At 60.5% G+C, this 115,343-nt stretch carries 87 protein-coding genes and 36 pseudogenes (1 of these 123 cut by a window edge); 78 read left to right on the top strand and 45 right to left on the bottom strand.

Annotated features, from left to right (window positions below; all coding sequences use genetic code 11):
• Positions 1-5 precede the first annotated feature (5 nt).
• From XH89_RS40330 to XH89_RS40225, 22 genes are all read left to right on the top strand, one after another.
• A complete protein-coding gene (locus XH89_RS40330; protein ID WP_128929806.1) occupies positions 6-278 on the top strand; it encodes a DUF2285 domain-containing protein in 273 nt (90 codons plus the stop codon).
• A 165-nt stretch (positions 279-443) separates the two neighbouring features.
• Positions 444-638, top strand: a complete 195-nt coding sequence (locus tag XH89_RS40325) for a transcriptional regulator domain-containing protein (protein ID WP_128929807.1) — start codon at positions 444-446, stop codon at positions 636-638.
• A gap of 139 nt (positions 639-777) precedes the next feature.
• Positions 778-1,218 (top strand): DUF2285 domain-containing protein, encoded by a 441-nt coding sequence (locus XH89_RS40320; RefSeq protein WP_188637459.1) that lies wholly within the window; start codon positions 778-780, stop codon positions 1,216-1,218.
• A gap of 131 nt (positions 1,219-1,349) precedes the next feature.
• Positions 1,350-1,631, top strand: coding sequence for an AlpA family transcriptional regulator (locus tag XH89_RS40315; RefSeq protein ID WP_128929809.1), 282 nt, complete (start codon positions 1,350-1,352; stop codon positions 1,629-1,631).
• A gap of 23 nt (positions 1,632-1,654) precedes the next feature.
• Positions 1,655-2,536 (top strand): replication initiator protein A, encoded by an 882-nt coding sequence (locus XH89_RS40310; protein WP_128930181.1) that lies wholly within the window; start codon positions 1,655-1,657, stop codon positions 2,534-2,536.
• Positions 2,537-2,822: 286 nt separating this feature from the next.
• Complete coding sequence (locus XH89_RS40305) at positions 2,823-3,287, top strand: DUF2840 domain-containing protein (protein WP_128929810.1); 465 nt, start codon at positions 2,823-2,825, stop codon at positions 3,285-3,287.
• Positions 3,284-3,796: a S26 family signal peptidase gene (locus XH89_RS40300; protein WP_128929811.1), complete on the top strand. Its 513-nt coding sequence runs from the start codon at positions 3,284-3,286 to the stop codon at positions 3,794-3,796. The genes XH89_RS40305 and XH89_RS40300 overlap by 4 nt, the downstream gene beginning before the upstream one ends.
• Positions 3,796-4,695, top strand: coding sequence for a lytic transglycosylase domain-containing protein (locus XH89_RS40295; RefSeq protein WP_232995621.1), 900 nt, complete (start codon positions 3,796-3,798; stop codon positions 4,693-4,695). The genes XH89_RS40300 and XH89_RS40295 overlap by 1 nt, the downstream gene beginning before the upstream one ends.
• A 624-nt stretch (positions 4,696-5,319) precedes the next feature.
• Positions 5,320-7,077 (top strand): DUF3363 domain-containing protein, encoded by a 1,758-nt coding sequence (locus XH89_RS40290; protein ID WP_128929812.1) that lies wholly within the window; start codon positions 5,320-5,322, stop codon positions 7,075-7,077.
• Between the two features lie 43 nt (positions 7,078-7,120).
• Positions 7,121-9,103 (top strand): conjugal transfer protein TraG, encoded by a 1,983-nt coding sequence (locus XH89_RS40285; protein WP_128955108.1) that lies wholly within the window; start codon positions 7,121-7,123, stop codon positions 9,101-9,103.
• Positions 9,104-9,110: 7 nt separating this feature from the next.
• Positions 9,111-9,539 (top strand): CopG family transcriptional regulator, encoded by a 429-nt coding sequence (locus XH89_RS40280; RefSeq protein WP_128929814.1) that lies wholly within the window; start codon positions 9,111-9,113, stop codon positions 9,537-9,539.
• Positions 9,540-9,740: 201 nt separating this feature from the next.
• Positions 9,741-10,661 carry a P-type conjugative transfer ATPase TrbB gene (gene trbB / locus XH89_RS40275; protein ID WP_128930183.1) on the top strand — a complete coding sequence of 307 codons (921 nt, stop codon included), beginning with the start codon at positions 9,741-9,743 and terminating at the stop codon, positions 10,659-10,661.
• A 47-nt stretch (positions 10,662-10,708) separates the two neighbouring features.
• The gene (locus XH89_RS40270) at positions 10,709-10,978 is read left to right on the top strand and encodes a TrbC/VirB2 family protein (RefSeq protein ID WP_232995658.1); all 270 of its coding nucleotides are present in this window, start codon (positions 10,709-10,711) and stop codon (positions 10,976-10,978) included.
• Positions 10,978-11,241: a VirB3 family type IV secretion system protein gene (locus tag XH89_RS40265; protein WP_128929816.1), complete on the top strand. Its 264-nt coding sequence runs from the start codon at positions 10,978-10,980 to the stop codon at positions 11,239-11,241. Before XH89_RS40270 ends, XH89_RS40265 begins: the two co-directional genes overlap by 1 nt.
• An 11-nt stretch (positions 11,242-11,252) precedes the next feature.
• Positions 11,253-13,694 carry a conjugal transfer protein TrbE gene (trbE, locus tag XH89_RS40260; protein WP_128929817.1) on the top strand — a complete coding sequence of 814 codons (2,442 nt, stop codon included), beginning with the start codon at positions 11,253-11,255 and terminating at the stop codon, positions 13,692-13,694.
• The gene (gene trbJ / locus XH89_RS40255; RefSeq protein WP_128929818.1) at positions 13,691-14,422 is read left to right on the top strand and encodes a P-type conjugative transfer protein TrbJ; all 732 of its coding nucleotides are present in this window, start codon (positions 13,691-13,693) and stop codon (positions 14,420-14,422) included. Before trbE ends, trbJ begins: the two co-directional genes overlap by 4 nt.
• Positions 14,422-14,796: a putative entry exclusion protein TrbK-alt gene (trbK-alt, locus tag XH89_RS40250; protein WP_128955109.1), complete on the top strand. Its 375-nt coding sequence runs from the start codon at positions 14,422-14,424 to the stop codon at positions 14,794-14,796. Before trbJ ends, trbK-alt begins: the two co-directional genes overlap by 1 nt.
• Positions 14,793-16,022: a P-type conjugative transfer protein TrbL gene (gene trbL / locus XH89_RS40245; RefSeq protein ID WP_128929820.1), complete on the top strand. Its 1,230-nt coding sequence runs from the start codon at positions 14,793-14,795 to the stop codon at positions 16,020-16,022. Before trbK-alt ends, trbL begins: the two co-directional genes overlap by 4 nt.
• A 458-nt stretch (positions 16,023-16,480) precedes the next feature.
• Positions 16,481-17,164 carry a conjugal transfer protein TrbF gene (gene trbF, locus XH89_RS40240; protein WP_128929821.1) on the top strand — a complete coding sequence of 228 codons (684 nt, stop codon included), beginning with the start codon at positions 16,481-16,483 and terminating at the stop codon, positions 17,162-17,164.
• 32 nt (positions 17,165-17,196) lie between these two features.
• Complete coding sequence (gene trbG, locus XH89_RS40235) at positions 17,197-18,144, top strand: P-type conjugative transfer protein TrbG (RefSeq protein WP_128929822.1); 948 nt, start codon at positions 17,197-17,199, stop codon at positions 18,142-18,144.
• Positions 18,141-19,349, top strand: coding sequence for a TrbI/VirB10 family protein (locus XH89_RS40230; protein ID WP_128929823.1), 1,209 nt, complete (start codon positions 18,141-18,143; stop codon positions 19,347-19,349). The genes trbG and XH89_RS40230 overlap by 4 nt, the downstream gene beginning before the upstream one ends.
• A 4-nt stretch (positions 19,350-19,353) precedes the next feature.
• A complete protein-coding gene (locus XH89_RS40225; protein WP_128929824.1) occupies positions 19,354-19,590 on the top strand; it encodes a DUF2274 domain-containing protein in 237 nt (78 codons plus the stop codon).
• On the opposite strand, the gene XH89_RS40220 is transcribed toward XH89_RS40225, so the two are convergent.
• From XH89_RS40220 to XH89_RS40210, 4 genes and pseudogenes are all read right to left on the bottom strand, one after another.
• The gene (locus XH89_RS40220) at positions 19,560-20,309 is read right to left on the bottom strand and encodes a LysR family substrate-binding domain-containing protein (protein ID WP_232995622.1); all 750 of its coding nucleotides are present in this window, start codon (positions 20,307-20,309) and stop codon (positions 19,560-19,562) included. The two genes, XH89_RS40225 and XH89_RS40220, sit on opposite strands and share 31 nt — an antisense overlap.
• 39 nt (positions 20,310-20,348) lie before the next feature.
• Positions 20,349-20,525: pseudogene (locus XH89_RS42315) on the bottom strand (LysR family transcriptional regulator); the annotation flags it as partial.
• Between the two features lie 59 nt (positions 20,526-20,584).
• Positions 20,585-21,217: an acyl-homoserine-lactone synthase gene (locus XH89_RS40215; protein ID WP_128929826.1), complete on the bottom strand. Its 633-nt coding sequence runs from the start codon at positions 21,215-21,217 to the stop codon at positions 20,585-20,587.
• An 81-nt stretch (positions 21,218-21,298) separates the two neighbouring features.
• On the bottom strand, positions 21,299-22,030 hold the full coding sequence (locus tag XH89_RS40210; RefSeq protein ID WP_128929827.1) for a LuxR family transcriptional regulator: 732 nt from the start codon (positions 22,028-22,030) through the stop codon (positions 21,299-21,301).
• Between the two features lie 576 nt (positions 22,031-22,606).
• Here XH89_RS40210 and XH89_RS40205 point away from each other — a divergent pair.
• The 7 genes and pseudogenes from XH89_RS40205 to XH89_RS40175 all read left to right on the top strand — a co-directional run.
• Entirely contained in the window at positions 22,607-24,022 is a 1,416-nt protein-coding gene (locus XH89_RS40205) for an amidase (RefSeq protein WP_128955110.1), read from the top strand.
• The gene (locus XH89_RS40200; protein ID WP_128929829.1) at positions 24,019-24,927 is read left to right on the top strand and encodes a 3-hydroxyacyl-CoA dehydrogenase NAD-binding domain-containing protein; all 909 of its coding nucleotides are present in this window, start codon (positions 24,019-24,021) and stop codon (positions 24,925-24,927) included. Before XH89_RS40205 ends, XH89_RS40200 begins: the two co-directional genes overlap by 4 nt.
• A 257-nt stretch (positions 24,928-25,184) precedes the next feature.
• A pseudogene (locus XH89_RS40195) lies at positions 25,185-25,319 on the top strand (transposase); the annotation flags it as partial.
• 159 nt (positions 25,320-25,478) lie between these two features.
• Positions 25,479-26,940 (top strand): annotated as a pseudogene (gene istA, locus XH89_RS40190) (IS21 family transposase).
• Between the two features lie 11 nt (positions 26,941-26,951).
• Positions 26,952-27,480 (top strand): annotated as a pseudogene (locus XH89_RS40185) (ATP-binding protein); the annotation flags it as partial.
• 55 nt (positions 27,481-27,535) lie between these two features.
• A pseudogene (locus tag XH89_RS40180) lies at positions 27,536-28,559 on the top strand (IS110 family transposase).
• 265 nt (positions 28,560-28,824) lie between these two features.
• Positions 28,825-28,965: pseudogene (locus tag XH89_RS40175) on the top strand (ATP-binding protein); the annotation flags it as partial.
• 6 nt (positions 28,966-28,971) lie between these two features.
• Here XH89_RS40175 and XH89_RS40170 read toward each other — a convergent pair.
• Both XH89_RS40170 and XH89_RS40165 read right to left on the bottom strand, forming a co-directional pair.
• Positions 28,972-29,331: a hypothetical protein gene (locus XH89_RS40170; protein ID WP_128929830.1), complete on the bottom strand. Its 360-nt coding sequence runs from the start codon at positions 29,329-29,331 to the stop codon at positions 28,972-28,974.
• A 49-nt stretch (positions 29,332-29,380) separates the two neighbouring features.
• A complete protein-coding gene (locus tag XH89_RS40165) occupies positions 29,381-29,767 on the bottom strand; it encodes a recombinase family protein (RefSeq protein ID WP_128929831.1) in 387 nt (128 codons plus the stop codon).
• Positions 29,768-30,277: 510 nt separating this feature from the next.
• Here XH89_RS40165 and XH89_RS40160 point away from each other — a divergent pair.
• Positions 30,278-30,397: pseudogene (locus tag XH89_RS40160) on the top strand (ATP-binding protein); the annotation flags it as partial.
• Between the two features lie 328 nt (positions 30,398-30,725).
• On the opposite strand, the gene XH89_RS40155 reads toward XH89_RS40160, so the two are convergent.
• The 3 genes from XH89_RS40155 to XH89_RS40145 are packed head-to-tail and all read right to left on the bottom strand — an operon-like array spanning position 30,726 to position 33,025.
• Positions 30,726-30,965, bottom strand: coding sequence for a hypothetical protein (locus tag XH89_RS40155; protein WP_128929832.1), 240 nt, complete (start codon positions 30,963-30,965; stop codon positions 30,726-30,728).
• Positions 30,962-32,155: an IS91 family transposase gene (locus XH89_RS40150; RefSeq protein ID WP_128929833.1), complete on the bottom strand. Its 1,194-nt coding sequence runs from the start codon at positions 32,153-32,155 to the stop codon at positions 30,962-30,964. The genes XH89_RS40155 and XH89_RS40150 overlap by 4 nt, the downstream gene beginning before the upstream one ends.
• A 9-nt stretch (positions 32,156-32,164) precedes the next feature.
• Positions 32,165-33,025, bottom strand: coding sequence for a site-specific integrase (locus XH89_RS40145; RefSeq protein ID WP_164935788.1), 861 nt, complete (start codon positions 33,023-33,025; stop codon positions 32,165-32,167).
• A 517-nt stretch (positions 33,026-33,542) separates the two neighbouring features.
• Here XH89_RS40145 and XH89_RS40140 point away from each other — a divergent pair.
• Together XH89_RS40140 and XH89_RS40135 are read left to right on the top strand one after the other, a co-directional pair.
• Positions 33,543-34,909 (top strand): annotated as a pseudogene (locus XH89_RS40140) (IS110 family transposase).
• Positions 34,910-35,536: pseudogene (locus tag XH89_RS40135) on the top strand (IS3 family transposase); the annotation flags it as partial.
• A gap of 40 nt (positions 35,537-35,576) precedes the next feature.
• Here XH89_RS40135 and XH89_RS40130 read toward each other — a convergent pair.
• Positions 35,577-36,936: pseudogene (locus tag XH89_RS40130) on the bottom strand (IS30 family transposase).
• 42 nt (positions 36,937-36,978) lie between these two features.
• On the opposite strand from XH89_RS40130, the pseudogene XH89_RS40125 reads away from it, so the two are divergent.
• Positions 36,979-37,263: pseudogene (locus tag XH89_RS40125) on the top strand (IS3 family transposase); the annotation flags it as partial.
• 302 nt (positions 37,264-37,565) lie between these two features.
• On the opposite strand, the pseudogene XH89_RS40120 reads toward XH89_RS40125, so the two are convergent.
• Positions 37,566-38,665, bottom strand: a pseudogene (locus tag XH89_RS40120) (ISNCY family transposase); the annotation flags it as partial.
• Between the two features lie 75 nt (positions 38,666-38,740).
• Here XH89_RS40120 and istA (XH89_RS40115) point away from each other — a divergent pair.
• Positions 38,741-40,039, top strand: a complete 1,299-nt coding sequence (gene istA / locus XH89_RS40115; RefSeq protein WP_164934316.1) for an IS21 family transposase — start codon at positions 38,741-38,743, stop codon at positions 40,037-40,039.
• Positions 40,039-40,836, top strand: coding sequence for an IS21-like element helper ATPase IstB (istB, locus tag XH89_RS40110; RefSeq protein WP_128929835.1), 798 nt, complete (start codon positions 40,039-40,041; stop codon positions 40,834-40,836). Before istA (XH89_RS40115) ends, istB (XH89_RS40110) begins: the two co-directional genes overlap by 1 nt.
• A 129-nt stretch (positions 40,837-40,965) precedes the next feature.
• On the opposite strand, the pseudogene XH89_RS40105 reads toward istB (XH89_RS40110), so the two are convergent.
• A pseudogene (locus XH89_RS40105) lies at positions 40,966-41,391 on the bottom strand (ISNCY family transposase); the annotation flags it as partial.
• A gap of 184 nt (positions 41,392-41,575) precedes the next feature.
• A complete protein-coding gene (locus tag XH89_RS40100; RefSeq protein WP_128929836.1) occupies positions 41,576-42,397 on the bottom strand; it encodes an enoyl-CoA hydratase/isomerase family protein in 822 nt (273 codons plus the stop codon).
• A gap of 200 nt (positions 42,398-42,597) precedes the next feature.
• Here XH89_RS40100 and XH89_RS40095 point away from each other — a divergent pair, with 200 nt between their 5' ends.
• The 5 genes from XH89_RS40095 (at position 42,598) to XH89_RS40075 (ending at position 49,610) form a co-directional block, all read left to right on the top strand.
• On the top strand, positions 42,598-44,136 hold the full coding sequence (locus XH89_RS40095; RefSeq protein ID WP_128955112.1) for an AMP-binding protein: 1,539 nt from the start codon (positions 42,598-42,600) through the stop codon (positions 44,134-44,136).
• A gap of 33 nt (positions 44,137-44,169) precedes the next feature.
• Positions 44,170-45,558, top strand: coding sequence for an amidase (locus tag XH89_RS40090; RefSeq protein WP_128955113.1), 1,389 nt, complete (start codon positions 44,170-44,172; stop codon positions 45,556-45,558).
• 299 nt (positions 45,559-45,857) lie between these two features.
• Positions 45,858-46,532 (top strand): GntR family transcriptional regulator, encoded by a 675-nt coding sequence (locus XH89_RS40085; RefSeq protein ID WP_128929839.1) that lies wholly within the window; start codon positions 45,858-45,860, stop codon positions 46,530-46,532.
• Between the two features lie 877 nt (positions 46,533-47,409).
• Entirely contained in the window at positions 47,410-48,027 is a 618-nt protein-coding gene (locus XH89_RS40080) for an isochorismatase family cysteine hydrolase (RefSeq protein ID WP_128929840.1), read from the top strand.
• Between the two features lie 269 nt (positions 48,028-48,296).
• On the top strand, positions 48,297-49,610 hold the full coding sequence (locus tag XH89_RS40075; RefSeq protein ID WP_164934300.1) for a CapA family protein: 1,314 nt from the start codon (positions 48,297-48,299) through the stop codon (positions 49,608-49,610).
• A 172-nt stretch (positions 49,611-49,782) separates the two neighbouring features.
• On the opposite strand, the gene XH89_RS40070 is transcribed toward XH89_RS40075, so the two are convergent.
• The 5 genes and pseudogenes from XH89_RS40070 to XH89_RS41950 form a co-directional block, all read right to left on the bottom strand.
• Positions 49,783-50,885, bottom strand: a protein-coding gene (locus tag XH89_RS40070; RefSeq protein WP_128929842.1) for an IS3 family transposase whose coding sequence is annotated in 2 segments (ribosomal slippage) — positions 49,783-50,624 and positions 50,624-50,885 — 1,104 coding nt in all. Because the reading frame shifts where the segments join, the coding sequence is not laid out codon by codon here.
• A 246-nt stretch (positions 50,886-51,131) separates the two neighbouring features.
• Positions 51,132-51,323, bottom strand: a pseudogene (locus XH89_RS40065) (transposase domain-containing protein); the annotation flags it as partial.
• Positions 51,324-51,365: 42 nt separating this feature from the next.
• On the bottom strand, positions 51,366-51,923 hold the full coding sequence (locus XH89_RS40060; RefSeq protein ID WP_246767935.1) for a UPF0149 family protein: 558 nt from the start codon (positions 51,921-51,923) through the stop codon (positions 51,366-51,368).
• Positions 51,924-52,012: 89 nt separating this feature from the next.
• The gene (locus XH89_RS41955; RefSeq protein WP_128955114.1) at positions 52,013-52,558 is read right to left on the bottom strand and encodes a transposase; all 546 of its coding nucleotides are present in this window, start codon (positions 52,556-52,558) and stop codon (positions 52,013-52,015) included.
• A 2-nt stretch (positions 52,559-52,560) separates the two neighbouring features.
• Entirely contained in the window at positions 52,561-53,061 is a 501-nt protein-coding gene (locus XH89_RS41950; RefSeq protein ID WP_128955115.1) for a transposase, read from the bottom strand.
• A gap of 633 nt (positions 53,062-53,694) precedes the next feature.
• Between XH89_RS41950 and XH89_RS40045 the strand changes: the two genes are divergently transcribed.
• From XH89_RS40045 to XH89_RS40030, 4 genes are read left to right on the top strand one after another with little or no spacing between them, the layout of a single operon-like run.
• Positions 53,695-55,311 carry an ABC transporter substrate-binding protein gene (locus tag XH89_RS40045; RefSeq protein WP_164934301.1) on the top strand — a complete coding sequence of 539 codons (1,617 nt, stop codon included), beginning with the start codon at positions 53,695-53,697 and terminating at the stop codon, positions 55,309-55,311.
• Positions 55,308-56,285, top strand: a complete 978-nt coding sequence (locus XH89_RS40040) for an ABC transporter permease (protein WP_128955116.1) — start codon at positions 55,308-55,310, stop codon at positions 56,283-56,285. Before XH89_RS40045 ends, XH89_RS40040 begins: the two co-directional genes overlap by 4 nt.
• A complete protein-coding gene (locus XH89_RS40035; RefSeq protein WP_128929847.1) occupies positions 56,282-57,202 on the top strand; it encodes an ABC transporter permease in 921 nt (306 codons plus the stop codon). Before XH89_RS40040 ends, XH89_RS40035 begins: the two co-directional genes overlap by 4 nt.
• Positions 57,202-58,944, top strand: coding sequence for an ABC transporter ATP-binding protein (locus XH89_RS40030; RefSeq protein WP_128929848.1), 1,743 nt, complete (start codon positions 57,202-57,204; stop codon positions 58,942-58,944). Before XH89_RS40035 ends, XH89_RS40030 begins: the two co-directional genes overlap by 1 nt.
• Before the next feature lie 10 nt (positions 58,945-58,954).
• Here XH89_RS40030 and XH89_RS40025 read toward each other — a convergent pair.
• The 7 genes and pseudogenes from XH89_RS40025 to XH89_RS39995 form a co-directional block, all read right to left on the bottom strand.
• Positions 58,955-59,083 (bottom strand): annotated as a pseudogene (locus XH89_RS40025) (IS3 family transposase); the annotation flags it as partial.
• A gap of 159 nt (positions 59,084-59,242) precedes the next feature.
• A pseudogene (locus XH89_RS40020) lies at positions 59,243-59,494 on the bottom strand (transposase); the annotation flags it as partial.
• A gap of 112 nt (positions 59,495-59,606) precedes the next feature.
• Positions 59,607-60,290: pseudogene (locus XH89_RS40015) on the bottom strand (transposase); the annotation flags it as partial.
• 222 nt (positions 60,291-60,512) lie between these two features.
• Complete coding sequence (gene istB, locus XH89_RS40010; protein ID WP_128929849.1) at positions 60,513-61,325, bottom strand: IS21-like element helper ATPase IstB; 813 nt, start codon at positions 61,323-61,325, stop codon at positions 60,513-60,515.
• Positions 61,322-62,791 (bottom strand): IS21 family transposase, encoded by a 1,470-nt coding sequence (istA, locus tag XH89_RS40005; protein ID WP_128929850.1) that lies wholly within the window; start codon positions 62,789-62,791, stop codon positions 61,322-61,324. The genes istB (XH89_RS40010) and istA (XH89_RS40005) overlap by 4 nt, the downstream gene beginning before the upstream one ends.
• A 281-nt stretch (positions 62,792-63,072) precedes the next feature.
• A complete protein-coding gene (locus XH89_RS40000) occupies positions 63,073-64,098 on the bottom strand; it encodes an IS110 family transposase (RefSeq protein WP_164934317.1) in 1,026 nt (341 codons plus the stop codon).
• A 481-nt stretch (positions 64,099-64,579) separates the two neighbouring features.
• Positions 64,580-66,037: an ISNCY family transposase gene (locus tag XH89_RS39995; RefSeq protein ID WP_371746383.1), complete on the bottom strand. Its 1,458-nt coding sequence runs from the start codon at positions 66,035-66,037 to the stop codon at positions 64,580-64,582.
• On the opposite strand from XH89_RS39995, the pseudogene XH89_RS39990 reads away from it, so the two are divergent.
• From XH89_RS39990 to ald, 7 genes and pseudogenes are all read left to right on the top strand, one after another.
• Positions 65,998-66,174, top strand: a pseudogene (locus XH89_RS39990) (ISNCY family transposase); the annotation flags it as partial. The gene XH89_RS39995 and the pseudogene XH89_RS39990 sit on opposite strands and share 40 nt — an antisense overlap.
• Positions 66,098-66,598, top strand: a complete 501-nt coding sequence (locus XH89_RS42310) for a transposase (RefSeq protein ID WP_128929851.1) — start codon at positions 66,098-66,100, stop codon at positions 66,596-66,598. The pseudogene XH89_RS39990 and the gene XH89_RS42310, both read left to right, overlap by 77 nt.
• A gap of 254 nt (positions 66,599-66,852) precedes the next feature.
• Positions 66,853-67,154, top strand: a pseudogene (locus tag XH89_RS39980) (transposase); the annotation flags it as partial.
• Between the two features lie 71 nt (positions 67,155-67,225).
• Positions 67,226-67,954, top strand: a pseudogene (locus tag XH89_RS41655) (IS21 family transposase); the annotation flags it as partial.
• An 831-nt stretch (positions 67,955-68,785) separates the two neighbouring features.
• A complete protein-coding gene (locus tag XH89_RS39970; RefSeq protein WP_128929852.1) occupies positions 68,786-69,988 on the top strand; it encodes a M20 family metallopeptidase in 1,203 nt (400 codons plus the stop codon).
• A gap of 322 nt (positions 69,989-70,310) precedes the next feature.
• The gene (locus tag XH89_RS39965; RefSeq protein ID WP_232995624.1) at positions 70,311-71,078 is read left to right on the top strand and encodes a M24 family metallopeptidase; all 768 of its coding nucleotides are present in this window, start codon (positions 70,311-70,313) and stop codon (positions 71,076-71,078) included.
• A gap of 869 nt (positions 71,079-71,947) precedes the next feature.
• Positions 71,948-73,060: an alanine dehydrogenase gene (gene ald, locus XH89_RS39960; protein ID WP_128929853.1), complete on the top strand. Its 1,113-nt coding sequence runs from the start codon at positions 71,948-71,950 to the stop codon at positions 73,058-73,060.
• A 254-nt stretch (positions 73,061-73,314) separates the two neighbouring features.
• Here ald and XH89_RS39955 read toward each other — a convergent pair whose 3' ends face one another.
• On the bottom strand, positions 73,315-73,791 hold the full coding sequence (locus XH89_RS39955; RefSeq protein ID WP_128929854.1) for an Lrp/AsnC family transcriptional regulator: 477 nt from the start codon (positions 73,789-73,791) through the stop codon (positions 73,315-73,317).
• 158 nt (positions 73,792-73,949) lie between these two features.
• Here XH89_RS39955 and XH89_RS39950 point away from each other — a divergent pair, with 158 nt between their 5' ends.
• The 3 genes and pseudogenes from XH89_RS39950 to XH89_RS39940 all read left to right on the top strand — a co-directional run.
• Positions 73,950-75,464 (top strand): NAD-dependent succinate-semialdehyde dehydrogenase, encoded by a 1,515-nt coding sequence (locus XH89_RS39950; protein WP_128929855.1) that lies wholly within the window; start codon positions 73,950-73,952, stop codon positions 75,462-75,464.
• 9 nt (positions 75,465-75,473) lie between these two features.
• The gene (locus XH89_RS39945; protein WP_128929856.1) at positions 75,474-76,874 is read left to right on the top strand and encodes an aminotransferase; all 1,401 of its coding nucleotides are present in this window, start codon (positions 75,474-75,476) and stop codon (positions 76,872-76,874) included.
• 495 nt (positions 76,875-77,369) lie between these two features.
• A pseudogene (locus tag XH89_RS39940) lies at positions 77,370-77,556 on the top strand (IS66 family transposase zinc-finger binding domain-containing protein); the annotation flags it as partial.
• A gap of 288 nt (positions 77,557-77,844) precedes the next feature.
• Here XH89_RS39940 and XH89_RS41650 read toward each other — a convergent pair.
• Positions 77,845-78,309 carry a group II intron maturase-specific domain-containing protein gene (locus tag XH89_RS41650; RefSeq protein WP_232995625.1) on the bottom strand — a complete coding sequence of 155 codons (465 nt, stop codon included), beginning with the start codon at positions 78,307-78,309 and terminating at the stop codon, positions 77,845-77,847.
• A gap of 623 nt (positions 78,310-78,932) precedes the next feature.
• On the opposite strand from XH89_RS41650, the gene XH89_RS39930 reads away from it, so the two are divergent.
• Both XH89_RS39930 and XH89_RS39925 read left to right on the top strand, forming a co-directional pair.
• Complete coding sequence (locus XH89_RS39930; protein WP_128955117.1) at positions 78,933-80,447, top strand: ISNCY family transposase; 1,515 nt, start codon at positions 78,933-78,935, stop codon at positions 80,445-80,447.
• Between the two features lie 849 nt (positions 80,448-81,296).
• Positions 81,297-82,196 (top strand): annotated as a pseudogene (locus XH89_RS39925) (transposase); the annotation flags it as partial.
• 34 nt (positions 82,197-82,230) lie between these two features.
• Here the strand turns inward: XH89_RS39925 and XH89_RS39920 are convergent.
• The 4 genes and pseudogenes from XH89_RS39920 to XH89_RS42305 form a co-directional block, all read right to left on the bottom strand.
• A complete protein-coding gene (locus tag XH89_RS39920) occupies positions 82,231-82,821 on the bottom strand; it encodes a UPF0149 family protein (protein ID WP_128955118.1) in 591 nt (196 codons plus the stop codon).
• Positions 82,822-82,850: 29 nt separating this feature from the next.
• A pseudogene (locus XH89_RS39915) lies at positions 82,851-84,408 on the bottom strand (IS66 family transposase).
• Between the two features lie 50 nt (positions 84,409-84,458).
• Positions 84,459-84,812: an IS66 family insertion sequence element accessory protein TnpB gene (gene tnpB, locus XH89_RS39910; protein WP_128955119.1), complete on the bottom strand. Its 354-nt coding sequence runs from the start codon at positions 84,810-84,812 to the stop codon at positions 84,459-84,461.
• Complete coding sequence (locus XH89_RS42305; RefSeq protein WP_128955120.1) at positions 84,809-85,240, bottom strand: transposase; 432 nt, start codon at positions 85,238-85,240, stop codon at positions 84,809-84,811. Before XH89_RS42305 ends, tnpB (XH89_RS39910) begins: the two co-directional genes overlap by 4 nt.
• Before the next feature lie 504 nt (positions 85,241-85,744).
• On the opposite strand from XH89_RS42305, the gene XH89_RS39900 reads away from it, so the two are divergent.
• The 3 genes and pseudogenes from XH89_RS39900 to XH89_RS41640 all read left to right on the top strand — a co-directional run bounded on the left by XH89_RS39900 (position 85,745) and on the right by XH89_RS41640 (position 88,330).
• The gene (locus XH89_RS39900) at positions 85,745-85,915 is read left to right on the top strand and encodes a hypothetical protein (RefSeq protein WP_206733234.1); all 171 of its coding nucleotides are present in this window, start codon (positions 85,745-85,747) and stop codon (positions 85,913-85,915) included.
• Positions 85,905-88,139: pseudogene (locus XH89_RS42300) on the top strand (recombinase family protein). Before XH89_RS39900 ends, XH89_RS42300 begins: the two are co-directional and overlap by 11 nt.
• Positions 88,094-88,330, top strand: a complete 237-nt coding sequence (locus XH89_RS41640) for a helix-turn-helix domain-containing protein (protein WP_232995628.1) — start codon at positions 88,094-88,096, stop codon at positions 88,328-88,330. The pseudogene XH89_RS42300 and the gene XH89_RS41640 overlap by 46 nt, the downstream one beginning before the upstream one ends.
• A 34-nt stretch (positions 88,331-88,364) precedes the next feature.
• Here the strand turns inward: XH89_RS41640 and XH89_RS39885 are convergent.
• Together XH89_RS39885 and XH89_RS39880 are read right to left on the bottom strand one after the other, a co-directional pair.
• Positions 88,365-88,709: pseudogene (locus XH89_RS39885) on the bottom strand (ATP-binding protein); the annotation flags it as partial.
• Positions 88,706-89,697, bottom strand: a pseudogene (locus tag XH89_RS39880) (IS21 family transposase); the annotation flags it as partial. The pseudogenes XH89_RS39885 and XH89_RS39880, both read right to left, overlap by 4 nt.
• Here XH89_RS39880 and XH89_RS41635 point away from each other — a divergent pair.
• Positions 89,698-90,255, top strand: a pseudogene (locus XH89_RS41635) (IS110 family transposase); the annotation flags it as partial. It lies immediately after the preceding pseudogene.
• A 331-nt stretch (positions 90,256-90,586) separates the two neighbouring features.
• Here XH89_RS41635 and XH89_RS39870 read toward each other — a convergent pair.
• A pseudogene (locus XH89_RS39870) lies at positions 90,587-90,946 on the bottom strand (transposase); the annotation flags it as partial.
• A gap of 66 nt (positions 90,947-91,012) precedes the next feature.
• Here XH89_RS39870 and XH89_RS39865 point away from each other — a divergent pair.
• The 3 genes and pseudogenes from XH89_RS39865 to tnpB (XH89_RS39855) form a co-directional block, all read left to right on the top strand.
• Positions 91,013-91,936, top strand: a pseudogene (locus XH89_RS39865) (IS3 family transposase); the annotation flags it as partial.
• Positions 91,937-91,963: 27 nt separating this feature from the next.
• Positions 91,964-92,065, top strand: a pseudogene (locus XH89_RS42295) (hypothetical protein); the annotation flags it as partial.
• 496 nt (positions 92,066-92,561) lie between these two features.
• Positions 92,562-92,843 carry an IS66 family insertion sequence element accessory protein TnpB gene (gene tnpB, locus XH89_RS39855; RefSeq protein ID WP_245470929.1) on the top strand — a complete coding sequence of 94 codons (282 nt, stop codon included), beginning with the start codon at positions 92,562-92,564 and terminating at the stop codon, positions 92,841-92,843.
• Between the two features lie 535 nt (positions 92,844-93,378).
• On the opposite strand, the pseudogene XH89_RS39850 reads toward tnpB (XH89_RS39855), so the two are convergent.
• From XH89_RS39850 to XH89_RS39825, 6 genes and pseudogenes are all read right to left on the bottom strand, one after another.
• Positions 93,379-94,604 (bottom strand): annotated as a pseudogene (locus XH89_RS39850) (IS256 family transposase).
• A 129-nt stretch (positions 94,605-94,733) separates the two neighbouring features.
• Positions 94,734-95,633: an IS21 family transposase gene (gene istA, locus XH89_RS39845; protein ID WP_164934314.1), complete on the bottom strand. Its 900-nt coding sequence runs from the start codon at positions 95,631-95,633 to the stop codon at positions 94,734-94,736.
• Positions 95,634-95,924: 291 nt separating this feature from the next.
• The gene (locus XH89_RS39840) at positions 95,925-96,164 is read right to left on the bottom strand and encodes a hypothetical protein (RefSeq protein WP_128929832.1); all 240 of its coding nucleotides are present in this window, start codon (positions 96,162-96,164) and stop codon (positions 95,925-95,927) included.
• Positions 96,161-97,354: an IS91 family transposase gene (locus tag XH89_RS39835; RefSeq protein WP_128929833.1), complete on the bottom strand. Its 1,194-nt coding sequence runs from the start codon at positions 97,352-97,354 to the stop codon at positions 96,161-96,163. The genes XH89_RS39840 and XH89_RS39835 overlap by 4 nt, the downstream gene beginning before the upstream one ends.
• A 9-nt stretch (positions 97,355-97,363) precedes the next feature.
• On the bottom strand, positions 97,364-98,224 hold the full coding sequence (locus XH89_RS39830) for a site-specific integrase (RefSeq protein ID WP_164935788.1): 861 nt from the start codon (positions 98,222-98,224) through the stop codon (positions 97,364-97,366).
• Between the two features lie 130 nt (positions 98,225-98,354).
• The gene (locus XH89_RS39825; RefSeq protein WP_371746382.1) at positions 98,355-98,486 is read right to left on the bottom strand and encodes a transposase; all 132 of its coding nucleotides are present in this window, start codon (positions 98,484-98,486) and stop codon (positions 98,355-98,357) included.
• 166 nt (positions 98,487-98,652) lie between these two features.
• Between XH89_RS39825 and XH89_RS39820 the strand changes: the two genes are divergently transcribed.
• The 5 genes and pseudogenes from XH89_RS39820 to XH89_RS39800 all read left to right on the top strand — a co-directional run.
• Positions 98,653-98,964: a transposase gene (locus XH89_RS39820; protein ID WP_128929863.1), complete on the top strand. Its 312-nt coding sequence runs from the start codon at positions 98,653-98,655 to the stop codon at positions 98,962-98,964.
• Positions 98,965-99,244: 280 nt separating this feature from the next.
• A complete protein-coding gene (locus XH89_RS39815; protein WP_371746375.1) occupies positions 99,245-100,531 on the top strand; it encodes an IS110 family transposase in 1,287 nt (428 codons plus the stop codon).
• Between the two features lie 33 nt (positions 100,532-100,564).
• Complete coding sequence (locus tag XH89_RS39810) at positions 100,565-101,221, top strand: IS3 family transposase (protein ID WP_128929865.1); 657 nt, start codon at positions 100,565-100,567, stop codon at positions 101,219-101,221.
• Between the two features lie 82 nt (positions 101,222-101,303).
• Complete coding sequence (locus XH89_RS39805; RefSeq protein ID WP_164934318.1) at positions 101,304-101,468, top strand: hypothetical protein; 165 nt, start codon at positions 101,304-101,306, stop codon at positions 101,466-101,468.
• Between the two features lie 79 nt (positions 101,469-101,547).
• Positions 101,548-102,405, top strand: a pseudogene (locus XH89_RS39800) (IS66 family transposase); the annotation flags it as partial.
• 136 nt (positions 102,406-102,541) lie between these two features.
• Here XH89_RS39800 and XH89_RS39795 read toward each other — a convergent pair.
• The 3 genes and pseudogenes from XH89_RS39795 to XH89_RS39785 form a co-directional block, all read right to left on the bottom strand.
• Positions 102,542-103,110 (bottom strand): annotated as a pseudogene (locus XH89_RS39795) (IS5 family transposase); the annotation flags it as partial.
• 65 nt (positions 103,111-103,175) lie between these two features.
• Positions 103,176-104,270 carry a C45 family peptidase gene (locus tag XH89_RS39790; RefSeq protein WP_164934298.1) on the bottom strand — a complete coding sequence of 365 codons (1,095 nt, stop codon included), beginning with the start codon at positions 104,268-104,270 and terminating at the stop codon, positions 103,176-103,178.
• 275 nt (positions 104,271-104,545) lie between these two features.
• Positions 104,546-105,226 (bottom strand): hypothetical protein, encoded by a 681-nt coding sequence (locus XH89_RS39785; protein WP_128929867.1) that lies wholly within the window; start codon positions 105,224-105,226, stop codon positions 104,546-104,548.
• Between the two features lie 216 nt (positions 105,227-105,442).
• Here XH89_RS39785 and XH89_RS39780 point away from each other — a divergent pair, with 216 nt between their 5' ends.
• The 10 genes and pseudogenes from XH89_RS39780 (at position 105,443) to XH89_RS39740 (ending at position 113,244) form a co-directional block, all read left to right on the top strand.
• Positions 105,443-106,117, top strand: a complete 675-nt coding sequence (locus tag XH89_RS39780; protein ID WP_164939080.1) for a transposase — start codon at positions 105,443-105,445, stop codon at positions 106,115-106,117.
• Positions 106,118-106,131: 14 nt separating this feature from the next.
• On the top strand, positions 106,132-106,893 hold the full coding sequence (istB, locus tag XH89_RS39775) for an IS21-like element helper ATPase IstB (RefSeq protein ID WP_128929869.1): 762 nt from the start codon (positions 106,132-106,134) through the stop codon (positions 106,891-106,893).
• 375 nt (positions 106,894-107,268) lie between these two features.
• On the top strand, positions 107,269-107,622 hold the full coding sequence (gene tnpB / locus XH89_RS39770) for an IS66 family insertion sequence element accessory protein TnpB (protein ID WP_128929870.1): 354 nt from the start codon (positions 107,269-107,271) through the stop codon (positions 107,620-107,622).
• 51 nt (positions 107,623-107,673) lie between these two features.
• On the top strand, positions 107,674-107,949 hold the full coding sequence (locus tag XH89_RS41630) for a transposase (RefSeq protein ID WP_232995629.1): 276 nt from the start codon (positions 107,674-107,676) through the stop codon (positions 107,947-107,949).
• 36 nt (positions 107,950-107,985) lie between these two features.
• Positions 107,986-109,180, top strand: a pseudogene (locus XH89_RS41620) (IS66 family transposase).
• Positions 109,181-109,221: 41 nt separating this feature from the next.
• A complete protein-coding gene (locus tag XH89_RS39760) occupies positions 109,222-110,460 on the top strand; it encodes a tyrosine-type recombinase/integrase (protein ID WP_128929871.1) in 1,239 nt (412 codons plus the stop codon).
• Positions 110,457-111,382: pseudogene (locus XH89_RS39755) on the top strand (tyrosine-type recombinase/integrase). The gene XH89_RS39760 and the pseudogene XH89_RS39755 overlap by 4 nt, the downstream one beginning before the upstream one ends.
• Positions 111,379-112,380, top strand: coding sequence for a tyrosine-type recombinase/integrase (locus XH89_RS39750; RefSeq protein ID WP_128929872.1), 1,002 nt, complete (start codon positions 111,379-111,381; stop codon positions 112,378-112,380). The pseudogene XH89_RS39755 and the gene XH89_RS39750 overlap by 4 nt, the downstream one beginning before the upstream one ends.
• A gap of 113 nt (positions 112,381-112,493) precedes the next feature.
• A pseudogene (locus XH89_RS42290) lies at positions 112,494-112,646 on the top strand (transposase domain-containing protein); the annotation flags it as partial.
• A gap of 58 nt (positions 112,647-112,704) precedes the next feature.
• Positions 112,705-113,244, top strand: coding sequence for a plasmid pRiA4b ORF-3 family protein (locus XH89_RS39740; protein WP_246767934.1), 540 nt, complete (start codon positions 112,705-112,707; stop codon positions 113,242-113,244).
• Positions 113,245-113,285: 41 nt separating this feature from the next.
• Here the strand turns inward: XH89_RS39740 and ccrA are convergent, their stop codons facing one another.
• Positions 113,286-114,563, bottom strand: coding sequence for a crotonyl-CoA carboxylase/reductase (gene ccrA / locus XH89_RS39735; RefSeq protein ID WP_232995631.1), 1,278 nt, complete (start codon positions 114,561-114,563; stop codon positions 113,286-113,288).
• A gap of 517 nt (positions 114,564-115,080) precedes the next feature.
• Positions 115,081-115,343: the final stretch of an acyl-CoA synthetase gene (locus tag XH89_RS39730; protein ID WP_128929873.1), read on the bottom strand. Its footprint extends 1,279 nt past the window's final position; the window shows 263 of its 1,542 coding nt (coding positions 1,280-1,542); its start codon lies off the right edge, out of view — the gene reads right to left on this strand; its stop codon occupies positions 115,081-115,083.

Genomic DNA, 115,343 nt, shown 5'->3' with positions numbered 1-115,343 from the left:
AGCCCATGACCAAGTTCAACTTAAATCCCGAAGTGGCCGATGCCCCTCCCGCTGGGGACGCCATGACCTCCTACGACGAACAGCATGTCGTAACCTACATGCGCCTTCTGCAGGCGGAGAGCGAGGGGGCCGATTGGTCCGAGGTCGCTCGGATCGTGTTGCACATCGACTCCGATCGCGAGCCGGAGCGTGCGCGTACTGCATACCAGACACATGTTCAGCGCGCGAAGTGGTTGACCGAACAGGGACGTCTGTTGCGCGGACCTAGATCAACCTAGAATAGTTTTCTAGACGGCTTTGGTTCTGACGACACCTTTTTCTCGGCACTCGGGCGTGGTGACTCACGTGCACCACGTGGTGACAAGCTGGCATCTTTTCCCAAAGGCCTGTTCGCAGCTATTGCGCCGTCATCGTTGTTAGCTCTTTGCAATGAGGCGGATGTTATGGCCCAAGTCGATTGGCGCTCCCCGGACTCCTACGACTACCTGAATAATGCTGACCCCACTGATATCGCTTGGGAGTTCGTGCGTCGCAATCCTGAATACCAACGTGACTACCAGGCTGTGATCGCCAAGAGCCCGACGGGTGAAGTCACCGAGGAATTCAGGAGGAAGTGGGGCATCTGCTTTCGCCCATGACCCGCAGCGGTCCTTTGATCAACAGACAATCTTTTGGGCGCCCGAGGCGCTGCCGGATGTCGTCCCGGTTGCGGTAACGACGTCAGGCGCTGACCCGAGTGCGCCAGATCTACCTCTATTCAACGTCTCGACGGCCGAAATGCGTCGCGCCGCTGATGGGTGGCACGCCGTGCTGCGCATCGGGACCGTGAACCACCGTGTCTGGTTGAAGGATGAACCTTCCATTGGTCATCGCTATGCCGCCAAACTTCCCTTCGATGAGAACTTGCCGCCGCGAGCGCATGCAGCTCGCAGATTGTGGCGCGCGCTCAACGGACGCGCGGCAGGCCCCGCTTTCCACGAACTTTCCAAACAGCGCCGGGATCGCCTAAGGCAAGTCGCGCGTGCGCTCGACGCACGTCATGCCGGTAGCAGCTATCGTGTGATCGCGTTGGCACTGCTTGGAAAGAAAAGCGTCCCAAAGCAAGCCTGGAAGACCCACGATTCCCGTAGCCTCATCATCCGTCTGGTACACGACGGCTTCTCCTTGATGCGGGGCGGCTATTGCAGGCTTCTGCGCTCCGGGCGCAGGAACAAATAGCCTCATCGCGGGGGTGTCGAAACATGCACCCCCGATCTTCGGCATCCCCCTCCGAAGCCCTGCTTCTCCAAGATGACCACACCCACGCCGGCGCCCTCATGGGTGGTGCGCCGCCATCTTGGAGCTCTCAAATGCCCGATCCGACCGCCGGACTTCCTCCGCGTTTCCTGCGCACTCCCGAGGCTGCACGCTACCTCGGCCTGTCTGGCCGCACGCTGGAAAAACATCGCACTTACGGTACCGGGCCGACCTACCGGAAGATCGGCGGCCGCGTCGTCTACGCCTTGGACGACCTGAAAGCGTGGGCCGATCTCGGCGCCAAAACGTCCACTTCTGACCCTGGCAAAGACACGGTGCTGCCGGCCAAAAAGCATTCGCAACTACGTCGTTATGCCGGCCAGGAACACCGCTGATGGTCGCTCTGAAGGCAATCATCATGCGACGCATTCAGCAAGCCGACCGCCATCAGCTTGAGCTTTTCCGCGCCCTGCCGGGAGATCTTGCTCCACGCGATGCGCAGGATCTGATGGCTTATCCATTCTTTTCGCTGGCTAAGACCAAAAGGATCGTGCCCATCGATTTCTGCGCCGGAACAACCTCAATCCGCGTCGAAGCTGTCCCGGAGCACGGCATGGCAACGATCTGGGACGCCGACGTCCTGATTTGGGCTGCCTCCCAGATCGTCGAAGCTCGCGATGCCGGTCTGAAAACATCACGCCTGATAGCCGCAACGCCATATGAGATTCTGACGTTCGTCGGCCGCGGCACCAGCGCACGCGACTACGACCGGCTGAAGGCAGGTCTTGACAGACTTCAGTCAACGACCGTGCTGACCTCGATCCGTCAACCCGCAGAACGGCGGCGGCACCGCTTCTCCTGGATTAACGAGTGGAAGGAAGCCGCTGATGCATATGGCAGACCATTTGGGATCGAACTGATCCTGCCAGATTGGTTCTATGCCGGCGTGATCGATGACGCTCTCGTTCTGACGATCGACCGCGCCTATTTCGACCTGACAGGTGGCCTTGAGCGCTGGCTTTACCGGCTGGTGCGCAAGCACGGCGGCCGGCAGCGCGGCGGCTGGAGCTTCGACCTTGCCCATCTTCATGCCAAGTCCGGCAGCCTCTCGCCGCTCAAGCATTTTGCCTACGACGTTCGACAGATTGTCCAGCGGCAGACATTGCCGGGCTATCGGCTCGTCCTCACGCGCGATCCAAACGGCCGCGAGCGGCTGAACTTCGCCTCGATCCCAAACCTTCCCGTTACGGCGCGCCTGTCGGCGCGTCGTTCGGGACCAATTTCAGGGGACAACCTGTGAATCAGCTCGTGCTATCGGGGACCGCAACCCTCGTGCCATCAGGGACCAGATCATCGTGCTATCGGGGACCGAAAGCGAACCTAAAGGCTTGTGAACGCGCGCTTTCCTGGCCCCCTAACTTTACTAACCAGAAATCCTTCGGATTTCTTCTAACGGAACTCGCTGTTGCCCACATTGTGGAAGAGCGGCAGTGGCACGGACGGTCGAGCTGCCTTCAGGTTCAAATCCCGCAATCGTCCGTCCTCATCACTAGCCGTTGGCTTTTCGAGCTTCCGGGAGAGACAGCATGAGCGATCTCACCGAGGTGGAAGTGCTGTGGCTGGAGAAGCGGATCGAGAACCGGGTTCGATTTGGCCGCAATGTCGAGGAACGGAAGCTCGATCGCCATCGTCGCGTCCTGGCATTTGCTCCAGGCAGCATCTTTGCGTTCGTTCGTTGGACGTCGAATGATTTCGGGACGGTGATTTCGCGCATTGATATCCTGCGTGCCGTCGCCGCGGGTCAGCGCTGCTCGACCGTGCCCTATGTGAAGCCAGGAGGCGACATTCTGCTTCGCCTTTCTGGCTGGCCGAAGGTCGAGCGCGTGCTGCAGATGATCGATGCCGTCGAGGCACTTGGTATCGATCCGGCTGATGTCGCCCCAGATCATTGGCAGCATGTCCACAACCGTCTTTCCGTCAATGAAAGCCCACGTCCCTACACGAAAGCTCGCCATCAGGCCTGGCTTCGCCGGCGGAGGATCATCCGATGAGAGGGCGGATGATGACGCTGCTTGCGATGTGCGGGGCTGCCGCAGCGATCGCCGTAACCATCGTGGAAGGGCGAACGCCGGCCTTCATCTGGAATGCATCGCCGAGCGTGCCCATCGGCCTTTACCGCCTGCGTTCCGCAGAGACTTTGTATGTCACGGAGCTGGTTGCGGTTCAGCCGCCTGAACCGCTGGCGAGCTTCCTCGACCTGAAGGGCTATTTGCCGCTCGGCCTTCCTATGCTCAAACGTATCCTCGCGCTCCCCGGGCAGACGGTTTGCAGAACAGGCCTCGCCATCTCGGTGGACAACATTGCTATGGGTGAGGCGCGTGAGCGTGACGGCCGCGGCCGTCCGCTGCCAGACTGGCAGGGCTGCCGCGTCGTCGGGCCGGCCGAGCTCTTTCTCATGAACTGGCAATCGGATGAGTCCTTCGACGGCCGGTATTTTGGCTTTCTTCCAGCCGCAGCCGTGATCGGCCGTGCGGACCCGGTGTGGACCTCGGAGGAGTGATGAGGTGTGTTCGTCATATTCATTTCACCATGCGCTTGTTCGATGGACCGCAAGGCCCTTTCTCCATTCCGGCTCCTCCATGCAAAGGCGATGTTAGGGAGGAACACCTCCCGCTGCTGAATGGCGCGCACAAAGGCTTTCTCCATCGGGAAGAGGCGCGCAGGAGGACGTACCTGGCACAGTTTGGCGCGCGCCTGTTCGCTGCACCCTTCCTGTTGCTCGTGCTCGCGCTTTGCAGTGCTTCGGTCGCCGAGGAGACAGCAACAGGGGCGGAGCACGAAGGGGCCCAGCCATTCGAAACCTTCATCATCGAAGCTTCACAGCGTTTTTCCATTCCAGTCTCCTGGATTGTCGAGGTGATGGCTGTCGAAAGCACTGGAGACGTTCGTGCCAGATCGCCCAAAGGCGCCATGGGGCTGATGCAGCTCATGCCCGACACCTGGGCCGAATTGCGCCGCCGGCACGCCCTCGGCAGCGATCCGTTCGACCCCCGTGACAACATCCTGGCAGGAACGGCGTATCTGCGTGAAATGCTCGACCGCTTCGGACCGAACGGCGTATTTGCTGCCTATCACGCAGGACCGCTGCGCTATCAGGAGCATCTTGCCGGGCGTCCATTGCCTGTCGAAACCCAAGCCTATGTGAAGAGGCTTGGGTCCGTGCTGGACGTCGATCAGCAACCGACCTGGAAGGCTGGCGTCACGTCATCAGCATCGTCGCTGCTCATTCCGCAGTCAACTCATAAGCCAACTGACATGCCGAGAACGGACGACCGGTCGATAAGGATTGTGCCTTCGGCAGACATCATGAACGCTATCTCCTCGCGAGATATTCTGCGGATCGTTCCAAGCTCGACTGGTCTATTCGTGGCGCGGACCGATTCTCGCACCATGCAATGATCAGAAGCGCGGTTGCGGAGCGGAACACATGTCAGCGAGCGATCGGCGAGAAGTGAGAGGGGCGGAGGTGAACGACCGTAAGCGTCCGGCATCTGCATACGGCATATGGGCGATGCCTTCGGCCCGCGCTCTACTCGTCGCTTCGCTCCTCACCGAGCCACCCTATGGGTGTCTCGGCCCTTCGGGTAACGATCGCTATCGCAAGCGCTCGCAAACAGTGTGCGCTTCGCAAACTAACTGCCACGTCGCGGCTGTTTTTTTCCCAATGAATCGGCCACCAGCCGACGTGTTTCTGCAGGCGCTGTTGGAGGATCCACCACAATGAATCCCAACTGCTCTTTGCCGTAAATCTCCCTCCTTTGCAGGCGAAAAGGCAGGAGATTTGTCTGCTGATCCGTGGACCAGCAGACGAAATGTTCGTCAACTAGAGGAAGGAAGAGCGAGTAACAAAGAACGACGGGCTAGGGCAAGATAAAAGCGGCTCGCCCGTCGAACGCCAAGCCATTGCCATGGCTTGGGTTCTGGCGTGCCGATCGGTCGTGGCGCGTGCCGCGCTTTGAACATTCACAAGCAAATTCAATGCATCTTTCGGTACTGACTAAGATTTACGAGGAAAGAACGACCGTGAATACCAAGGACAGCGAACTTCACATCCGGCCCGGCCGCATCCGCAGCACGCGCGCGCCCAAGGCCAAGAGCTTCTTCAATCAGGTACTGCAAGCGGCGCAGAAGGCGGGCCACACCTCCGCCTCCTCGATGAGCCGCGGAGGACGCGTCGGGCGCTCGACGTTCGGCCGCGGCCGGCTCCAGTTTGCCCGCAACCGTCTGTTTAGCGCTGCGCGCCGCGTGACCGTGAAGGCGCGGGTCGCGCGGCATAAGGGATTGGCATTCGGCTCGGCATCACTCGCGGCGCATATCTCGTACCTCCGGCGCGATGGCGTGACCCGCAGCGGCGAGAGAGCCTCGCTGTTTGACGCCGAACGCGAAGAGGTTGATGGCAGCGCCTTCGCCGAGCGTTGCAAGGGCGATCGGCATCATTTTCGATTCATCATCGCACCCGAGGACGGGGGCGAGATGAGCGATCTGAAAGCGTTCACGCGCGATCTCGCCAGGCAGATGAAGGCGGACCTCGGCACACGGCTCGACTGGGTCGCCGTCGATCACTGGAACACGGACAATCCACACATTCACCTGCTTGTTCGCGGGGTCAGCGACAACGTTGAGGACCTCGTGATCTCCCGCGACTATATCAGCCAGGGACTACGCTCTCGCGCGGAAGAGCTGGCATCCATCGAGCTCGGGCCCAAAGCCGAGCACGAGATCCGCAGGGCTCTCGAACGCGAAGTCTTCGCCGAAAGATGGACACGGCTCGACCGCGAGATCCGTCTGGCTGCCGACGAGACCGGCTATCTCGACCTGCGGCCCGATCGGGAAGGGATATCTGACCCCGAAATCCGCCGCCTTATGATCGGGCGCCTTCAGCATCTGCAAAAGATGGGCCTTGCCTCATCGGCGGTACCCGGTGAGTGGATGGTGGGTTTGGACGCAGAACCCCATCTCAGAGACCTTGCAATTCGGGGCGATATCATCAAGACCATGCATCAAGCGATGACAGAGCGGGGACAGGAACGAAGTCTCTCGGAATTCGCCGTTACGGGGGAAAGAACGACCGCACCGATTATCGGGCGATTATTGGCAACCGGGCTACACGACGAGCTCACCGGCGAAGCCTATGCGCTCATTGATGCGACCGACGGACGGCTCCATCACGTCCGCTTTCGTGGTCTTGAGGCATTCGAACAGGCGCCCCCCATTGGCGGCATTGTCGAAGTCAGGCAGTTCGGTGGGATGGACGAGCAGCGGCCGACGCGCGTGCTCGCCAATCGCTCGGATTTCGATCTTCCCGCGCAAATAGGTGCGCCGGGAGCAACCTGGCTCGACCACCGACTGGTCGAGCGCGATTCGATGCCGCTCGCCTTGGGCGGCTTCGGGCGGGAGGCTCGGCAAGCGATGCAGGCGCGAGCCGAACATCTTGCAGAAGCAGGGCTCGCACACCGAGCGGGAGGGCGCATCATCCTGCAACGCGATCTCCTCAATACGCTGCGGCGCCGGGAGCTAGAGGCGGCCGGTGCCGAAATCGCGGCCGAGACCGGCTTGCCTCACGCGCAAGCCGCAGTCGGTGAGCAGGTCGCAGGAACATACCGAAAGAGCCTGTCCCTCACGTCGGGCCGCTTTGCATTGATCGACAATGGGCTTGGCTTTCAACTCGTCCCCTGGACGCGCGAACTGGAAAAACGCCTCGGCCAGCATGTGACGGGAAGCGTTAGGGATGGCGGTGGGATCGAGTGGAGTTTCGGCCGCAAGCGCGACCTCGGTCTTTGATTTCCTTGGCCAGAGCGTCATTCAGCGAAGGAGAGCCTTGTCGATGTCCGGAACCAAGATCTTGTGGGGGCAGCTCGTGGCTGTCGGCGCGATCGTCCTGCTCACGATCTGGAGCGCGACGGAGTGGACGGCCTGGCGCTTGGCCTTCCAACCCGAGCTCGGTCTGCCCTGGTTCAAGATGTATGGATTTGCGGTCTATTACCCGCCCGAGTTCTTCTGGTGGTGGTTCGTGTTCGACGCCTATGCACCTGACGTATTCACCGAGGGCGCCTACATCGCCGCCTCTGGAAGCTTTCTCTCCATCGCCGTGGCCATCGCCATGTCTGTCTGGCGCGCCCGGGAGGCCAAGGACGTTGCCACCTATGGCTCGGCCCGATGGGCCAAGCTTGAGGAGGTGAGGGCGGGAGGTTTGCTGAGCGCGGACGGGGTTGTGCTTGGCCGACTGGAGAAGAACGACCTGCGTCACGATGGGCCCGAGCACGTCCTCTGCTTTGCTCCAACGAGGTCCGGCAAGGGCGTCGGGCTCGTCGTCCCCTCGCTGCTGACATGGCCGCACTCGGCCATCGTGCACGACATCAAGGGTGAGAACTGGCAGCTCACAGCCGGGTTTCGGTCGAAGCACGGCCGTGTGCTGCTGTTCGATCCGACCAATGCCAGATCATCAGCCTATAATCCGCTTCTGGAGGTCCGGCGCGGGGAGTGGGAGGTCAGGGACGTCCAGAACGTCGCAGATGTGCTCGTAGACCCCGAGGGCTCGCTCGACAAGCGGAACCATTGGGAGAAAACCAGTCATTCCCTGCTCGTCGGGGCAATCCTTCACGTCCTCTATGCCGAGCCCAATAAGACGCTCGCCGGCGTCGCCGCTTTTCTATCGGATCCCAAGCGGCCGATCGAAACGACGCTGAACGCGATGATGACGACAGCACACCTCAAGGACCAGGGGCCGCATCCGGTCGTCGCCTCTACGGCAAGAGAGCTGCTGAACAAATCCGAGAATGAACGCTCGGGTGTGCTTTCGACAGCGATGTCCTTCCTCGGACTTTATCGGGATCCCGTCGTCGCCGAAGTGACAAGCCGCTGCGATTGGCGGATCGCCGACCTTATCGCAGACAACTGCCCCACCACGCTCTACCTGGTCGTGCCGCCCTCGGATATTTCGCGAACCAAGCCACTAGTCCGCTTGATCCTCAACCAAATCGGGCGGCGGATCACCGAGGACCTTCAGGATAAGGATCGCCGTCACCGCGTGTTGCTGATGCTGGATGAATTTCCAGCTTTGGGACGACTTGATTTTTTCGAGTCGGCACTGGCTTTCATGGCCGGCTACGGCATCAAGGCGTTCCTCATTGCCCAGTCGCTCAACCAGATCGAGAAGGCCTACGGCCCGAATAACGCGATCCTAGACAACTGTCATGTCCGGGTAAGCTTTGCGACCAATGATGAGCGCACCGCAAGGCGCGTCTCCGATGCGCTAGGCACGGCAACCGAAATACGCTCCATGAAGAACTACGCCGGCCATCGGCTCAACCCATGGCTCGGCCATCTCATGGTCTCTCGCCAAGATACCGCGCGGCCGCTTCTGACCCCGGGAGAGGTCATGCAGCTGCCGCCGTCAGAGGAGATCGTGATGGTGGCAGGCACTCCTCCAATCCGTGCGAGAAAAGTGCGCTACTACGAGGATGAGCGATTTGCCGAGCGCGTACTTCCCCCGCCAGATCCCGTCAAGATCCGAAGGTCTTCTCGCGCCGACAGCTGGTCAGGGCTGAAGGCCGCTATTCCCGATAAGACGCCCGCGGACATTGGCGGTGGCGACGCTGACACGGCCAATGGCGGACTGCGGCGAGAGCCCGAGCTTCCGGATCACCTCGCCATCGTTAAGGAAACGACGGAGGTCGCGCCGGCCGAGGAATTCGCCGTGCTGGAAGACGACGAAGATGCCGCGCGCCAGTCGCGCCTGCTGCGGCAGAAGATGCGCGGCGTTGCGCGGCAAGCCGCACTCGACCCGAATGATGGCATTGAATTGTGAGAAGATCATGCGCAACCGCATGAACGTCTACTTCCCTCCAGAGCTGTTGGCACAGATCACGGAACTTGCCGATCGAAAAAACATCTCACGCTCTGCAATCGTCGAGGCGGCAGTCAGCTCGTTCCTGTCCCCAGATGGCTCGGACCGGCGGGAAGCCGCCTTTTCGCGTCGTCTCGACAGGATATCGCGCCAAATGCAACGCCTCGAACGCGACCTCGGACTTACCGCTGAAACTCTGGCTCTGTTCGTGCGGTTCTGGTTGACAGTCACGCCCCCGCTTCCCTCCGACGCCCAGGCTGCCGCCCAAGCCAAGGGGCGTGAGCGCTTCGAGGGTTTTGTCGAGACGCTCGGCCGTCGCCTGCAAAAGGGGCAGAGTTTTCTGCGCGAGATTCCCGAAGATATCGTTCGGCAGCCGGCGGACGGAGACAGCAACTGACATCGGTTGTTGAGGCTTTGCGCCAATGTTTCTCTTTCTACGCTAGCCTACGATCCGACGAGCCACGTTGTTGCGTCATCTTCCATCGTGGTTTTTCTAATCGTCCCCATCTGAGGCGCTCGTGGGGGGCGCTCTCAAGCGAATGGGGCTCTCGTGATAATCCAGTCGGCTCAAGCGGAGGCGATCTCGCGCGGCGCGCGCATGCTGCGCAGCGCGCTCGGGCCTGCGGTCGCGCGCTATCTCGAAGACGATGCCGTCATCGAAGTGATGCTCAATCCCGATGGGCGGCTCTGGATCGACCGCCTGTCCGGCGGTTTGGAGGATACCGGCCAGCAGCTGTCACCTGCGGACGGGGAGCGCATCATTCGGCTGGTCGCGCATCATGTCGGTGCAGAGGTCCATGGAGCTGCTCCCCGGATCTCGGCCGAGCTGCCGGAAACCGGAGAGCGGTTCGAGGGATTGTTGCCGCCGGTCGTGGCTCGGCCGACCTTTGCGATCCGAAAGCCAGCGGTCGCTGTCTTTACGCTCGACGATTACGTCGCCGCCGGGATCATGCGCGCCGGTCAAGCCGCGATGCTGCGGGACGCCGTTGCCGGGCGACAGAACATCCTCGTCGCGGGCGGCACGTCGACAGGCAAGACCACGCTGACCAATGCGCTGCTGGTGGAGGTTGCCAAGACCTCCGACCGGGTCGTTCTGATCGAAGATACCAGGGAGCTGCAATGCCTGGCAGCAAACCTCGTGTCTCTGCGAACCAAGGACGGCGTGGTCTCGCTGTCTGACCTCGTGCGCTCTTCACTTCGGCTGCGGCCGGATCGAATTCCAATCGGTGAGGTCCGAGGCGCGGAGGCGCTCGATCTCCTCAAGGCCTGGGGCACGGGGCATCCCGGCGGCATCGGCACGATCCACGCAGGTTCTGCGCTCGGGGCGCTACGTCGCCTGGAGCAGCTCATCCAGGAGGCGGTCGTCACCGTCCCGCGCGCGCTCATTGCCGAGACCATCAATGTCATCGCCGTCCTTTCGGGGCGCGGCGCCGATCGCCGCCTTGCCGAGCTCGCCCGCGTCGAGGGCATCAGTGCGGGCGGCGACTACAGTCTTTCACCAGCAGGAGATCTCAAGTGAACCATCGCCTCCAGACTTCGCAAGCTTTCACCCTGGCCTTGATTGCCATGACCACGACCGCTACCCCCGTCATGGCCGCCGGCTCCAACATGCCCTGGGAGCAGCCGCTCAACCAGATTCTGCAATCGGTCGAGGGGCCTGTCGCCAAGATCATCGCGGTCATCATCATCGTGGTCACAGGCTTGACGCTGGCCTTCGGCGATTCGTCCGGCGGCTTTCGCCGGCTGATCCAGATCGTCTTCGGCCTGTCGATTGCCTTTGCGGCTTCGAGTTTCTTCCTGTCGTTCTTCTCGTTTGGCGGCGGCGTGGTGATCTGATGCAGGAGGGCGTCGCAGGCTTCCTCGTGCCGGTGCATCGCGCATTGACCGAACCGATCCTGATGGGCGGAGCGCCGAGAGCTGTTGCGATCGTCAATGGCACGCTCGCAGCGGCACTTGGATTGGGATTGCGCCTGTGGATCGCGGGCCTGCTGCTCTGGGCGCTCGGCCACGCCGCAGCTGTATGGGCCGCAAAGCGCGATCCCGCTTTCGTCGAGGTCGTACACCGCCACCTGCGAATTCCCGCTCATTTCGATCTTTAGGAACCTTTCCCATGTTGAATCTTGCCGAATATCGCAAGTCGAACACCCGCCTTGCGGACTTCCTTCCCTGGGCCGCGTTGGTCGATGAGGGCATTGTCCTGAACAAGGATGGCTCGTTCCAACGCACGGCCAAATTTCGCGGGCCCGATCTCGACAGCGCGGTACCGGCGGAGCTCGTCGCAGTCGCCGGCCGGCTCAACAATGCGCTGCGCCGCCTTGGCTCGGGCTGGGCGGTCTTCGTCGAAGCCCAGCGTCACTCCGCGGGAGCATACCCGCCGAGCATGTTCCCGGACGTCGCCTCCGCGCTCGTTGACGCCGAGCGCAAGGCCCAGTTCGAGGAGGAGGGCGTCCACTACGAGTCGAGCTACTATCTTACGCTCCTTTATCTTCCGCCGCCGGAAGATGCCGCAAGGGCCGAGCGGCTTCTCTATGAGGGCTGCGCTCGCAACGAAGATGCCGATGCGCGGCAGGTGCTGGCTGGCTTCGTTGATCGGACGGCGCGCCTCCTGCAGTTGATCGAAGGCTTCATGCCCGAATGCCGCTGGCTCGATGACAGCGAAACACTGACCTATCTTCACGCGACGATCTCGACAAAGCGCCATCGTGTCCGCGTCCCGGAGATCCCGATGTACCTGGACGCTCTGCTGGCGGATCAGCCGCTCTCGGGAGGGCTGGAGCCGATGCTGGGAGCGGCGCATTTGCGGGTGCTCACGATCGTCGGCTTCCCGACCGCCACGACCCCTGGGATTCTTGATGACCTCAATCGGCTTGCCTTCTCCTATCGCTGGTCGAGCCGAGCCATCATGCTCGACAAGCTAGAAGCCACAAGGCTGCTAACCCGAATTCGCCGGCAGTGGTTCGCCAAGCGGAAGTCTATTGCCGCGATCCTGAAGGAGGTGATGACGAACGAAGCATCCTCGCTGCTGGATACCGATGCGCACAACAAGGCGATGGACGCGGACGCCGCGCTCCAGGAACTTGGATCCGACGAGATCGGAGAGGCCTTTGTCACCGCCACTGTCATCGTTTGGGATCTGAATGCAAGGGCGGCCGACGAAAAGCTACGCCAAGTGGAAAAGGTCATTCAGGGTCGCGATTTCACCTGCATGGTCGAGACGGTCAATGCCGTCGAGGCGTGGCTCGGCAGCCTCCCCGGCCATGTCTACGCCAATGTTCGGCAGCCTCCGATCTCCACCTTGAATCTCGCGCACATGATTCCTCTCTCTGCCGTCTGGGCAGGCGAGGCGAGGGACCAGCACTTCAACGCGCCGCCGCTGCTCTTTGGCAAGACGGAAGGCTCGACGCCATTCCGCTTCTCCCTTCACGTTGGCGACGTCGGGCATACTCTTGTTGTGGGACCGACCGGCGCCGGCAAATCGGTTCTGCTCGCGTTGATGGCCCTTCAGTTCCGCCGCTATCCCGGCTCGCAGGTGTTCGCGTTCGATTTTGGCGGCTCGATCCGGGCGGCCGCGATCGCCATGGGCGGCGATTGGCACGACCTTGGTGGCGCGTTGTCGGCCGATGATGGCGCACCGATCGCATTGCAGCCGCTGGCCTGGATCGACAATCCCGCCGAACGGGCCTGGGCGACTGACTGGGTGGCCGCTCTTCTTACACGAGAGAAGGTCGATCTTTCTCCAGAAGGCAAGGACCATCTGTGGTCGGCCCTGACCTCGCTTGCCTCGGCACCGGTACCCGAGCGGACGCTAACCGGGCTTTCTGTCCTTCTGCAGTCGAACGTCCTCAAGCGCGCTCTCCAGCCCTATTGTCTGGGTGGGCCCTATGGGCGGCTGCTGGATGCAGAATTCGAGCGGCTTGGGGAAGCCTCAGTCCAGGCATTTGAGACCGAAGGACTGATCGGAACGGGGGCTGCGCCGGCCGTACTCGCTTATCTTTTTCACCGGATCGGTGACCGGCTCGACGGCAGGCCTACATTGATCATCGTCGACGAGGGGTGGCTAGCGCTCGATGATGCCGATTTCGCAGGACAGTTGCGGGAGTGGCTGAAGACGCTCCGAAAAAAGAACGCCTCGGTGGTGTTTGCCACCCAGTCCCTTTCCGACATCGACGGCTCGGCAATCGCCCCCGCAATCATCGAGAGCTGCCCGACGCGGCTGCTCTTGCCAAACGAGCGCGCGATCGAGCCGCAGATCACAGCCATCTATCGCCGGTTCGGGCTCAATGATCGCCAAATCGAACTCCTGAGCAGGGCAACGCCGAAGCGCGACTATTATTGCCAGTCTCGCCGAGGCAACCGCATGTTCGAGCTTGGCCTCGGCGAGGTCGCACTCGCCTTTACAGCCGCATCAGCCAAGTCCGATCAACTCGCAATCGAGCACCTGGTCGCCGAGCACGGCGCCGAGGGGTTTCTAGCGGTCTGGCTTGAGCACCGCGGAGCAAGCTGGGCTATCGACCTCATCCCGAATCTGAAAAATCTGGAGTCATCACGATGAGCCTTCGACGCTTGCGTTTCGCCATCACGATCCTTGTTGCATCGGCTTTTTCTAGCGGCACAGCGCGTGCCCAGTGGATTGTGTTCGATCCCAACAATTACGTTCAGAACGTGTTGACCGCCGCTCGCGAGCTGCAGCAGATCAGCAACCAGATCACCTCGCTGCAAAACGAAGCGCAGATGCTGATCAACCAGGCAAAAAACCTGGCGAGCCTGCCCTATTCTTCGCTTCTGCAGCTTCAGACCTCCATCCAGCGCACCCAGCAGCTCCTTGGTCAGGCGCAGCACATCGCCTACGACGTCCAACAGATCGACCACGCCTTTGCCACAAGCTATGCGCCGGCAACAAGCAGCCAGTCCGATGCCGCGCTGTTTGCGGGAGCGCAGGCGCGCTGGCAGAACTCCGTCGGAGCGCTTCAGGACGCTCTTCGCCTCCAAGCCGGCGTTGTGGGCAACCTCGACACCAATCGCATTCAGCTGTCCGCCCTGGTGAGCTCGAGCCAGAGCGCCAGCGGCGCGCTCCAGGCAACCCAGGCCGGTAATCAGCTCCTCGCTCTTCAGGCCCAACAGCTCGCCGATCTCACCGCGACCGTCGCGGCCCACGGCCGGGCACAGGCTCTCGAAGCAGCCCAACGCGCAGCGGCCCAAGACCAGGGCCGCGAACAGCTGCAGCGCTTTCTGACTCCTGGGCCCGGCTATCAATCCTCCAACGTACAGATGTTTCACTGATGAGGGATCCGAAAACTATCAAGGCGGTGTCGATCGCAATCACCGTCTTTGGCGGCATAGTGGCGATCATCGCATGCACGCTCACGCTGCAGAATCATGCGGGTGAGCTCGAACACCAGCCGATGACCGCCCAAATACCGAGTGTGCACGAGGCTGACCTGATCCGTTGCCGTGCCGTGACATCCACGCAAACTGATGCCTATGAGACTTGCCGGAAGGTCTGGGCAGAAAGCCGCCGGAGCTTCCTTGGGCAGAAGACGGACTCGAAGGGTTCGTCAGTTGGCTCTTCGGCGGAAGAGGCTTTGGAAGCAAAGGATCAGAGCCGATTGCCTCAAGGCTATCTAGCCCGTCCTGCGGTAGGGGGCGACCAATGACCGGCACGGGCATCATCGACCAATTCCTGGAGACTTTTACACGCTACATCGACAGCGGCTTTGGTCTCGTGGGCGGGGAGGTCGGTTACCTCGCAACGACCCTCGCTGCGATCGACATCACGCTTGCAGCGTTGTTCTGGAGCTGGGGCGCGGACGACGACATCATCGCGCGGCTGGTCAAGAAGACGCTCTTCGTCGGGGTTTTTGCTTACCTGATCGGAAATTGGAACAGTCTCGCCCGTATCGTCTTCGAGAGCTTTGCGGGCCTTGGGCTGAAGGCCTCCGGCACCAGCTTGTCGGCCGGCGATTTCGTGCGGCCGGGCAAGATCGCGCAGGTGGGCCTCGATGCAGGCCGTCCGCTCCTGGACTCGATCTCCAGCCTGATTGGCTACATCAGCTTTTTCGAGAACTTCGTCCAGATCGTGGTTCTGTTGTTTGCCTGGGCAATCGTGCTTCTTGCCTTCTTCATTCTGGCCGTTCAGCTTTTCGTGACACTGATCGAGTTCAAACTCACTACATTGGCCGGATTTGTGCTGATTCCCTTCGGCCTGTTCGGCAAGACCGCCTTTGCGGCAGAGCGCGTCCTCGGCAACGTGGTCTCATCAGGCATCAAGGTGCTGGTGCTGGCTGTGATTGTCGGCATCGGCTCAACACTGTTTTCGCAATTTACGTCGGGCTTCAACGGCGCCCAACCGACCATCGAAGATGCCATGACATTGGTTCTTGCGGCGCTCTCGCTGTTGGCGTTGGGGATCTTCGGACCGAGCATCGCAAGCGGGCTGGTCTCCGGTGGGCCGCAACTCGGCGCAGGATCTGCGGTCGGTACAGCACTTGCCGCAGGCGGCGCCGCGGTGGCGACAGCCGGGCTTGCTGCAGGTGCGGCAGGTCTCGCCGGCGGAGCGCTCGTGGGCGCCGGCAGGATGGGCGCAAGCGCTGTCACGGGCACCGCAGCGGCATATCGCAGTGGCGGCCTCACGGGCGTCGCAAATGCGGCCGCCTCTGCAGCAGCAAGTCCACTTCGCAGGATGGCCTCGACGGTTGGCGGAGGCGGTCAATCGACGAGCACTTCAGCTCAGACCGCGAGCGGTAGCCCCACTTGGGCTCAGCGCATCAAGCAAGGTCAGGGCCTTGATCGGGGGGTATCGGCGGCAGTTCATGCAGTCAAATCCGGCGATCCCGGTGGCAGCGGCAGCTCGGTCGATCTCTCCCAGGAAGAGCGCCGATGAGAGGGATTTCCGAGAACGGCGCATGGCCGTCGAACTCCGCTCGGCCTGTTCCGATGATCAGCTGTTCTCGTGGGTCCTCTGCAGTGCGTCGGCTGGGTCGTCAATGCGTCATTCAAGCCTCTCGCATTCTGTCCTTGACGCTGACGCCAGCTCTGATCTGGCAAGCGATCCATGGCCAGATCCCGTCCGACACGTCGCTGCGCCAACGGCCCCTTCTTCTCGGTGTCGCGGGTGCGAAGGCAGGATTGGGCTCGGTTCTTTTGCCGCGCAATCCGGCGCAGCTCCCGGAAGTAAGGGGACTCAGTCGCAGCATTCGCCGCCGGCGGTGCAGAAGCTGCCACATCGTACGGTGCTTGTGCGTGTTCGCGCGCGTGATCCGCATCGAGCAGCCGACATGAGCAAAACGCCGTCTGCTGCCGGCTCGCTACGATGGATCAGGGATACTCAGGGGAAGTTCAATGTTTAAGAGATCAGCAACGCATTATGGCCGCGCGCCGGCGGCACTCACCCCTTATCAGAAGGCAGGTCAAGTCTGGGACGAGCGCATCGGCTCGGCCCGCCTGCAGGCGAAGAACTGGCGCTTGATGGCGTTCGGCTGCCTTGCTCTGTCTTGCAGCCTTGCCGGCGGGCTGATCTGGCAATCGACACAAGGAACGATAACGCCGTGGATCGTCGAGGTCGACCGGCTCGGTCAAGCTCAGCGGGTCTCGCCTGCAAGTTCCGACTACGACCCGACGGATCCACAAATTGCCTGGCACCTGGCGCGGTTCATCGAAGATGTGCGCGCCCTGCCATCCGATGCCATCGTGCTGCGGCAGAATTGGCTCCGGGCCTACGACTTCACGACCGATCGCGGGGCCGTCGCACTCAATGAATATGCCAGGGCAAACGACCCATTCGCCGGGCTCGGCAAGGCGCAGATCTCGGTGGAAGTCTCCAGCGTCATACGGGCCTCGCCCGACAGCTTTCGTGTCGCATGGATTCAGCGCGCTTACGAGAACGGCTCGCTCGCCTCGACCGAGCGATGGACAGCCATCCTGAGCATCGTCATCCGAACGCCGCGTGATGCCGATCGGCTGCGCAAAAATCCTCTCGGAATCTATGTGAATTCGATCAATTGGTCCAAGGAGTTGGGGCAGTGAAAGTATATCCTTGCGAGTTCAGGACAGCGCCAATGAAGAGGGGCATCACTTCCGCAGCCGTCATGCTTGGCTGCATGCTCAGCGGCTGCTCGACCTTCATTCCACCCGAAATCAGCTATGACACAGATGTGCCGCCGCTGCCTGTGGCGGCAGCGCCGGCGGATGATCGTCCGCGTCCCCTGCATGTGCCTCCATCCTGGAAGCCGTCGCTTGGCGGCAAGCCGGGCACCAAGGAGGATGTCGAGCCGGTCAACCGGATCGAAATCGCCAACAGTGCGGCGCGCGTCGAGCCGAGGCGGAGAGGCTATTTCAACGCCGCACAGATCTACAGCTATAGCCCGGGCGCGCTCTATCAGGTCTATGCCGCGCCGGGACAGATCACCGACATTGCTCTTGAGGAGGGGGAGCAGTTGACCGGCTCCGGCCCGCTCGCAGCCGGCGACACCGTGCGATGGGTCATCGGCGACACCGAAAGCGGCAGCGGCGAGGAGCGCAGGGTGCACGTGCTGGTCAAGCCGACGCGCGCCTCCATCGAAACCAACCTCGTGATCAATACTGATCGGCGCACCTATCTCCTCGAGCTCCGCTCGCGCGAGAAGCCCTACATGCCATCGGTCGCGTGGTACTATCCGCAAGATCGGATCAAGCGGCAGCAATTGACTCCTGTTCCGCTGCTCCCAGAGCTTGCACAACGGCGCTTTCGGTATGCGATCGAGGGGGACAATCCGCCGTGGCGCCCCCTTGCAGCCTACGACGACGGCCGAAAAGTCTACATCGAGTTCTCGCAAGGTATCGTCCAAGGCGAAATGCCGCCGCTGTTTGTGCTCGGGCCTGACGGTAAGAGCGAAATCGTCAATTATCGCACCTTTGGCAGCGTCCTGATCGTCGACCGCCTGTTTGCGGCTGCCGAACTGCGGCTTGGTGGAGAACATCAACAAAAGGTTAGGATCGTCCGCACCGACGGGAGGTTTTCGTCATGACGGAAGAACACCGCGAAGATGAGACCTCCCCGGACGGCGAACAGGAGACAGGTGAGCTCGAGGATGGGTTTCGGCTCCGGCCCGAATACCCGAGCGTCACCCGCTTGTCTCGCAAGGTGCTGCTGACCGGATCCGCGCTCTGCCTGGCGCTGGTCGCCGCGGCGGCGACGTGGGCGCTCCAGAAACAACGGCCGCGTGAGGCCGCTTCCGAGGAGCTCTATCTGGCTGAGCGTCACAATGTTGCTGAGAGCGTCACAGCGTTGCCGCCGGACTACTCGAAGGTCACCCCTCCTGTCCCCCAGCTTGGTCCACCTCTTCCCGGCGATCTCGGCAGACCAATCCTGGCCGCCAAAGGCCAGATCGCCGCGCCAGGCGCTGCGGCCGACCAGGAACAGCAACGCCGTGACCAGGAACAAGAGGCGGCTCGTGTAAGCCGACTGTTCGCCTCTACCAATGTGAGGGACACGGCAGCGTCGAGCGGAGCCCAAGCAGGTGGCGCCAATGCTCCCTCCCTGATCCCCAGCAGCGAGGATGGGTCACTGCAAAACGCTCAGGACCGGAAGCTCGCCTTCGTAAATGCGGCCACCGATCGACGAACGACCAGTCCAGACCGCCTCGTGAAGGCGCCATCACCTTACGTGGTGCAGGCCGGATCGGTTATCGCCGGGGCCCTGATCACCGGCATTCGCTCCGATCTGCCTGGAATGATCACAGCTCAGGTAAGCGAGAATGTTTATGATACGCCCACCGGGCGCTTTCTCCTCATCCCCCAGGGCGCCAGACTGACTGGCATCTATGACAGTCAGGTGAGCTTCGGCCAGAGCCGCGTGCTGCTCGTTTGGACCCGGTTGATCATGCCGAACGGCCGCTCGGTCGTCTTGGAGCGCCAACCGGGGACAGACACGCAAGGCTATGCCGGCCTTGAAGATCAGGTTGACAACCATTGGGGTGAGCTGTTCAAGGCGGCGGCGCTGTCGACCTTCCTGGCTGTTGGCTCGGAAGCGGGTGCAGGTTCCGATGCGAGCAATAGCAACAGCGCAATCATTGGTGCCCTCAGGCGCGGTGCATCAGATTCGCTGAACCAGGCCGGCCAACAAGTGGTCCGCCGTAGCCTCAATATCCAGCCGACCTTGACGATACGCCCGGGTTACCCGGTCCGCGTCCTGGTCAACCGTGATCTCATTCTTGAACCTTATAGAGGCTAGCCGCATGCCTAAATTGAAGATTGCAGCGCTTGTGGACGATCGGCCTGTCAAAATGACGGTCGAACTCGCGGCCCATGTTCACCGGGATTTGCACGTCTATGCCGATGTGCTGGCGAAGCAAACCGGACAGGCCGTCGAACCTGCCAAGCTCATTGGCCCGATGTTGGCGCGCTTCATGGCGACAGACCGGGCTTTTGCGAAATCAAAACGTCAAGCCCGCTCTTCCCCTCCTGAAGAATAACATTCTCTCAGAAGGGCTAGGAAGTGGGCGACAACAGATCTTTCATCGCCGGTTCTGACATGAGCTGACATTGTGATCCGACTGGGTCCCCTTGCGTCGTGCAGTTCGCGATACACCACCCCTGGGAATCCGGCGTGAGCTTCGGATGCCAATAACGGCGTGACGCCGCGGCCAATGCTGACGAGACTGGTCAGCTTGCTGCGGCTCACGTCGCAGGCTTCGATTAAGGCCCCGTTTCCATGAGCCGCCAGTTTGCAGACCAGAAGGTCTTCGACTTCTCTTGCGGGATCATCGCGGCTGACGAGAACGGTTCGACTGTGCAGATCGGCGCAGGAGACCGACTCGTTCTGAGCTAACTCATCATTCTTGGCGAGTGCGATGAGAATACCTTCACGCCATAGGGGAAAGGCCGCCGTGAGCAGCATGGAAGATAGACCGTCTGGCGCGATGGCGATATCGAGCGAGCCCGTCTGAAGCGCGATCAGGAGTTCCGGCATGACGCGTTCAAGGACGGCGACCTTGATTTCCGGATAACGGCTTTGAAACTCGGCGATCGCAGGTGTTATTCGTCCTGCGGAGACGAATGGGCAGAAGCCGATAGCCAGGTGATCCGCCCGCTTGGACAGGGTCAAGACTGTCGCCTTCGATAATGAATCGACCTGCTCGATGATAAGCTTTGCCGTCCTCAGGAATGTCGTACCAGAGGCTGTTGGATTCATCCCGTATCTCGATCGCTCGAACAAGCGGGTACCAACCAGGCATTCCAATCGTCCGATCGCCCGACTGATGGCCGAGTGTTCGACACCCAGCACCCTGGCTGCGCTCCGAATGCTGCCCGCTTCATTGACTGTCACAGCAACGCGCAGATGTTGTAAACTTATTGGATTGGATATTGGTCGCTGTGTCTGACAGGCAAGGTGGTCGATTGGAGGCATTTACAAATCAAGGTGCGGCGATTTAAGTCGGATGAGTTCTGCGGGCAGCGAGCCGGCAGTCAGGCGGCGTGCGACAGGACTGGAGTCCAGAGAACTGGGCCGGCGAGTCCACCGGCCGCACGTATCCTGTCCAAAGCATTGAGCGTGATTTCCAGGTGGCCGGCGACAGCAAGCGTGTTTCCAATTTCACAAGGCGATGCAATCCGGCGAAGCGGCCATCCTGCGCGCCTCAGAATTCGCTCCATCCGGACGTCGGTGACTGTGACGATGCTCGTGAGCTGTCGAGACAGACCAAACTCAATCATGCCCGCGAAGAGTTCGTAAGTTGCCCTCGCAAGCCCGTGTGCCGCCTTCGGAGCATCTGAAGGAAGATCAACTGCAAAGCGGCTGCTCTCCCACACATGAGGATCCGATGGGGCAGGGCACTTTCCCAGGAGCACAGAAAAGGTGTCGCGGATCATCGTCGGGCCGGTTGTCGGCAAAAGGCGAACCGACCCCTGCACCAGTCCCTCGACCGACGTTTGGACGAGATATACCGGACCTAGCGCGTCAAACTCGTCGGTCTCCATCTCGCCGGAACTGTGAACGCTCCAATCTAATCTTTGCTTGAAGACGCGATGCCGCAGCCTGTGCATGGCCGCTAGCGTTTGGGAGAACGCGCCGTGAAATGGTTCGGCAATCAGTTGAATCATGACCCCTCCTGTCCGGATTTCGACTATATGGGAGAGCCGGGTGCAAATGGCACCACGTACAACTAGAGGGGCGGCGCGGCCCTAATCTTGCCTAACTGCCTTAGCAGCGCCAAGTCGTGAAGTCGCTTCGGCCAATGTCCTCACGCCCAGCTTGTTCTTTGCATTATTCAAATAGGACTTCACGGTATTTGGCGATATCTGCAGGATCTGCCCAATCTCCCATGTGGTCTTGCCCTTTGCGACCCAGTCGAGGCACTCCATTTCGCGACGTGAGAGTTCAACGTTAGCGATCATCAGTTCATGAGAAAGCTTTTGCCGCACGCGCCGGTCGAAAGAAATGGCCATGAACTGGAGGACCTCCGAGCGGCGCTCTATGCTCAATTGAAATGCTCGGTCATTCTGGTCGGTGGCAAACGTCAAGGCGGCCATGGAGGCGCCGTTGTGGATTGGAACGGTGAATCCCAATCGGATCCCACACTGAGCAGCTTCGTCGAGCAAGCTTCGCTGCGCCCGAGAAATCAATCTATGAGGTTCCCTGTGGTCCCAGCTAAAGGGCTCCGTGGTCTCCAGCGCACGCTCGATAATGGGGTCGAGGCGCTCATAGTGACTGCGCACATAATGCGCAACCCAATTGGCGGGATACGTGGAAATCACGAGGGCGTTCTCACCCCGTCTCTTCGGCCAGGCCAGATAAGCCAAACATGGCAGCTCAAGTGCGCGTCCGGTGACCGCCAAGGCGTCGCTAAAGCCATCAGCGTGGTTCGCGTTGATCAGCAGATTGAGAAAATTTTGGAAGATACGGTGCGTGCTCATTCGCATACGATTCGGTAGAGAAGATGAGCGACGTTACGAGTCCCTTTGCTGCGTAAAGGCAAGTTGTTCGAAAGTCTCGCGACGTCACACTGTTAACCGACCAGCGATCGAGCTGCACCTATTCAGCTCACGTCCACTTTCGACACGGCGCAACCGACATCACTGTTCTGGGCGGTTCTGTAGGCGAGAACCGCCAAAGAGCGCAAGGACGACAAGCCCTGATAGTTTGGCGGTCATCTTCCACACACGCAACTACACTTAGAGGCCGCAGTCCTGCGCTCATCGCAGAATTTGGCAGGATAAATGCGCGTACGCCGGGATTCTTCGCGGATTTACTCCCAAAGTGGTCCTACGTTCTCTACGGCAGGCGAGGCGGGGCTGAGGAAAAGCTAAGAGATAATTTTTCGTAGGCAGACGGGGCCGTGCGCGTCAAGCGCCGCCCAGCGTTCTGCTCGCCGTCCAGTTGGAGACTTTTCTATGCGTCGTCGAAGCGGCCTTTCGAAAATGCCTACACTTTTGCGATCATTGCTCTCGATCGCCAACTAAGGGGACGACGGCAAGAGACGGGGTTCTGAAGTGCATGAATTGATCAGGCAGACCGCCTGCAGTGTTGTCGAAAAATTGCGGAATGGCGAAGTAAGCCCCCTGGAGCTGCTGGACGCGCTGGAGCAGCGGATCGGGCAAGTCGACGGCAAGCTTAACGCGCTGCCCATCCTTTGTTTTGATCGCGCGCGCACACATGCTCGTACGCTGATGGAGCGACCTACCGGCGCACGTGGGCTGCTGGCCGGTCTTCCCGTTCCCATCAAAGATCTGATTGACGTTGCCGGCACTCGCAACACACAGGGCTCCCCGATCTTCAGGAACAAAATAGCTGAGACGTCGGACATCTTGGTCGAGCGCATCGAGCAGAATGGTGGTGTTGTTTATGCAAGATCGAACACCCCCGAGTTCGGAGCGGGGGCCAACACGGTCAATGAACTCTTCGGAGCAACGCTCAATCCGTGGAATCCAGCTCGCTCTGCTGCTGGCTCGTCCGGAGGTGCCGCGGTTGCGATCGCCGCCGGCATGGCTTGGGTTGCGCATGGCTCTGACATGGGGGGCTCACTCCGAAATCCGGCGAGCTTTTGCGGTGTAGTGGGTCTTCGGCCGAGCTTGGGCCGAGTGGCCCGAACTCCCAAATCTAAAATCGACCGCAACCTCGGCATACACGGACCAATGGCGCGCAATGTCGAGGACGTTGCGCTCCTGTTGGACGCAATGAGTGGTGAGCATCCTGCCGATCCACTGTCCTTGCCGGCACCCGCAGAATCGTTCCTGACGACCACGCGCACGGCAAAGAGACCAAGACGGGTTGCCTATTCGGCCGATCTGGGCATTACACCCGTGGATCCTCAAATTGTGGAAATTACCCGCGGCGCTGCAGCGCGCTTCGTCGAACTTGGTGTAATCGTCGAAGAAGCTCACCCCGATCTTCGAGAAGCTCAAGAGTGCTTCCACGTTCTCCGCGCATTCGATTTCGCTATTAGCAAAGCTGCTCTACTTCGAAGCCATCGCGATCTGCTCAAGCCGGACGTCGTTTGGAACATCGAAGAAGGGCTGAAGCTTTCTATCGAGCAACTCGAACGCGCCGAGGAGCAGCGAGTTGCCATGGTGGTGCGCGTACTTAAGTTTTTCGAGAAGTACGATCTTCTCTTGACGCCGGCAACAATCGTAGAGCCTTTCCCCGTGGCCAACAGCCACGTCATGGAGTGCGACGGCAGACAATTTGAGAATTACGTGGATTGGGTTGCCATCGCTTTTGCAATCACCCTCGTCTGTTGCCCCGCGATGTCTCTGCCCTGCGGTTTCACGAGTTCCGGCCTTCCGGTAGGCTTGCAAATGGTCGCTCCCCCTCGAGCCGACGGGCAGTTATTGGCCGGTGCTAAACTGCTTGAAGATAGTTTGGGGCTACTCGGCAGTACGCCGATCGATCTGGGGCTCGCAACATGAATGGCACAATCGCGGTTCTCGGCTGCGGGCTTATAGGCCAAAGCTGGTCGGCGCTATTCACTGCCTATGGTTATGACGTCGTCGGCTGGGATCCAGCGCCAAAATCGCAGTCCCTGTTGCAAGAAGCGATTTCTCGATGTCAGAAGCAGGTTTTTCGTCCCTCGGAACTTGAATCAGGCCTTGGTTCCTTTCGCCTTGTCGAGACACCGGAACAGGCGGTTTCCGACGCCTTTTGGGTTCAGGAAAACGCACCCGAAGTGCTCGAGTTAAAAGGAGAGCTCTACGGCCGCGTTGAGGCGGCAGCCCATCCCGATACGGTACTCGCAAGCAGTACATCCTCTCTAACTTGGTCACAGCTTGCCACCAGCCTAAAACGAACCTCGCGATTCATTACTGCTCATCCCTTCAATCCTCCACACATCATGCCGCTAGTGGAGATTTATGGGGCCGATGCTGATCTTCGGACGACGGCTGTGTCGTTCTTTCGCGGGCTCGGCCGCGAGCCAGTTCTTTTAGCCCGCGACGTAGTAGGGCACATCGCCAACCGGCTTGCTTCAGCACTCTGGCGTGAAGCGGTCAACTTAGTCGCCGAGAATATTGCTGATGTCGCCGCTGTCGACGCGGCGCTCGTGCATGGACCTGGGCTGCGCTGGTCAGTGGTCGGTGCACATATGGCCTACCACCTTGGTGGGGGTCCTGGGGGAATTGAGCATTACCTGCGACATCTCGGGCCTAGCCAGGAACGCCGATGGGCCACGCTAGGTCAGCCACAGCTTACTCCCGATGTCTGTACCCGTCTGGTCGCTGGCGTCCATGCAGAGGCGGATGGCAGATCGATTTCCGAATTAGAAGGTGAACGTGATCGCGCACTCTTGAGACTCCTTGCCGCGCGGAGTTCAATTTAAGCATATGGACAAGCTCAGCGTGGGTTGACTTCAGCGACAATTGGAAGACAACCTGTACATCCGAGCCGGCGCTCGCAGGACTGACGCGCCGTTGACATTGGCCAAAGCTGTTGCCTGACGGCGCTATCAAGCGTGAATTGCACCAAACAATCATCATTGCCAAGCCGCCGACGGCGCGTGGCACGCTCCCTCAGTCTGAGCTGCTGCCGGTTTGATGGACACCGAGATTAGGTGTTTCATGAAGCCGGAGGTGGGCGATGAAGAGACGGAAGTTTAGTCGCAAGTTCAAGATCTAGGCGGTCAAGCTGGTCCGGAAACGCGGGGTGTCGGTGGCACAAGCCGGCCGCGACCTGGACGTTCATGAGAACGTTCTGCGCAAATGGGTCAAGGAGTTCGGCTGCTGATTCCGCTTGATGTCGCCCACCATTCCGGGATGATGTCGCCCGGGGTATCGCAAGAGCGAACCCGGGGTGACGAGGCCTCTTCTGGCTCCGATACGGTCCCGCCTTTCGTTGCGAAGGGGGACCTGGATGCCGACGGAGAGGCTTGCGATGCGCCATGTGCGCGATGTGATCAGATTGAAGTCGGCTGGGATGCCGACCCGCGAGATTGCGCGGCGGTTGGGGACGGTGCCTTCGACGGTGCGGTTGACGATCCGCCGGTTTGAAGCGGCGGGGCTGACCTGGCCATTGCCCGACGGCATCACCGACGCTGTGCTGGAAGCCCGGTTGTTCGCCAGCGCGGGAGCCGGTCTCGGCACCCGGCGTGGCCATCGCCGGCAGGCGGAGCCGGACTGGGCGGCGGTGCACCGCGAGCTCCGGCGCACGCACGTGACGCTGTCGATCCTGTGGGAGGAGTACATCGCGGGCGAACCCGGCGGGTATCGCTATTCGCGGTTCTGCGAGCTCTACCGGGCCTGGGAAGGCCGGCTGTCGGCGACGATGCGCCAGTCGCATGCAGCCGGCGACAAGCTGTTCGTCGATTATGCGGGCGACGGCGTGCCGGTGGTGATCGACCGGTTTACCGGCGAGCGGCGCACCGCGCAGATCTTCGTCGCGGTGCTCGGCGCATCGAGCTTCACCTGCGCGCAGGCGACCTGGACGCAGGGGCTCGCCGACTGGATCGATGGCCACGTCGGCGCCTTCGAGGCGATCGGCGGCGTGCCGGCACTGCTGGTGCCGGACAACACCAAGGTCGCCGTGATCAAGGCCTGCCTGTACGATCCGCAGATCAACCGCAGCTACGCCGACATGGCGGCGCAATACGGCACCGCCATTCTGCCGGCCAGGCCCACGGCGGCCACGGGACAAGGCCAAGGTCGAGCAGGCGGTCCTCATGGTCGAGCGCTGGCTGCTCGGACGGCTGCGCCATCGGACCTTCCACAGCCTCGCCGAGGTCAACGCGGCGATCGCCGAGTTAATGACCCGGCTCAACGAGGAGCGACCGATCCGGCGGCTCGGCGTGACCCGCCGCAAGCTGCTGGAGGAGATCGACCGGCCGGCACTCAGGGTCTTGCCGGAGAGCCCTTACGTGTTCGCCGAGTGGCGGATCTGCCGGGCCAGCATCGACTACCACGTCGAGGTCGAGGCGCATTACTACAGCGTCCCGCATCGCTTCGTCCGCGCCGAGGTCGAGGTGCGCTTCACCGCCCGCACCGTGGAGATATTCCACAAGGGCGAGCGGATCGCCGCGCATCAGCGCATGAGCGGCAACCACAAGCACACCACCGTGCCGGAACACATGGCGTCCAGTCATCGGCGCTACGCCGGCTGGACCATCGAGCGCATCCGCAAGGAGGCCGCCGCGATCGGGCCGGCCACCGCCGCGCTGTGCGACCTGATCCTCGATGAACGCACGCACCCCGAGCAGGGCTTTCGCACATCGGCGCGCACCTACGGCTCAGTCAAATCGATCCTCGCCAACAATCTCGATCGGCGGCCTTCACCCAAGCGGCCCGCGGACGACGCGCCGATCCTCCATCCCAACAACCGCGGGCCGCGCTACTACAACTAGGAGATCACGCCTTGCTCACGCATCCGCCCCTCGATCAACTCTACACGCTCGGCCTGCATGGCATGGCGAAGGCGCCTTCGCCGACATCGAAGCCGGCGGCGAGGCCGCAAGCCTCGGCCACGCCGAATGGCTCGCGCTCCTGCTCGAACGCGAAGCGTCGCTGCGACGCGACAAGCGGCTGTCGAAGCGGCTGCAATACGCCAAGCTGCGCCAGGAGGCCTGCGTCGAGGACATCGACTATCGCACCCCGCGCGGCCTCGACCGCAGCCTGCTGACGATGCTGGTCGAAGGGCAATGGATCGACGACCACGCCACCTTTTGATCTGCGGGCCCTCCGGCGTCGGTAAGAGCTGGCTCGCCTCAGCGCTCGGCAACAAGGCCTGCCGCGACAATCGCTCCGTGCTTTATCAGCGCGTCCCACGGCTGTTTAGCGATCTCGCTTTGGCGCGCGGCGACGGCCGCCACTCCCGCCTGCTGCGCGCGCTTGGCCGCGTCGATCTCCTCATCTTTGATGGTGTGGACGGCCTCACCTCAACGGCATCATAGTGCCAAGGCGTGGTCGCCAGAGCGCCACAAAGAAGGGGGACCGTCCGAGATGAAGTTTATTAGAATAGGCGTTGATCTCGCCAAGAACTATTTTCAGATTAATGCGCTGTCTAGTGAGGATGCACCAGCCGTAAAGCGCAAGCTGACGCGCCGGACGATGCGCGAGTTCTTCTCGAGGATCGAGCCGTGCCGCGTTGGCATGGAGGCTTGCGGCTCAGCCCACTATAGGGCGCGCGAACTGAAGGCCATGGGACACGATGTGTCTCTGATGCCGCCGGCCTACACAAAACCCTATGTCAAGCGAGGTAAGAACGATGCCGTCGATGCGGAAGCCATCTGTGAAGCGGTCTCGCGCCCTGCCATGCGTTTTGTGCCGATCAAGAGCGCTGATCAGCAAGCGACCCTGATGTGGCACAAGACGCGCGAGCTGCTGGTCAAACAGCGAACGATGAGCGTGAACGCTCTACGCGGCCATTTGGCCGAATTCGGTCTTGTCGTCGCCAAGGGCACCGGCCGCGTCGACGAGCCTTTAGGCCTCGCAGAAGGCGATGCGACTCTTCCCGACGCCGCTGTCCTGGCCGCGAGGGTTCTCGGTCAGCAAATTGATGCGCTCGGAGGCGCACTCGATGATTTGGAGAGGGAGATCGCCAAGGCTCACGCGCTCAGCGAGACGAGCCGTTCGCTCGGAGAAATTTCCGGCGTTGGCAAGCTTGTTGCCTCGGTAATTACAGCCAGTGTACCAGACCCAAGCGTATTCAATTCGGGACGGGATTTTGCTGCCTGGCTGGGTCTGACGCCCAGGCAAATTTCAAGCGGGGGTAAACCAACTCTCGGAACCATCACCAAGGCGGGTAATCGATATATAAGGAAGTTACTCGTTCTCGGAGCAACATCGCTTCTAAACGTTGTGGAAAAACGCCGCGGCGGCTTGCGCGACTGGATTGTCGGGCTTTTGGCTAAAAAAGCCGGCGCGGCTTGTGACCGTCGCCCTCGCCAACAAGCTTGCTCGGATCATCTGGGCAATGATGAAAACCGGAGAATGCTTCCGCACCGAGATGTTCGCCAAACTTTGAGTGTCGGACAGCCGCATCGAAGAGTTATAAGCTTGGTAAGTGCAAGAAAGGCATGATGAAAGACAACGGTCGCCACCGAAAACCAGGAAAACCCGACCAGTCGTGTGAGCCTCAAAGCTCGCATCCTTGATGTGACCCCTTGGTTGTCGGACTTCATCAGGGCCAGCGGAGATATGATCCGCGCTAAACGCCGGACATACGATCGCAGCCGTCCAAGTCGTTCGAAGTGCCAAATTGTGCTTGCCATCAGAGGCCGTCCACATACGACGACTGGGGCCTCGAGCCGCTTGACGCCGCGGCCCGCCACGACCTCCTGGAGATCCTCGAGGACCGCTACGGCCGCGGCTCCACCATCGTCACCAGCCAGCTCCCGATCGATCAATGGCACGCGCTGATCGGCGAGCCGATGACTTCATGATGCCTCCTCCTTCGAACGCTTGGTGTGTTGTACTCGATTGCGAAGCTGACTGATTTGTTCGTCTGAGAGCTCGATCTGCCATGGCTGGCCTTTGGTTAACTGACGACCTGCCAGCATTCCGCGCGCGAGATAGTCGAATACCGTCTGCGGGGTTACTCCAAGCTCAGCCGCTGCGCCCTGAATCGAGAAGCTGCCGTCGGGCCAGCGCATCGGATTCTTGTCTACGCCGTTGATTTTGACCGTGGGAATGCCCCAGCGGGTGCGCAACAGCCGGACGTTCTCGCCTTTGAAAGCGCAGCCTCGGGCCGCGACAAAGCCTTCCTGATTGAGGATTGCCGCGATCTCGGCATCCATTTTATGTTCAGCATTCAACTCGACGATCCGTCGCCGCAACCGATCAATGTCAATGTAGTTGCGGTAGGTATGAACGCGCCGTTGTACGTGATGCTCGCTGGTTGTGGCGGTCTGCCAGACGACGGGCCAAGCGAGAAGCGTCGAGGCTCACCACAAGGCCGGCGTTGCCAAGGCCGATCTCGGCAATGAGCTTCTGGAAACCATGACGATCCACAGCGCCAGCTCCGGACTTGCCCAGATCCTCGTCAATGACCTGGACGCGCTCCGGCGGCCAGCCCAGACCGATGGCCCGATCGACGAGGCGGTACTGCAGCTCGGTGCTCTCCTGGTGCTGGCGCACCTGGTTCACGGATGACTGCCGCACGTAGACGTAGGCCAACTTGGCTCGGTGTGCGGTCGTGAGCCGCTCGTCAGCGACGGTCGAGCTGATCAGCACGACCCAGTCTCCTTCCGGCCGTGCCGGGAACCGCTTGCATTCGCCGCAGCAGCGTGGCGAGGATTTGAGCGATCTGGGTTTGCGTCGCGGTCGACAGATTCGGCCACAGGCGCGGAATGTCGGCCGTCGGACGGCGGGGTGGATTTGCCAATATCGGCAGGGGTCGATACGCAACGCGACCTGGAAGCGGTCGGTGGGTCATCGCGAATCACCTTCTCGTCGAGAAGGCTCAGACTCGCGCTCAAATGTTGCATCAATGGGATCAGCGTACGGGCACTGATGCGCGGCAGATCGGCGGCGTTCGGGCGAGGCGTGATCGGCGTCTCGACAAGATCCGTCGACGCGATCCGAACTGCCCGCGGCCGGCCGTCCGGCAGCGCGACAACGACGTAGGCGGGACCGCCCCCGACCGCTCCTTCAGCACCTCAAGCCGGTGCCCAAAAAGAAAATGATGCGGGTCAGTGATCGTGACGTGAGACACGACCCGTTCCAAAATAGGGGCACTCTGTTGTGTTTGGTGATCCCACCTACGCCGACGCCGTCCTCGACCGCCTGGTCCATAACGCCCACCGGATCGATCTGAACGGCGAAAGCATGCGGCGAACCCGCAAACCTGACCGAAAGGCCTGAGCCTGTGGCGCTGTGGACATGCCGCTACGCTTGGACAACGCAAGAGCGTTGCCCACATGCCCACAGCAGGAACAACAGAAAAACCCGCCCGTCGAGCCGCGATTCAAGATTGACCACGCGGCTTCGCCGATGCCAGAAACCAGACAGCCAGAACGCCTCGCGCCCCGGGCGACATCAAATCGGAATGGTGGGCGAGATCATCTCGGAATACTGGAGGGTTCAAATAGGTCCCGCGTCGCAGATCTCGCCGCAAGTCCAGCGCGGGACCTATTTGAAGCTGGATTGAACGAAGCCGCGTCTTGTGAGCGAGGACCTATGGGGGCTCGATCTAGGCGCCGGTAGGCGCGATTGACCCGATGTCGGGCCCGCGAGCGAGTGTGGCCGCAGATTGCCGTTGATATTGGCAGCAGAGGATGCCGGCGTCGATAGCGTCGAACGGCGCGTCAAGCCCAAGCGGCTGACTATCGCCCGTTCGCCGCGCGTTGTGAGCGTGCTTGATCGTTCCGACGGAGAACGTCGGCATGGCGATGCCTGCAGTGGGAGCGAACAAGTCGAGGTAGTCGGTCATGATGTATCGCAGCGAGGTGCTGCGCGTCGCGGCGTTTGCGCACGCGGCACAGGCCCAATCTCGACCATGCGGCCTCCGCAGATGGGGCACAAGTCGAGGCGGTGACCAATGAGGATGGCGCAGCGCTCACGATAGTCGACAGCTTCGGCAGGCGGAGGCGGCTCTGGCGCCTTTAGCGCCGCTCGGATGCGCGCGAGTTTGGCGACGCGGCAGGCGTTCGCCAGGAAGCCAAAATGACGGATGCGGCGAAACCCCTTCGGCAATACGTGGAGCAGAAAGCGACGAAGGAACTCCTCAGTGTCGAGCGTCATCACTTTGGATCTGTTGCCAGCGCGATAATCCTTCCACCGGAAGCGGACGTGGCCCTGGTCACAGGTAAGGAGCCGGCCGTTGGCGATTGCAACGCGATGGGTGTAGCGCCCGAGATAGGCCAGAACCTGTTCTGGTCCGCCGAAGGGACGCTTGGCGTAGACGACCCACTCGACCTTGCGGAGGGCGGTTAGATGGCGGGCGAATGCCGCTGGCTCGACGAGGTGCGCGAGATGGCCGAAGAACTGGAGCTTGGTGCCATTGAACGCCGCCTGCAGGCGCTCCAGGAACAGCCGACGATACAATCGTGACAGGACGCGAACGGGAAGGAAGAAGCCGGGGCGACAATGAACCCAGCTTCCATCAGGGGCGATCCCGCCGCCTGGCACGAGGCAATGGGCATGCGGATGATGCGTCAGGGTCTGGCCCCAGGTATGGAGAATGGCGATCATCCCGGTCTCGGCACCGAGATGCTTCGGGTCGGCGCTGATGAGACGGATCGTCTCGGCTGCTGCCTTGAGCAGGATGTCGTAGACCGCCGTCTTGTTCTGCAGCGCGATGGCGGCCACCGGCGCCGGCACGGTGAAGACGACATGGAAATAGGGGACCGGCAGCAGGTCGGCCTGGCGCTCGGCGAGCCATTGGGCGCGCGCGAGCGCTTGGCACTTTGGACAGTGCCGATCGCGACAGCTGTTATAGGCGACGCGGACCAGGCCGCAGTCGTCGCACCGCTCGACGTGGCCGCCGAGCGTCGCTGTGCGACACGCCTCGATGGCCGCCATCACACGGCGCTGATCGGAGGACAGCCGAGGACCCTGCGCGGCACGGAAGGCGCCGCCGTGGCGGCGGAGGATGTCCGCCACCTCGAGCACGGGGCGCATATGCGCAGCTCAGTCGGGTGGGATCACCCTGACGGAGAGTCCATCGAATGGGCTGGTCGTGCGGGCGAGCAGGTTGGTCGCAACCTGAGCGTAGCGCGCGGTCGATCCCAGGTCGGCATGTCCGAGCAGAACTTGAATGATGCGAATGTCGATCCCGCTTTCCAGGAGATGGGTCGCAAACGAGTGCCGGAGCGTATGGACAGTAATCGGCTTGGCAAGCCGAGCGCGGCGGCGGGCGGCGCGGCAGGCCGCCTGGACGCAGCGGACGCTGACATGTTCACTTGGGTCTTGGCCTGGAAATAGCCACAGCCCCGGTCGGGCTCGCATCCAGTACGTACGCAGAATCTCCAGCAGTCGCGGAGAAAGCATCGCGTAACGATCCCTGCCGCCCTTACCGTTCTCGATGTGGATCAACATTCGCTTGCTGTCGATCGAGCTCACCTTCAGGCGGACGACTTCACTAACCCGTAAGCCAGCCGCATAAGCCGTCGCCAGCACGACGCGATTGCGCACCCCTGTAACCGCGTCCAGGAAGCGCTCGATCTCTTCGGCACTAAGCACGAGCGGGAGCTTGTCGGGCTTCTGGCCACCAATGATCCGCTCGAATGCCTCCGTCTGCCCGAGTGTGACGCCGTAGAAGAACCGCAGCGCGCAGGCCACCTGATTGATGTGGGACCACGAGCGCTTTTGGCCGATGAGATGTAGTTGGTAGGCGCGGACCTGCTCGAAACTCAACCGGTCCGGGGCATAGCCGAAATGGCGGCTAAACTTTGCGATCGCATAGATATAGGATTGTTGAGTCGACGGCGACAGATTGCGGACCGTCATGTCCTCGATCATGCGCTGCCGAAGAGGGCTCATCGTAGCCATCTGGGTCTCCTGTCTTGAGAGGGGTGGTGCGAAGACCAACATCCTCTCAGACAGGACACCTCAGTTCAGCAGGTTTGCCCCCTACTGCCGCGTAGCGGGTTCGTTCAATCCTGGGCGAGATCAAATCGGTACACCCCGGCGAGATCATTGGAATCAGCAAGTTCGGCTCCGACCCGGTGCAGGCCTTTCCCGGTCACGGGCAGATGAAGCCGGAGCAGCAGGAGATCGAGCGGCTGCGCCGTGAGGTCGCCAAGCTGAAGGCCGAGCGGGATATCCTAAATAACTGTCCAGCGTCGTGGCGCGCCTGCGCGGGATAGAAACAGCCTTGTGCTATCCTTTAGCTCGGAGGGTAGCGGCCGTCAGCTTATTGGAGGCACTGTCCCCGTTAAAAAACGTGGTCCATGGGCGCATGCGGACTTGAGAGTGGTGACGCCGTTTCGACGGCGATCCCGATTAGGAAGATGACAAATTGGCATAGCCCTGACCCTCCAGCCCATCATCGGACGGAGGAGTTGCGATGCCTAACAGGACAACCGACCGCGGCCCGGACCTAAAGCTGGTCAACCTCAGCCCGGCCGCTATCGATATCGGATCAAAGATGCACATGGCCGCGGTAAACCCGGCCTGCACCGACAAGCCAGTGCGTGCATTCGGCACATTCACGCAAGACCTGCATGAACTGGCGGACTGGTTCAAGATGTGCGGCGTGACCAGTGTCGCGATGGAATCCACTGGGGTCTATTGGATCCCAGTCTACGAGATCCTAGAACAGCGCGGGTTTGAGGTCATTCTGGTCAACGCGCGGTACGCCAAGAATGTACCTGGCCGTAAAACCGATCTCAGCGATGCCGCTTGGTTACGCCAGCTCCACTCCTATGGCCTGTTACGGGGCAGCTTCCGACCGATGCCGAGATCGCAACGTTGCGAGCCTATCTACGCCAGCGCGAGCGGCTCGTGGAATATGCTGCCGCCCATATCCAACATATGCAAAAGGCTCTGATGGAGATGAACCTGCAGCTCCATCATGTTGTGTCGGATATCACCGGCGCGACCGGCATGCGGATTATCCGAGCCATTGTTGCAGGCGAACGCAATCCCGACGTCCCGGCAACCTATCGGGACGTGCGCTGCCACTCATCGATCGAGACGATCCGCGCAGCGCTCGTAGGCAATGACCGCCACGAACATGTTTTCGCGTTAGCTCAATCACTGGAGCTCTACGACGTTTATCAGGCAAAGATGCTCGACTGTGATCGCAAGCTCGAAGTCCTGATCAGTGCATTGAACACCAAAGGAGCAAGACCGGTCGGAAACCTAGCCAAGCCGCGCGTAAAGACCAAGCAGGTCAACACCCCCACCTTCGATGTCAGGACCGCACTGTACAGAGTGCGGGGCGTCGATTTGACTGAGATCCACGGGTTGGGTCCGTCGCTCGCATTGAAGCTCATTGGCGAGTGCGGTATCGATCTAACGGCATGGCCGAGCGCCAAACACTTCACTTCCTGGCTCTGCCTCGCACCCGGCAACAAGATCTCCGGCGGCAAGGTGCTGTCTTCGCGCACACGGAGATCTTCAAGTCGCGCAGCTGCGTTGTTGCGTTTGGCAGCCACAACCGTGGGGCGGAGCGAGACAGCGCTGGGAGCATTCTATCGCCGGTTGTCAGCACGTGCGGGTAAATCGAAGGCGGTGACGGCGACGGCTCGCAAGATTGCGGTTTTATTCTACAACACACTCCGGCACGGCATGAGCTACAAGGATCCTGGCGCCGACCAATATGAGCAGCAATATCGTAGCCGCGTCCTCGCCAACCTACAGCGCCGGGCGAAATCGCTAGGCTTCGTGTTGCAGGCCATCCCGGGCGACGCCAATCCGGCTGTTTCTTAGGAAGGCCGCAGCCTACTTCGCGAAGGAAGCGACATGAAGTTCCCCTTCGTTGCGAAGCACCGGACGATCTGGCCGGTGGCATGGCTATGCGATGCGCTGGGGGTGTCGCGGTCGGGCTTCCATGCTTGGCTGAATCGTTCGCCCAGCGCCAGATCCCGCAGCGACGAGGAGCTCGGCGGCAAGGTCAAGGCCAGCTTCGCCGCCAGCGACCGCACCTATGGCGCACGCCGAGTGTGGCGCGACCTGCTCGCCGAAGGGGCGGATTGTGGCCTGCACCGGATTGAGCGGCTGATGCGGCTGCAAGGCTTGCGGGCGCGGCCGCGACGTCGGCGCTTGCCGAAGGACAGCGGCGATCGACAGCTCGAGACCGTACCGGCGAACCTCCTTGACCGGCAGTTCGCCGCCGAGCGTCCCAACCAGAAATGGATCGCCGACTTCATCTATCTCTGGACGGCCGAAGGCTGGCTCTATGTCGCAGCGGTGATCGACCTGTTCTCGCGCCGCGTGGTGGGCTGGTCGATGAGTGCCGCCATGACCGCACAGCTCGTGACGGACGCATTGTTGATGGTCGTCTGGCGACGCGGCAAGCCGGATGCGCTGTTGCATCACTCCGACCGGGGCAGCCAAGGCGGATTCAAGCGGTCGTCGCAATACCAATTGTGTTCACTCACGATAGCAACTCGTCAAGGGCCTCTGCCGGCGTTTTCCAACCCAGGGTTTTTCTCGGTCGAGCATTGAGGGCCGCGGCCACAGCGGCGATCTCGTCGGCGCCGTGGACGATAAGGTCGGTGCCTTTCGGGAAGTACTGACGCAGCAGCCCATTTGTGTTCTCGTTGGTGCCACGCTGCCATGGGCTGTGCGGATCGCAGAAGTAGATTTGGACACCCGCGTCGATCTTAAGACGATCGTGCTGAGCCATTTCAGCTCCCTGATCCCAGGTCAGCGAACGACGCAGCTCTTCGGGCAAGCTGATGATGGTGCGCGTAATCGCGTCGCGCACCGCTTCAGCTCCGTGCCCTGCGAGAGTAGGCCCATTCTTCATGCGCGGAGCTTCGCCATGCCCCGCAAGCCGGGGAAGATGCAGCAACATCGTGAAGCGCGTCGTACGCTCAACCAGCGTGCCGATCGCCGAGCTGCCAAGACCAAGGATGAGGTCTCCCTCCCAGTGACCCGGCACCGCGCGATCGGCCGCTTCGGCGGGGCGTTGACTGATCATGATCTCCGGCGAGACAGAGCTCCTGTCTCGCCTGCGTACGCGCGCCCTGGGTACCCGCAACACGCGCCCCGTTCGCAAGCAGGCCGACAGTTCGCGGCGTAGCGCTCCCCGCCCCTGAACGAAGAGGGCTTGATAGATGGCTTCGTGGCTGATGCGCATCGTCTTGTCGTCCGGGAAGTCGATCGGCAAGCGTCGGGCAATCTGCTCTGGGCTCCAAGCCCTGGCCCATCGCCGATCCTTGCGCGGGCGGGCGGCCCTTCCACGGAACGGCGGGACCAGGAACGGCAGCGCCACTCAGGGTCGTGACGACGCCAGCCAGCGCTGCTCCCCATAAGTGCGCAAGGTTGTGTTGAGCGCAAGCTTGCTCGGTTTGGGTCGACGGGCCGATCGCTCGGCGTGCCATTGGGCTGTCGACGCACGATACTCCAGGCCGCCGCTGCTCGTCGCGGCATTGCGTCGTAGCTCACGGGAGATAGTCGAGACGGATCGGCTAAGTCGGCGCCCGATCTCGCGGCTCGAAAGGCCCTGAACGCGAAGAAGTGCAATCTCCTCACGTTCCGCAAACGAGAGGTACCGCCCGGACGGCGGCTTGGTCGAAGTACTGAACATCGCTGGTGCCATGCCGCCCGCGTCGGAACAATCTGGTTCCGACAGGCTGCGACATACCAGCCGCCAATGCAGCATCCTCGCTGGTCATCCCCTGCGCGATCCCCAACCAAAATCGCTGGAGTGCAGATCGCCCCGCTACCGGCGGTCGTCCCCGTGACGGCAACGGCGCCCGTCCAGAACGGTGTGATCGTCGCTTTCGAATCCCATCGCAACCTCCTTCGTTCAGGTGTTGCGACGACCGCTTGAATCCGCCCAGTACACAAGCGAGCAGTTCCAGCGCCTGATGGCCGACAACGGCATCGTTTGCAGCATGAGCCGCTCCGGCAACGTCTGGGACAACGCGGCGATGGAAAGCTTCTTCTCCTCGCGCAAGACCGAGCGTACGGCCAACAAGATTTATCGAACCAGAGACGAGGCACGCGCCGATGTGTTCGACTACATCGAACGATTTTACAACACGACGCGCAGGCACTCGACCATCGGCTATCTCAGCCCGGTTGAGTTCGGGCGTAAGGTGGGATTAGCTTGACCGGGTGTCCATCAAACCGGCAGCAGCTCAGTCACGTGTTTCTGTTTAGAATGCACGAGCCGCTCAACAGACACGCCAGATTGTTCATCCATGCGACGCCTTCGGAGCCACTTGATCTAGGACTGACAAAGCCTATAGCGCGCCAATCAGGATGAGAGCGCGTATTGCCTCATGTACTGATGCTCCCGGGTGCGATCGGTTGCCTCATTTATTTTGCTCCTGGCTTGAGTTGAGGAGGAGACCGGGTGCGGAGATGGCCGGGGTTTCGGAGCGCCCGGCCTCCTCCGCTGGTACCTCGCACGTCATTGGAGTGTTGTGACCTCGTACCCTGGCGGCATTTTCTCGCTAGGAGCGAACAGCAGCGCGTTCGCTTGCTCGCTGCGCCAGGATTTCAGCCGACGTTGAAGCGTTCGAAGAAGCTTGTTCGGATAGGCTCCAGGATATTCCTCCTGCAAGCGCGAGAGCAGTTCGCTGCCAGTCCGCCAAGGCTCGGTTTCAAACCATTTTCGCAACTCTGGCGTTGCTCGGATGTGCGGGTCGGGACGACGTCGGCCTCTCTCCGCCTTCACGAGTGGCCGATCCGTCGGTCGCATAGCTCCGTCCTTCCAGGCCGTGCGCAGGCTTGCCAGGAAGCGATCGATCGATTGCGATGCCGCAGCAGGATGGCCGATTGGTTGGGTGTCCCCGAGGACCGCGAGGCGCTCCTGCACGTCGCGGATGTCGCGCAACAACGCGACTGGATCGAGGGCGGCATAGATTTCTTGGAGATGATGGCGGACAGCGTCAGGCGTGCGGGCGTCCGCTGCCAGGCGCTGGTGTGGTGTAGCCGGCGCGCTGTATGTCTTGCGTACACGGGCACCGTCGCGCTGCTTGGCTATCAATTTGAACGAGGGTTGGAAGAAGTTCACGAACAGCCGCGCCGATCGATAGAGTTCAGCCAGCAGCTTGGCCGCTTCCAGGCGCCCTCGAACCGACGATAGCCGACTATCCTGCGCACGACGGCGCCGTTCTTCTGCTCGACGAACGCCTGGTCATTTTTTCGGTAGGGCCGGCAACGCGTGAAGACGATGTTGGCCGCCTCGCAGTAGGCTTTCAGCGTCTCGTTCATGAACACGGTATCATTGTCAGTATCGAAGCCGAGCAGCGCAAAAGGCAATTGTTTGCGCAATTCCGTCAGCACCGTGCTCAACAGCGTTTGTTCGCGCACGATCAGAGGAGCGCACTCCGTCCAGCCGGTAGCAATGCCGGTGAGCACGAGGGTCTGGATGAAGCTGCCGCGCGCAGATGGACCGCTATGCGCGACAAGGTCGGCCTCGACGAATCCGGGCGCCGGATCATTCCAATCTGCCGACGTCCTTATTGGAGCCCTGCGACGCAGGGAATGCGTCGCGTGCCGCTGTCGGGCGACATGGAAAATTGACCCCCTGACGACACGAGGAATTGCCCCCCTCGCGACACGGTCAGAACGGGGGTTTTTATGCAGCGACTCAGTTCAGGTCCTCTGCGGTTCAAAGATCCGCGGAGGGAGGCCATGCTGGAGCCGGACGAGGTTTCGGCGATACTCCGGCTCAACGAGCTGGGGTGGGGTAGCAAACGGATTGCCCGGGAGCTCGGGATTAGTCGCAACACGGTGAAGGACTACGTGGCGGCCGGCGGCTGGACACCCTATCGGCAGCCGCAGCGCAAAAAGGCGCTCGATGGCCAGGAGACCTGGCTCAAGGAGCGCCTGCGGCAGCACCACGGCAATGCCGATGTGATTCGCCAGGAGCTGGCAGCCGAGAAAGGCATCATCGTCAGCCTGCGCACGGTCGAGCGGGCGGTACAGCGCTATCGCCAGGAGCTTGCGGCCGAGGCGCGCGCGACGGTGCGGTTCGAGACACCGCCCGGCAAACAGCTGCAGATCGATTTTGGCGAGCGGCTGGTCGAGATCGGTGGCAGCAAGGTTCGCGCCTACCTGTTCGTCGCCACGTTGGGCTACTCGCGCCGGCACCATGTCAGAGCATTCCGCAACGAACGGCAAGAGAGCTGGTTCGATGGCCTGGAAAGCTCCTTCGTGAAGTTCGGTGGCGTGCCCGAGGAGGTACTGTTCGATAATGCGCGTGCGTTGGTCGTGGAGCACGATGCCGCGATGCGCACCGTCGTGTTCAATGACAAGCTGACCGCGTTTGCCAAGCACTGGGGGTTCCGGCCACGGGCCTGCGCGCCATATCGAGCCCGCACCAAGGGTAAGACCGAGAATGGCGTCGGCTACGTCAAACGGAACGCGGTCGCCGGCCGCACCTTCCCGAGCTGGGAAGCCTTTGAGGCGCATCTTGAAGCTTGGACGCGGGAGATCGCCGACCTACGCCAGCATGGCACGACTGGCGAAGCACCAATTGAGCGCTTCAGGCGCGCTGAGGCGCACGCGCTGAAGCCCATCGCTGGGAGGCCGCCCTTCCAGGCCGCACGTGAACTGATCCGGCGCGTGCAGGCCGACTGCGCGGTCGAGATCGATGGCAACGCCTACTCTGTGCCATGGCGGCTGATCGGCGAGACGGTGAGAGCGACGATCGCCGATGGCGTGGTGCGCATCCACCACGGGATCCATGAGGTGGCCGCTCATCCGATCTGTGTCGGTCGGCGCCGTCGCGTCGTTGACCCTAAACACTTTGAGGGCCTGACTGGCTTTAAACCGAGCCGTGCTGGCGAGCTCGCGTTATCGCCTGTCGCGCCGCCGTCGCCGACGCTGCTGCGGCCACTCGGCGAGTACGAAGCGATTGTGGGAGGGGGCTTCTGATGCGAGCCATTGTCCCCGACCGCCTGAGCGATATGCTGACGCGCCTGAAGCTGACGGCTGTCCGCGACCAACTGGATGGGTTGTTGGATGAGGCCGGTCGACAAGAGCTGAGCCTACGCGAGACTCTGGTGCTGCTGTGCGAGCGCGAGATCGCCCGCAAGGATGAGCGGCGCATCGAGATGACGCTCAAACTTGCTCGCTTCCCGTTCGTTCGCGATCTGTCGGGCTTCGACTTCTCGGCCCAGCCCTCGCTGGATCCGAAGCAGATACGCGAGCTTGCGAGCGCCCGCTGGATCGCCAATGGCGAGAACGTGCTGCTCCTTGGGCCACCTGGCGTTGGCAAGACGCACCTTGCGGTCGCGCTTGGGCGCGAAGCGATCCTGGCTGGGCATTCCGTTCAGTTCGTCGCAGCCACGACTGTCGTTGCGCAGCTTGCCAAAGGTCACAGCGAAGGCCGGCTCGAGGAGCGACTCGCGCAATTTGCCAAGCCAAAGCTCCTGATCATCGACGAGCTCGGGTATCTGCCCTTTGAACCCGATGCCGCGCATCTGTTCTTCCAGCTCGTTAGCCGTCGTTACGAGAGAGGCGCGATCCTGCTGACCAGCAACCGCAGCGTCGGCGAGTGGGGCTCGGTCTTCAGCGACCCCGTGGTCGCCACCGCGATCCTTGATCGTCTGCTGCACCACAGTCACGTAATCACGATCCGCGGCGACAGCTATCGCTTGAAGGAGAAGCGCCGCAGCGGACTTCTGCAGAAGCCCGCTGTACCAGAAGCCAAATCGGAGAAGAAGTCGTGACGCAAGCCGCTCGCTCGCTACAGCGCTATGAAGGGCGCGCTTCGCGAGCGGCTTGCTTCAGTCCTGCAAACAACAAGGGGGTCGCTTCCTCATGTCGTTGCGGGGTCAAATCCGGACGTCGCTTGACAGCCGCCGACGCTTGCGACCTAATCCTTCTCGGACCCCCACCAATGCGCGGTCGATCGTCGCAGCGCTCATTGCCAAAAGTTTGTCGCGGATCTCGGGGGTAAGGTCGAGGTGGCCATGCCGTTCCATCGCCTCAATCAACGCAGGCATTAACGCCTTCAGCCGCTTCCCGCAGATCCGGTCTGACGCCTCCCAAAGGAGCACGAGCGCGTTGTGTTCTACCTCATTATACATTCGACGTCGCGCCCTTCGGCTTGGGCGCGCGTCTTCCTCACCTCGAAGTAGTCGCATCGCCTGCTTGCGATGGAATCCGGTGATGTCGACGAACTCGTCCAATATCCGCGTCTTCTTCGCGCGATCCGAACGCCGATAGCGCGCGCCTGCTGCCGCCGTCAGTTCCTTCCGCGTTGCCATGCTTAGCCACCCCATCTTCGCCCCCGCTCGCTCCCGATCCAAGGGAGCAATTTACGTGAGGCAACGGCTCAGCATTTGGTAACAATTAGGGCGAGACAATGCGGAGTCTCACCCTGATCGCCGCCGCGCAAAAGCCAACCGATCGGAGGACGAGGCAAGGCTTAGGCAGTTTATTTTTGCTGTGCGAAGAGCCTTGGCCTCACACGTCTGCAAATGAAGGAGGCCGGCGCTCACACCACGCTTTTAGGCCCTCTCGGGCATCAGGTGATGTTAGGCTTTCGAAAAACTTCGCATTGATCTCGACCGGGTCAGCAGTGCCTCGACGAATTGAATTGAGCGACGTCTTCAGGCCCCGGAGAGAAGCCGGCGAACGCTGGGCGAGCATCCCGGCAAAATGCTCTAATCGCGCTTCAAGCGCATCCGAAGTACACACCTCGGTAAGATAACCCATCTGTAACAACGTGATGCTGTCAACTTGCTCGCCTGTTAGAAAAAGGCGTTTCGTTTGCGACAGGCCAAGCCGCTCCACGTAACGTCGTAAACCAGAATAGTAGTACTGAATACCGAGGCGAGAAGGAGACATTTGCAAGAGACATCCCCGCGTTCCGATACGAAAATCACATGCAAGCGCGAGGTCAGTAGCGCCTCCGTAAATGTTTCCATTCAGGCCGCATATAGTAGGAAAGGGGCATTCTTCGACAAGATCGCACATCGCGGCGAACAGGGCTGTACATGCCGCCGCACGATCACTCGACAATGTATCCAGGTCAAATCCTGAACTAAAACTTGGACCTTGAGCCGTTATCATTAGTACTCGCACGCTCGACTGCCGAGCCAAAGTCGCGACGATTTCAGAGAAAGTCTCGATGTCTGTTGGCTCGAACCGATTGTGCTGCCGAGACCGGTTCAATTGAATTCTCGCGATCCCTTTTGACACATGCAAGGTCGGCAAGTTCCCGAGCTCAGATGCTTCTTCATTCCTTTGTTTCCCTGCTGCGACCTCACTTCCAAATTTATTCATTCGATTCCCTCGACTGGCGAAACCTGCGCTGCAGGGACGGGTAGGTGAGGCGCGGTTGTCAACGATGAAGCACAGAAGCTTCGGCCCTATGCCCTCAGCCCCTCCGTATTCTTTTTACGTTGACAGATATTTTTTTTACATTCAATAGAATATCTCGGAAACTGGCCCTGCCGGCAGCGCGGCGAGGAGAGGCGTAAGTCATGTCCAACCGCAATTTCTATGTCCTGGTTGAGGGGAGGGCCGAGGCAAACCCGACAGACGTGCTCCTAGAGCTTGAGAGCGGCGAAACGCTATCCGCTCAGTGGCTGCACAAGCTCTGTGGTAGCTATGCCAGCGTCTTCCGGCGGCTCGGATGTGCGGTCGGTGATCGCGTGGCCGTCCAGGTCGAGAAGTCCGCACATGCTTTCGCGCTCTATCTTGCCTGCCTCCGTGCTGGGCTCTGCTATTTGCCCATCAACACAGCTTATCGCTCAGCTGAGTTGGCCTACCTTCTAAAGGACGCGCAGCCTTCCTTCCTTCTCAGAGGACCAAATACGGAAGCTCTTCCCGACATGACGGTGCCTCGGTCAACCAAGGTCTTAACGTTTGGCATCCGGGGTGAAGGAACATTCGCATCACTTGTCAAAGCAGGAGAGACCTCGTTTAGCACCGTCGAACTCAATGGTGCGGCTCCCGCAGCTCTCCTCTACACCTCAGGCACAACCGGCCGGCCCAAGGGTGCTCTGATCAGCCATGCTGCGCTCTCGTACACCGCTCAAACGCTGAGTCGATTGTGGGGCTTCTCGTCTTCGGATGTTCTGCTACATGCGCTGCCGATCTTCCACAGCCATGGTCTATTCATCTCATTCAACGTCGCGCTGGCAGGCGGAGCGCGAATTCTCCTGCAAAATAAATTCGATGTAAGTCCAGTGCTCGACGCAATTCCTCGCTCAACCGTTTTTATGGGAGTGCCAACTTACTATCATCGTCTATTGACCTGCCCTTCGCTGGCCAGCTCTCTTTGCCGAAACATGCGACTGTTCATATCCGGTTCGGCACCACTATCGGCTCCGATGCATCGCGATTTTGAAACTCGGACAGGGCACCGTATCCTGGAGCGTTATGGTTTGACCGAGGCAATGATTCTCTGCTCGAACCCCCTGGAAGGTGATCGTCGACCAGGTTCGGTAGGGCTACCGATTCCCGGTGTTGATTTGCGTATTGCAGGCGAGCGAGATGAAGCTCTGCCTGTCGGACAAGTAGGTATCATTCAAGCGCGAGGACCGGGGCTTTTCTCCGGTTACTGGAACAATGCTGAGCAAACCAAAGCCGAGCTCACAGCAGACGGGTTCTTCCGTACCGGCGACATGGGTCTCGTCGACGAGAAGGGATACGTCTCGATTACAGGCCGCGCCAAGGATCTCATCATCAGCGGCGGATACAACGTCTATCCCGCAGAAGTTGAGGCTGTAATCGATGAACTGACTTCCGTTAAGGAGTCAGCCGTTGTCGGAGCAACTCACGCGGATTTCGGAGAGTGCGTCGTTGCCTTCGTAATTGCTAGCGATAAGAGCGACCCACCGAGCGAAAGCGAGGTGATTCAGCAGGTCAAGCGAAACATGGCAAGTTACAAAACCCCCAAGAAGGTCATCGTAGTCGATGATTTTCCACGGAATGCTATGGGAAAAGTCTTGAAGAAGGAGCTCCGGACGACACTAGCGGACTTTCCCACGCTTGGCTCGGATAACGCCAATAGATAATCGGCCTCCCTAGGCTAACTGGAGATTGCACACTTGTGCGCATACCATCCCGCTGAATTTCAAGCGCTGACATTTCATGATGCGGTACCCGCCTTCAGAGAAGGACGAGATAGCCCGCGCAAATACCTTGAGCGCTGTCTCGAAACGATCGACGCTCGCGAGCCCACCGTGCGAGCTTGGGTCGAAATGAACGTGCGAGAGGCGAGGTCCGTGGCTGATCGATCCACAGCGCGTTACCTCGCGGGACGAGAGCTTTCGACCATCGATGGCATGCCGGTCGGGATCAAAGACCTCTTTATGACAAAGGATATGCCCACGCGTATGGGATCTCCCTTGTTCAGAGACAATCACACTCATCAAGATACGGCTTGCGTCCAGGCATTGAGAGCCGCGGGCGCCATCGTGCTCGGTAAGACAGTGACGACGGAACTCGGCATGTCCTACCCTGGACCGACTACCAACCCGTTCAGCCATCGCCATACCCCCGGCGGATCGTCGAGCGGATCGGCAGCGGCCGTCGGCGCGCGGATGATACCTGCGGCAATCGGAACGCAAGTGGCTGGCTCGGTGATTCGACCAGCGAGCTTTTGCGCGAACTATGCGATCAAGCCGACAATGGGCGCCATCCATCGTGGGGAGCGTCTGGCACTTAGCCAAAGCCACGTGGGGATCCATGCTGGCGACCTTCGTGACATGTGGCATGTGTCGATTGAAGTCGCAAAGAGATCAGGCGGCGATCCCGGCTATCCCGGCCTTTACGGTGAGACAACTCTTCATCCGGCAACCCGGCCACTACGAGTGATTGTGATGGAGGCCCAAGGTGCGGCAGAATTGGACGACGATTCCAGAGACGCATTTGAACGGTTCCTCACTCAGCTTCGCCACGCCGGCGTCCACACCATCGACAGAACCAACCACTCGCTGGTCGACTCGTTCGAACGTGCCATCGACGAAAGTCTTGAAATTACTCGTGACGTTTGTGCCTACGAGATGCGCTGGTCACTGGAGAACCTTGTAGAAAGGTTTGGCGGAGGGCTGAGTGACAGCTTGACCTCTCGTCTGGAACTCGCGAGAAAGATGAGCATAGATGACTATCGTCAACTACTCGCCCAGCGCGATAAGGCAAGAGCAGCCCACGCCGCAATTGCTCATATCGCCGACGCTATCGTTGCTCCGTCCTCCGTTGGACCAGCTCCAAAATTAGACAATCAAGGACTTGACTCGGGCATCTCACATACAACAGGCCTGCCGAGTTACAATGCTGTTACCTCCGTCTTAGGGGCGCCAACTATCACGCTTCCGCTTCTTGCGGTGAGGGGAATGCCTCTCGGAATTCAGGTTATTGGCCAGCAGCATACCGATCAGCACCTTGTAGGTTTAGGGCGTTGGATCAGCGAGACTATTCCGGCGCGATCGGTCTAATCTCTGCTGGCTCATTCTGAGTTCGACCGGCATGGGCCCTTGGCGAGGTAAATTCGGCAGCATCTGATCTCGGGCCCGTATGTTCGTCGATCGTCTCACCATAGGTAGGGGAAGTAGCGCCTAGGTTGAGCGCCGGGCCGGCAAATCGCGTGCTCCTTCGAGTATTGTTGGGCTAAAGGTTCGAGCCTTTGAGCTACCGGTTGACGAACCGGTCCGCCTCTCGTCGCGATACAATTGCGAAACTTTTCGCTATCTACTCGCGGATCGTGGTATGAACTCCCATACCCGCGGGCAGGACCGTGCTCAAATTCAACCGAACTAGCGAAATCGCCAACTGGATCAAGACCGAAATTGATTCCGGTGCTTTGCAGCCAGGATCCAAGCTTGATGAAAAGCAACTCTCCGACAGGTTTAACGTTTCGAAGACCCCTGTCCGGGAAGCCCTGATACAGCTGGCATCGCGTGGCTTGGTAGATCTGAAGCAGCGGAGGGGTGCGACCGTCTCGGTTCTGAGTGCGGAGCAAATTGTCGCTATGTTCGAAGTTATGACGGAGCTTGAGGGAATGTCTGCAAGGCTGGCCGCGGCGCGAATGCCGACGGACCTACAGGCGCGCCTCCGCGACATACACTCTCGCAGCGAAAGCGCGCTTCACAATGCGCAGCTGTACGATGCAATTAATAAAGAGCTCCATGAAACTATCTACGAGGGTGCGCAAAACTCATATTTGGAACAGTCGATAAAAGAGACCCGCGCTCGCCTGCGTCTCTATCGTCGGTACCCATTCCAAAAACCAGGTCGCATTCAACAGTCCTATCAAGATCATTGCTCAATTGTGGCAGCGATCACCCGAGGAGATGCCATGGCGGCTGCTCAGGCTATGCACGATCATCTCACGACTGGCGGACGCGTTTTCGCAGATCTCGTGGCGGAAGCCGCTCGTTTTGCGAATACACCTGATAAGGCGGCGGGATAACCCCGCCCAATTGCCTCCACCTACTCGGCAACTCTTCTCGTCTTCTAACCCGCGTGGCGCGATATGGCGCGAGCAGCAATGTGGAGCACGAACTATCACCGGTCACATAAAACCTACTGATCAACTCAACCGACGAATTGATGATTTTCTCGCTTGCCGATGACACATCGATCGGATCGTATTACATCATCTGCTTCACCTTCCAGGCGCCATCCCTCGCAAATCCCACAAGGGCTGCAGGAATTCTTCAAGTCGGCAAGAAAATGCGACGCAAATCTCTGTACGATACTAGTATCCTAAGCGCATGGAATATATCGGAGACGACCTCGCGGGGACCGACAAATGACGCTCCAATCGAACAGTCACAACAGCCCGCAAGCGATTGGCGCTACTCCAGTACACGAGCATCTCTACCATTTCCATCGCCGCGATTTTCGTGCCGGGCGGCTCTTCTTGTTGGCCCGTAGGAAGCGGGCACGCACAGAGACGGGCCAACCGCCGATGTTGCTCGCCGTAGCGCCGGCGACACAAAGGCGGCAATCACCGCGGCTGAGCGCTCATTTCCGGTCCGCCGAATTCTTGCCTGCAAAAGCGCAGCAATTCTGAGGTCGTGGGCCGGACTAATGCGGAAGAGCTGGCGCTTCTGGTCGCGAGCGAACAGGGCCAGTTATGGATGAACCCGCGATAAGAAAACACTCTTGTGAACGAGCAACAGGCAGCCCGCTCTTGATCAAGGCTTTCCAACGAAACTTGGCTCATAGGCCGACCGAAGGTCGGTCTCAAGAAGCGCGAGTCGCCGTCACATGATAGGCCCAGGCCCGATGGAACGATCCTTGCTAGATTGATCGGAAGGGTAGATCAAACCCAGGAGCGATACATGAAGAATTATGACGGCCCCATTGACCCTCAAAAAACAGCATTGCTAGTTGTCGACCTGCAGAACCACGAGATTTCTGAGGAAGAACAGCGCAAATATCCGGAGTACGTGGACCGCGTGAAACATCAGATCGTGCCGAACGTCCAGCGGCTACTGCAAGCCGCGAGGTCGTGCGGCGTGGAAGTGATGTACACGGTAATCGAAAGCCTCACCAAGGATGGGCGCGATCGTTCGCTTTGCCACCGTAAGCTAGTCATCCCAAAGGGGTCATGGGGAGCTCAGGTAATTCCCGAGATAGCGCCTGGCGAAGACGACATCGTCTTACCAAAGACAGCTTCTGGGGTATTCAGTTCGACCATCCTGGAGCGGGTTCTTCGTAACATGGGCATTGAGGAGGTAATTGTTGTTGGCGTTTTAACGGATCAATGCATCGATATGGCGCTGCGCGACGGTGTAGATCGCAGCTTCCATATGATTTGCGTCACCGACTGCTGCGCCGCCTATACTGAAGAGAGACACAATTACTCTCTTCGTATGCAATATGGCGCTGTCCGGAAAGTGACGACGGAGGAGATTGTATCGGAACTCTCAGGCAAGTTATTCGCCCGAAACAGCTGAGATTTCCCTTCTTGAGATTCCCTCAGTAAGCCGAGCGGTTTGTTTTCTGTCTCTTTTCCGCTGAGCAAGAGATGCAAAACGAGATCCTAACGTCTTACCCCTGAGAGGGAATCTCGAAGAGCTGCGTTGAAGCGTATGACACGCGCGTCAACGTTAACACCTGTGGCGCTTGTGCATTGCGGAGACTTCGGATGCGAAAGAGCCTGGTTTGCGTGCTGCGCAGACTATAAACCGTAGATCAAAAGCCATGCGACGAGGAGATGCAAGCCGTGCCGCGTAAACTTCCCAACACGCCTGTTGATGTCTGGCGCACAACTCCGGAAACGTTGGACCTGGCGGAAAACGCCAAGCGATTTGGCTGGTGGGATTTTCCGCTCGAAAGCGCTGCAACAGATTCGGCAGAAATGGATGGAATTGACCGCGCGTACTGGTTCTATAAAAGCGCGCGCCCAATTACGAGAACATCACGGGATGTTTCTGATGCGTTGTTCTTGAACGACAAGTCTATTGTGGAATTACCGACTGCATTTCGAAAGCAGCAGACTGCGACTCTGAGTGCACTGGGGGATCTGATCCAGGCGCGCGGGCTAGAACACTCTAAGGATCTTTTGTTCGAGAGCATCGAAGCCGCTGTCTTCAATGCCGATATCTCTTTCGCGAATTATGAATCTGTGGTGGCAGACGATCATGTCGTGAGCGAGGCTATAGGCGACGGCCGCTCTTCGATGATGTGTTGCTCATCGGCCCAATATTCCGCATTAACAGAACACCAGGGTAGACGTTTCACGATTCTTAACCTCGCGAACAATCACTCATTGGACTTGGGCGTTCAGGGTCTTCGAACCACTCAAGAGCTCTGCAGAGCGAATGGGATCATTGAAATCGGCGCCCCTCGATGCGCCGAGGAGTACGGCCGGGGCACGGTTTTCACGAAGAGGGGCATCAGGTTCGGGTTCGTGTCGGTCACATTCGGTCTCAATGGGCGACCCCTACCCGACGGTGAACATTATTGTGTGCACGCGTCACCGCTCATGTCCAAACGTGTCGTGGCCGATCTTGAGCTACTCAAATCGCAAATAAGGAGCTGTAAACATCAGAATGCCGATGTCATCATCGCCTCAATCCATTGGGGCTTCGAATTCGAGTTTTTTCCAAGACGAAAGCAAATTGAGCTCGCTCATGCGCTTGTGGAGGAAGGCGCCGACATAATTTTGGGCCATCATCCTCACGTAGTTCAGCCGATCGAGTACTACCGCACTACACGTGATCCCAACCGAGTTGCGGTCATCGCTTACTCCTTGGGTAGCCTAACTTGGGACTGGTATACGGCTCCACATTTAATTTTGAGCTTGATGCTGAACTTTCAGTTCGCAAAAGGTGATACAAGTGCAGGAAGCCGTACTTACATCGAAAGTGTCACCGCTACTCCTTTGTTTAGAAATATCTTCTACAGGGGCGATAACAAAGTGATGCGCATTGAACAACTTAGAGACCACCTGGATGCGAAAAATGCCGACTTCGGTCACTTAGAACAAATGCAACAATACGTAGACTTGATTTCGGGCCGCGGAGCCCCGGTTTGACGAGCTCGCGACAGCCTCTCATCCAAATGCTCTCCGCCATCAGGTGCGACCGTGAATGTGTAAGCGGAGTGACCTGCCACTGAATGTTCATCCAGCGGCAGTTAGAGTCTCGGAGTTTTGTGCAGCGAGACCGAACTTTGGACCACCCGGAACTAGAGTTTTGCGCCTCTGATCACGTTGGCGGGCTGGTGTCGCCGACGTGATTTTGCAGCAAAATCGGCGGCCGATTGCCGATCGCCCCGTGGGGCCGTTCTTCGTTATAGTATCTTCGCCAAGTCTCCACCTTTTGCCGGGCATCCGCAAGGGACAGGAACCAATGGGTGTTGAGGCATTCGGCCCGGAAGCGGCCGTTGAAGGCTTCGATGAAGGCGTTGTCGGTCGGCTTGCCGGGTCGTGAGAAGTCCAGCGTGACGCCGCGCTGGTAGGCCCAGAGGTCAAGATCGCGCGACACGAACTCGCTGCCTTGATCGACCCGGATCGTCGCCGGGAGTCCCACTTCATTGCAAACCCTTTCCAGTACCTCCACGACATCGGTGCCGCGGAAGGTGAGCCGCGGCTCCAGTGCGGGCGAGAAGCGGGAGAAGATATCGACGATCGTGAGCACCCGGAGATTGCCGCCGGTGGCCAGCTGGTCATGAACGAAGTCCATCGCCCAGATCTCGTTGACCCGCGTCGCGGGCCGTCGGTCGTCGCGCAACTTGGCCTTGACCCGGCGCTTGGGCGATTTGTTGCGCAATTGCAGGCCCAATTCGCGATAGATGCGACGGGTCTTGTTCTGGCCGTGACGCCATCCCTCGCGGCGCAACAGCACATGGACGCGGCGATAGCCGTAGCGGATGCGAACATGGCAGATCTCCTTGATCCGAGCTTCGAGGGCCGCCTGGCCGGAGCGACGAGATTTGTAGTGATAGGTCGATCGATCGAACTCGAGGGCCTTACAAGCCTTGCGGATCGAGACCTGCCACTCCCCGCAAACCTCATCGACGAGCTTGCGCTTCCGACCAGGCTTCACAGCTTTCGGCGGATCACGTCCTGCAGCATCTCCTTGTCGAGCGATAGGTCCGCCACCAGCTTCTTCAGCTTGGCGTTCTCGTCCTCGAGCTGCTTCAACCGGCGCATCTCGGTCGGCAGCAGTCCGTCGTACTTTTTCTTCCAGTTGAAATAGGTCGCCTGGCTGATCCCGGATTTGCGGCAGATCTCCGCAACCGGGACCCCGTCGTTGCCCTGCTTCAGGATAAACGCCTTCTGGGCGTCCGAAAACTTCGAGGCCTTCATCGTCGTCCGCTCCTCCCAGCCGAGGGGATTCGGCAGCGCAAGACTCTAGCCAAAATTGGTCCAGTTTGCCGGCCTCAGGTCAGCGGTAGCTGAAGCGCCGCCGCTCGTTGGCGAAATCGCGCAATCGGCCACGCAGAATTGCGTCCGGCGGGCGGCTGGAGCGATAGCGGATCATCTGTAAGCGCGATTTTCTCCGCACGCCGGCGGTTTTGATGGACTGCCTTGAATCGGGCGATGCGGGGCCGTTCAGGCGGTGGCGGCTTTGTGGAAGTTGAAGGGCAGCAGGTCTGCAATATCGGCGTCGCCGGCGCGCTGAGGCGATTCGGTGAGGACGTGGCGCAACCACGCTAACGGCACGACACGTGAGGCGCGGCAGGTCAGCATCAGGCTATAGACGACGGCGCTGGCCTCGGCTCCGTCCACGGTATCACTGAACAACCGTAAGCGGTACGAGCAGACCACGGACCTGGCGTGGACGGCCTACGCGCGCCGCTGGAAGCGCATAGGCATCCAGAACTGCCGCAGGGCCTCAACGGCTATTGGAATGTCGCGCCAGGCGTTTTGAGCGACGGGCAGCGTTGCCAGCGTATGGCGGGCCGGGGGTAGCAAGGGTCGACCGGCGTCATCGATGCAATGGACCAGGATCGGCCGCAGCATAAGGTGTTCGGTTCCGTTCGGGGAGAGAAGCCGCGACCAGACGAGAAGCCGAAGCTTCATGACGGCGTGGAAGCCCATGCACCAGGGCTGCGGGTCGACGTCGCCGTCCGGCGATCGCAGGAACAGCGGCTCGAAGCTCTCCGGTCTCGTCGACAGCGTCTCGCTGATCGCGTTGTGGCGCATCAGCGTGGCAGCGATCGCCGAGAACTCCTCGGTGTCGTGATTGAAGGCGTCGGGATCTACGCCAAGGAGCGGGCACACCCATTCCTCGGAGGCCATCGAGACCGGCCCGGCGACGACAGCGGCCACTGCGCCGTCGAGCATGGAGAGCGACGTCGCCCGCGGATGCCGAAGCGTCGGCGACCTGGCGCGCTCGCTCATCCATTGCCCGAGCCGCTCGAATGACATGGCATAGTTCGCCATCGTCGTCTTGCGTGCTTTTCGCGTTCCCCGCCGTTGCTTCGGCTTCGTCATGCCACGGCTCGCTTTTCGGCTTCGCGTGCGGCCTTCCAGTTCCAGGCCAGAAGTTCGTGCAGCTGGTTGGCCTTCGCGGCGCCGCTCACCATGCGCTCGAGAACGTCGACGAGATAGGCCTCGGGGTCGAGGCCATTCAATTTGGCCGTGTTAAGAAGCGAAGAAAGTATCGACCAAGTCTCGCCTCCGCCTTCGTCACCACTGAACAACGAGTTCTTTTTTCCGATCGCAATCGGCCTGATTGATCGTTCGACCGTGTTGGTGTCCGCCTCGAGCCGCCCGTCGTCCAGGAATGCCGTCAGGCCCTGCCAGCGTTCGAGCATATAATCGATCGCCTTGATGAGCGTCGAGCGGCGGGAGATCCCGTCCTTCACCGCGATCAGTCGAGCCTTCAACGCCTCCATGAGCGGCTTCGTCTCGGCCTGTCGCGCCGCGCGGCGTTCCCCGGCGCCGAGACCGCGGATCCTCTCCTCGATCGCGTAGACGGCTGCGATGCGCTCGATGACCTCCGCGGCGAAGGGTGAGTTCGTCGTCTTGTGCACCCTCACGAAGTTGCGGCGCGCGTGAACGAGACAATACGCCAGCTGGATCTGCCCGGCACCTTCGCATCGCCCACCAGCGAGGCGTAGGCGGCATAGCCGTCGACTTGCAGCACGCCTTCGAAGCCGGCCAACTGCGCCACGATCTCCTTCTTGCCGCGACCGTCTGCGAACACGTAGGCGACCGCCGGCGGCGCCGGACCCTTCCACGCCCGATCGTCCGTCGCATGCGCCCAGAACTGGCAGATCCTCGTGCGGCCGCGTACCGGGTCGAGCACCGGCATCGGCGTCTCATCGCAGAACAACCGCTCAAAGCCGTGCATGGTCTTCAGTTGCAGGTCGTAGAGGCCCCTGACCAGCCACGCCGCGCTGCCCATCCAGCGCGCCAGCGTCTGACGATCGACGACAACACCTTGGCCCGCCAGGATCTGCGTCTGGCGGTAGAGCGTCGATTGCCAGGCATATTTGGCCGCGGCGATATGCGCGATCAGCGCCGTCGTCGCCATGCCGCCCTCGACGAGCCGCGCTGGTGCCGAGGCCTGGACGATCGGGCCCTCACAGGCGCGGCAGGCATATTTGGGAGGGATCGTGCGGAGTACACGCAACCACCCGGGAAACCGAACCGCAGAGTCGGAGATCGCCCCTTCATCCGGTAGGTGGCCGCTGAACAGCGCCTACGATTCACGTGACTAGTGCGCCAAACAGCTTGCTAAGACGTTCCCGTTCAGAAGCGGAAGCCGGCCGCGGACGGTATCCCCAAAGGGCCGGCCATCAGACACTCGCTTGCTCAAAGCTCGATCCCAAACCGGAAACTCACGCCAGACGTAAACCGGCTGTCGGCACATGATGAGATAATGTGATAAAAGGCCCGCAGTTCAGTGGGATCGGACGTTCCTAACCCAACGGTCACAGGACCTATAACGAGACCTAGACCAGGAGCAGGGAATATTCAGCCGACTGTCGCAATCCTGCGCAATCGCTGGGAATACGCGTAATTGCTGCAGAGGACGCCCTGAATTCGCAGCCCACGGCAGCCCTCGGCCGGCAAACTGCAGCAAAAAACGGCCGAAGCCTGTCCGATGTGATAGCCCACATCTAGCGGCGCAGTTTACCCTGCGATCAAGAGAGGAATGTCCCAAATGCCGAAATCCACTGCGCGCTGTTTCATTCACAGACCAGCCCGTCTCAAGCGGCGTTTTGCCGCCATAGCAAGCGTGGCGGCACTACTAATGACCGTCTCACCCGGGGGCGCGGAAACGCTGAAATGGGCTCGGAGCTTGGACGTTCAGACTCTAGACCCTCACGCCTATAATGAGAACGTGACCTTTGCGTTCAATCGGCAGATGTACGAAGGCCTTGTGGAGCGCTCCGACGACGGAAAGCTCATTGGAGTACTAGCGACCGAATGGCGGATGTTGCCTGATCACCCCGACGTTTGGGAGTTCAAGCTTCGCCGGAACGTTACGTTCCACGACGGCGCACCATTTAAGGCCGACGACGCCGCATTTTCAATCCAGCGAGCTATGGCACCAACCTCGAATGTGCGGACCTATCTGGCTGCCGCCGCGGTTGAGGAAGCCATCGCGAAGGACGACTACACCGTGCAGGTCAAGACAAAGGGACCCAGCCCTCTTCTGCCCGAAAACTTGGCAAGCATCTTCATAATGAATAGAGCATGGGCCGAGAAGAACGACTCCGTTGTTCCGCAGGATTTTAAAGGCGGGAAAGAAAACTATGCTGCTCGCCATGAGAACGGCACTGGCGCCTATCGCCTTGTAAGCCGAGAATCGGATCGCCGTTCGGAGTTGGAAGCTTACGATAAATACTGGGGTATCGGCCAGTTCCCAATCGATATCGATCGGATCATCTATACCCCTATCCAGTCGGCCGCGACGCGTGTATCCGCATTGATCAGCGGAGAAGTTAATTTTCTCCAAGACGTCCCCCCCCAAGACATTTCACGGTTGGAGCAGAATGAAAGCCTTCGGGTGGTTCGCGGCCCAGAGATTCGCACGGTTTTTTTAGGCGTCAATACAAGCGCGAACACACTTGCCAGCGGGGAAGCAAAGGGAAATCCTTTCGCCGACAAGCGGGTGCGCCACGCAATGAACATGTCCATTGATCGTCTAGCGATCAAGTCGGCAATCATGCGAGGGGAGTCGGTTCCGCTCGGTACAATCATTTCGCCGATCGCCGACGGCTATACGGAAGAATTGGGTAAGTTCCCAAAGCTCAATATTGACCAAGCCAAGCAGCTTATGGCCGAGGCAGGTTACCCCAACGGATTTTCGGTCACTCTAAACTGTCCAAATGACGGCATGGTGAACGACGAGCGCATCTGTCAGGCCGTGGTGGCAATGCTCGCCAAGATCGGTGTCACCGTGCATCTCGATGTCCAACCCAGCGCAGTCGTCTGGCCTCTAGTTCTCAATAGGAAGACCGACTTTTACCTGATGACGTGGGGCTCATACGATTCTCAATTAATCTTCGATAATCTCGTCCACTCTCGGGGCGCCTGGGCTGCAGCGAATTACAAAAACCCGGAGATTGATGCCAAAATTGAATTACTCCGGTCGGAAGCCGATCCTCAAAGACGTAAAACCATAATCGCCGAAATTTGGAAGACCGTTCAGGACGAGTGTTTCTATCTACCGATTCACGCGCAGGTGTTGGCGCGTGCAACGCAGAAGAAGATTCACGTTACGCCAAACGTTGGTAATCAGATCTCCGTGAAAACCATCAAGGTGGACAAGTGACAGGTTTCTTTCTGCGCAGATTGCTGTCCGTGTTGCCGGTGATGCTGATGACGGCGTTTCTGTCGTTCGCCGCCTTTCATTTTATCGGCGATCCGCTCCAGAATATGGTCGGACCGGAGGCGACCGCGCAGGACCGCGCGCGGCTAGCGGCGGAACTCGGGTTCGACCGCCCCTTTTACATCCAGTTCTTTCGTTTTATCAGTTCGGCACTCCATGGGGACTTCGGCATTTCCACTCGCGTTGGAAGGCCGGTGTTGGATTTGATCCTGGAGCGGCTGCCTGCGACTCTGGAACTAGCTATATTATCGTTTATATTTGCAATGATAGCGGGAGTCGCCCTTGGCGTCGTGACAGCATTGCGGCCGCGCTCCATATTATCGGGCTTCAGCTTGACGGTCTCGCTGATCGCAGTATCCCTGCCTAACTTCTTAATCGGCATCGGCCTCATCTACGTGTTCGCGGTCAAACTTGGCTGGTTGCCGTCCTTCGGACGGGGCGACACGGTGAAGATCGGCTGGTGGACCACCGGGTTACTGACTAAGACCGGCTGGCAGGCTATCATCCTTCCCGCGATTTCACTGGCCACCTATCAACTCACGCTGATCTTGCGTTTAGTCCGCACTGAAATGCTTGAGGTCATGCATTCCGATCATATCCGGTTCGCACGCGCGCGAGGGCTGCCAGACCGGCTCATCTATTTTTCTTACGCTTTGAAGAACACGATGATTCCGGTCGTCACGGTTGCAGGTTTGCAGTTGGGATCCATCATCGCATTCGCCGTCGTTACTGAGACAGTATTCCAATGGCCAGGCGTTGGGCTGCTCTTTATTAATTCCATTAGATTTTCCGACGTCCCAATCATGGCCGCATACCTTCTCATCGTGTCGATCATTTTCGTTACCATCAACATGGTCGTGGATTGCGTCTACTACCTTCTAGATCCTCGCCTGCGGACGGGAGGAGTAGTCAGATGACCATTCACAAGCTTTCCGCATTGTTTAACTCTGATATCGGGCACTCTTACATCCGTTCCCCCAGAGCAGTTCTGTCTACGCTCGCACTGCTAACTCTCATTGTCGCGGCCCTGGGAGCTCCTTTATGGGCACCACAGAACACTCTCGACGCCAGCACGTTCGATCTGCTTTCGTCAAATACACCGGCCTGGAGCATCAATGAGTTCACGAACCGCTTCTACGCTTTCGGCACAGACGATCAGGGACGTGACGTGCTTTCAGCGACCCTTTATGGAACACGGGTTTCACTCCTAGTGGGCCTTGCCTCTGTTTTGGTTTCAATGTCGATCGGCGTCAGCTTAGGCCTGATATCCGGTTATTTCGGGGGACACATTGACGCAGCGATCATGCGTATCGCAGACATCCAGTTGTCCATCCCCGCCATTTTTATTGCGCTCCTTATTTCCGGCTTAACGCGGTCGCTACTGCCACCGAGCGCGCGCGAAGCCCTTGCTGTCTACATGGTAATATTGGCGATTGGAATTTCCGGATGGGTCACATATGCCCGCACGGTGCGCGGCGCCGTGATGGGGGAGAAACAGCGAGAGTATGTGCAGGCAGCCCTAATGATAGGCCTTCCGACGGGCACAGTGCTGGTACGGCACATATTGCCAAACGTGCGTCGACCGATCCTCGTGATCGCGACAATCTCACTTGCGCTTTCAATTATTACCGAAGCCACGCTGTCCTACTTGGGCGCAGGTCTGCCCCCCACCCAACCATCTCTTGGAACATTGATCCGCAGTGGGCAAGACTTTCTTTTTGCTGGGCAGTGGTGGATCCTGCTGTTTCCTGCCGCCACCCTTCTTACACTCGCGCTGGCCATTAACGTCTTGGGCGACTGGTTCCGGGATGTAATCAACCCAAGGGGCATCTGATGACAACAACTGCCCAGCCTTGCGTTCTTTCCATTCGGGGACTTAGCGTCGACTTTCCTAGCCGGCATGGCGCCTTGCAAGCCGTATGCAACGTCAGCCTAGACATCGCGCCAGGCGAAATACTCGGCATCGTCGGCGAATCGGGCGCGGGCAAATCGACCGTTGGAGCTGCCATCACGGGCTTACTACAGGCTCCCGGCCATATTAGTGCGGGCGAAGTTCGGCTTTCCGGAGATATCATCGATGCGCGCGACGTTAAGGCGATGCGGGCGTTACGCGGCAAACGCGTCTCGACTATTTTCCAAGATCCACTGACCAGCTTAAATCCACTTTTCACAATTGAGAGACAACTGGTCGACACGATCCGAACTCATCTCGCCTTATCACGCAGCGACGCAAGGATCGAGGCGGTGCGTCAGTTGGAGGCGGTAGGGATTCCAGAGCCAGCCCGGCGCGTGAAGAACTGGCCACATGAATTCTCGGGTGGCATGCGACAGCGCGCAGTTATCGCGCTTGCTCTCTGCTCACAACCCGAACTCATTGTCGCGGACGAACCAACAACTGCGCTCGACGTGACCGTTCAGGCACAGATCTTGAAGCTAATCAAGAACTTGGCTCGTGAACGTCAAGTGGGTGTGATGCTCATCACCCACAACATGGGCGTGATTTCCCAGGTCACTGATCGCGTCGCGGTGATGAGGGCAGGCGAAATCGTCGAACTAAACGACACTGCGGCTGTTCTTGGAAATCCATGCCACGAGTACAGCCAAGCATTGATTTCGGTTGTGCCGCGCGGCGACATTAAGCTGCATCGCTTTCCCGTGTCTGGCGCCGCTCGAAATATCGATGCGGCCATGCAGTGGCTGCTGGAAAGAGACATGCCGCAAAGTTCAAGCCAGCCGGAGGCACTTGTAGAACTCCGGGGTGTGGAGCGCGTATATGGGGCGACAGGCATGTTCGGTGGTTCCGCTCGGCGAGCCTTTAAGGCCCTGCACGATGTGAACCTGAGTATCCGCCCCGGAGAAGTCATGGGCCTTGTTGGCGAATCCGGCTCTGGAAAAAGCACGATCGCAAGAGTCGTTGCTGGGCTTGCCCGCCCGAGCAGCGGCCAACTGATTTATGGCGGAAAAGATGTTTATGCAGCCAGCCTTGAAGATCGTCAAGATATTCGGCGTCAAACTCAAATGGTGTTTCAAGACCCGTACTCGTCTCTGAATCCACAGATGCGCGTGGGCGAGATTATCATGGAGCCAATGATTCACTTTGGACTAGTAAAGGATAAGCGAGAGGCCGAACCGATAATGTTAGAGCTGCTGAAGGCCGTTGGTCTGGAGCCCACCGTCGCCCGCCGTTATCCGCACGCCTTCTCAGGCGGTCAGCGACAACGTATTTCAATCGCACGAACCTTGGCAAGTCGCCCGCGGTTCCTCATCTGCGATGAACCTACCTCGGCACTCGATGTCTCGATCCAGGCGCAGATCCTAAATCTTCTGAAAGACCTTCAAGAGAATCTATCGCTGACGATGTTATTTATCAGTCACGATCTCCCTGTCGTGCGTCAGATTTGCGACAGAGTTACAGTACTACAGAATGGGCAAATTTGCGAAAGCAGCGAGACGGAACAGTTGTTCAAAGCGCCGAAGCACTCTTACACAGCATCGCTCTTGTCCATGATACCGAAGATGCAGACCCCAGAGTGGATCGTCAAGCCGTCTGAGATCCCATCACAGTCCATCTGCTAGCCCCGGACGCGTCCGCCCGGGTTGTCAGATATCTGATGGTCATGCGGCAGCAGCCGATGGCTTTATACGCCCGCCGTACGCTCATCCCGTGGGCAACCATGAGATACGCGACAGCTTTCCGCTTGCCCGCGGGCAAAAAGCGGGCTTCGTGCCCGAACCATTTATCGCGAACGGCGTGCGCGGATCTCGTCATGGCCTGGCTGCAACAGCAGTCCACTCGCGAGAGGCCGGATACATTTATGCAATTGGAAGCGTCATTTTTGCTGTTACGAACCCTTGCACGGACCGGGGCGGACCATACATTCTTTCCCACGAGATCCTTGGGCGCCGCATTGTCCAGCACGGCATCAGCCACCAACCGCTTCAGCCGTGTGTTCTCGTCCTCCAGCGTCTTCAGCCGCTTGGCCTCCGACACTCCAGTGGCCTTCCATTTGTAGATGCTGGGGTCGCTGACGCCGCGCTTGCGGCACAGATCGGCAACCGAAACCCCGGCCTCATGCTCCTTCAAAATCCCGATGATCTGCTCTGCCGAAAAGCGGCTACGCTTCATGCTCTGGTCCTTGTTTGGGCCAGCGCGAACTTCAATCTGGATTAAGCCTGTGGGGCAAGGTCATTCACGTCCTTGAGGGTTATCCTGATCCGGACGGCGGTCGTGTTCAGGCTCATGCTGCCAGCCTCGGATCGTGCGCATGCATCCTGTAGGTCGATGCCCAGGGAGGCAGTTTGTCCAGTCGCGCCGCAGGCCAGCCATTGATGAGTTTTGCGAGCACGCCGGAGAGCCAGGGCTAGGCGCTGACGACATTGAGCCTACACGTTTCAATGAGCGAGGCCAGCAATGCCCAATTATCGGCACCCTCGTCGCACCCAGCGAACAGGGCATTCTTGGCATCGAGTTTGATTGGCCGCATCGCACGCTCGACCGCATTCGTGTCCATCTCGATGCGCCCGTCATCAAGGTAGAGCGTCAGGCCGTCCCAATGGCGCAGCGAATAGCGCAGAGCCTTCGCCGTGTCGCTCTTCCCCGCAAGATGATCAAGAGTTGCCTCAAACCACTGCTTCAAGGCTGCTGCCAGAGGTCTGGCATGAGCTTGTCGACCCGCGCAGCGCTCGGCAGCAGAGTGGCCCCGAAGTGCCTTCTCGACCGCGTTGAGCTGGGCGATGCGCTTAAGGGCCTCGCGGCAAACTGGAGCTGGCGCCGGAGCAGCCTCACGCGCGATCTTCACAAACTAGCGCCGTAGATGCGATCAGCAGAAGGCGAGCGGCCCAGACAGGGCGCCCGCACGCGTCTCCCGGGTCATGGTCTTGTAGGCCTGATAGCCTTCGCAATAGATGATACCGCGATAGCCCCAATCAGCGATGGCTTTGGGTGTCGCGTGCGAGGTCGGCCGTCCCGGACCGCGTTTTCCGTCGAGCGCGGTGCGCCTGCGATAGCTCTCGACTGTAGCGCGGCGATCTGGGAGAGAGGTGCGCGACAATCTGGATGAGAATCTGGTGTCGCGGCGGATGTGATGATCCGCGGGTTTGATTGACGCGCGCAAGTGCTTTGTCAGGTTGATTGTCGCGGCGCGTCAATCAGGGGCGATATTGGCGGGTGTGGCGTATGACGCTGGGCGTCCAGGTCCCTTTTTGCGCTCAGCGGCCTCGCGGCGTCGGTAGCTTTCGACATTCATCTCGAAGATGGTGGCGTGATGAACGAGCCGGTCGACCGCGGCGAGCGTCATAGCGGGGTCCGGGAAGATCTTCCCCCACTCGCCAAAGGGTTGGTTGGCTGTGATCAGCATGGAGCGCCGTTCGTAACGGGCGCTGATCAGCTCGAAGAGCACACTGGTCTCGGCCTGGTCCTTGGTGACGTATGCGAGATCATCGAGGATGAGCAGGTCGAACTTGTCGAGCTTGGCCAGCACGCTCTCGAGGACGAGGTCGCGGCGGGCCTGCTGCAGCTTCTGGACGAGATCTGTGGTGCGGGTGAACAGCACCCTGTAGCCGTTCTCGATGAGGGCGAGACCGATCGCCGAGGCGAGATGGCTCTTGCCGGTGCCGGGCGGGCCGAACAGGAGCAGGTTTGCGCCTTTCTCCAACCAGGTGTCGCCGGCGACGATGGCCATGACCTGAGCTTTGGAGACCATCGGCACGGCGTCGAACTCGAAGCTCTCGAGGGTCTTTCCGGGCAGAAGGCGGCCCTCTGTGAGGTGCCGCTCGATGCGGCGGCGATCGCGCTCGGCCAGTTCGTGCTCGGCGAGCACAGTGAGGAAGCGCGCGGCGGGCCAGCCCTCCTTGTCGGCCTGCTCGGCGAACTGTGGCCAGATCACCTTGCTGGCGGGCAGTCGCAGCTCGTTAAGGAGCAGGCTGAGCTTGGCGGGGTCAATCGAGGCGCTCTTCATGCTGCGTCTCCCAGGCTGGCGCCGATGAGCGCTTCGTAGGCCTGAAGCGGCGCCAGGCGGACGACTACGTTGGGTAGGCGCGCGGGATCGGGCGCGAAGCGGGCACGCAGCGCGGCCATGTCGGGGAGCCGGTGATTGTCGAGGCAGATGGACAGCTCCTCGGCCAGTTCGCTCTCGCAGCCGCGCTCGTGGGCGAGGCCAAGAAGCTCGACCATGATGCGGCAGGCCTGGCGCTCGGGCAGACGCTCGACGAGGAGATCGAAAGTCCGCCGGTAGGCCTCGCGCGGGAAGAGCCGATCGCGATAGACCAGATTGAGCAATGCCATCGGCTTCCTTCTGAGCGAATGGATGACGTGCCGGTAGTTGACGACCTGGTCATGCTTGCCGGACGGGGAAGCACGCCCGCGCGGCAGCGTCATGAGATGCGTGCCGCCGATGAAGACATCGAGCCGATCGTCGTAGAGGCGCACGCGCAAGCGATGGCCGATCAGGCGCGAGGGCACCGTATAGAAGACCTTGCGCAGCGTGAAGCCGCCTGAGGAAGTGACGCGCACGCTGAGTTCCTCATAGTCGGTGGTGCGCCGCTCAGGTAGCTCCCGAAGCTGGGCGCGCTCGGCATCGATGCGCTTGGCGTTGCGGGCATTGCGGCGGCCGACGATCTCGTCGACGAAGCGGCGATAGGAGGCGAGATCATCGAAGTCGACGGTGCCACGCAGCAACAGTGCATCCTCGATCGCCCGCTTGAGATGGCCGTGCGGCCCCTCGATCGAGCCGTTCTCGTGGGCGATGCCGGCATTGTTGCGTGACGGTGTCATGCCGTAATGGCTGCACAGCTCGTTATAGCGGCGGGTCAGGTCCTCGCGCGCGTCCTTGTCCAGGTTGCGGAAGGCGGCGGACAGGCTGTCCGAGCGGTGCTCGCGCGGCACCCCACCGAGGGACCAGAGTGCGTTCTGTAGGCCTTCCGCCAGCGCCACGAAGCTCTCGCCGCCGAGCACGACATGGGCGTGCTCGAAGCCGGAATAGGCGAGCCGGAAATGATAGAGTCGGTGGTCGAGCGGCTGACCGGCGATGGTGATGCCGAACGAGGCCACCTCGGTGAAGTCCGACAGACCGAGCCTGCCGGGTTCGTGCGCCTGGCGGAAGATGACCTCCTGCTCCTCACCGTGGATGGCACGCCAGCCTCGGATGCGCCGCTCCAGCGTCCGGCGCACGCCCTCGCCCAACTCGGAATGGCGCAGCATCATCTCCTCGAAAATGGCCACGGGCCGGATGCCGGGCGCTGCCCGCAGCAGCGGCACGACTTCAGAGTCGAAAATGTCGGCGATTGGATCGGGACGCCGTCGTGCGCGCGGCTCCTTCTTCTGCGAAGGTAGTACTGGATCCTTCTCGATGCGGTAGGCCGTTGCCACGCTGATCGACGCCTTCGCCGCGGCGACAGGCGTCGGATGGGTCTTCCTGAGCTTCATGTAGAGCCTTCTGTGGTTGCCGCCCGCAATGCAAGAAGTTTCTGACCCTTTGGCGTGTGATCGAGTGCGGTCTTCTGTCAGGCCTTCCTTTACGGCATTTTCAGAAGCCGCTGGCCGGTATGGTGATCCGCGGACCAGGTCCAATTCTCATCTCCGAGCACGTCGGCTCTTTGGCTCTAGCTGGTTTCCTGATCCAGATCTGTTCGATCGTTGCGCCCATTCGGGTCGTCGCCTTCTCACACCCCCTTCGCCAACGTCAGGCTATTTCGTGCTGCATGCAGTCATGCCGTCACTGCCTGCGCTGGGTTCCGATAATCCTCCTTCCGGGTGAGCATGGCCCAAATCGTCCGAGCCATCTTGTTCGCCAAGGCGATCGCCACAAGCATGCGCGGCTTCCTCGCCAGCATCTGCGCCAGCCAGGATCCGCTAGGGATCGACTTGCGCCCGAGCCAGTTCAGCCGCGACATCGCCCCAACGATGAGCAACTGGCGAATGTCCGCCTGTCCTTCCTTCGAAACGCGTCCGAGCCTTTCCTTTCCCCCTGAGGAATGTTGCCGTGGGACCAAGCCGAGCCAAGCCGCGAAGTCTCGGCCACGTCGAAAGGCCGCCATGTCGGGCGCGAAAGCCTCGATCGCGAGTGCGGTCAGCGGGCCGACCCCCGGCATTGTCTGCAGCCGCTGCGCCGTGACCGTCCGCGTCGCCAACTTCTTGAGCTGCTCTGCCTTGGCATCGATCCGCTCCGTCTTGTAGGCGATCTGATCAATGAGACTCCGACATTCCTCGCGGACCAGTTCTGGTAGATCGCTGTTCGGATCTTCGAGGATTGCGTCAATGCGTTTAAGTTGTTCGATTCCTTGCGGGATGATATGGCCGAATTCGTAGAGAACAGAACGCAGCGCATTCACCAGATCGGTGCGCTGATGAACAAGGCGCTTCCGAGCCCGAAAGAGCACTGCCCTGGCCTGCTGTTCTTCCGATTTCGGCTCGACGAAGCGCATCTCGGGGCGCTGTGCCGCGATCACGATTGCTTCGGCATCAGCCGCGTCGTTCTTTTGGCGTTTCACAAAAGGCTTCACATATTGCGGAGCGATCAGTTTCACTTCATGGCCGAGCTTGACCATCTCCCGTGCCCAATAGTGGGCGCTGCCACAGGCTTCCATCACCACCACTGCCGATGGGTGGCCCGCCATGAACTTCCGAAACTGAAGCCGCGACAGTTTCTTTCGAAATTTCAAGTGTCCCGCCATTGACGCCCCGTGGAGCTGAAACACATTCTTGGCTAGATCCACTCCGATCACCGTATCCATCAATTTGCCGTCCTCTTCGCTTCGGGGTTCAAACACTGCGTTCTTGGCACATTACGATGCCGTCTGGGGAGGGCGGCAACCATCCCATCTCAATTGATGGACGGTTATGTGGCGGCCGGGCACAAAAGTGATTCCTCCGAATCGGAAAAACCACCGGCATACCGGCCGACCGCGACCACCTGAGGCCTCGAAAAGGCCGCCGCCGCTGGACGGAAACTCCGGTCGGGCTACGCCCTCCCGACGTTCCCGTCCAGTGGCGGCATTCTCATCTGGATTGACGCTGCACTCTCACTTTGATCGCCGCGCCGCACTTATAGCGCGACAATCAGGATGAGAGCGCGTATTGCCTCATGTATTGATGCTCCCGGGTGCGATCGGTTGCCTCATTTATTTTGCTCCCGGCTTGGGTTGAGGAGGAGGCCGGGTGCGGAGATGGCCGGGGTTTCGGAGCGCCCGGCCTCCTCCGCTGGCGTCTGCCACATCATTGGGTTGTTGTGACCTCATGCCCCAGCAGCGTTTCCTCCGTAGGAACGAACAACAACGCGTTCGCTTGCTCGCTGCGCCAGGATTTAAGCCTACGCTGAAGCGTTCGAAGAAGCTTGTTCGGATAGGCTCCAGGATATTCCGCCTGCAACCGGGAGAGCAGTTCGCTACCAGTCCGCCAAGGCTCGGCTTCAAACCATTTTCGCAAATCTAGCGTTGCCCGGATGAGCGGGTCGGGACGCCGCCGGCCTCTTTTCGCTTTCACGATTGGCCGATCCGTCGGTCGCATAGCTCCGTCTTTCCAGGCGGTTCGTAGGCTTGCCAGGAAGAGATCGATCGGTTGCGATGCCGCAGCAGGATGGGCGATTGGCTGCGTATCAGCGAGCGCCGCGAGGCGTTCCTGCGCGCCGCGGATGTCGCGCAACAACGCGACCGGGTCGAGAGCGGCATAGATTTCTTGGAGATGGTGACGAATCGCATCGGGCGTGCGGGCGTCGGCGGCCAAGCGCTGGTGTGGCGTTGCCGGTGCGCTGTATGTCTTACGCACACGAGCACCGTCGCGCTGCTTGGCCATCAGTTTGAATGAGGGTTGGAAGAAGTTCACGAACAGCCGCGCCGATCGATAGAGTTCAGCCAGCAGCTTGGCCGCTTCCAGGCCCTCGAGCCGACGATAGCCGACCATCCTGCGCACGACGGCACCGTTCTTCTGCTCGACGAACGCCTGGTCGTTCTTCCGGTAGGGCCGGCAACGCGTGAAGACGATGTTGGCCGCATCGCAGTAGGCTTTCAGCGTCTCATTCATGAACACCGTATCATTGTCCGTATCGAGGCCGACCAGCGCAAAAGGCAATTGTTTGCGCAATTCCGTCAACACCGTGCTCAACAGTGTTTGTTCGCGCACGATCAGAGGAGCGCACTCCGTCCAGCCGGTAGCAATGTCGGTGAGCACGAGGGTCTGGATGAAGCTGCCGCGCGCCGATAGACCGCTATGCGCTACAAGGTCAGCCTCGACGAACCCCGGCGCCGGATCGTTCCAATCTGCCGACGTCCGTATTGGAATACTGCGACGCAACGAGTGCGTCGCGTGCCGTCGGCGCTTGCGACCTAATCCTTCTCGGACCCGTGCCAACGCGCGGTCGATCGTCGCAGCACTCATTGCCAAAAGTTTGTCGCGGATCTCGGGAGCAAGGTCGAGGTGGCCGTGCCGTTCCATCGCTTCAATCAGCGCAGGCATTAACGCCTTCAGCCGCTTCCCGCAGATCCGGTCTGACGCCTCCCAAAGCAGCACGAGCGCGTTGTGTTCCGCCTCATTATAGATCCGACGTCGCGCCCGTCGGCCTGCGCTTACGTCTTCCTGGCCTCGAAGTAGACGCATCGCATGTTTGCGATGGAATCCGGTGATGTCGACGAACTCGCCTGGAAGCGGCCGAGCTGCTGGCCGCACTCTGTCGATCAGCGCGGCTGTTCGTAAACTTCTTCCAACCCTCGTTCAAACTGTTAGCCAAGCAGCGCGACAGTGCTCGTGTACGCAAGACATACAGCGCGCCGGCAACGCCTCACCAGCGCCTGGCAGCGGACGTCCGCACGCCTGAAGGGTCAGATCGCCGCGGAAAGCCTTGAGCCGGGTGCGATTGCAATCGATATCGCCCGCCGCCATGGCTGCCGGACACAGCAGGTACATGACTGGCGACGCCGGGCGCGTTCAACAACTGGTGCTGCCGGCTTCGGCAGATGCAATATCGTTCGTGCCTTTGGTGTCGGAATCGTCGCCACCGGCGGCTGCGGAGCCTCCGCCAGCATACACTTCGATACGCGGCGACAATGGTCCTCTTATGTCGTCCGAATGGTCTCCACTATGAGCACCCTTGCCGCCAATCCCAATTCGTGCGCGCTGCGCGACGTCGTCGATGCCGAGCAAATCCTCACTGCAATGCGTCGACTCATAAGTCAGCACCGCCACCTTTGCAGACGGGGGAGCTGGCGCAGCCGTTGCGAGCATCGATGCAGACGTCGCTAAGTGCTTGAGCGCCTGCGCTCGGCGTGCGAGAAATCGCTGTGATCCTACTCGAGTGGGCTAAATTTCCATTGTCGCACCCGCAATCCGCCGAATGAGCAAACTTCCGGTTTTTGACATCGTGGTCCTGTACCGGGGTCGTGGTCGAGTAACTCAGCCATTCGGCTTCGCCCTCACAGATCCGGGCGGGCAGACTTCCCGCACCCGGCTCTTCCCGAGCGTAACCCGCGTCATATGCGCGCCTGCGCCCTCGAGTGATGCGTGGAACGGAAAGACGGAAGCGAGCCGTCAGGGTCTCGAACTCCGGCCATCTCTTGCGCGAGATGATCGGCTTTGCTGCCCAGCGGCTGATGGAGCTGGAAGTCGAAGGCCAGGTCGGTGCAGCCTACGGCGAGAAGAACCCCGAGCGTCTGGCCCAGCGCAACGGTGAGCTTCGACCGGACCTGGGAGACCTGGCCGGCACGGTCGAGCTTCGCATCCCAAGCTGCGCAAGGGCTCCTACTTCCCGGGTTTCCTGGAGCCGCGCCGGATGGCCGAGAAGGCGCTCACCGCCGTGGTCTGTCGATTCCGAGGTCATCGCGCGCACCGTACCGATTTGATGGCGCGCGGAGTTCCGAAATGATCGCGCGCTTCGTTGCGGTCATGGGCGCATCCAGCTTGTCATTCCCGCTAGCGACGTGGACCGAGCAGCTCGGCGACTGGATCGCGGGAAACGACGCGGCCTACAGCTTTTTTGGTGACGCGACGCAACTGCTGGTGCCCACAACGCCAAGATCGCGGTGATCGAGGCCTGCCTCTGTGACCCCATAGTCGACCGCAGCTACAGCGATATGGCGCAGCATTCCGGCACGGCCGCCTCGCCCGAGAGATAAGGCAAAGGTCGAGGCCTGCGGTGGGAATCATCGAGCGTTGGCTGCTGCGGCGGTTGCGCAACCGAACTTTTTACAGCCTGGCCGAACTCAACCGCGCGATCGCCTAGTGGCTGGCCAAGCTCAATGACGAACGGGTACTGCGTCAGTATGGCCGCATACGGCGCCAGCTTTCGAGGAAATTGATGCGCCAATTCTCAAACCGCTTCCGGGCCAGCCGTGGGTCCATGCCGAATGGCGGGTCGGGCTCGACTATCACGTCGAGATCGAACAACACCATATTCGGTGCCCTATCGCTTCGCCCGCCGCTGAGTTAGACTAGAAGCGCGGATCAGCGCACGAACGATTGAACCCTCCTTGGAGGCGAGCGTGCATATGCGTGGCAGTGGCAACGGGCGGCACACGACGATCAGCGCCACATGCCCTCCAGCCACCGGCGCTATGCGAGTGGACGCCGGCAAAGATCTGCAGGGAGGGAGGCCGGTCCGGCCCGATACTGCGCTAGTCGACCGGATCATCGAGGACCTGAAGCGAAAGATCTTAACCATGCCCGCCAACAGTTATACTGGCTGACTCGTTCTGCTCGCTACGAATTCATGAGAATCTCCGCAGCCAGCTCGCCGAGCGCCACGTCAGTCGTGGGCCGTAGCGGAGCGCTTTTGGTACAGCCAGCATACCCTGAGCGGAAAGCAGCGGATCGATGTAGGCTAGCGCACCTCCTATTGCGACATCCCGCACGATGAGGGTAAACGAGGTCACCGCGTAGATGCCCTCGCACGCGACGACCGTTCCAATGGCGTCCCGGATTTCCGCGCCTCATGTGCTCGGCTGTCCACAATACCGGCCGATGCCTCGCCTTGCGTGAAAGCCTGGAGCTGGGGTACGGAGCTGCGACGTGTCGCAATGATATTGTCATTTGCAGCCGCAATTATTTTGAAGGCCGGCGCCATATTTGCCCAAAGACCCACCATTTCCTTCGGCAGAGGCGCGAACGAGCAGCGCTGGAGCGGCCGATCGACTGGAGAGCATTCAGGGAGCAGGGCGCAGGCCTCGGATAGAGGATGACCAAAGAGCTGAGAAGCTGACGGCTCCGGGGCCGTGATGGTAGTCCCGATCGACAGGCGCGCCGTTAGCTTGTTTTGGTTGTGCAGGGCCTCTTCCGAGGCCCTGCGATCCGGCGCCCGCCAGGATCAGATGCTCTCAGATTGTGCGCATCGGACGACAACCTTGCAGCATTGCTGCGCGATAGCCACGCTAGTCGCTGCTCCCCGCCTACCCGACCTGCTACATTGACTCAAGCGTCAACTGGAAGGCCGCGAAGATGAAGAGGACTACAAACACAAGCGCAAACAATCTGCTTTCCAGTTCCGAAAAGGACGTGGTGATCGAAATGCGGCATGCTATGCATCGCGAGCCGGAGCTTTCCAACAACGAGTGGAAAACTCAACAGCGGATCCGCGAAACGCTTGAACGGTTTGGGCTGTTCGATGCGAAGACCTTTCACAAAACCGGCCTTTACGTCGACATCCACGGTTTAGCCTCCGGGCCGCAGCGCTCCGTCGCCATACGGGGCGACATCGATGCCTTGCCGATCCAGGAAACCCGGGACGACTTGTCCTATCAGTCCCGGGTCCCAGGTCATATGCATGCGTGCGGTCATGACCTGCATGCGTCGATCGCTATGGGTACCGCACTTGCGTTTCATCGGATGCGAGAGAGCTTTTCTGGCAAGCTTCGCGTGTTTTTCCAGCCCGCCGAGGAGGCGGAGCCACTCGGCGGACGATCAGTGGCTGAGCAGGGCCTGCTTAGCGGCTTCCACGCTGCTGTTGGGTTCCACGTCAAAACTGATTTGCCCGCGGGGATGTTCGGCGCACGCCCAGGCGCTGTGACACAATCCGCCGATCAGTTCGCGATCACACTTATCGGGACCATGGCCCACGGCGCGAGGCCGCATGCGGGCGTGGATGCAATTGCGATGGCCGGGGCATTCATCAATGAGGTCCAAAAGGTCGTGTCGCGGGAAATGCCCTTCGATGACGGGGCGATCGTCACAATCGGGACGATTGCAGGTGGCGAAGCCACAAATATCATTTGCCCGTCAGTTACGATGACCGGAACTATCAGAACAAGCCGTTGTGAGCGGAGAGAGCTCCTGGTTCAGCGCGTGCGAGAAATAGCTGAAGGGGTCGCGACGATGCACCGCGGGAAAGCGGAGTTCTCCCACAAATTCGGTGAACCGCCGGTCATTAACAACGACGTGATGGTTGACAGGTTTCGGCGGCTGGTGGTCGAGACCGTGGGCAAAGACAAGTTTTCCGACCTGAAGTCGTCGAGCGCAGGCGGCGGCAGCGACGATTTCGGATTCTACTCCGCGTGCGTGCCCTCGATCTACTTCTGGTTTGGCAGCAAGGAGCAAGGCAACGAGTCCGGCGTGCACACGCCAACTTTCGGAGCCTCGGACGATCTGCTCGTTCCGACAGCTGAGCTCGCGATCAGGTACTGCTTGGAGATGCTGAATTCGTAGCGGCGCCGATGTACGATCCCGCCACAAATGACACGAAAAGATCCGCCGGCCCGCCCTCGATCCACGCGAGAGAACGACCCACTCTTTCCAGAAGGAGTTTGCACATGGCAATGCCTAAGGCTTCGCAAGCATTCGCCCGCGGCGGGTATCTGCGGAGATTATCCGCCGTCAAGTCGGAGATAGAGCGGCGAAGGTCGAAGCGGTGGTCACGGCTCCGGCTAACATCATATATCTCTCCGGATACACTTCGAGGTCGGGCTATGTTCCGCGGGGGCTGGTCGTGACTTTAACGGATGAGTAGCCGACCTTCCTGACGCGCAGAATGGTCTGGCCGGCGGCGATCCATCAGATGTTTGTCGATCGCAGTCGTGTCACTGGTTATTCGGAGGCGCTCATCGCTACCCCGAACGGGAGGAGACCATCGACTTCATCTTGGACGATGGCGTCGGCCGCAAATGGACCGGTCTGGAAGAACGGCTCTTGCCCGCTGACAGTTAAGAAGTTCAAATCTCGCTCGACAGGCGCGAACATCGTCTACTGCACTAACGCCGTGACCCGGATCCGCGGCGTGAAATCGGACTCGGAATTCGCGATGATGCGGGAAGCTACCGCTATTTCCGACGCCGGCATGCTCAAAGCGAGAGACGTTATCCGCTCAGGCGCGCGCGAGGCCAATGAATCCGCCGAGGTCATTGCAACATTGGTGCGCAGCGCTAACGGCAAGCCCAGCACGGATTTTGCGGGCCTCTTCTTTGCGCTGCGCACGCATCTCCACGTGTCACATTCGCTGGACCGAAGACGTCTTCCAGACGGGCTCGCAGAGCAATTTCGAGTTCAGCGGCGGGCGTCATGGCTAGACCTCTCCGCTGATGCGCACGATGTCGCGATCGGTAAGCCGTCGGATCACATACGCCGGTTGCATGAAGGGAACGTTGCCAGGTTGGAAGCTGCACTTGCCGCCGCCAAACCCGGCAGGACCTGCAGCGACGTCGCCATAGCTTTCAACTCCAACTTGAAAACGCGATGGCTTGGTGAAGGAGTCTCGGTGCGGCTACGCCGTCGCGATAGATTGGACGGAACCTACAGCTAGCTTGAAGGACGGCGATAACACGGTCCTCAAGCCGAATACGACATTTCACCTCATGCTTGAAAACTGGATCGATGAAGACGTGGTTATGTGATCAGCGAAACCTTCCGCATACCGACGTTGCAGGTGAACCATTCACGAAGTTGCCGCGCGAGCTATTCGAACTCTGACGCGCAATCCGCTGCGGCCTCAGCGATTCCAGGCCTGCCGCTAGTGCGTTAAGGTCTCTCAAAGGAGAACAATGGGCCACTCTCGCTCGCAGCACTCGCCTTCTTGCACGAGGACACCGGTTTTCAACACTAGGCGTCCGCAGATAGGTGGCCCGGTCGCGGTGCTGATTGCGCCGAGCCGTAGTCCATCGCAATATCCCGGGCTCGCGCCTGCGCTCGTCATCACCAAGACCGAAGGTGGACGCGATCGTCACAATCGGAAAGGCCGCTTTCGAGCGATCATTGACAGCCGCTCCATGATGCTCACAATCTCTGAGCGTATCGTTGCCATTCGATCGGCGAGCCCTGGCGGCATGCGCGCGTTGCTGGGCAACTGTTCCGCCATAAATATCCGCCGGGATTCATGCAGCTTTTGCGTGGAGCGGGACAGAGGGGATGTTTCGCCCAGAGCCCCGTGGAGGAACCGAAGGCCGTTAAATACGTGAAAATCGCTGTGCGAAACTTCCTTTGGATCGATGTGTCGGCTGCCACTGTGCCGATTGCGGCGCCAGGAATAGCAAACCATCACCATCTCGCGCACTCTGCTGGAATTGTGCGCAAGAACGCCGAGGTTGCTGAATTTCTGCGTCGTTCGCCGGTCCCTTCTCAATTTCACCGCGTGGTTCCGATTAGAAGTGGTTCAGCAAAAGCGGAGATTGCAAGATGCAAGTCGGTGTTCCCAAGGAAATCAAAACACACGAATATCGCGTGGGCCTGACCCCTGGAGCTGTCCGGGAATATGTGGCTGCCGGCCACCAAGTATTGGTGGAGGCCAATGCCGGCGCTGGCATCGGGGCAAGCGACGAGGAATACCGGAAGGCCGGTGCAACAATCGCCGCGGCTGCTCGGGAGGTGTTTGCATCGAGCGAGATGGTAGTCAAGGTCAAGGAGCCGCAGCCGTCCGAATGGGTCCAGCTCCGAGAGAATCAGATCCTCTTCACCTATCTGCATCTGGCGCCCGATCCGGAGCAGGCAAAAGGACTGCTGAAATCGGGTTGCACAGCGATCGCCTATGAAACCGTCACCGACTCGAACGGGGGCTTGCCGTTGCTTGCGCCAATGAGCGAAGTCGCGGGCCGGCTCACGATCGAGGCTGCCGGCGCGGCCCTAAAACGGTACAGCGGCGGGCGGGGGTTATTGATCGGCGGCGTGCCTGGCGTTCAGCCCGCTCGTATCGTTGTCATCGGTGGCGGTGTCGTCGGTACGCATGCCGCCCGAATGGCAGCCGGTTTGGGTGCGGAAGTCACCGTCATCGACCGTTCGATCAACCGCCTTCGCGAACTGGACGAGCTATTCGAGGGCCGCGTCCGCACCAGGTACTCGACCATCGACAGCGTTGAAGAGGAAGTCTCTGCCGCAGACGTCGTTATTGGCGCCGTGCTCGTCCCAGGAGCCAGTGCACCGAAGCTGGTGTCGCGCAAGATGCTGAGCTCGATGAAGCAAGGCTCTGTGGTCGTTGACGTCGCGATCGATCAAGGCGGTTGCTTTGAGACGTCGCGTGCCACCACCCATGCTGATCCAACCTACGAAGTCGACGGCGTGATCCACTATTGCGTTGCCAACATGCCCGGTGCAGTCCCGCTTACCTCAAGTCAGGCCCTCAACAACGCAACTTTGCCTTTTGGCTTGGCTTTGGCAAACAAGGGCTTTGCGGCCGTGCTTGAAAATCCGCACTTGCGCGCTGGCCTGAACGTCTATCGGGGCCGGTTGACCTACAAGGCAGTGGCAGAGAGTCTCGGCCTACCATTTTCACCGATCGAACAGGCTGCGGCCTGATCTCCCAGGCCCCCTAGGGGCGTTTCCTCCCTAACTTGAAGGGGCCACCCTTGGAGTGGCCCCTCCTTTTTTTGCTTTCAAGCACCATTCTGGCACGTAATTCGACCAAGCCCACTGGGGCGAGTTCGTTAGGCCTGTTTTGGGTTGAAGAGGATTGTGAGAAGTCAGAATTGTCAGAGCTTTCGGTATGGTTCTCATTCTTTCACGAGTGCTCAAAACAGCTGGACCGTCGGGACGTCGCGATCAAAGATCGCTTATCTGTCCGGTGGCATTTCGATTGGAACTGCAAACCCCGATTTTACGCGGTCCATGATGACCATGGTTTTGAACCCCTTAATATCGGGGTTCTCGTAAAAGAAGCGTCTGGTGAAAAGCTCGTAGTCCTCCATCGTGCGAGCCGTTATGTACAGAACGAAGTCTGCATCGCCCGTGACATAGAAGCCATTTACGACTTCACTCGACGTTTTGATGGCCTTCTTGAATTTGTCGATGATATCGGAGCGCTCCCGCTCGAGATTCACGAGGACAAGCATCTGAATCGGCCTTCCCACTGCTCTTGCCGAGACGATGGACACATCCGACTCAATGATTCCTTCCGAACGGAGCCTCTTCAACCTTCTCTGACACGCCGTGGGGGAAAGCCCCGCCATTTCGCCAATGACCTCGGACGTGAGGCGATTGTTTTTTTGCACGATCTCCAGGATGCGTGCATCTATCCGATCGTAACGCATAGCGGTTGTCTCCAGCCCTAAGCTGCGTTTCGTCGCAAGGCATCAATGCTTTGCAGGAATTCATCCCGCGCACCGAAAATGCGACGCAAATCTGTTTGCGTCACTAGTATCCTGATTACTCCAGCAATTTCAATAAGTGACGGCGCGGGAGTTTCAAAATGGGTGTTCAAGGCTTTCGGCACAGACGCCCGGAGTGGGGTGGCCTCGCTATGCGGCACCTTCGAACTCTCAGACGACGAGACTTTTTAGCGGGGGCAGCGTTCATCGACGGCAAGTGGACGGACGGCGGGCAGAAGGACGCGGTTGTCGACCCCGCGACGGGGGAGGAAATCGCGGAAGCTGCCCGTTGCTCGGCGGCCGACATGGAGCTGGCAATCGGAGCAGCAGAGAAGTCGTTTGTTGCATGGAGGCGTCTGCTGCCCACCGAGCGAGGAGTGATCCTCAAATCTTGGGCGTCCCTGATCCGCGGCCATTCAGAGGATCTCGCCGTTCTTATGACCAGCGAGCAAGGAAAGCCTCTGGCGGAGGCACGCTACGAGATCACATATGGCGCGGGCTTTCTGGAATGGTTTGCCGCTGAAGGCGAGCGCACCTATGGCGAGACCATTCCGAGTCACAAAGCGGGAAGCCTGCTTCATGTGCGAATGCAGCCAATCGGTGTTGCGGCGGCGATCACGCCATGGAATTTTCCAATCGCGATGATCACGAGAAAGGCGGGAGCTGCTCTTGCCGCGGGCTGCCCGATCGTCGTGAAGCCGGCTCCCGAGACGCCATTGTCGGCCCTTGCCCTGGCTAGGTTGGCCGAAGAAGCTGGTATTCCGCGTGGCGTATTTCAGGTGCTTGTCGGTGATTCAATCGAGCTTTCGAAACCACTGTTGCGCGATACGAGGGTGCGAGCTCTTTCGTTTACTGGTTCTACCGAAGTTGGGCGCCTGCTTCTGGCAGAGGCGGCACAAACCGTGAAGAAAGTGTCGCTTGAGCTGGGGGGCCACGCTCCGTGCATCATCTTTGACGACGTCGATGTCGACAAGGCGGTTAAGGGAGCGATGGACGCAAAGTTCACCACTTCGGGCCAGGACTGTCTCGCCGCCAATCGCATCTACGTGCATAGAAAGATCTACCGCGCCTTCGTCGAGGCGTTTGCCACCCCTATTTCTCAGCTCAGAGTCGGGCACGGCCTGGAAACGACAACTGATATAGGGCCGATGACAAAGCTGTCGGTTGCCAACAAATGCAGGGCCCACATCGACGACGCCGCAAAAAAGGGGGCGCGGGTGTTTTGCGCCGACAAGGGCGCAAGTTTGGGTGCAAACTTCGTTCCTCCGACGTTGCTCAGCGATGTCACCGACCACATGCTGATCACGCATGAAGAAACCTTCGGGCCGGTTGCTGCCGTGCTCCCGTTCGATTCTGAGGCGGAGGTTGTATCCAGGGCGAACGCCAGCGAAATGGGGCTGGCTGGATACATCTACACAAACAACCTTCGCCGGGCGCTCCGCCTTTCTGAGCAGATCGAGTGCGGCATGCTCGGAATCAATACAGCTTCCTTTACTGGACCGCCCATTCCGTTCGGAGGCTGGAAGCAGTCCGGACTCGGACGAGAAGGGTCGAAGCACGGTTTAGCAGAGTACATGGAACACAAATACGTCTGTTTCGGCGATTTGGCGGCATAGGAGAACTATATGATTGATATCAAGACCATCGCTGAGCGAGATCGTTCCAGTGTTCTGCATCCCTTCACGCAGCTGAAGGATTTCGCGAGCGGCAAGCTTGGCGATCCCACAATCGTCACAGGTGGTAAAGGGATATCCATTCGGGATGCGGAGGGCCGAACATACATCGATGGCTTTGCCGGTCTCTACTGTGTCAATATCGGCTATGGGCGTACCGAAGTTGCCGAGGCCATCGCAAGGCAGGCCTATCAGCTCGCATATTACCACACGTACGCTGCTCACACGACCGAAGAGCTCGCAAAGCTTTCGCATCGCCTCGTGCAAATGGCACCGGGAAACGCCAGCAAAGTCTTCTACGGACTTTCCGGATCGGATGCCAACGAAACTCAGGCCAAGCTCGTCTGGTATTACAACAATCTGCGTGGTCAGCCGAAGAAGAAGAAGATCATCTCTCGCGAGCGCGGTTATCACGGGTGCTCGGTCATTTCTGGATCAATGACGGGAATGTCGTTCTATCACGATCAAATGGACCTTCCGTTTCCGGGTATTCTGCACACAGGCACTCCCCACCATTATTGGGGCGCTGAGCACGGGGAATCGGAGGAGGCCTTTTCTCGTCGGCGTGCGGCCGAACTCGAAGAGCTAATTGTGCGGGAGGGCGCGGAAACGGTCGGCGCGTTTATTGCCGAGCCTGTCCTTGGTACCGGAGGCATCACACCGCCGCCCAGCGGGTATTGGCGGGAGATTCAGGCCGTACTCAGGCGGTATGACGTTCTTCTCATCGCCGATGAGGTGATCTGTGGATTCGGGCGAACCGGGGCCGACTTTGGCAGTACTCTATACGGGATGGAGCCGGATCTCGTAACGGTCGCCAAGGGGCTCACCTCGGGCTACATGCCGCTCTCGGCAGCCATCGTGGGGGAGAAGGTTTACTCTGTTATGGAGGGGGCCGCCGATCGCGTTGGCGCATTCTCACACGGTTACACCTACTCGGGTCATCCGATCGCTGCCGCCGCCGCCAACGCAGTGCTCGATATCGTTGAAAAGGAGCAGCTCAGCAATCGCGCCAGGGTGGTCGGCGCGCACTTTCAAAAGCGGCTTAAGGAAAGGTTCGCTCAATTGGAGATCGCTGGCGAAGTTCGCGGCGTCGGCTTGCTCGGCGCTATCGAGTTTGTCGCGGACCGTCACACGAAGCGACGGTTCGACGCCCAGCTCAAAGTCGGCGCCCGCATCTCGAAGGCTGCTCGCGAGCGGGGACTTATTGCTCGGGCAATGCCGCATGGCGATATTCTGGGTTTTGCTCCGCCTCTTGTCGTCTCGGAAGGCGAGATTGATGAGATTGTCGAGCTTGCCTATCAGGCAACCAGGCAAGTCATTGACGAACTCGCCAGGGAGCCCGCAAGCGTTTAGAAACTCCGCATTCCACGCCCGGCACGTGTCGCACATCGGGCGCGCTTCATGAGTGAAGGTCATCCTCACCGTGAGGCGACCCGATCCGTTCTGAGCTAACTCAAGTAGCACCGGGCCGCCGCGGCAAATGCCCAGTTACACGGACTTTGTCAATCCTAGGAACTACGTCCGAATGGGGCAGGTCGCGCGCCCTAACGACCCAATGGTGGTGCGGAAGGTGCTGGCAAACGCGAGCGGAGAGATCTTCTCGCCCTTCGACTGGGCGCAAGCCATTTATCGCACCTCTGGCGGCGGTGGCCCTTCAGTTCATCTGAAGAAGGAGAGCAGGTGACTCTGTGGTATTCCTCCGTTGCGGGCCGTCTTGTTTGACGGACGCGAACGCTGCAGGTCCTACGGGTAATCCTGGGAGAAGCACTATGCCGATTTCGAGGGGCGGAGGTGATCACATCGGCCGAGCGGCGGCGCCGGTGGTCGCAGGATGAGAAGGAACGGCTTGTTGCAGCACTGGGCGAGGATGTGACCGAGACGTTGGGAGATCCCGCGCCGGTTCAAGGTCATCGAGACCGTGCGAGAGAAGTTCACTTGCCGCGATTGCGAGAAGATCAGCCAGCCGCCGGCACCGTTCCATGCCACGCCGCGCGGCTTCATCGGTCCGCAATTGCTGGCGACGATCCTGTTCGACAGTGGGGTCGAGGACTGGCGCGCCGCTTAACCAGTTTTCCCGGTCATGCACGTTTCCAGCCCCCGCCACATCGCACGCAGCATGCAGATTTCCCGCACTACGCGCTCCCATTTGCTTCATGACAAGGCTTATGGACCTATCATGTTGGAGCAGCTTTTACTTCGGCGGCACTCGCCCGGTAGCCGTTGAACAGCTTCAAGGTGTCGTACAGCCACGAGTTACTCCACTGCTTCCAGCCGAAGCCCTTTTGTTTCCGTGCCTTCGCCAGATGGCGTCTGACCTTCCTCTCTACCCAGTCTCTGATGTAGGGAAGCATTTACTGGAATCGCCTATCCGGAAGTAGTTTACCCATCCTCGGAGCTTTGGATTGATCAGGCTTATCACCCGACTAATCGGTTGCGACCGATAGCTGCCAAACACTTCCTTGAGCCCCCGCAGAAGCGCCGTCCGCTTTTTGAGCTTGGGCGTGTAATACGGCCGCATCACTCCGCGCAGACTGCGGAGATAGCGGAAGTCGATTCCCAGGAAGCCGAAGCTCTCGCCTCGGGCCAGGTCAACTATGCGACTCTTCTCATCATTCACCTCAACCTGTAACTTGGCGAACTCCTCCCGCAAGCGCTTGTTTATAGCGCCGAGCAGCCAGTCATGTCGCTGGTGGGCATAGATCAAGACAACCATATCGTCAGCAAAACGTGCATATTCGATATTGGTGTACTTGCCGCGACGTGTAACTTCACGTGCTCGCTCCAGCATCTTGTCCACCTCATTGAGGTAGAGGTTACTGAGCAAGGGTGAAAATTACGCCGCCTTGCGGAACGCCTTTCTTGCCAGAAGCTTTCAGCACAAGCCGCAGAAGATGCATGACGTCCCCATCATCAACCCGCAGGGCTACCTTCTCCAGAATCCGATCATGCCGGACGTTGTCGAAGTAGGCCCGCAAATCAAGATCGAGAACCCGCGTCTTCCGCTCAGCTATTGCTTTAGCAACTCGCTTGATCGCTTCATGTGTTGTCCGCTTGGGAACGATCCCGGTTGGAAATCCGCCTCGAATACAGGTTCGAGTATGAGCTTGAGCGCCCCTGTACCTCTCTGTCGCGGATAGCCGGAATCGACAGAACGCGGACCTTGGAGCCCCCGTCCTTCGGTATTTCCCGCTTCCTTGATGGAAGTGGCTTATAAGTGCGCTCGATCAGTTCGTCTCGTAATTGCTCGAGCAGAGACTCCACGCCTCGCGCTTCGATGGCTTCGAACGTCACCCCGTTATAGCGCGACAATCAGGATGAGAGCGCGCATTGCCTCGCCTTAATTGTTACCGGATGCTGAGCCGTTGCCTCACGTAAATTGCTCCCCTGGATCGGGAACAAGCGGGGGCGCAGATGGGGTGGCTGAGCATGGCAACGCGGAAGGAACTGACGGCGGCGGCGGGCGCGCGCTATCGGCGTTCGGATCGTGCGAAGAAGGCGCGGATATTAGACGAGTTCGTCGACATCACCGGATTCCATCGCAAACATGCGATGCGTCTACTTCGAGGCCAGGAAGACGTAAGCGCAGGCCGACGGGCGCGACGTCGGATCTATAATGAGGCGGAACACAACGCGCTCTTGCTGCTTTGGGAGGCGTCAGACCGGATCTGCGGGAAGCGGCTGAAGGCGTTAATGCCTGCGCTGATTGAAGCGATGGAACGGCACGGCCACCTCGACCTTGCTCCCGAGATCCGCGACAAACTTTTGGCAATGAGTGCTGCGACGATCGACCGCGCGTTGGCACGGGTCCGAGAAGGATTAGGTCGCAAGCGCCGACGGCACGCGACGCACTCGTTGCGTCGCAGTATTCCAATACGGACGTCGGCAGATTGGAACGATCCGGCGCCGGGGTTCGTCGAGGCTGACCTTGTAGCGCATAGCGGTCTATCGGCGCGCGGCAGCTTCATCCAGACCCTCGTGCTCACCGACATTGCTACCGGCTGGACGGAGTGCGCTCCTCTGATCGTGCGCGAACAAACACTGTTGAGCACGGTGTTGACGGAATTGCGCAAACAATTGCCTTTTGCGCTGATCGGCCTCGATACGGACAATGATACGGTGTTCATGAATGAGACGCTGAAAGCCTACTGCGATGCGGCCAACATCGTCTTCACGCGTTGCCGGCCCTACCGGAAGAACGACCAGGCGTTCGTCGAGCAGAAGAACGGTGCCGTCGTGCGCAGGATGGTCGGCTATCGTCGGCTCGAGGGCCTGGAAGCGGCCAAGCTGCTGGCTGAACTCTATCGATCGGCGCGGCTGTTCGTGAACTTCTTCCAACCCTCATTCAAACTGATGGCCAAGCAGCGCGACGGTGCTCGTGTGCGTAAGACATACAGCGCACCGGCAACGCCACACCAGCGCTTGGCCGCCGACGCCCGCACGCCCGATGCGATTCGTCACCATCTCCAAGAAATCTATGCCGCTCTCGACCCGGTCGCGTTGTTGCGCGACATCCGCGGCGCGCAGGAACGCCTCGCGGCGCTCGCTGATACGCAGCCAATCGCCCATCCTGCTGCGGCATCGCAACCGATCGATCTCTTCCTGGCAAGCCTACGAACCGCCTGGAAAGACGGAGCTATGCGACCGACGGATCGGCCAATCGTGAAAGCGAAAAGAGGCCGGCGGCGTCCCGACCCGCTCATCCGGGCAACGCTAGATTTGCGAAAATGGTTTGAAGCCGAGCCTTGGCGGACTGGTAGCGAACTGCTCTCCCGGTTGCAGGCGGAATATCCTGGAGCCTATCCGAACAAGCTTCTTCGAACGCTTCAGCGTAGGCTTAAATCCTGGCGCAGCGAGCAAGCGAACGCGTTGTTGTTCGTTCCTACGGAGGAAACGCTGCTGGGGCATGAGGTCACAACAACCCAATGATGTGGCAGACGCCAGCGGAGGAGGCCGGGCGCTCCGAAACCCCGGCCATCTCCGCACCCGGCCTCCTCCTCAACCCAAGCCGGGAGCAAAATAAATGAGGCAACCGATCGCACTCGGGAGCATCGATAGGTGAGGCAATACGGAGTCTCACCCTGATCGCCGCCGCGCACCCCGTCTATTCCCGGTGCGCCGTCGTTTTCTTTCGCCATCTCATACGCTGCGCGCAGGGTCTCCATCTTGCACACGTGGACGTATAGACCCCAGAAACGCCAGGACGGTTCAGCCTTCGCCTTGACGTATAGTCTCCGCCTCAGGTCTTGCAAATCGATGGACGCCTTTATCATCTCGTCCTTGCCTTCCTTACGTTAGAGACATCACAAATGGCAGGGACCCTTTGCTCCACGGGAGTTACTCCGCTTCATCGCTACTCCAGTCCCGGCCGCCACCTTCTCATCTTCGGTCGATTTCCCGGGATCTCCGGTTATACGACCTACCTTCTTCCGGCGATTTCTCTCCGGGATGAAGGCTTCTCCAGTTGCTCGGCATGTCCTTGTCACCGTGCTGTCGCTTTCACCCCGCCGAAATGACCCGTCGTGTCAGTTAGCATTCGATGGATCATGCTGCCTTCGCCCCTAAACTGCAGGCTCGACTTTCGGTTTTCAGCATTTTCGAGGCCACAACGCGTTCTCTTTTGATACGGCCCGATGACTCGTGGTCTCCCCAAGGGAGTTTTGTCGATAGGCTTCAAAGGTTCTATTTCTATCTCCTCTGCTACCCACACTACGGGGAGCTAACTTTTTCCCCGGCAGGACTTACTCCTGCTGAACATGCCAGCCTTCGCTGGACGCACAGTTCGGCATGCATATCCCGCTCAACCAAGTGCGAGAGGATCGACCTGCCATTGTCGACGCTCGCTGACCAGGTCGGCCACGGAACCTTCGCCATCATGCCGCTCTTCCAGCTGATCGAGCGTCATGTACTCGCAGTCGAGCGCCTTCATGGCGACGACACCACCATCCGCGTCCTGGCGAAGGGCAAGTGCACGACCCGCCGGAGCTGGAGTTATGGGCGGGATGACCGGCCCTTCGGTGGGCCGGCGCCGCCGGCTGCGGTCTATTACGCCTCACCCGACCGGCGAGGCCAGCATCCCCAGAGGCATCTGGCCGCCTTCGCCGGCATCCTGCAAGCCGATTGCTATAGCGGCTTCGAGCCGTTGTTCGACCCGCAAAGGAAAGCGATGCCGATCACGCCGGCATTCTGCTTCGCGCATGCGCGGCGGGGCTTCTTCGAGTTGGCCGATATCGAGAAGAACGCCAGGGTAGGCAGCAAGGGTAAACCAGCTCCCCGATCGCGCTAAGCCGCTGCTCGACGACATGCACGCCTGGCTGCTGCGCGAGCGAGAAACCCTCTCGCGCTCCTCCGAGGTCCTGAAGCCCACGAATTACATGCCAGGCGCTGAGCCGACTTTGCCCGCTTCCTCGACGATGGCAGGATCTGCCTCAGCAACAACGCCGCCAAAAGAGCGTTGCGCGGCATCGCCTTGGGAAGGCGCAATTGGACCTTCGCCGGCAGCCTGCGCGGCGCCGAACGCGCCGCCATCATGCTGACGATGATCACCACCTGTCGTCTTAACGATGTCGATCCCAAAGCCCGGCTCTCCGACGTCCTCGCCCGGATCGCCGATCTTCCCGCTTCGCGTCTGCGCGAACTGCTGCCTGGGAATGGAAGCTCCCGCGCCAAGCCGACTAACTGTAACCGGCATGAGCTCCCACGACCGCAGTGATCAGTGAGCGCGGGCGTAGCGGATCGGCATCCAGTATTGCCGCAAGGCTTCGACCGCCGCGGGAATATCGGCGTGGGCGTTACGCAGAAATTTCTTGGTCTCGCGGCCGCTTCGTGGTGGTCCAAGCAGCGGTCGGCCCTGATCGTCGCGACAGTGCAGCAGGATAGGTAGAAGTAGGCCGTGATTGACGTTGCCGGTGTCCAGCAACGGTGCCCACGCCAATAGCTTGAGCCGCATCGCGGCGTAGAAGCCTTGGCACCATGGTCGCGGATCCACGTCTCCACTGGGTTTACGCCGGTGCATCGGCGCGAACCTGTCGGGTGCGGTCGAGAGGGTGTTGCTGATGTCGTTGTGACGCAGGGCGACAGCCGATATGGCTGCAAACTCCGGGGTGCCGCTGTGGTTGAAGGCATCGGCATCGATGGCGAGCAGCGGGCAGATCCAGTCGAGTGGGCTCATCGACACCGGTCCGGCCACGATTGCGGCGACGTAGCCGTCGAGCATGGGGAGATTGGTGGCGGCAGGTTGCTGATCGACCCGAGCCTGCAGCCATCGCTCGAGCTCCTCAAGTGGCATCTCGGCTGCGGCCATTGACGACGCTGCTTTATGACGACGCGGGCTCATGCCGCGGCCTGTGCGGTGCGCTGGCGCGCCGCCTTCCAGTGCCAGGCGAGCAGTTCGTGCAGTTGATGGCTCTTGGTTCCACCGGAGACGATGCGCTCCAGCACGTCGGTCAGATAGGCTTGCGGATCGAGCTCATGGAGCTTTGCGGTGTTCACGAGCGACGCGAGGATGGCCCAGCTCTCGGCACCACCTTCGCTACCGCTGAACAAGGCGTTGCGTCTTCCCATGGCAATCGGGCGCATGGAACGCTCGACCGTGTTGGAATCGACCTCGACGCGGCCGTCGCTGAGAAACAGCGTCAGTCCGTCCCAGTGATTGAGCGCATAGTTGATCGCCTCTGTCAGCTTCGATTGGGAAAACAGCTGACCTACCATCTCAATCAGTCGCGCATTGAGCGCCACCATCAACGGGGCGCTCCTGGTGCGGCGGGCGGCCAGCCGCTGCTCCGCACTGCTGCCGCGGATCTCTGCCTCGATCGCATAGACCGCCTGCAGCCGTTCAATCACGTCGCGCGCGAATGGCGACTGCGTGGACTTGTACACCTCGACGAATTTGCGTCGAGCATGGGCGAGACAAAAGGCGAGCTGGATCGCGCCGCCATGACGGCGGGCCAGCGCCTTGTAGGCGGCATAACCGTCCACCTGCAGAACGCCGCAAAAGCCCATCAACTGTCCGGCGATCTCCTCGGTGCCGCGGCCGTCGGCGAATACGTAGGTAACCGCCGGCGGCGAGGGGCCACCCCATGGCCGGTCATCCATAGCATGCGCCCAGAACTGGCAGATGCGGGGACGATGTCGTCCTGGATCAAGCACCGGCATCGGCGTCTCGTCGCAGAACACGCGCGGCGCAGCCTGAATGATCCGCAGCTGCAGCTCATAAAGGCTCCTGAGCCACAAGGCGGTACGTTTGACCCAACCGCGAGTGTCGCGCGGTCAAGATGGATGCCGTGGCCGGCCAGGATCTGAACTTGCCGGTACAGCGGCAAATACCGGGCGAACTTCGAGACCACCACATGGCTCACGAGGGCCGTCGACGCCATGCCGCCCTCAATCAGGCGCGGCAGCACTTTGGCTTGGACCACGCCATCGGTGCAGCCGCGGCAGCCGTATTTGGGACGGATCGTGCGCAGCACGCGCAGGAGCGCCGGGATCACTCCAACACCTCGCTGACGTCCTCGCCGATCTTGTGAAGCTGGCCCTGGCAGCACGGGCAGGCCGTCACCTCCGGCTCCAGGACCTGCTCACAGCGCGGCAGATGCTTGGGCAACGCGCCGATGTTGCGGCGCGCCTTCTTACGTAGCTTATCGGACGGCTTCACCGCAGGTGCATCGTCGTTGGCAGCTGCCGGCGGCGTGACACTGGTCTCAAGATCGTCAAGCTCAAGCTCAAGCTGCTCGGCCACGAGCGTGGCAAGCCGTTCCGAGCGCTTCCCGAAGATCATCTCCTTGAGCGTCTGCATCGCAACACGCAGCTTCTCGTTCTCGGCGTCGAGCGCGAGCACCATCTCTGTTAGAGCGGCGGGATCAGTCGAGAGGACGTCCGGGCGAATCGCCATAAATGGACCATACATCCGCGCGGCGCAGGCTCCAGCGAAATCCTCTCCTCTCAGCCGACAACGGCCGGCTGCTTCACCGGCTTGGGCGAGACGCGCGTCCACTCGAGTCCGTCGAGCAGCATCGCGAGCTGTGTCGCAGTCAGATGCACCACGCCTTCGCGGATCGGCGGCCAGGTGAAGTGCCCCTGGTGCAACCACTTCGTCATCAGCACCATGCCGCTGCCGTCCCACGCCAGAAGCTTCACTCTGTCCGTGCGTTTGCTGCGGAACACGAAGACGTCCCCACAACACGGATTCGCACGCAGCGCTTCGCTCACCAGTGCCGACAGCGTATGCACCGACTTGCGGAAATCGACCGGCTGTGTCGCCAGCACCACCTTGAGGTCAGAGCGTAGCGCAATCACCGGATACCCCGAAGCGCCGCCAGCACGGTCGACAGCGTCGCCAGCTCAACGTCCGGCTCGACCCGGATGCGCGCCCCGTTCACCTCGATCTCGACAACTCCGCAAACCTTGGCCGGCGGCGCGGCGATCTCCAAAGGCCTCGTCTGTAGCCCGGAAATACGTTCATGCTCGCCCGCTGTCCCGCGATCGATCCCCGGACCAATTTGGATTGGCACGAAGTTCGGTGCCTTGCCCCCCACCGCCGCCGCAACTTGGCGGCGCCACACCGTAAGCAGCCCGCGCGAAACGCCATTGCGCCGCGCAACCTCGGAGATGTTCGCACCCTCCTCAAAGCTCTCCGCCACGATCCGGGCCTTCTCCTCGCTCGTCCACCGACGCCGTCGGCGCTCCCCGGTGATCACTGAGCGTGCTGCCGGTTTGATGGACACCCCGTTAAGCTAATCCCACCTTGCGCTCCATCTCGACCGAGCTGATATAGCCGATGGCCGAGTGTCCGCGGTGTTCGTTGTACAACAACGTTTGAGAACGGCCACAGGACCGTTCTTCGCGAGGTTCTTTATCGGCATCATCCATGGTTTGGGCGCCGAGTTTGCGTTCATGGAGCCGTCGACAAGGCTTTGATGTTGTTTTTCGCTGCACCTTGGACGGATCGCAAGGAGATCGTTGGCTGGAAGTGCCAGCAGGGATGTTCGACCGGACGGCATGCCCTGACGCCGAGCTTTTGACAGCTCAACCGTTTGTCAGCATCGATGCGCTTGCGGCGCTTTCTGCGCTTCTCGATCTGGCGTTGAAGGATCGAACGCCATCAGCTGCCCTGCTTTCTGGCGCATCCAGAGGCTCTCACGGTCAGAATCGGGGAGCGACTCATGTCACGCCAGACGGCAATGCCAGGGAGCGGATACCGACACAATCAACAACCGCGGCCGCAGCAGATGGATCTGTTCGGGAGCGGCCTGTCGAGCGGCGCCACCGGTGCGCCCACATGGTCGGAGCTTCCGGCGGAAGCGCAGGCGGCCCTTACGAGTCTGATGACGCAGTTGATCCTCGACCATGCCGCGACGACAGCGACGCCGCGCGCGAAGGAGGTCGGTCATGATCTCTGACAAGGTCAGGCCTCATCATCTGGAGAAGGGGATACTTTACGTGCGTCAATCCTCAGCACATCAGGTGCTACACAATCGCGAGAGCGGCGCGTTGCAATACGCCATGCGGGACCGACTGACGGCACTCGGATGGTCAGAGGTTGAAGTGATCGATGATGATCTCGGTCGCTCAGCCGCCGGCGGCGTACAACGCGCCGGCTTCGAGCGGATGGTAGCGGAGGTTTGCCTCGGTAAAGTTGGTGCGGTTTGCGCCCGCGAAGTCTCGCGCTTCGCTCGCAACAGACGGGATTGGCAGCAACTCATCGAGATGTGCCGCGTGGTCGATACCGTTCTGATCGATCAGGAGACGATCTACGCGCCAAGGCACGGTAACGATCGCCTGTTGCTCGGGCTCAAGGGCAGCCTCAACGAGTACGAGCTGGATCTGTTGCGCCAGCGCTCGCTCTCGGCCCGCTACGAGAAGGCGCGCCGGGGCGAGTTGGTTGTGGCAGCGCCCGTCGGCTTCGTGAAGGCCGGCGACCGTTATGAGAAAGATCCGGATCGGCGTGTCCAGGAGCGATCAAGCTGGTGTTCGACAAGGTCGAGGAACTCGGCAGCGCGCGACCGTTCTGCTGGCTCCACGAGTACAATCTCGATCTGCCGGTGAAGCGGACCAACGGCGCAACGGCCTGGCGGCGACCGAGCTACTCCGCCATCCACCGGATCATTGAGAACCCGGTCTACGGCGGCGCCTATGCCTATGGTAAGACGGCTGTCGCGGCGGGATACAGCGCCGTGGGTGTGAGCGTGAAGATCCGCCGCAGGCGCGGAGCGAATGGCTGGCGCTGAAGCCCAACACCCACGACGGGTATGTGAGCTGGGAGAGGTTCGAGGCGATCCGCACCATGGTCAGCAGCAACGCTCCCACCGGTCGGCATCACGGCGCGCCCAAGCATGGTGACGCGCTGCTGGCCGGTCTGATCCGGTGCAAGCGCTGCGGTCGCAAGCTCACACTCCGGTACTCCGGCATGAACCACCATATCCCGCGCTATAGCTGTAGCCGCGCCTGGATGGACAATGGCGGCCCTCACTGCATCGGCTTCGGCGGACTGCCCGTCGATGATGCAATCGAGGAAGCACTGCTTGGCGTCATCGGTCCGGGCGCTATCGCCGCCGCAACCGCTGCCGCCAAGGAAGCCAGGGGAACGGCGCGATCAGGTGCGCGATGCTCTCAGTCGCGATCTCGAAGCGGCGCGCTATGCCGCCGACCAGGCTTTTCCGGCAATACGATGCCGCTGACCCCGCGAGCCGGCTGGTGGCGGGCGAGCTTGGAGCGCGCTGGAACAGGACGCTCGCTCACGCAGCGGAGGTCGAGGGCAAAATCGCCACGCATAATGCGGCGATGCCTGCCCCCATTGCTGATCCAGCCTCGCTCGGCGTTCTGGCCTCGAACCTCAGAACGGTCTGGGATGCGCCGACGACGGATGCTCGCCTCAAGAAGCGCATTGTGCGCACCCTCATCCATGAGGTCGTAGCCGATATCGATGATGCGGCCTCCGAGATCGTCCTCGTCGTCCACTGGGTTGGCGGCGTTCACAGCGAGATACGCCTGCCCAAGCGTGAGCAAGCGCGCTATGAGGCCACTCGGGCTCGTCGGCGATATGAGGCTGTCGATCCCGACAATCGCCTGGTCGCCGGCGAGCTGGAGCGACGTTGGAATGAACGTCTGCTGGCCGTCCGCGCGCTCGAGGAAGAGCGCGGTGCACTGTTGGCCAAGCCGGAGAGTCCTCTGAGCGAGGCGGATCGCGAGCGGCTGCTTGCGCTTGGCTCCGATTTGGAGCGGGCCTGGAACAGTCCTGGGGCGACGCCTGCCACGCGCAAGGGGATCATCCGAACCTTAATCCACGAAATCGTTGTATGCGTCGGCGATGCGGCAATTGAGCTTGTGATCCACTGGCAGGGCGGCGATCACACAGCGCTAGAGACCAGAAAGAACCGCACGGGCCAACACCGCTGGAGCACATCCGCAGATGTCATCGATCTCCTGCGTGTTCTGGCACGCCAGATGCCCGACGGCACGATCGCGGCGGTCCTCGACCGAGCGGCAAGTCGACGGGGCACGGTAACAGCTGGACCCGCGCCCGCGTTCGTCACTTGCGCAACCAGCAAGCTATCGCACCCTACCGGGAAGGCGAACGCATGGAGAGAGGAGAAATTACTCTGGATGAAGCCGCCGCTGCGTTGACGGTCAGCCCATCGACGGTTCGCCGTCTGATCGCGGAGCGAAGCTTGCCCGCGCACCAGCTGTGCAAGGGCGCACCCTGGGTGATCAAGGCGCCTGATCTGGAGCACCCCGAGGTCAGGAACGCCGCGCAGGCGCGGCGCTTCCGGCGCCCGTCGTCTGGCGATCTCCGCCAAAGAGAGCTTGAACTATAATGGCATAACGAGGTGGGCAGTATGAATCGGACTCGGGCGGCCCGAACAGGAGCAAATTGGCACCCTTACCCAACCAGCTGTCACCGGCGGCGAGCGCCATCACCTGCGCCTTGGAGATCATCGGCACGGCCTCGAAGTCGAAGCCGCCGAAGGTCTTCCCAGCAGACAGCCGCGCCTCGACGAGATGGCGCTCGGTGAGCCGGCGACCGCGTTCGGCGATCTCGTGCTCGGCAATGGTGGCGAGGAAGCGGGCCGCTGGCCAACCTTCCTTGTCGGACTGCTCGGCAAATTGCGCCCACAGCACCTTGATGGCCGGGAGGCGGAGCTCGTTGAGCAACAGATTGAGGCGCGCGGTATCAACGGTATTGGCTACGCTCATGCGGCACCTCCGATCTCGGCAGTACCGATGAGGCATTCGTAGGTGGCAAGGGGGTGCGAGCTGCACCACGACGTTCGGCAGGTGGGCGGGTCAGGAGCGAAGTGAGCGCGCAGCCGGTTAGGTTCAGGCAGTCGGCCGGCCTCGAGGTCGGCGGTGAGCTGATCGGCGAGTTCGGTCTCGCAGCCGCGTTCATGAGCGAGCGCGAGGAGATCGACCATGATCCGGCAGGCTTTTTTGTCCGGCAAGCGTTCGCGCAACCGATCGAAGGTCTTCCAATAGGCATCGCGCGGGAACAGCCGATCTCGGTAGACCAGATTGAGAAGCGCCATCGGCTTGCGCCGCAGGGAATGGATCACGTGCCGATAATCTCGAGACGATCATCGTAAAGGCGCACCCGCAGCCGGTGACCGATCAGGCGCGATGGCACCGTGTAGAACACCTTGCGCAGGGTGAAGCCGCCGGACGATGTCACGCGGACGATCACCTCTTCGTAGTCGGAGGTGCGCCGATCGGGCAGCTCCTGCAACACCACGCGCTCGCTATCGATCCGCTTGGCGTTGCGGGCATTGCGGCGGCTGACGATCTCGTCGATGAAGCCGCGATAGGTGGCAAGATCGTCGAAGTCGACAGTTCCGCGCAGCAGCAAGGCATCCGCGATTGCTCGCTTCAGATGACCGTGGGGCCCTTCGATCGAATCATTCTCGTGAGCAACGCCTCGATTGTTGCGGGAATGCCCCATGCCGTAATGGGCACAAAGGGCCTCGTATCGCTGCGTCAGATCATCCCGAGCATGGCAATCGAGATTGCGGAATGCGGCCGACAGGCTGTCGGTCCGATGCTCCCGCGGCGCCCCACCGAGCGACCAGAGGGCATTCTGCAGGCCTTCGGCCAGGGCAACGAAGCTCTCACCGCCAAGCACGACGTGGGCGTGCGCGAACCCGCAATAGGCCAAACGGACGTGATAGAGACGATGATCCAGCGGTGCGCCGATTTGTCGCCAGTGATGCGTCGCCTGGTGGGCGCTCGCTTCGCCGATCTCCGCCGCCTCGAAGAACGGATCCGCGAATTGACACAGGAGATCGAAGCGGTTGCCGATCGAGAGGACGTCACCCGCCGGCTGATGACAATTCCTGGTATCGGCGCATTGGGTGCGACCGCCGTACTTGCCGCGATCGGTGATGGGCTGCAGTTTCGCAAGGCCCGCGACCTTGCTGCCTGGCTGGGGTTAGTGCCCAGGCAATACTCGAGCGGCGGAAAACAGACGTTGCTTGGCGTCAGCAAACGCGGCAACCGTTATCTGAGAAAGCTTTTGGTGCAGGGCGCGCGATCCTGCTTCCGGCATTTGGACCGGACGCGCGATCGCCTAGGAAGCTGGCTCGACGGGCTCCAGGCTCGGATGCATCCGAACAAGGCCGTTGTCGCTCTAGCCGCCAAGATGGCCCGCATTGTGTGGGTGGTCTTGAACAAGCCCGGAGCACTCTACGAACGCAGAGATCCTGCCTTGCCTGACGCTTCTGGCTTCGATTGCAAGGCTCGGGAACAGTGATGACGAAACAGTGGATCAACATGCCGTAAGCCCTGTGCAAAAAAGCGGGCTTCCTGCCCGAACTATTTATTGGGAACGGCGTGCGCGGATCTCATCATGGCGTGGCTGCAACAGCAGTCCACTCGCGAGAGGCCGGATACATTTATGCAACTGGAAGCGCTGCATCGCGAATCCGTGCCAGATGGTCGGCTCGAGGACACGCCTGATCAATCAGACGCGGGCTTTCTGCCTCGAGTACGGTGTACCTTTGCGTCAGGGTGCCGGAATATTCAATCTCGAGTTGCCGCGCGTTTGAATGACGAAGGAAACGCGCTTGAAGATCCACTTGGTCCTCCTCCTTCACGGCAACGAAGCGCATTGTCGGTCGCGTAGCGGCCTCAGCGATCGCCTCGGCGTCGATGATATCGTTCTTGTTTGACTTCACGTAGGGCTTCACGAATTGCACGGGGATCAGGCGCACCTTGTGACCAAGTGCCTGTATCTTCCGGGCGAGCCACTGTGGACCGACGCAGGATTCCATGCCAACTATGCTTGGTTGTGCGCGCGCAAAGAACTGAAGAAGGGTGTCCCCTCGAAAGCGAAATTTCTGAACAGGTGTGCCGTCGCAGCTCAGGCCAACGACGTGGAATAGGTTCTTGCCAATGTCGATTCCATAGACAGCCGCGGGTCGCGGCAAATTGCGATCGGCCATGATACTCTCCTCTTTAGTCTGCCCTTCCTATGATGAGGGAGGAGGACGGGGCGGTCCATCCCATTAATGGTGACGCCCGCGGGCAAGCGGAAAGCTGTCGCGTATCTCATGGTTGCCCACGGGATGAGCGAACGGCGGGCGTGTAAAGCCATCGGCTGCTGCCGCATGACCATCAGATATCTGACAATCCGGGCGGACGATGCCGTCCTACGGCAGCGCATGCGGGCGATCGCCCACGAACGCCGTCGTTTTTGTTTGTCGGCGCCTGCACGTGCTGCTCAACCGGGAGGGCTACCTGGTCAAACCACAAGAAGCTGTTCCGGGGAAGAGAGGCTTGCGGTACGCCGCCGCGGCGGCCGCAAGCGGGCCGCCCTTGGGACCCGGGCGCCAATGACGGTGCCGATGGCCCGCAACGATCGCTGGTTGCTCGACTTCGTGTCGGATCAGCTGACCTGCGGCCGCCGCTTCAGCGTCCTCACCGTGGTCGATGACTGCACCCGCGAGTGCTTGGCGCTAGTCGCCGATACCTCGCTCTCCGGCATCCGCGTGGCGCGGGAACTGGACCGGCTGATGTTCGAGCGCGGCGAGCCCAGGATGGTGGTCAGCGACAACGGCACCGAGCTCACCAGCAACGCCATCCTGACATGGGCCGATCAAAGCCCCGTCGGTTGGCATTACATCGCGCCGGGCAAGCCCATGCAGAATGCGTTCATCGAGCGCTTCAATGGCCGGCTGCGGGACGAACTGCTCAACGAGACGCTGTTCACGTCACTGGCGCAGGCCCTCGTCGCGCTCGGATGCGGGCGGGCCCACTACAACGACGCACGACCACACTCTCAGCTCGGATGGAAAACGCCGTCCGAGTTCGCCGACACCTGCCATCCGCGACGGGATCTGGCGCTGTGCGTTATGCCGAAGGCTCTGCGCCAGCTCCCGTCGCTCCCCCAACTGGGCAAATCCAACGACCGGGGCGAACTCAGGGCTGGATAAAACTTGGGGCAAGGTCAGCACGTGCGGATGCAGGTCAATGTGTTGGGTGCCGAGCGTCGGCGGCGATGGAGTTACGACGAGAAGGTCCGTCTGTCGAGGAGACGTTTGCAGGCCGGCGAGACGGTCTGCGGCGTCGCGCGCCGGCATGGGGTGGCTCACGACTTCCAGCTCTTCGAACGTCAGCGCCAACTGCGCTTGCGGGTAAATCCGCGCACCGTCGTCGGTTTGCCACAGCCTCTTCCGCCGCCAGCTCGTCCCCGGTGGCGTCAGATCTGACGCTTTAGCTTGGCGATCTGCAACTTCTGCTGCGCAATCAGTGCCTCGCATAGCTTGCTGTTCCGGCAGGCGCGCCAAGCCGCCTGGGCGGTGATGCGGTGCCAGCTCTGGTTCCTGTCGAGATCACACGTGCACCGGCATCGATCAGCACGTCGCAACTGGCGTCTTCGCCTCCTAAGCAACGCGCAACGGCTGGAATCATCGAGATCGAGCTTAGCGGCGGCTGTCGTGTTCGCGTTGATCGCGACGAGCTGCAGCGGGTTTTTGAGCTTCTGCGACGACGATGATCCCGCTCCCGAGCGGCGTCAGGGTATGGATCGCGACTGGCCACACCGACATGCGTCGGGCCATGCAAAGTTTGGCGCTTGCGGTTCAGGAAAGCTTGGAGCGCGATCCCCATGCCGGCGATCTCTATATCTTATGGGGCCGCCGCGGCCTTCTGGTCAAGATTCTCTCGCATGACGGCTTGGGCATGTCGCTCTATGCCAAGCGCCTGGATCACGGCAGGTTCATCTGGCCGTCGACGTCGGTCGGCGCGGTGTCGATCTCGGCAGCGCAAATGGCTTACATGCTCGAGGGCATCGACTGGTGGACTCCCCAACTGAGCTGGCGGCCGCAGAGCGGGGGCTAATCCAGGAAAATCCTCATATTGCCGACATTTGGGAGTCCCAATGCATTCAATCTGTGATTCACTGCGTCGCATGAATGCGGATCGCGACGCCGCTCCGGATGACGTTGCCGCCCTGAAGGCGGCGCCGGCAGCCGAGCGCGCTAAGGGTACGGAGATCGCCGCCGAGCTCGCGGTCGCCCGTGCGAAAGCGTCGGAAGACGCGCCGAGTGGCCAGACCTTCCCGGAGCACCTGAACTCAGGACTGGATAACACTTGGGGGCGAGGTCACGATAAATGTCAGTGGCTAGTTTGATGATGTTGTCGCAGCCGCTACCGCCGGGAATGTCCGAAGTTTTGTGTAAGCGATTTCTGTGAAGGTGGGTTTTGCGTTTGAGACATTGAAAGCTGGCATCGACGGCATGGCCGATAATTCTGCTTGGCCGGACCGAGCGGTCAAGCCCCGAAGCCGCGCAGCGGCGCGCCGCAGGCGCGGGGCTTGACGGCGAAGGTTCGGTCCAAACGATCATGGTCGGCGCCGTGATGTCGGTTGTGATCATCAGCGCGCTGTTCCGGGAAACCGCGCGCCGAAGTGGATGGCGAACTGCCCCATCGCGGCAGTCCATTCAACCGGTCGCCGCCAATAAACGCCAGCGTTCCTGAGGGCGAGATACAACAGCTTGAGCGCCGCCTCGTCGGTCGGGAAGCTGCCGCGGGTCTTGATGATCTTGCGCAGCGAACGATGTAGCGCCTCGACCCCGTTTGTCGTGTAGATCATCTTTCGGATGCCAGGCGCGAAGGCGAAGAACGGCACTACGTGCTCCCACGCTTTGCGCCAGATCTGGCCAATGGCGGGATAGCGCTTGCCCCATTCGGCCTCGAACTCGGCAAGCCTCAGCGCCGCCGCGTCGGCACTCTCAGCCCGATAGATCGCCTTTCGAGGGCAGGATCGCCTTGCGGTCCTTCCAGGAGACGAAGGCAAGGCTGTTACGGATCAGGTGCACGATGCAGGTCTGCACCAGCGTCTGCGGGTAGACCGATGTGATCGCCTCGGGAAACCCCTTCAGCTCGTCGACGACGGCAATCAGGATATCGTTGACGCCGCGCGCCTTGAGTTCGTTGACGACCCGCAGCCAGAATTTGGCGCCCTCGGTCTGCTCGATCCAGAGCCCGAGCGTCCTTCTCGCCATCGGCATTGTAGGCGAGCGCAACGTAGACCGCCTTGTTCTTGACCAGCCCTTCGTCGCGTATCTTGACCCGCAGCGCGTCAAAAAAGACGATTGGGTACACGGCGTCGAGCGGCCGGCTCTGGCATTCCCGGACCTCATCGAGGACGGCGTCGGCCACCCGGCTAATGAGATCGGGCGAGACCTCGGCGCCTTAGAGCTCGGCCAGGTGGCCCTGGATCTCCCGCACCGTCATGCCGCGGGCATAGAGGCTCAGGATCTTGTCGTCGAAACCATCGAACCGGGTCTGCCCCTTGGCGGTCAACTGCGGCTCGAAGCTGCCGGCCCGATCGCGAGGCACGGTAATCTCGATCTCGCCATCCTCCGTCAGGATCGTCTTCGAGCTTGTCCCGTTGCGGCTGTTGCCTGAGCCCCGGCCGGCAGGATCACCCTTCTCGTAGCCCAAATGCTCGGTCAGCTCGGCTCCAAGTGCGCGCTCGATCAAGGCCTTCTTGAGCTGCTTGAACAGCCCATTCTCGCCGGTCAGGTTTTCGGGCTTGCTGTAGTTCGCAAGAAGCTGGTCCAGCAGTTCAGGGGTAATCGTCGTATCGGTGGTCATGTGAGTCTCCAATTAAGGTAAACTCACAGAAACCTCCTTACACATCGTTCCGGACACCCTCCTACCGCCCCGCTCGCAGAGGAGGTCCGTAACGCACAGAGCCGTGGCACGAGCCACTATCGGTCGCAGCTATTTTATCAGACAAGACTCTGCATAAGAGTCGTTGAGGTCCGCGATCGCCTTGCGGATGGCCCCGTTGAGTTCGTCAAGCGAGAAGAAGCGCCGGTTCCGCAGCCGCGCCAGCACAAACCGCTGGACGATCTGCACCGCCACTTCCACCTTCGCCTTGTCGCGTGGTTTGCGCGGACGCGTGGGCAGGATCGCGGTGCCGTAGTGCTCGGCCAGCTCCTGGTAGGTGCGGTTGATGCCCGGCTCATAGCGACAGGTGGCGGTGACGCCGGCCTTCAGATTGTCGCAGACGATCGCCTTCGGCACGCCGCCGATCGCGCGCAACGTATTGGCGTGCAGCCCGATCCAGTCGGCCAGCCCTTCCGACCAACGCGCCTCGGCAAAGGTGTAGTTGGATGCTCCTAGCACCGCGACGAAGACATGGGCCAGCCGCTGCGCGCCGGTCGCGGCGTCGAACACCGGCACCGTGTCGCCCGCGAAGTCGACGAACAGCTTCTCTCCAGGCCCATGCGTCTGCCGCATGGTCGGCGAGATCGCCTCGCTCCATTCCCGGTAGAGATCGCAAAACCGGCTGTAGCCATAGCCGTCGGCGTGCTCCGCGCGATATTCCTCCCACAACAGGAGCAACGTCACGCTGCGCCGCTTCAGCTCCCGGTGCACCGCCTTCCAGTCGGGCAACGGCCGCGCCGGCTTCTCCTCGAATGTCGGCGGCGTGAACAGCCGGCGCTCGAGTTCGCCGTCGTCCATCCCTTCCGGCACCGGCCAGGTGATGCCGATCACGGCAGCCCGCCGCAGATACTCGCCAACCGTCGATCGGCTGATGCCGACCGTGACGGCGATCTGCCGCTCGCTCACGCCAAGGGCGTGCCGCAGTCTCAAAACTTCTCGAACCTTCCGCATCGGCGCTCTCTCGGCGGGCATCAGACCTTCCCTTGCTTGGTCGCAAAGGTGGGCTGGTCCGCGATTCGATCGCCGTCTTCGAGAGCGTCAGGCGGTCTCAACAGGGTGGCCGGCTTCGATCGGAATGGGTGGCCGACTTCCGTCGGAATCGGTGGCCGGATTGCGTCGGAATACTGGAGGGTTCAAATAGGTCCCGCGTCGCAGATCTCGCCGCAAGTCCAGCGCGGGACCTATTTGAAGCTGGATTGAACGAAGCCGCGTCTTGTGAGCGAGGACCTATGGGGGCTCGATCTAGGCGCCGGTAGGCGCGATTGACCCGATGTCGGGCCCGCGAGCGAGTGTGGCCGCAGATTGCCGTTGATATTGGCAGCAGAGGATGCCGGCGTCGATAGCGTCGAACGGCGCGTCAAGCCCAAGCGGCTGACTATCGCCCGTTCGCCGCGCGTTGTGAGCGTGCTTGATCGTTCCGACGGAGAACGTCGGCATGGCGATGCCTGCAGTGGGAGCGAACAAGTCGAGGTAGTCGGTCATGATGTATCGCAGCGAGGTGCTGCGCGTCGCGGCGTTTGCGCACGCGGCACAGGCCCAATCTCGACCATGCGGCCTCCGCAGATGGGGCACAAGTCGAGGCGGTGACCAATGAGGATGGCGCAGCGCTCACGATAGTCGACAGCTTCGGCAGGCGGAGGCGGCTCTGGCGCCTTTAGCGCCGCTCGGATGCGCGCGAGTTTGGCGACGCGGCAGGCGTTCGCCAGGAAGCCAAAATGACGGATGCGGCGAAACCCCTTCGGCAATACGTGGAGCAGAAAGCGACGAAGGAACTCCTCAGTGTCGAGCGTCATCACTTTGGATCTGTTGCCAGCGCGATAATCCTTCCACCGGAAGCGGACGTGGCCCTGGTCACAGGTAAGGAGCCGGCCGTTGGCGATTGCAACGCGATGGGTGTAGCGCCCGAGATAGGCCAGAACCTGTTCTGGTCCGCCGAAGGGACGCTTGGCGTAGACGACCCACTCGACCTTGCGGAGGGCGGTTAGATGGCGGGCGAATGCCGCTGGCTCGACGAGGTGCGCGAGATGGCCGAAGAACTGGAGCTTGGTGCCATTGAACGCCGCCTGCAGGCGCTCCAGGAACAGCCGACGATACAATCGTGACAGGACGCGAACGGGAAGGAAGAAGCCGGGGCGACAATGAACCCAGCTTCCATCAGGGGCGATCCCGCCGCCTGGCACGAGGCAATGGGCATGCGGATGATGCGTCAGGGTCTGGCCCCAGGTATGGAGAATGGCGATCATCCCGGTCTCGGCACCGAGATGCTTCGGGTCGGCGCTGATGAGACGGATCGTCTCGGCTGCTGCCTTGAGCAGGATGTCGTAGACCGCCGTCTTGTTCTGCAGCGCGATGGCGGCCACCGGCGCCGGCACGGTGAAGACGACATGGAAATAGGGGACCGGCAGCAGGTCGGCCTGGCGCTCGGCGAGCCATTGGGCGCGCGCGAGCGCTTGGCACTTTGGACAGTGCCGATCGCGACAGCTGTTATAGGCGACGCGGACCAGGCCGCAGTCGTCGCACCGCTCGACGTGGCCGCCGAGCGTCGCTGTGCGACACGCCTCGATGGCCGCCATCACACGGCGCTGATCGGAGGACAGCCGAGGACCCTGCGCGGCACGGAAGGCGCCGCCGTGGCGGCGGAGGATGTCCGCCACCTCGAGCACGGGGCGCATATGCGCAGCTCAGTCGGGTGGGATCACCCTGACGGAGAGTCCATCGAATGGGCTGGTCGTGCGGGCGAGCAGGTTGGTCGCAACCTGAGCGTAGCGCGCGGTCGATCCCAGGTCGGCATGTCCGAGCAGAACTTGAATGATGCGAATGTCGATCCCGCTTTCCAGGAGATGGGTCGCAAACGAGTGCCGGAGCGTATGGACAGTAATCGGCTTGGCAAGCCGAGCGCGGCGGCGGGCGGCGCGGCAGGCCGCCTGGACGCAGCGGACGCTGACATGTTCACTTGGGTCTTGGCCTGGAAATAGCCACAGCCCCGGTCGGGCTCGCATCCAGTACGTACGCAGAATCTCCAGCAGTCGCGGAGAAAGCATCGCGTAACGATCCCTGCCGCCCTTACCGTTCTCGATGTGGATCAACATTCGCTTGCTGTCGATCGAGCTCACCTTCAGGCGGACGACTTCACTAACCCGTAAGCCAGCCGCATAAGCCGTCGCCAGCACGACGCGATTGCGCACCCCTGTAACCGCGTCCAGGAAGCGCTCGATCTCTTCGGCACTAAGCACGAGCGGGAGCTTGTCGGGCTTCTGGCCACCAATGATCCGCTCGAATGCCTCCGTCTGCCCGAGTGTGACGCCGTAGAAGAACCGCAGCGCGCAGGCCACCTGATTGATGTGGGACCACGAGCGCTTTTGGCCGATGAGATGTAGTTGGTAGGCGCGGACCTGCTCGAAACTCAACCGGTCCGGGGCATAGCCGAAATGGCGGCTAAACTTTGCGATCGCATAGATATAGGATTGTTGAGTCGACGGCGACAGATTGCGGACCGTCATGTCCTCGATCATGCGCTGCCGAAGAGGGCTCATCGTAGCCATCTGGGTCTCCTGTCTTGAGAGGGGTGGTGCGAAGACCAACATCCTCTCAGACAGGACACCTCAGTTCAGCAGGTTTGCCCCCTACTGCCGCGTAGCGGGTTCGTTCAATCAGTGGCCGGCTTGCATCGGATTACGCATGCTGGGGCCGGCAGCCATGGCGACGGGCGACGTCTGTGACAACCGCCCCCAGCTCGAGGCTTTCCGCGGCAATCTGTGCCTTCAATTCATCCGGCCACCGCTTGCGACCTGCGCCAGCGAACACTTCAATACGCGGTGACAACGGTCGTCTTATGGTAAGCGCGAATTTCTCCGCACCTTTTGCTTTTGAGTGCCGTGATGCATGAGGTGTCCACCAAAATAGGTGGACACTGAACCTCCTCCGAATGAGTGGACACCTGTAGTAGGCTCGTTGAGCCCGGAGGTGTCGAATGGAACGTCAACGTCGGTCGTTTACCGAGGATTACAAGCGTCGGGCCGCCGAACTGGTCGCGTCGAGCGGTCGCTCGATCGGGTCGGTTGCTAAGGAGCTCGGTCTGCGGGATTCGGTGCTGCGACGGTGGGTAGATAAGCTCCGGCAGGAGCCGGGATCGGCGGCGTGGCGACCCACCACGCAGGCGACGCCGATGCCGGCGGACCAGGCTTCGGAGATCGCCCGCCTACGTCAGGAGAACGAACGGCTGCGCATGGAGCGCGACATTTTAAAAAACTGTCCAGCGTCGTGGCGCGCCTGCGCGGAATAGAAACAGCCTTGTGCTATCCTTTAGCTCGGAGGGTAGCGGCCGTCAGCTTATTGGAGGCGCTGTCCCCGTTAAAAAACGTGGTCCATGGGCGCATGCGGACTTGAGAGTGGTGACGCCGTTTCGACGGCGATCCCGATTAGGAAGATGACAAATTGGCATAGCCCTGACCCTCCAGCCCATCATCGGACGGAGGAGTTGCGATGCCTAACAGGACAACCGACCGCGGCCCGGACCTAAAGCTGGTCAACCTCGGCGCGGCCCTATCGATATCGGATCAAAGATGCACATGGCCGCGGTAAACCCGGCCTGCACCGACAAGCCAGTGCGTGCATTCGGCACATTCACGCAAGACCTGCATGAACTGGCGGACTGGTTCAAGATGTGCGGCGTGACCAGTGTCGCGATGGAATCCACTGGGGTCTATTGGATCCCAGTCTACGAGATCTTAGAACAGCGCGGGTTTGAGGTCATTCTGGTCAACGCGCGGTACGCCAAGAATGTACCTGGCCGTAAAACCGATCTCAGCGATGCCGCTTGGTTACGCCAGCTCCACTCCTATGGCCTGTTACGGGGCAGCTTCCGACCCGATGCCGAGATCGCAACGTTGCGAGCCTATCTACGCCAGCGCGAGCGGCTCGTGGAATATGCTGCCGCCCATATCCAACATATGCAAAAGGCTCTGATGGAGATGAACCTGCAGCTCCATCATGTTGTGTCGGATATCACCGGCGCGACCGGCATGCGGATTATCCGAGCCATTGTTGCAGGCGAACGCAATCCCGACGTCCCGGCAACCTATCGGGACGTGCGCTGCCACTCATCGATCGAGACGATCCGCGCAGCGCTCGTAGGCAATGACCGCCACGAACATGTTTTCGCGTTAGCTCAATCACTGGAGCTCTACGACGTTTATCAGGCAAAGATGCTCGACTGTGATCGCAAGCTCGAAGTCCTGATCAGTGCATTGAACACCAAAGGAGCAAGACCGGTCGGAAACCTAGCCAAGCCGCGCGTAAAGACCAAGCAGGTCAACACCCCCACCTTCGATGTCAGGACCGCACTGTACAGAGTGCGGGGCGTCGATTTGACTGAGATCCACGGGTTGGGTCCGTCGCTCGCATTGAAGCTCATTGGCGAGTGCGGTATCGATCTAACGGCATGGCCGAGCGCCAAACACTTCACTTCCTGGCTCTGCCTCGCACCCGGCAACAAGATCTCCGGCGGCAAGGTGCTGTCTTCGCGCACACGGAGATCTTCAAGTCGCGCAGCTGCGTTGTTGCGTTTGGCAGCCACAACCGTGGGGCGGAGCGAGACAGCGCTGGGAGCATTCTATCGCCGGTTGTCAGCACGTGCGGGTAAATCGAAGGCGGTGACGGCGACGGCTCGCAAGATTGCGGTTTTATTCTACAACACACTCCGGCACGGCATGAGCTACAAGGATCCTGGCGCCGACCAATATGAGCAGCAATATCGTAGCCGCGTCCTCGCCAACCTACAGCGCCGGGCGAAATCGCTAGGCTTCGTGTTGCAGGCCATCCCGGGCGACGCCAATCCGGCTGTTTCTTAGGAAGTCGATCGCGATCTTCGTCGGAACCCGGACATGAGCTTCCGCTTCATCGAAGACCATCGCGAGACCTATCCGGTCCGCCTGATGTGCGCCGTGCTCGAGGTCTCGCCGGCCGGCTATTACGCCCGGCGCGAGCGCCCGGTGAGCGAGCGGGCAAAATCAAATGCCACGCTCCGGGCAGCGATCCGGCTGGTCCATCAAGACAGCAGCGGACGCTACGGCAGCCCCCGCGTCCATGCCGCCCTGCGGGCGCAGGGCCGTGGTCCCAGTCGCGGTCGAATTGAACGGATGATGCGTCGGTACGGTATTCGCGCCATCATGGCACCGCCGCGCCGTGTGCGCACCACCGACAGCCGCCACGGTCTGCCGATCGCACCGAACCTGATCGCGCGGGACTTCACCGCGGAAGACCCGAACCGGGTCTGGCTCGCCGATATCACCTATATTCCGACCGCTGAAGGTTGGCTGTATCTGGCGGCCGTCATGGACCTGTTCAGCCGAAAGATCGTCGGCTGGGCCATGCGGGATCATATGCAGGTCGAACTTGCATCTGCCGCCCTGACGATGGCGATCCAGCAGCAACTCGCGCTCAAGTCCAGAGCGATATCTTCGCCTTCATCGAGGGCTTCTACAACCGAACCAGGCTCCATTCCGCCATCGGATATATCCCCCCGATCGAAATGGAGCTAAAAGCCGCTTAACCCGTCCACTTTTTCGAGGGAAGATCAGGATCGCTTATTATGGGCAATACACCCGCTCAGCGCTTTATCCGTTGGCGCGCTACATCAACCAGACGTTAGGTATTTGGTTGAAGCGAAAGTACAAGCGCTTCCATCACCGTTTAGGACGCGCGCGTCTCTTCCTGGAGAAGATCGTGCGTGAGAACCGCAGGCTCTTTGTGCATTGGCAACTCGGCGGTGGCGGCAAGCTTGCCTGATGGGAGCCGGGTGAGGCGAGAGTCTCACGCCCGGTTCTGCGAGAGGCTGGAGGTGAAATCCCTCCGGCCTACTCACCCCACCATCCGGATCCTGGCGAAGGGCAAATGCACGACCGGCCGGATCTGGACGTATGTGCGGGATGACCGGCCGTTCGCCGGGCCTGCGCCGCCGGCGGCGGTCTATTATGCCTCGGGCAACCGACGGGGCGAACATCCTCAGAGGCATCTGGCCGCCTTCGCCGGCATTCTGCAGGCGGATTGCTATGGCGGCTTCGAGCCGTTGTTCGATCCAAAAAGGAAAGCAATGCCGATCACTCCGGCATTTTGCCTGGCCCATGCGCGGCGGGGATTCTTCGAGCTGGCTGACATCGAGAAAGCCGCCCGGGAAGGCAAGGGCAAACCGGTCTCCCCGATCGCGCTGGAGGCGGTCAGGCGTCTTGACGCCCTGTTCGAGATCGAGCGCGCCATCAACGGCCGTGGTGCCGACGAGCGGCGTGCTGTGCGCCAGGAGCGGAGCAAGCCGCTGCTCGACGACATGCACGCCTGGCTGCTCCGCGAGCGAGAAAGCCTCTCCCGCTCCGCCGAGGTCCTGAAGCCCATGAACTACATGCTCAAGCGCTGGGACGGCTTCGTCCGCTTCCTCGACGATGGCAGGATCTGCTTGATCAACAATTGCGCTGAGCGTGCATTGAGAGGCATTGCCTTGGGAAGGCGCAACTGGACCTTCGCTGGCAGCCAACGTGGCGCCGACCGTGCCGCTATCATGCTGACGATGATCACGACCTGTCGCCTCAACGACGTCGATCCCAAGGCTTGGCTCGCCGACGTCCTCGCCCGGATCGCCGATCTTCCCACCTCGCGTCTGCGCGAACTGCTGCCCTGGGAATGGAAGCTCCTTCACCAAGCCGGCAAGTCCGCCGATCAGCAAGCCGCCTGACCTTCACGCAACGCCATCGTAGAACTCGCCGTGCTCGCGCGCATGCGTCAATCAGGCGGCCTTCGTCGTATGCGTACGCTCCTCAAGCGGTGGAATTGGTGAAAGCTCCTGTCGCGGCTTAGCCCCGGCGGATACCGACAGGCTTGGCACCACGATCGATGATTTCGGCGCGAAAGCCGTCGCCGTCGTACCCTTTGTCACCAATGAGGGCAGACATCGGTGGCGCGAGTTCCAAAAGGGCCGGCGCTGCGGCTATATCTGCATCCTGGCCTGGAGTGAGATGAAATGCGCAAGGTCTGCAGTCAGGGTCGCTCAGCGCATGGATTTTCGTGGTCCGCCCACCGCGCGAGTGGCCGATCGCTTGTTCATGCTCCCCCCCTTTTCCGCCGCTCGCCGAGCGATGCGCTTGATCGAGGTGGAGTCGATGGATAAAGTCACGCCGTCCTTGCCACAGCGGGCGAGCGCTTCAAAGATCGCCTGCCAATGTCCACGCTTGGCCGAGCGATTGAACCGATTGTAGATCGTTGTGTAAGGACCGTAGTCGGGCGGACAATCGCGCCAGCGTGCGCCGCACTGAAGCATGTGAATGATACCGCTGATGATGCGCCGATCGTCATCGCGCGCCGGGCCGGTCTGGTTCATCGGCAGATGCGGCTCTATCTGAGCCCACTGCTTGTCGTTAAGCCAAAACAGCCCTTTGCGCATCGAAGTCCCCCGTGCCGAATCAACTCGGTGCGAGGGAATCAGAACCGGCTAATTAGGTACAGACCCTAAATCCAAAGATCAAATCGCTCAAGCGGCGCGCTGCACGGGGGTCCGTCAGTGGCGAACAAAACACGCTTGCTTAGATCCATAATGATGGCGGAAAGGGTACTATTCGGATACTGCGTATCCTGGTTCGGGTGACAGCAAATGGATGCCGGGTAAGAGAAATGGTCTTTGAGGCCCAACAAAATATGATCCACATCCACCTGCCCGAGCCTTGAGCGCAGATGTCGACCAAAGCGACGGGACCGAAACGGACTGTCGGGCACAAAGCGCTCCCATTCTGAAGGTATTCGTGTTCCCGGCTCAAAATGATTTGCGTGTGAAATTACCCCATCCTCAGGATAAATGTACCGTTTGTCATTGGGGGAGCTCTCAATGTTGATAATCTCGCCATCAGCATGGCCAATCAGGTAGTTCATAGAGATGTTTCGATCAGCGCGGATAATCGCGCTTATCGCGCGGTCGAATGTCGGCGCCTGAAGGATGGACCGGCACCTCAGCTTAAACGGGGCGGTCATGAGTGCCGAGCCATCAATAGGCGAAACCAAGCTGTTGCAGACTAGCCCGATCCCAGCTTCATTCAGTCCCGCTATGGGGCCGGCGCAGCCTGCTTCGAAGATGCCCAGCCATTGCGGGTTAGCGGGCGTCACTACTTTGCCTACAAAAAGGGTGCCCCGAACTGCCGCTTGCCCATCGATCGTTTGCGCCAGCATTGTTGTATTTTGCGCGGTTACCTCGGGCATTAATCCGGCAGACGTGCAGCCATCCAAAATCCCATACGATAGATCGGCGGCTCGACGTGCCATCAGGCGTAGCCAAATCTCATGCCGGACGTTAAGCATCACAACCGTATAGAGGGGCATAAAGGCAGCGTCGGCAATTCCCCTCAGCTCTTCAACGTAGTCGGGTCGTAGATCTTCAAGGAAGCGCAACCAACCAGTTGCTTCAGCTTGAATTTGCGCAAGATTAGTTCCGTTAGCGCAAAAGCGTTTTAAATAAAAGTCAGCATTGGCCGCGATTTCCGATCGCATCAGCTCTCCTTGCTGCTGTCCCCTTTCGCGGGGTATCGCAGTAAAGACGGTAAGCTTAAGACTCATTGAAAGATCTCCTTGCATTGGTATGTCCGCTTCTACGCGGTGGGCGGAGCGACGCGATAACTCGGATCGAAGTCGTGAGCCTTGTACGGTGACCCGGATGGTGTATAGAGATCCGATGGAGAGGCTGCTGGTAGCTGAAGTGCTTGGCACGCTCATTAACTCACAAGCGTATGGCATCTAGTCTAGAGAGCGGCAATCGGTGGGGCGTTAGCTCAAGACCTTCGTCGCCGGTATTGTTCCGGCCCGCAGCCCGCAAATGCAACGACGTTAGACGATCAGTTCAGGTCCGGCGTTACGTCTAACAATTGCTTAAGTTCATAGCCTGTCATCCAGAACAGCCAATCGTTAGCGACGATATTCTCTTGCACCAGGTGAATGTCTGCTCCGCCTGGTTCATTGTGAACCGGATCATAGACGTTCTTATCCAACGACCACCGCCCAGCTAGGCCACAGAGAAAGTCGGGAGCCCACATCGCAAGACTGACGCCACGCATAGTCCCCGTCATGATCTTGAGCAGGCCCGAGCCCCTGAAGTCGGGGCGGATCCAGATATCCCCGTGGTACACCACTTTACCTGTAATGCTGCGCGCCATCTGAGCAGTACAAACGCAGCGATCTTCAGGATGTGCATCTATCGTCGGATTCGCATAGAAGAACTTCAGCGTTTCGAGGTGTGCTGCAAGGGTGGTTTGCGACAGGTCATAGAAGCGCGCGGCCTCGACGAGCGCCACTTTGTTTTCCTTATCAAAACCCACAAGCCAATACCCTTCGCCCGTTCGAATCGGTGAGCGGTCTGGCCGAAAGATGGGATAAGTATTGGGTTTGTCTGCTAGCGAGGCTGTGATCGCGATGTACTCGTTGAAATCACACCCAATGGAAAGCCTGATGCCCATTTTCGCGGCCGCGTCATCGTAAACCTGGAGAAAGCGCAGCAAGGGATTCAAGGTGTATGTCATATTTGTTAGTCCTCTGTGTGAGGCTGGTTGTATCCTTTTATCGATCCTCACTGCTCGGCCGCAAGAGATTCCTGCCTATCTACTCTTGTAGGGTGAGTGATCTAGGCCGACCGCTCGTAGCTAGGAAACGTTCTCTTCCTGGATTGCCTAAGGAAAACCATGCTGTGAAAGCGACGGCCGTGCGGACGGCATGTCCTATCGTTAGGAGCAATAGGATTGAGGCGACGCCGATCCTATGCCAGGATCATGCGTAAACTCGGCGTGAGCCGCAACGAGCTGTTCGCACAGATCGACAAGCCGGCGCTCAACGCCCTGCCGCCGATGCCATATCAGTATGCCGAGTGGAAGAAGTGCCGAGTCGCGCCCGACTATCACGTCGAGATCGCCGGTCACTACTACTCGGTGCCCTCGCGTCTGATCCGCGAAGAGCTCGAGGCGCGCGTCACCGACAGGACGGTCGAGATCCTGCACAAGGGCAGCCGGGTTGCCAGCCACGCCCGCTCTGACGTACCCCAATGCCACACCACGATCCCGGAGCACATGCCGAGCGCGCACCGGCGTTATGCCGAATGGACCCCGGCGCGGATCAAGCGAGAAGCCGCCAAGATCGGCCCTGCCACGATCGCTCTCGTCGAAGCAATCATGAAAGCCAAACCACACCCCGAGCAGGGCTTCCGGGCTTGTCTCGGCATTTTGCGGCTCGCGCGCAGCTACGGCTCGGCCCGCATCGAGGCCGCCTGCCAGCGTGGCAACGACATCGGCGCGACCACCTACGGCTCGATCAAGTCGATCCTGCAGCACGGGCTCGATCGCGCCTACGCCAACGAGAGACCGCCAGACGGCCCACCGATCCGACACGGCAATATCCGCGGCACCGATTACTACCAGTGAAGAAAGGAGAGACGATGTTGACACATCCCACCCACGACCGCCTCGTCGCGCTCGGGCTTACCGGCATGGCGAAGGCCCTCGACGAACAGCAGCGACAACCCGACATTGCCGCGCTGGCCTTCGAGGAGCGCCTCGCACTGCTCGTCGACCGTGAAGCGACCGAGCGCGAGAACAAGCGGCTGGTTGCTCGGTTGCGGTTCGCAAGTCTCCGGCAGAACGCCGTCGTCGAGGATATCGACATGAAGGCGCCGCGCGGGCTCGACAAGCCGCTGTTCCAAAAGCTCGTCGCTGGCGAGTGGATCGACCGGCATCAGAACCTGCTCATCATCGACCCGACCGGCGTCGGCAAGAGCTGGATTGCTTGCGCCTTGGGCCACAAGGCCTGCCGGGACAACCGCTCCGTGCTTTATCAACGGCTGCCGCGGCTGTTCGAGGCGCTCACTCTCGCGCGGGGCGACGGCCGCCACGCTCGCCTGCTCAGGACCCTGGCGCGCGTCGAGCTTCTGGTCCTCGACGACTGGGGACTTGCCCCGATGACTGCCGAGCAGCAACGCGACCTGTTGGAGATGATGGAGGATCGCCATGGCCGCGGCTCGACCTTGGTGACAAGCCAGCTCCCGGTCGAGCATTGGCACGAGCTCATCGGCAACCCAACCATTGCCGACGCTATCCTCGATCGCCTCGTACACAACGCCCACAGGCTCAATCTCAAGGGCGAGAGCCTGCGCAAAGCCGCCGCCAAGCGTCAGACGCTTGACGACGAGCCCGCCAACTGACCTGATGACGACGTCGTCGCGAGACCCCGCCTCGGCAGGCGGCCGGGATCATCGGAATCCACGGCCGGCTTCAATCGGTACAGGCGGCCGGCTTCGCCCGGAATCCGCGGCCGACTTCGTCGGAATACGCACCCAGCAGGTGCACGACTGGCGACGCCGGGCACGTTTGGGCCAGTTGGTGCTGCCGACTTCGGAGACGCTGTCGTTCGTGCCGGTGGTATCGGAATCGGCGCTACCGGCGGCCGCAGAGCCGACCAGGTCGCCGGAAGCAGCCATTGTGACGGTTGAGCTCCAGGGAGCACGCGTGGAGGTGCGGGGGGCGCCTGGCCTTGCTGTGTTGAGCGACGTGTTCTTAGCGCTTCGACGGACACGTTCATGCTGACGCCGCCCGCGAGCCTCATGCTTTACGTGGCGACGCAACCTGTAGACTTCAGAAAAGGTGCGGAGGGCTTGGCGCTGTTGGCGAAGGAGACGCTGGGCCATGACCCGATGAAGGGTGTGCCGGTGGTGTTCCGTGCGATGCGCTCTAACCGGGTGAAGATCGTCGTCTGGGATGGCAGCGGCCTTGTGATGTACTGGAAGCGGCTCGATGGCAGCGGCTTCAAATGGCCTCACATTGTGGCCGGCGTGATGCGGATGAATGCCGCCCAGCTGTCGGTGCTTCTGGCTGGCATGGATTGGACGCGCATGCATGCGCCTCGCGACGCACCGCCGAAAGCACTTGCGTAAAGATACAAATCTTCGCTGCATCGGGGCGCGAAGCATGGCAGACTCGGGGCAATGAGTGATTTGCCTGATGAACTGCCGAGCGATCCGGCCGAGTTGCGGGTCTTTGCCGCGGCTCTGCTGGATCGCTGCGCCAGGCTCGAGCGGTTGCTCAAGCTTGCAAAAGATGCGCAGTTCGGTCGGTCCTCGGAAAAGCTGGACGCTGATCAGCTGCAGTTTGTTCTGGAGGATATCGATCAGGCCGTCGCCGCCCTCGAAGCAGCCGAAGATCGCCCCAATCCCAGAGTTTGCGAGAAGAGAGCTGCCGCGCGCAGAGCCAACAGGGTTTAACTTCCGTGGCATTTGCCGCGCATCGTCGAAATCCTGATGCCAGCGGAGACCAGTTGCCCGTGTTGTAACGGCGACCTCTTCGAGATCAGTCACGATGAGAGTCAGAGGCTCGATGTCGTTCCGGCGCAGTATCGCGTCATCGTAACCCGCCGGCCCAAGCTGGCCTGCCGCGCCTGTCACGGCGTCGTCCTCCAGCAGGCTGCGCCCGAGCGACTGATCAGGGGAGGATTGCCCACCGAGCGGCTGGTCGCGCATGTGATCGACGCCAAGTATCATTGGCATTTGCCGCTTTACCGCCAGGCGCAGATGTTGGCGACCCACGGAATAGCGCTGGATCGTTCCACGCTCGCCTTCTGGGTCGGCTATGCGGCCCAGGAATTGAAGGCATCGTCTGCGCCAGCTTCTGCTCGCCTCCTCGAAGCTCTGTGTCGATGAGACTCCCGCACCGGTGTTAGATCCGGGGCGCGGCAGGACGAAAACTGGCTACTTCTGGGCGCTGTCACGCGATGACAGGCCCTGGGCCGGACCTGACCCACCTGGGTGGTTTACGCTTATGCACCGGGCCGTGGAGCCGTCCGGCTTGAGGCTGCTCGAAGGCTATCGCGGCATCATCCACTGCGACGGAGCTTACAAGACGATGATCCGAGAGAGGCGTGCGGACGCCCTGTCCGGGACGCTCGCCTTCTGGTCGCATCTGCGGCGCCAGTTTGTGAAGATCGAGCGCGAGGCTTCGCCGGCGCCAGCTCCGGTTGCCCGCCAGGCTCTTGAACGCATCGCCCAGCTTTACGCAGTCGAGAAGGCCCTCCGCGGCCGATCGGATGCGGAGGGCTGTGCCGGCAGGCAGGCGCATGCTCGGCCTCTCGCTACAGCCTTGAAGCAGTGGGTTGAGGCCAAGCTTGATCACCTTGCACCGAAGAGCGACACGGCGAAGGCCTTGCGTTACGCGCTCCGTCATTGGAGCGGCCTGACACTCTACCTTGATGACGGGCGCATCGAGATGGACACGAATGCTGTCGAGCGTGCGATGCGGCCGATCAAGCTCAACGCCAAGAACTCTCTTTTTGCCGGGTGCGACGAGGGCGCCGAGGATTGGGCAGTCCTGGCTTCGTTCATTGAGACAGCCCTATGCCGCGCGCGGCATAGGGCTGTTTATGCCGCCCGCCGAACTATGCCGAGTCGGGTCGTTTTCCCCAGATTTCTGGCTGACCGGCGTTTGGTCGGTTCGGCATAGTTCGTTCTGTGCCTCCGCTTTCAACAGCGGAGAACAGGAAGATGGAAGTTGAAAAGTACTTGGGCAGAAGCCGGCTGTACCGGCGTCTCAGAAGCGGGCCGCACGGACAACTCGTCGAGCGCTACGCCGCTCGTCTCATCGAAGAGAGGCTCGTTCGGCACGGCACGTGGCGTTGCCTCAACGTGGTTGGCGGGCTCCTGAGTTGGATGGCGGGCCGTCGCTACAAGCTGGTCGATCTCGATGAGCAGGTCGTTGAGCGGTACCTCCGGCATCGAGGCGGAAGGCAGTCTATCCAACCCGGTGACCGGGCCGCGCTCAAGCGATGGCTGTCGGTGCTGCGCGAGGAAGGCGTGATCGCGCCGTCGGTGCTGCCGCCTCTCACCCCGCACGAACGGATCTTCAAGGAGTTCGATGCCTACCTGCGATCAGAGCGCGGCTTGGCCCCGAGGTCCATCGTCCGCCATCTCCCGGTCATCCGCAGGTTCCTGCACGAGGTGTGCTCCGGCGGCGCCGCCCTGGGCAAGATCAGCCAAGAGGACGTGATCCGCTACATTGAGCGCCACGCCCAGGATTGGAGCCCGGGAACAGGCAAGGCGATGTGCTGGTCGTTGCGCGCCTTTCTCCGTTACCTCCACCATCGGGGGCTGAACGCGCGCCCGTTGGCGGATTGCGTTCCATCGATGCGGCGATGGAAGCTCGCAACTCTGCCGACCTATCTGCCTGCGGCACAGGTGCGGAAGGCTCTCGACGGTTGCGACCGAGAGACAGTGATGGGACGGCGGGACTACGCCATTCTGTTGTTGCTAGCCAAGCTCGGCCTGCGGGCCGACGAGGTCGCGACGCTCACCCTTGATGATATCGACTGGCGCGCCAGCGAGATACTCGTTCGCGCCAAGGGCCGACAGCGTGCACGGATGCCGATACCGCCAGACGTTGGCGCGGCCATCGTTGCATATCTCCGCAATGGCCGCCCAAAGTCGTCGTGCCGACGATTGTTCGTCCGTACGCTCGCGCCACACGTCGGCTTTGCTTCCGGATGTGCGATCACCATGATCGCCAAGGCCGCTCTCGATCGCGTTGGAATCGAAGGTTGCGCACATCGCGGCGCCCATATCTTCCGACACAGTCTCGCTACCGAGCTTCTCCGATCTGGCGCCACCTTGTCGGAGATCGGACAGTTGCTGCGGCACGAGAACCACGACACTACCCGGATTTACTCGAAGGTCGACATCGATGCGCTGAGAACATTGAGCCTGCCCTGGCCGGGAGGCGTGCAATGACCAATCTGCGCGCCGCACTCGATAAGTACCTGAGCATGCGCAAGGGTTTGGATACAAGTACGAGCACCAGACCCGTCGGCTCGCCGACTTCGTCGCCTTCATGGAGAAGCGCAAGGCGAGGATCATCACGACGAAGCTGGCCATGGAATGGGCAACGCTGCCGCCCGATCGTCATGCATCCTGGGCGCTGCGATTGAGCGACGTGCGCGGGTTCGCGCGCCATGTCGCCAACTTCGACCCGAGAACGGAGGTGCCGCCCGTCGGCATGCTGCCCGGATGGAAGCGCGCCAAGCCCTATGTTTACAGCGACGCGGAGATCGATGCGTTGCTGACGGCAGCGCTGGCTCTGCCACCAGCGGACGGGCTGCGCCGATGGACCTACCATGCCTTGTTCGGGCTGATCGCGGTGACGGGCATGCGTATATCCGAGGCGATGGGCCTGGAGCGTGATGACGTCGACCTCGACGCCGGCGTGCTGACGGTCCGGCTGACCAAGTTCGGCAAGTCGCGGCTCGTGCCATTGCATCCGACGACGAGAACCGCGCTGCGCGACTACGCCCACCGGCGCGATGCGCTGCTCGGGTCACGCTGCGGCTCGACCTTCTTCGTTGCCGAACAGGGAGGCCGCTTGCTGCACCAGTACGTTCATCGCGTCTTCTGGCGATTGTCCAGAGAGATCGGGCTGCGGCGCCCAGGTGATCGTACCGGGCCACGCGTGCATGACTTCCGTCATCGCTTCGCCATCCGGACGCTGCTCAACTGGTATCGCGAAGGCAAGAACGTCGAGCAACAACTCCCAGTGCTCTCCACTTACCTCGGCCACGTCTGCGTGCGCGACACTTACTGGTATCTCTCGGCCTGCCCCGAGTTGATGGAGGAAGCCGCGCGGCGTCTCGATCGGCGATGGGAGGTGACGCCATGAAGCCCGCTTGCAATGTCGCCACGTTGATCGAGCGCTTCTTCACCGAGCGCCTCATGCGCCAGCGCAATGTTAGCGGCAACACGATCGCCTCCTACAGAGACACGTTCCGGCTGCTGTTCATGTTCGCTCGGGTGCAGCTGCGCAAGTCCCCATCGGCCCTGACGCTCGCCGATCTGGATGCAACGTTCATCGGCGCGTTCCTCACCGATCTCGAGGTAACGCGCGGCGCCAGTGCGAAGACGCGTAACCTGCGTCTGACGGCCATCCGATCCTTCTTCAGGTTCGTGTCCTTCGAGGAACCGGCACACAGTGCGCTGATCCAGCGCGTGCTCGCCATACCGAGCAAGCGTCACGACAAGCGAAAGGTGCACTTCCTGACGCGCCCCGAGATCGAGGCGGTTCTCGCAGCGCCCGATCGAACGACGTGGCTTGGCCGCCGCGATCACACCTTGCTGTTAGTCGCGGCCCAGACAGGCTTACGCCTCTCAGAGCTGACTGGCCTTGACCGGGATGCCGTCCACCTCGGGTCTGGCGCACACGTGCGATGCGTCGGTAAAGGGCGGAAGGAGCGGACCACTCCGCTGACCACACTCGCTCGGTGTGCGCTCCAGGCATGGCTCAAGGAACCGTTGCGGAAAGGAGCAACAGCGTTGTTCCCGAACGTGCACGGGGGCCGGCTCAGTGCCGACAGCGTCCAGTCCCTGCTGGGAAAGCATGTTCGTGTCGCTCACAAGAGTTGCCCGTCTTTGAAGGCCAAGAGCGTGTCGCCGCACGTGCTGAGGCACAGCGCTGCGATGGAACTGCTGCAAGCCGGCGTCGACTGTTCTGTGATCGCGCTGTGGCTCGGTCATGAATCGGTCGAGACGACGCAGACGTACCTGCACGCCCACCTCGCCCTCAAGGAAGCTGCCCTGGCGAAGCTCAAGCCGTACGAGCGCGGCAAGCTAACCCGCTTCCAGCCGAACGACCGCCTGCTCGCCTTTCTGGAGGCGCTCTGAACGACCAGACTATGCCGAATGGAATGGGGCTGCCCTGCACGCGATCGGCGGTGCCAGCGTGACAACGGCGTGCCATACCAACTCCGTTCGGCATAGTTCGGCGGGCGGCATAAACCTGTAAGCTCAATGGCGTCAGTGCCGAGCACTGGCTCGCTGATGTTCTCGCCAATCTCGTCAATGGTTGGCCTGCGGCGCGACTGGACGAACTGCTCCCTTGGGCATCGATCTACACGATGCTTCCATACGATCCGAGGCTGGCGGCATGAGCCTGAACACGACCGCGGTCCGGATCAAGGTGACCTCAAGGACGTGAAACCGGAGGTGATGCGTCGCCTCGTCGTACCCGTCACCCTGCGCTTGGATCGGCTGCATCTGTCGCTTCAGGCGGCATTTGGCTGGACGAACAGCCACCTCTTCGAGTTCTTCGCTGGTGAGGTCCGTTGGGGGATTCCAGATCCTCACAACGATTACGCCCACCAGCCCATGGATGCCAGCAAAGCGCGGCCTTGCGATGTCGTTCGCGAGACTGGCGCCAAGACGATCCATTATCTCTATGACTTCGGCGACAGCTGGGACCATGTGATCAAGCTCGAAAAATGGTTCGAGAACACCACGACGGAGGGACTTCCCTTCTTGCTCGAAGCCGCCGGTCGTTGTCCTCCGGAAGACGTCGGCGGTGCGCCGGGTTATGCCGAATACCTTGAAGCCATCAGAGACCCTGCCCATCCGGACCACGAACATATGCGCCTCTGGGGTCCGGCGCGGTTCGATCCCAACATCGTCGACCGGAAGGCGCTCGAAGCCGCCGTCAACGCGCTGTCCGACACATGGAAACCGCGGCGACGCGCGACGCGAACAAAATAGGCGTCAAGGGCCAGTCAAAAGCCGCAGAACTGCGCTTACGGTTAAGGCAACGCAGCCGCGGATAAAATGTCCTCCAAATTTCGTAGTCCGATTCGCGGCGCATTGATCAGAACAGCCATGTTTCCGGGCCTGTGCTGATTCTTCCACATCTTCGTATGCGCTCGCGCAACTTCCTCCCACGGCAGGACCTCGCTCATACTCGGGTCGATTCGGCGATCGAGCACAAAACGGTTCGCAGCATTTGCCTGTTTGAGATTCGCGAAATGAGAACCTTGAATTCGCTTCTGGCGCATCCAGATATAACGGGCATCGAAGGTAAGATTGAAACCTGTTGTGCTGCCGCAAACGACTACCATGCCACCGCGCTTTACGACGATCGTCGAGACGGGGAATGTTTGCTCACCTGGATGCTCGAACACAATATCGATATCGCGCTTTCCAGTAACATCCCAAATTGCCCTTCCAAACCGCCGCACCTCCTTGAGCCAAGGCCCGTATTGAGGTGAATTTACTGCCGGCATAGGGCCCCAGCAATTGAATTCAGTGCGGACTATAACACCCTTTGCACCAAGCGATCTTACATAATCGGCCTTAGTCCGATCGGAAACGACTCCGATTGCATTGGCGCCGCATGCTGTTGCAAGCTGCACTGCAGATACCCCGAGCCCGCCCGTAGCACCCCAAATCAGCACGTAGTCGCCAGCCTTTAGAATGTGCGGCGGGTGTCCGAACAACATCCGGTAAGCCGTTGCAAGCGTTAGCGTGTAGCAACAGGCCTGCTCCCAGCTGAGGTGAGCTGGCTTCGGCATCAATTGCCGTGGCTGCACGCGGCAGAACTGGGCGTAAGAACCATCAGGCGTCTCGTATCCCCAGATCCTCTGGGAAGGTGAGAGGAGCGGTTCGCCACCATTGCAATCCTCATCATCCCCGTCGTCCTGATTGCAGTGGATGACCACCTCGTCCCCAACCCTCCACCGGCGCACCCTTGCTCCTACCGCCCAAACCACTCCAGCCGCATCCGATCCGGCCACATGATAGGAGCATAGGTGCACATCAAAGGGGGACATCGGCGCCCCTAACGCCGCCCACACTCCGTTATAGTTGATGCCTGCAGCAGCGACCATGACCAATACTTCATCCTCGCCGATCGGCCAAGTCGGCACCACTTCTACCAGCATCGAACTCTCTGGCGGCCCGTGGCGCTCGCGCCGTATGGTCCACGCGTACATACGTTCGGGAACGTGTCCGAGGGGCGGCACTTCGCCGACCTTGTACAAATCCTTCTGGCGGGAGGCCTGTCGTGATGTATTGGGGTCCAACTTCAACTCCTCTGCGCTGTGATGTGGTGCGCGGGCAGAGTGCTCTCCGCCTTAGTACAGTCGTCGGCCTGCGCAGCCTCTCCAAGCAAGCAGCAATTAACGTGCCGCCACAGTGAGAGGAGTAGACGGAGGCAAACGCTTAACGTGGACACGATGCAAACGGGACAGCTTCACCTTGCACCAGGATCGTCGACCGCGCCTGTCGAGGCTGCACGAAACGCTTCCATTGGAGACTTCGACTTCTAAGTCTATCTGCCACCATCCTAGCACTACGACGTCGGTAAGTCGGAGTGGACACCTCATCGAACGGTAGACCCATCCAGCCGCTTCGTCGCGGCCACAGTCAGCGTAGAGAGGACCAATCAACCCTTCTGTCATCGCGCATCCCGAACTGACGACCTTGCGACAGAGGAGATCCATGACGGCAACCAATTGTAGCTAGCGACCCTCAAGCCGAGGGCCCACGGGCAGAACAGTGCCTTTTCAGATGCGGGGTTTTGTTCCGTCTCGAGTCCTCTCAAATCCTGCGTCCTGACTTCTCCCAATAAGGATCTTTCAGCAGCCTCTTGAATAACTTGCCAGACTCTTCACGCGGAAGGCTGGTCCGGATCTCGATTATTTTCGGAATCTTGTAGTCCGCCAACACCGTCTTCAACTTCTCGCGGATGTCATGGACTCTAAGCACCTCCCGTCGGCGCGGTTCGATCACCGCCATCAGTGCCTCGCCAAAGTCCGCGTCCGGAACGCCAAACACAGCACAGTCTTGAACGCCCGGTATCA

It is taken from the genome of Bradyrhizobium sp. CCBAU 53340 (genome assembly GCF_015291645.1).
In the GTDB taxonomy this organism is placed as follows: Bacteria; Pseudomonadota; Alphaproteobacteria; order Rhizobiales; family Xanthobacteraceae; genus Bradyrhizobium.
The sequence above is the reverse complement of the archived record's forward strand: the minus strand, read 5'-3'. Positions and strand labels throughout refer to the sequence as shown.

Bases quoted from the DNA above. Each gene is read 5' to 3' on its own strand.
- XH89_RS40330 (WP_128929806.1), top strand. From the start codon at position 6: ATGACCAAGTTCAACTTAAATCCCGAAGTGGCCGATGCCCCTCCCGCT.
- XH89_RS40325 (WP_128929807.1), top strand. From the start codon at position 444: ATGGCCCAAGTCGATTGGCGCTCCCCGGACTCCTACGACTACCTGAAT.
- XH89_RS40320 (WP_188637459.1), top strand. From the start codon at position 778: ATGCGTCGCGCCGCTGATGGGTGGCACGCCGTGCTGCGCATCGGGACC.
- XH89_RS40315 (WP_128929809.1), top strand. From the start codon at position 1,350: ATGCCCGATCCGACCGCCGGACTTCCTCCGCGTTTCCTGCGCACTCCC.
- XH89_RS40310 (WP_128930181.1), top strand. From the start codon at position 1,655: ATGCGACGCATTCAGCAAGCCGACCGCCATCAGCTTGAGCTTTTCCGC.
- XH89_RS40305 (WP_128929810.1), top strand. From the start codon at position 2,823: ATGAGCGATCTCACCGAGGTGGAAGTGCTGTGGCTGGAGAAGCGGATC.
- XH89_RS40300 (WP_128929811.1), top strand. From the start codon at position 3,284: ATGAGAGGGCGGATGATGACGCTGCTTGCGATGTGCGGGGCTGCCGCA.
- XH89_RS40295 (WP_232995621.1), top strand. From the start codon at position 3,796: ATGAGGTGTGTTCGTCATATTCATTTCACCATGCGCTTGTTCGATGGA.
- XH89_RS40285 (WP_128955108.1), top strand. From the start codon at position 7,121: ATGTCCGGAACCAAGATCTTGTGGGGGCAGCTCGTGGCTGTCGGCGCG.
- XH89_RS40280 (WP_128929814.1), top strand. From the start codon at position 9,111: ATGCGCAACCGCATGAACGTCTACTTCCCTCCAGAGCTGTTGGCACAG.
- trbB (WP_128930183.1), top strand. From the start codon at position 9,741: ATGCTGCGCAGCGCGCTCGGGCCTGCGGTCGCGCGCTATCTCGAAGAC.
- XH89_RS40270 (WP_232995658.1), top strand. From the start codon at position 10,709: ATGACCACGACCGCTACCCCCGTCATGGCCGCCGGCTCCAACATGCCC.
- XH89_RS40265 (WP_128929816.1), top strand. From the start codon at position 10,978: ATGCAGGAGGGCGTCGCAGGCTTCCTCGTGCCGGTGCATCGCGCATTG.
- trbE (WP_128929817.1), top strand. From the start codon at position 11,253: ATGTTGAATCTTGCCGAATATCGCAAGTCGAACACCCGCCTTGCGGAC.
- trbJ (WP_128929818.1), top strand. From the start codon at position 13,691: ATGAGCCTTCGACGCTTGCGTTTCGCCATCACGATCCTTGTTGCATCG.
- trbK-alt (WP_128955109.1), top strand. From the start codon at position 14,422: ATGAGGGATCCGAAAACTATCAAGGCGGTGTCGATCGCAATCACCGTC.
- trbL (WP_128929820.1), top strand. From the start codon at position 14,793: ATGACCGGCACGGGCATCATCGACCAATTCCTGGAGACTTTTACACGC.
- trbF (WP_128929821.1), top strand. From the start codon at position 16,481: ATGTTTAAGAGATCAGCAACGCATTATGGCCGCGCGCCGGCGGCACTC.
- trbG (WP_128929822.1), top strand. From the start codon at position 17,197: ATGAAGAGGGGCATCACTTCCGCAGCCGTCATGCTTGGCTGCATGCTC.
- XH89_RS40230 (WP_128929823.1), top strand. From the start codon at position 18,141: ATGACGGAAGAACACCGCGAAGATGAGACCTCCCCGGACGGCGAACAG.
- XH89_RS40225 (WP_128929824.1), top strand. From the start codon at position 19,354: ATGCCTAAATTGAAGATTGCAGCGCTTGTGGACGATCGGCCTGTCAAA.
- XH89_RS40220 (WP_232995622.1), bottom strand. From the start codon at position 20,309: ATGAATCCAACAGCCTCTGGTACGACATTCCTGAGGACGGCAAAGCTT.
- XH89_RS40215 (WP_128929826.1), bottom strand. From the start codon at position 21,217: ATGATTCAACTGATTGCCGAACCATTTCACGGCGCGTTCTCCCAAACG.
- XH89_RS40210 (WP_128929827.1), bottom strand. From the start codon at position 22,030: ATGAGCACGCACCGTATCTTCCAAAATTTTCTCAATCTGCTGATCAAC.
- XH89_RS40200 (WP_128929829.1), top strand. From the start codon at position 24,019: ATGAATGGCACAATCGCGGTTCTCGGCTGCGGGCTTATAGGCCAAAGC.
- XH89_RS40170 (WP_128929830.1), bottom strand. From the start codon at position 29,331: ATGGATGCCGAGATCGCGGCAATCCTCAATCAGGAAGGCTTTGTCGCG.
- XH89_RS40155 (WP_128929832.1), bottom strand. From the start codon at position 30,965: ATGACCGACTACCTCGACTTGTTCGCTCCCACTGCAGGCATCGCCATG.
- XH89_RS40150 (WP_128929833.1), bottom strand. From the start codon at position 32,155: ATGCGCCCCGTGCTCGAGGTGGCGGACATCCTCCGCCGCCACGGCGGC.
- XH89_RS40145 (WP_164935788.1), bottom strand. From the start codon at position 33,025: ATGGCTACGATGAGCCCTCTTCGGCAGCGCATGATCGAGGACATGACG.
- istA (WP_164934316.1), top strand. From the start codon at position 38,741: ATGCAGCGACTCAGTTCAGGTCCTCTGCGGTTCAAAGATCCGCGGAGG.
- istB (WP_128929835.1), top strand. From the start codon at position 40,039: ATGCGAGCCATTGTCCCCGACCGCCTGAGCGATATGCTGACGCGCCTG.
- XH89_RS40100 (WP_128929836.1), bottom strand. From the start codon at position 42,397: ATGAATAAATTTGGAAGTGAGGTCGCAGCAGGGAAACAAAGGAATGAA.
- XH89_RS40095 (WP_128955112.1), top strand. From the start codon at position 42,598: ATGTCCAACCGCAATTTCTATGTCCTGGTTGAGGGGAGGGCCGAGGCA.
- XH89_RS40080 (WP_128929840.1), top strand. From the start codon at position 47,410: ATGAAGAATTATGACGGCCCCATTGACCCTCAAAAAACAGCATTGCTA.
- XH89_RS40060 (WP_246767935.1), bottom strand. From the start codon at position 51,923: ATGAGCGAGCGCGCCAGGTCGCCGACGCTTCGGCATCCGCGGGCGACG.
- XH89_RS41950 (WP_128955115.1), bottom strand. From the start codon at position 53,061: ATGGCGACGACGGCGCTGATCGCGCATATCGCCGCGGCCAAATATGCC.
- XH89_RS40045 (WP_164934301.1), top strand. From the start codon at position 53,695: ATGCCGAAATCCACTGCGCGCTGTTTCATTCACAGACCAGCCCGTCTC.
- XH89_RS40035 (WP_128929847.1), top strand. From the start codon at position 56,282: ATGACCATTCACAAGCTTTCCGCATTGTTTAACTCTGATATCGGGCAC.
- XH89_RS40030 (WP_128929848.1), top strand. From the start codon at position 57,202: ATGACAACAACTGCCCAGCCTTGCGTTCTTTCCATTCGGGGACTTAGC.
- istB (WP_128929849.1), bottom strand. From the start codon at position 61,325: ATGAAGAGCGCCTCGATTGACCCCGCCAAGCTCAGCCTGCTCCTTAAC.
- istA (WP_128929850.1), bottom strand. From the start codon at position 62,791: ATGAAGCTCAGGAAGACCCATCCGACGCCTGTCGCCGCGGCGAAGGCG.
- XH89_RS40000 (WP_164934317.1), bottom strand. From the start codon at position 64,098: ATGGATACGGTGATCGGAGTGGATCTAGCCAAGAATGTGTTTCAGCTC.
- XH89_RS39970 (WP_128929852.1), top strand. From the start codon at position 68,786: ATGAAGAGGACTACAAACACAAGCGCAAACAATCTGCTTTCCAGTTCC.
- XH89_RS39965 (WP_232995624.1), top strand. From the start codon at position 70,311: ATGGTCTGGCCGGCGGCGATCCATCAGATGTTTGTCGATCGCAGTCGT.
- ald (WP_128929853.1), top strand. From the start codon at position 71,948: ATGCAAGTCGGTGTTCCCAAGGAAATCAAAACACACGAATATCGCGTG.
- XH89_RS39955 (WP_128929854.1), bottom strand. From the start codon at position 73,791: ATGCGTTACGATCGGATAGATGCACGCATCCTGGAGATCGTGCAAAAA.
- XH89_RS39950 (WP_128929855.1), top strand. From the start codon at position 73,950: ATGGGTGTTCAAGGCTTTCGGCACAGACGCCCGGAGTGGGGTGGCCTC.
- XH89_RS39945 (WP_128929856.1), top strand. From the start codon at position 75,474: ATGATTGATATCAAGACCATCGCTGAGCGAGATCGTTCCAGTGTTCTG.
- XH89_RS41650 (WP_232995625.1), bottom strand. From the start codon at position 78,309: ATGCTGGAGCGAGCACGTGAAGTTACACGTCGCGGCAAGTACACCAAT.
- XH89_RS39930 (WP_128955117.1), top strand. From the start codon at position 78,933: ATGGGGTGGCTGAGCATGGCAACGCGGAAGGAACTGACGGCGGCGGCG.
- XH89_RS39920 (WP_128955118.1), bottom strand. From the start codon at position 82,821: ATGGCCGCAGCCGAGATGCCACTTGAGGAGCTCGAGCGATGGCTGCAG.
- XH89_RS39900 (WP_206733234.1), top strand. From the start codon at position 85,745: ATGGATCTGTTCGGGAGCGGCCTGTCGAGCGGCGCCACCGGTGCGCCC.
- XH89_RS41640 (WP_232995628.1), top strand. From the start codon at position 88,094: ATGGAGAGAGGAGAAATTACTCTGGATGAAGCCGCCGCTGCGTTGACG.
- tnpB (WP_245470929.1), top strand. From the start codon at position 92,562: ATGCAAAGTTTGGCGCTTGCGGTTCAGGAAAGCTTGGAGCGCGATCCC.
- istA (WP_164934314.1), bottom strand. From the start codon at position 95,633: ATGCGGAAGGTTCGAGAAGTTTTGAGACTGCGGCACGCCCTTGGCGTG.
- XH89_RS39840 (WP_128929832.1), bottom strand. From the start codon at position 96,164: ATGACCGACTACCTCGACTTGTTCGCTCCCACTGCAGGCATCGCCATG.
- XH89_RS39835 (WP_128929833.1), bottom strand. From the start codon at position 97,354: ATGCGCCCCGTGCTCGAGGTGGCGGACATCCTCCGCCGCCACGGCGGC.
- XH89_RS39830 (WP_164935788.1), bottom strand. From the start codon at position 98,224: ATGGCTACGATGAGCCCTCTTCGGCAGCGCATGATCGAGGACATGACG.
- XH89_RS39820 (WP_128929863.1), top strand. From the start codon at position 98,653: ATGGAACGTCAACGTCGGTCGTTTACCGAGGATTACAAGCGTCGGGCC.
- XH89_RS39815 (WP_371746375.1), top strand. From the start codon at position 99,245: ATGCACATGGCCGCGGTAAACCCGGCCTGCACCGACAAGCCAGTGCGT.
- XH89_RS39810 (WP_128929865.1), top strand. From the start codon at position 100,565: ATGAGCTTCCGCTTCATCGAAGACCATCGCGAGACCTATCCGGTCCGC.
- XH89_RS39790 (WP_164934298.1), bottom strand. From the start codon at position 104,270: ATGAGTCTTAAGCTTACCGTCTTTACTGCGATACCCCGCGAAAGGGGA.
- XH89_RS39785 (WP_128929867.1), bottom strand. From the start codon at position 105,226: ATGACATACACCTTGAATCCCTTGCTGCGCTTTCTCCAGGTTTACGAT.
- istB (WP_128929869.1), top strand. From the start codon at position 106,132: ATGTTGACACATCCCACCCACGACCGCCTCGTCGCGCTCGGGCTTACC.
- tnpB (WP_128929870.1), top strand. From the start codon at position 107,269: ATGCTGACGCCGCCCGCGAGCCTCATGCTTTACGTGGCGACGCAACCT.
- XH89_RS41630 (WP_232995629.1), top strand. From the start codon at position 107,674: ATGAGTGATTTGCCTGATGAACTGCCGAGCGATCCGGCCGAGTTGCGG.
- XH89_RS39760 (WP_128929871.1), top strand. From the start codon at position 109,222: ATGGAAGTTGAAAAGTACTTGGGCAGAAGCCGGCTGTACCGGCGTCTC.
- XH89_RS39750 (WP_128929872.1), top strand. From the start codon at position 111,379: ATGAAGCCCGCTTGCAATGTCGCCACGTTGATCGAGCGCTTCTTCACC.
- XH89_RS39740 (WP_246767934.1), top strand. From the start codon at position 112,705: ATGCGTCGCCTCGTCGTACCCGTCACCCTGCGCTTGGATCGGCTGCAT.